The sequence below is a fragment of the Pseudomonas sp. GW822-FHT04H02 genome, assembly GCF_058800645.1.
Genome location: NZ_JBXAMM010000006.1, coordinates 1 through 115,343 on the forward strand (window position 1 = coordinate 1; position 115,343 = coordinate 115,343).

General features: G+C 63.5%; 97 protein-coding genes and 3 pseudogenes. 59 read left to right on the forward strand and 41 right to left on the reverse strand.

Going from position 1 to position 115,343, the window contains the following annotated elements:
* The first annotated feature begins 214 nt into the window (after positions 1–214).
* From hisB to AC1RMG_RS24720, 6 genes are all read left to right on the forward strand, one after another.
* Complete coding sequence (gene hisB, locus AC1RMG_RS24695; protein ID WP_011058736.1) at positions 215–808, forward strand: imidazoleglycerol-phosphate dehydratase HisB; 594 nt, start codon at positions 215–217, stop codon at positions 806–808.
* Positions 808–1,446, forward strand: a complete 639-nt coding sequence (gene hisH, locus AC1RMG_RS24700; RefSeq protein WP_019093880.1) for an imidazole glycerol phosphate synthase subunit HisH — start codon at positions 808–810, stop codon at positions 1,444–1,446. The genes hisB and hisH overlap by 1 nt, the downstream gene beginning before the upstream one ends.
* On the forward strand, positions 1,447–1,707 hold the full coding sequence (locus tag AC1RMG_RS24705) for a DUF2164 domain-containing protein (protein WP_011058738.1): 261 nt from the start codon (positions 1,447–1,449) through the stop codon (positions 1,705–1,707). It abuts the gene before it with no gap.
* Between the two features lie 42 nt (positions 1,708–1,749).
* The gene (gene hisA / locus AC1RMG_RS24710; RefSeq protein WP_011058739.1) at positions 1,750–2,487 is read left to right on the forward strand and encodes a 1-(5-phosphoribosyl)-5-[(5-phosphoribosylamino)methylideneamino]imidazole-4-carboxamide isomerase; all 738 of its coding nucleotides are present in this window, start codon (positions 1,750–1,752) and stop codon (positions 2,485–2,487) included.
* A 9-nt stretch (positions 2,488–2,496) separates the two neighbouring features.
* A complete protein-coding gene (hisF, locus tag AC1RMG_RS24715; protein ID WP_015633827.1) occupies positions 2,497–3,267 on the forward strand; it encodes an imidazole glycerol phosphate synthase subunit HisF in 771 nt (256 codons plus the stop codon).
* 63 nt (positions 3,268–3,330) lie between these two features.
* A complete protein-coding gene (locus AC1RMG_RS24720) occupies positions 3,331–4,086 on the forward strand; it encodes a substrate-binding periplasmic protein (protein WP_370058451.1) in 756 nt (251 codons plus the stop codon).
* A gap of 38 nt (positions 4,087–4,124) precedes the next feature.
* Here AC1RMG_RS24720 and AC1RMG_RS24725 read toward each other — a convergent pair whose 3' ends face one another.
* The 5 genes from AC1RMG_RS24725 to gpmI form a co-directional block, all read right to left on the reverse strand.
* Complete coding sequence (locus AC1RMG_RS24725; protein WP_123724141.1) at positions 4,125–4,931, reverse strand: divergent polysaccharide deacetylase family protein; 807 nt, start codon at positions 4,929–4,931, stop codon at positions 4,125–4,127.
* A 116-nt stretch (positions 4,932–5,047) separates the two neighbouring features.
* On the reverse strand, positions 5,048–6,358 hold the full coding sequence (locus AC1RMG_RS24730; protein WP_011058743.1) for a S41 family peptidase: 1,311 nt from the start codon (positions 6,356–6,358) through the stop codon (positions 5,048–5,050).
* 31 nt (positions 6,359–6,389) lie between these two features.
* The gene (locus AC1RMG_RS24735; RefSeq protein WP_019093876.1) at positions 6,390–7,676 is read right to left on the reverse strand and encodes a murein hydrolase activator EnvC family protein; all 1,287 of its coding nucleotides are present in this window, start codon (positions 7,674–7,676) and stop codon (positions 6,390–6,392) included.
* 174 nt (positions 7,677–7,850) lie between these two features.
* Positions 7,851–8,765, reverse strand: a complete 915-nt coding sequence (locus AC1RMG_RS24740) for a DUF1460 domain-containing protein (RefSeq protein WP_493170463.1) — start codon at positions 8,763–8,765, stop codon at positions 7,851–7,853.
* Positions 8,766–8,931: 166 nt separating this feature from the next.
* Positions 8,932–10,473 (reverse strand): 2,3-bisphosphoglycerate-independent phosphoglycerate mutase, encoded by a 1,542-nt coding sequence (gpmI, locus tag AC1RMG_RS24745; RefSeq protein WP_065364824.1) that lies wholly within the window; start codon positions 10,471–10,473, stop codon positions 8,932–8,934.
* A gap of 164 nt (positions 10,474–10,637) precedes the next feature.
* On the opposite strand from gpmI, the gene AC1RMG_RS24750 reads away from it, so the two are divergent.
* Genes AC1RMG_RS24750 through secB form a run of 3 tightly spaced genes read left to right on the forward strand, consistent with a single transcriptional unit; the run spans position 10,638 to position 11,827 of the window.
* Positions 10,638–11,051 carry a rhodanese-like domain-containing protein gene (locus AC1RMG_RS24750; RefSeq protein WP_011058747.1) on the forward strand — a complete coding sequence of 138 codons (414 nt, stop codon included), beginning with the start codon at positions 10,638–10,640 and terminating at the stop codon, positions 11,049–11,051.
* Positions 11,051–11,305, forward strand: coding sequence for a glutaredoxin 3 (grxC, locus tag AC1RMG_RS24755; protein ID WP_011058748.1), 255 nt, complete (start codon positions 11,051–11,053; stop codon positions 11,303–11,305). Before AC1RMG_RS24750 ends, grxC begins: the two co-directional genes overlap by 1 nt.
* A gap of 42 nt (positions 11,306–11,347) precedes the next feature.
* Positions 11,348–11,827 carry a protein-export chaperone SecB gene (gene secB / locus AC1RMG_RS24760; protein ID WP_011058749.1) on the forward strand — a complete coding sequence of 160 codons (480 nt, stop codon included), beginning with the start codon at positions 11,348–11,350 and terminating at the stop codon, positions 11,825–11,827.
* Positions 11,828–11,922: 95 nt separating this feature from the next.
* Here the strand turns inward: secB and trmL are convergent, their stop codons facing one another.
* Entirely contained in the window at positions 11,923–12,378 is a 456-nt protein-coding gene (trmL, locus tag AC1RMG_RS24765; protein ID WP_047283558.1) for a tRNA (uridine(34)/cytosine(34)/5-carboxymethylaminomethyluridine(34)-2'-O)-methyltransferase TrmL, read from the reverse strand.
* Between trmL and AC1RMG_RS24770 the strand changes: the two genes are divergently transcribed.
* On the forward strand, positions 12,377–12,817 hold the full coding sequence (locus tag AC1RMG_RS24770; RefSeq protein WP_011058751.1) for a hypothetical protein: 441 nt from the start codon (positions 12,377–12,379) through the stop codon (positions 12,815–12,817). The two genes, trmL and AC1RMG_RS24770, sit on opposite strands and share 2 nt — an antisense overlap.
* Positions 12,818–13,582: 765 nt before the next feature.
* On the opposite strand, the gene ntrC is transcribed toward AC1RMG_RS24770, so the two are convergent.
* Positions 13,583–15,019 (reverse strand): nitrogen regulation protein NR(I), encoded by a 1,437-nt coding sequence (gene ntrC / locus AC1RMG_RS24775; protein WP_047283560.1) that lies wholly within the window; start codon positions 15,017–15,019, stop codon positions 13,583–13,585.
* Positions 15,016–16,101 (reverse strand): nitrogen regulation protein NR(II), encoded by a 1,086-nt coding sequence (glnL, locus tag AC1RMG_RS24780; RefSeq protein ID WP_011058753.1) that lies wholly within the window; start codon positions 16,099–16,101, stop codon positions 15,016–15,018. The genes ntrC and glnL overlap by 4 nt, the downstream gene beginning before the upstream one ends.
* 371 nt (positions 16,102–16,472) lie before the next feature.
* Here glnL and AC1RMG_RS24785 point away from each other — a divergent pair, with 371 nt between their 5' ends.
* Positions 16,473–17,567, forward strand: coding sequence for a bifunctional transcriptional activator/DNA repair enzyme AdaA (locus AC1RMG_RS24785; protein ID WP_011058754.1), 1,095 nt, complete (start codon positions 16,473–16,475; stop codon positions 17,565–17,567).
* Here AC1RMG_RS24785 and AC1RMG_RS24790 read toward each other — a convergent pair.
* Together AC1RMG_RS24790 and AC1RMG_RS24795 are read right to left on the reverse strand one after the other, a co-directional pair.
* Entirely contained in the window at positions 17,550–18,962 is a 1,413-nt protein-coding gene (locus AC1RMG_RS24790) for an MFS transporter (protein ID WP_401156009.1), read from the reverse strand. The two genes, AC1RMG_RS24785 and AC1RMG_RS24790, sit on opposite strands and share 18 nt — an antisense overlap.
* 157 nt (positions 18,963–19,119) lie before the next feature.
* Complete coding sequence (locus AC1RMG_RS24795) at positions 19,120–20,019, reverse strand: LysR family transcriptional regulator (RefSeq protein WP_011058756.1); 900 nt, start codon at positions 20,017–20,019, stop codon at positions 19,120–19,122.
* Positions 20,020–20,129: 110 nt separating this feature from the next.
* Between AC1RMG_RS24795 and AC1RMG_RS24800 the strand changes: the two genes are divergently transcribed.
* Both AC1RMG_RS24800 and AC1RMG_RS24805 read left to right on the forward strand, forming a co-directional pair.
* Complete coding sequence (locus tag AC1RMG_RS24800) at positions 20,130–21,851, forward strand: acyl-CoA dehydrogenase family protein (protein ID WP_053148615.1); 1,722 nt, start codon at positions 20,130–20,132, stop codon at positions 21,849–21,851.
* 35 nt (positions 21,852–21,886) lie between these two features.
* Positions 21,887–23,074 (forward strand): CaiB/BaiF CoA transferase family protein, encoded by a 1,188-nt coding sequence (locus AC1RMG_RS24805; RefSeq protein WP_401156006.1) that lies wholly within the window; start codon positions 21,887–21,889, stop codon positions 23,072–23,074.
* A gap of 3 nt (positions 23,075–23,077) precedes the next feature.
* On the opposite strand, the gene AC1RMG_RS24810 is transcribed toward AC1RMG_RS24805, so the two are convergent.
* The 3 genes from AC1RMG_RS24810 to glnA all read right to left on the reverse strand — a co-directional run bounded on the left by AC1RMG_RS24810 (position 23,078) and on the right by glnA (position 25,751).
* Positions 23,078–23,584, reverse strand: coding sequence for a DUF4124 domain-containing protein (locus tag AC1RMG_RS24810; protein ID WP_401156004.1), 507 nt, complete (start codon positions 23,582–23,584; stop codon positions 23,078–23,080).
* Positions 23,585–23,652: 68 nt separating this feature from the next.
* Positions 23,653–24,207: a chorismate mutase gene (locus AC1RMG_RS24815; RefSeq protein WP_072452100.1), complete on the reverse strand. Its 555-nt coding sequence runs from the start codon at positions 24,205–24,207 to the stop codon at positions 23,653–23,655.
* Positions 24,208–24,344: 137 nt separating this feature from the next.
* Positions 24,345–25,751 (reverse strand): glutamate--ammonia ligase, encoded by a 1,407-nt coding sequence (glnA, locus tag AC1RMG_RS24820; RefSeq protein WP_011058761.1) that lies wholly within the window; start codon positions 25,749–25,751, stop codon positions 24,345–24,347.
* A 331-nt stretch (positions 25,752–26,082) separates the two neighbouring features.
* Between glnA and thiI the strand changes: the two genes are divergently transcribed.
* Both thiI and typA read left to right on the forward strand, forming a co-directional pair.
* Positions 26,083–27,537 carry a tRNA uracil 4-sulfurtransferase ThiI gene (gene thiI, locus AC1RMG_RS24825; RefSeq protein WP_011058762.1) on the forward strand — a complete coding sequence of 485 codons (1,455 nt, stop codon included), beginning with the start codon at positions 26,083–26,085 and terminating at the stop codon, positions 27,535–27,537.
* A 139-nt stretch (positions 27,538–27,676) separates the two neighbouring features.
* Entirely contained in the window at positions 27,677–29,497 is a 1,821-nt protein-coding gene (gene typA / locus AC1RMG_RS24830) for a translational GTPase TypA (RefSeq protein ID WP_019093868.1), read from the forward strand.
* 267 nt (positions 29,498–29,764) lie between these two features.
* On the opposite strand, the gene AC1RMG_RS24835 is transcribed toward typA, so the two are convergent.
* On the reverse strand, positions 29,765–30,205 hold the full coding sequence (locus AC1RMG_RS24835; RefSeq protein WP_026020056.1) for a YkgJ family cysteine cluster protein: 441 nt from the start codon (positions 30,203–30,205) through the stop codon (positions 29,765–29,767).
* A gap of 269 nt (positions 30,206–30,474) precedes the next feature.
* Between AC1RMG_RS24835 and AC1RMG_RS24840 the strand changes: the two genes are divergently transcribed.
* The 5 genes from AC1RMG_RS24840 to AC1RMG_RS24860 all read left to right on the forward strand — a co-directional run bounded on the left by AC1RMG_RS24840 (position 30,475) and on the right by AC1RMG_RS24860 (position 39,936).
* A complete protein-coding gene (locus AC1RMG_RS24840; protein ID WP_041115300.1) occupies positions 30,475–32,925 on the forward strand; it encodes a glycogen/starch/alpha-glucan phosphorylase in 2,451 nt (816 codons plus the stop codon).
* A 205-nt stretch (positions 32,926–33,130) separates the two neighbouring features.
* Positions 33,131–36,763: a DUF2339 domain-containing protein gene (locus AC1RMG_RS24845; RefSeq protein ID WP_493170468.1), complete on the forward strand. Its 3,633-nt coding sequence runs from the start codon at positions 33,131–33,133 to the stop codon at positions 36,761–36,763.
* Positions 36,760–38,133 (forward strand): DUF3999 domain-containing protein, encoded by a 1,374-nt coding sequence (locus tag AC1RMG_RS24850; RefSeq protein ID WP_493170470.1) that lies wholly within the window; start codon positions 36,760–36,762, stop codon positions 38,131–38,133. Before AC1RMG_RS24845 ends, AC1RMG_RS24850 begins: the two co-directional genes overlap by 4 nt.
* Positions 38,134–38,319: 186 nt before the next feature.
* Complete coding sequence (locus AC1RMG_RS24855) at positions 38,320–39,330, forward strand: class 1 fructose-bisphosphatase (protein WP_011058768.1); 1,011 nt, start codon at positions 38,320–38,322, stop codon at positions 39,328–39,330.
* 3 nt (positions 39,331–39,333) lie between these two features.
* Complete coding sequence (locus AC1RMG_RS24860; protein WP_011058769.1) at positions 39,334–39,936, forward strand: DUF924 family protein; 603 nt, start codon at positions 39,334–39,336, stop codon at positions 39,934–39,936.
* A gap of 36 nt (positions 39,937–39,972) precedes the next feature.
* Here AC1RMG_RS24860 and AC1RMG_RS24865 read toward each other — a convergent pair whose 3' ends face one another.
* Positions 39,973–40,737, reverse strand: coding sequence for a methyl-accepting chemotaxis protein (locus AC1RMG_RS24865; protein WP_370059460.1), 765 nt, complete (start codon positions 40,735–40,737; stop codon positions 39,973–39,975).
* Positions 40,738–40,830: 93 nt separating this feature from the next.
* Positions 40,831–41,937, reverse strand: a pseudogene (locus AC1RMG_RS24870) (HAMP domain-containing protein); the annotation flags it as partial.
* A gap of 210 nt (positions 41,938–42,147) precedes the next feature.
* On the opposite strand from AC1RMG_RS24870, the gene AC1RMG_RS24875 reads away from it, so the two are divergent.
* Together AC1RMG_RS24875 and AC1RMG_RS24880 are read left to right on the forward strand one after the other, a co-directional pair.
* On the forward strand, positions 42,148–42,402 hold the full coding sequence (locus AC1RMG_RS24875; protein WP_011058771.1) for a hypothetical protein: 255 nt from the start codon (positions 42,148–42,150) through the stop codon (positions 42,400–42,402).
* A 35-nt stretch (positions 42,403–42,437) separates the two neighbouring features.
* On the forward strand, positions 42,438–43,007 hold the full coding sequence (locus AC1RMG_RS24880) for a lipocalin family protein (protein ID WP_011058772.1): 570 nt from the start codon (positions 42,438–42,440) through the stop codon (positions 43,005–43,007).
* An 81-nt stretch (positions 43,008–43,088) separates the two neighbouring features.
* On the opposite strand, the gene AC1RMG_RS24885 is transcribed toward AC1RMG_RS24880, so the two are convergent.
* Positions 43,089–44,453 carry a formimidoylglutamate deiminase gene (locus tag AC1RMG_RS24885; protein WP_011058773.1) on the reverse strand — a complete coding sequence of 455 codons (1,365 nt, stop codon included), beginning with the start codon at positions 44,451–44,453 and terminating at the stop codon, positions 43,089–43,091.
* A gap of 107 nt (positions 44,454–44,560) precedes the next feature.
* On the opposite strand from AC1RMG_RS24885, the gene hutC reads away from it, so the two are divergent.
* The 19 genes from hutC (at position 44,561) to AC1RMG_RS24980 (ending at position 68,384) form a co-directional block, all read left to right on the forward strand.
* A complete protein-coding gene (gene hutC / locus AC1RMG_RS24890) occupies positions 44,561–45,310 on the forward strand; it encodes a histidine utilization transcriptional repressor HutC (protein WP_011058774.1) in 750 nt (249 codons plus the stop codon).
* The gene (locus AC1RMG_RS24895; protein WP_011058775.1) at positions 45,307–45,879 is read left to right on the forward strand and encodes a HutD/Ves family protein; all 573 of its coding nucleotides are present in this window, start codon (positions 45,307–45,309) and stop codon (positions 45,877–45,879) included. The genes hutC and AC1RMG_RS24895 overlap by 4 nt, the downstream gene beginning before the upstream one ends.
* A 404-nt stretch (positions 45,880–46,283) precedes the next feature.
* Complete coding sequence (gene hutU, locus AC1RMG_RS24900; protein ID WP_011058776.1) at positions 46,284–47,966, forward strand: urocanate hydratase; 1,683 nt, start codon at positions 46,284–46,286, stop codon at positions 47,964–47,966.
* A gap of 129 nt (positions 47,967–48,095) precedes the next feature.
* Positions 48,096–49,565: a purine-cytosine permease family protein gene (locus AC1RMG_RS24905; protein ID WP_053156003.1), complete on the forward strand. Its 1,470-nt coding sequence runs from the start codon at positions 48,096–48,098 to the stop codon at positions 49,563–49,565.
* A gap of 75 nt (positions 49,566–49,640) precedes the next feature.
* Positions 49,641–50,606, forward strand: coding sequence for an ABC transporter substrate-binding protein (locus AC1RMG_RS24910; RefSeq protein WP_053148633.1), 966 nt, complete (start codon positions 49,641–49,643; stop codon positions 50,604–50,606).
* 71 nt (positions 50,607–50,677) lie between these two features.
* Positions 50,678–51,529, forward strand: a complete 852-nt coding sequence (locus tag AC1RMG_RS24915; RefSeq protein WP_011058779.1) for an ABC transporter permease — start codon at positions 50,678–50,680, stop codon at positions 51,527–51,529.
* Positions 51,526–52,356: a quaternary amine ABC transporter ATP-binding protein gene (locus AC1RMG_RS24920; RefSeq protein ID WP_011058780.1), complete on the forward strand. Its 831-nt coding sequence runs from the start codon at positions 51,526–51,528 to the stop codon at positions 52,354–52,356. The genes AC1RMG_RS24915 and AC1RMG_RS24920 overlap by 4 nt, the downstream gene beginning before the upstream one ends.
* Before the next feature lie 80 nt (positions 52,357–52,436).
* On the forward strand, positions 52,437–53,960 hold the full coding sequence (locus AC1RMG_RS24925) for an HAL/PAL/TAL family ammonia-lyase (protein ID WP_493170474.1): 1,524 nt from the start codon (positions 52,437–52,439) through the stop codon (positions 53,958–53,960).
* 117 nt (positions 53,961–54,077) lie between these two features.
* Positions 54,078–55,616 carry a histidine ammonia-lyase gene (gene hutH / locus AC1RMG_RS24930; protein WP_493170476.1) on the forward strand — a complete coding sequence of 513 codons (1,539 nt, stop codon included), beginning with the start codon at positions 54,078–54,080 and terminating at the stop codon, positions 55,614–55,616.
* 156 nt (positions 55,617–55,772) lie between these two features.
* Entirely contained in the window at positions 55,773–57,185 is a 1,413-nt protein-coding gene (locus tag AC1RMG_RS24935) for an amino acid permease (RefSeq protein WP_015633849.1), read from the forward strand.
* Between the two features lie 10 nt (positions 57,186–57,195).
* A complete protein-coding gene (hutI, locus tag AC1RMG_RS24940; protein ID WP_041115309.1) occupies positions 57,196–58,401 on the forward strand; it encodes an imidazolonepropionase in 1,206 nt (401 codons plus the stop codon).
* A 10-nt stretch (positions 58,402–58,411) separates the two neighbouring features.
* Entirely contained in the window at positions 58,412–59,212 is an 801-nt protein-coding gene (hutG, locus tag AC1RMG_RS24945; RefSeq protein ID WP_342403496.1) for an N-formylglutamate deformylase, read from the forward strand.
* Positions 59,213–59,414: 202 nt separating this feature from the next.
* A complete protein-coding gene (gene pip / locus AC1RMG_RS24950; RefSeq protein WP_011058786.1) occupies positions 59,415–60,386 on the forward strand; it encodes a prolyl aminopeptidase in 972 nt (323 codons plus the stop codon).
* Positions 60,383–60,820, forward strand: a complete 438-nt coding sequence (gene dtd / locus AC1RMG_RS24955) for a D-aminoacyl-tRNA deacylase (RefSeq protein ID WP_011058787.1) — start codon at positions 60,383–60,385, stop codon at positions 60,818–60,820. The genes pip and dtd overlap by 4 nt, the downstream gene beginning before the upstream one ends.
* Positions 60,821–61,096: 276 nt before the next feature.
* Positions 61,097–62,929: a glucan biosynthesis protein G gene (locus tag AC1RMG_RS24960; RefSeq protein WP_011058788.1), complete on the forward strand. Its 1,833-nt coding sequence runs from the start codon at positions 61,097–61,099 to the stop codon at positions 62,927–62,929.
* Positions 62,922–65,492, forward strand: coding sequence for a glucans biosynthesis glucosyltransferase MdoH (mdoH, locus tag AC1RMG_RS24965; protein WP_011058789.1), 2,571 nt, complete (start codon positions 62,922–62,924; stop codon positions 65,490–65,492). The genes AC1RMG_RS24960 and mdoH overlap by 8 nt, the downstream gene beginning before the upstream one ends.
* A 259-nt stretch (positions 65,493–65,751) precedes the next feature.
* Positions 65,752–66,549, forward strand: a complete 798-nt coding sequence (locus tag AC1RMG_RS24970) for a transporter substrate-binding domain-containing protein (RefSeq protein ID WP_019095754.1) — start codon at positions 65,752–65,754, stop codon at positions 66,547–66,549.
* A 145-nt stretch (positions 66,550–66,694) separates the two neighbouring features.
* Complete coding sequence (locus AC1RMG_RS24975; protein WP_011058791.1) at positions 66,695–67,657, forward strand: amino acid ABC transporter permease; 963 nt, start codon at positions 66,695–66,697, stop codon at positions 67,655–67,657.
* Positions 67,650–68,384: an amino acid ABC transporter ATP-binding protein gene (locus tag AC1RMG_RS24980; RefSeq protein ID WP_011058792.1), complete on the forward strand. Its 735-nt coding sequence runs from the start codon at positions 67,650–67,652 to the stop codon at positions 68,382–68,384. Before AC1RMG_RS24975 ends, AC1RMG_RS24980 begins: the two co-directional genes overlap by 8 nt.
* Positions 68,385–68,433: 49 nt before the next feature.
* Here AC1RMG_RS24980 and AC1RMG_RS24985 read toward each other — a convergent pair whose 3' ends face one another.
* From AC1RMG_RS24985 to ubiE, 11 genes and pseudogenes are all read right to left on the reverse strand, one after another.
* Positions 68,434–69,306: a methyl-accepting chemotaxis protein gene (locus tag AC1RMG_RS24985; RefSeq protein ID WP_370059461.1), complete on the reverse strand. Its 873-nt coding sequence runs from the start codon at positions 69,304–69,306 to the stop codon at positions 68,434–68,436.
* Positions 69,289–70,350: pseudogene (locus AC1RMG_RS24990) on the reverse strand (methyl-accepting chemotaxis protein); the annotation flags it as partial. The pseudogene AC1RMG_RS24990 and the gene AC1RMG_RS24985, both read right to left, overlap by 18 nt.
* Positions 70,351–70,487: 137 nt before the next feature.
* Positions 70,488–71,195, reverse strand: coding sequence for a 16S rRNA (uracil(1498)-N(3))-methyltransferase (locus AC1RMG_RS24995; protein WP_125063321.1), 708 nt, complete (start codon positions 71,193–71,195; stop codon positions 70,488–70,490).
* Positions 71,192–71,986, reverse strand: a complete 795-nt coding sequence (gene tatC, locus AC1RMG_RS25000; RefSeq protein WP_011058795.1) for a twin-arginine translocase subunit TatC — start codon at positions 71,984–71,986, stop codon at positions 71,192–71,194. The genes AC1RMG_RS24995 and tatC overlap by 4 nt, the downstream gene beginning before the upstream one ends.
* Entirely contained in the window at positions 71,983–72,441 is a 459-nt protein-coding gene (gene tatB / locus AC1RMG_RS25005; protein ID WP_011058796.1) for a Sec-independent protein translocase protein TatB, read from the reverse strand. The genes tatC and tatB overlap by 4 nt, the downstream gene beginning before the upstream one ends.
* Before the next feature lie 10 nt (positions 72,442–72,451).
* Positions 72,452–72,733 carry a twin-arginine translocase TatA/TatE family subunit gene (locus tag AC1RMG_RS25010; RefSeq protein ID WP_011058797.1) on the reverse strand — a complete coding sequence of 94 codons (282 nt, stop codon included), beginning with the start codon at positions 72,731–72,733 and terminating at the stop codon, positions 72,452–72,454.
* Positions 72,734–72,758: 25 nt separating this feature from the next.
* The gene (locus tag AC1RMG_RS25015) at positions 72,759–73,091 is read right to left on the reverse strand and encodes a phosphoribosyl-ATP diphosphatase (protein ID WP_011058798.1); all 333 of its coding nucleotides are present in this window, start codon (positions 73,089–73,091) and stop codon (positions 72,759–72,761) included.
* 1 nt (position 73,092) lies between these two features.
* The gene (gene hisI / locus AC1RMG_RS25020; RefSeq protein WP_011058799.1) at positions 73,093–73,485 is read right to left on the reverse strand and encodes a phosphoribosyl-AMP cyclohydrolase; all 393 of its coding nucleotides are present in this window, start codon (positions 73,483–73,485) and stop codon (positions 73,093–73,095) included.
* An 80-nt stretch (positions 73,486–73,565) separates the two neighbouring features.
* Positions 73,566–75,170: a ubiquinone biosynthesis regulatory protein kinase UbiB gene (ubiB, locus tag AC1RMG_RS25025; protein ID WP_041115324.1), complete on the reverse strand. Its 1,605-nt coding sequence runs from the start codon at positions 75,168–75,170 to the stop codon at positions 73,566–73,568.
* Complete coding sequence (locus AC1RMG_RS25030; protein WP_011058801.1) at positions 75,167–75,790, reverse strand: ubiquinone biosynthesis accessory factor UbiJ; 624 nt, start codon at positions 75,788–75,790, stop codon at positions 75,167–75,169. The genes ubiB and AC1RMG_RS25030 overlap by 4 nt, the downstream gene beginning before the upstream one ends.
* Positions 75,790–76,560 (reverse strand): bifunctional demethylmenaquinone methyltransferase/2-methoxy-6-polyprenyl-1,4-benzoquinol methylase UbiE, encoded by a 771-nt coding sequence (gene ubiE, locus AC1RMG_RS25035; RefSeq protein ID WP_053148653.1) that lies wholly within the window; start codon positions 76,558–76,560, stop codon positions 75,790–75,792. Before ubiE ends, AC1RMG_RS25030 begins: the two co-directional genes overlap by 1 nt.
* A gap of 155 nt (positions 76,561–76,715) precedes the next feature.
* On the opposite strand from ubiE, the gene AC1RMG_RS25040 reads away from it, so the two are divergent.
* The 3 genes from AC1RMG_RS25040 to AC1RMG_RS25050 all read left to right on the forward strand — a co-directional run bounded on the left by AC1RMG_RS25040 (position 76,716) and on the right by AC1RMG_RS25050 (position 78,420).
* Positions 76,716–76,991, forward strand: coding sequence for a polyhydroxyalkanoic acid system family protein (locus AC1RMG_RS25040; RefSeq protein WP_011058803.1), 276 nt, complete (start codon positions 76,716–76,718; stop codon positions 76,989–76,991).
* 123 nt (positions 76,992–77,114) lie between these two features.
* Positions 77,115–77,537: a phasin family protein gene (locus tag AC1RMG_RS25045; protein WP_011058804.1), complete on the forward strand. Its 423-nt coding sequence runs from the start codon at positions 77,115–77,117 to the stop codon at positions 77,535–77,537.
* 10 nt (positions 77,538–77,547) lie between these two features.
* Positions 77,548–78,420, forward strand: coding sequence for a phasin family protein (locus tag AC1RMG_RS25050; protein WP_011058805.1), 873 nt, complete (start codon positions 77,548–77,550; stop codon positions 78,418–78,420).
* A gap of 61 nt (positions 78,421–78,481) precedes the next feature.
* Here AC1RMG_RS25050 and AC1RMG_RS25055 read toward each other — a convergent pair whose 3' ends face one another.
* The 10 genes from AC1RMG_RS25055 to AC1RMG_RS25100 form a co-directional block, all read right to left on the reverse strand.
* A complete protein-coding gene (locus AC1RMG_RS25055; RefSeq protein WP_011058806.1) occupies positions 78,482–79,102 on the reverse strand; it encodes a TetR/AcrR family transcriptional regulator in 621 nt (206 codons plus the stop codon).
* A 65-nt stretch (positions 79,103–79,167) separates the two neighbouring features.
* Positions 79,168–80,850 (reverse strand): class II poly(R)-hydroxyalkanoic acid synthase, encoded by a 1,683-nt coding sequence (gene phaC / locus AC1RMG_RS25060; protein ID WP_011058807.1) that lies wholly within the window; start codon positions 80,848–80,850, stop codon positions 79,168–79,170.
* Between the two features lie 108 nt (positions 80,851–80,958).
* Positions 80,959–81,819, reverse strand: coding sequence for a poly(3-hydroxyalkanoate) depolymerase (gene phaZ, locus AC1RMG_RS25065; protein WP_011058808.1), 861 nt, complete (start codon positions 81,817–81,819; stop codon positions 80,959–80,961).
* A gap of 130 nt (positions 81,820–81,949) precedes the next feature.
* Positions 81,950–83,629, reverse strand: coding sequence for a class II poly(R)-hydroxyalkanoic acid synthase (gene phaC / locus AC1RMG_RS25070; RefSeq protein ID WP_015633859.1), 1,680 nt, complete (start codon positions 83,627–83,629; stop codon positions 81,950–81,952).
* A 257-nt stretch (positions 83,630–83,886) separates the two neighbouring features.
* On the reverse strand, positions 83,887–84,264 hold the full coding sequence (locus AC1RMG_RS25075; RefSeq protein ID WP_493170483.1) for a gamma-butyrobetaine hydroxylase family protein: 378 nt from the start codon (positions 84,262–84,264) through the stop codon (positions 83,887–83,889).
* A gap of 91 nt (positions 84,265–84,355) precedes the next feature.
* Positions 84,356–85,696, reverse strand: a complete 1,341-nt coding sequence (gene hslU, locus AC1RMG_RS25080; RefSeq protein ID WP_011058811.1) for an ATP-dependent protease ATPase subunit HslU — start codon at positions 85,694–85,696, stop codon at positions 84,356–84,358.
* A gap of 57 nt (positions 85,697–85,753) precedes the next feature.
* A complete protein-coding gene (hslV, locus tag AC1RMG_RS25085) occupies positions 85,754–86,284 on the reverse strand; it encodes an ATP-dependent protease subunit HslV (protein ID WP_003186641.1) in 531 nt (176 codons plus the stop codon).
* Between the two features lie 199 nt (positions 86,285–86,483).
* Complete coding sequence (locus AC1RMG_RS25090) at positions 86,484–87,191, reverse strand: SPOR domain-containing protein (RefSeq protein ID WP_011058812.1); 708 nt, start codon at positions 87,189–87,191, stop codon at positions 86,484–86,486.
* A 1-nt stretch (position 87,192) separates the two neighbouring features.
* Entirely contained in the window at positions 87,193–88,929 is a 1,737-nt protein-coding gene (argS, locus tag AC1RMG_RS25095; protein WP_493170485.1) for an arginine--tRNA ligase, read from the reverse strand.
* A gap of 210 nt (positions 88,930–89,139) precedes the next feature.
* Positions 89,140–91,359: a primosomal protein N' gene (locus tag AC1RMG_RS25100; protein ID WP_065364836.1), complete on the reverse strand. Its 2,220-nt coding sequence runs from the start codon at positions 91,357–91,359 to the stop codon at positions 89,140–89,142.
* A gap of 299 nt (positions 91,360–91,658) precedes the next feature.
* Between AC1RMG_RS25100 and rpmE the strand changes: the two genes are divergently transcribed.
* The 3 genes from rpmE (at position 91,659) to AC1RMG_RS25115 (ending at position 94,157) form a co-directional block, all read left to right on the forward strand.
* Complete coding sequence (rpmE, locus tag AC1RMG_RS25105; protein WP_011058815.1) at positions 91,659–91,880, forward strand: 50S ribosomal protein L31; 222 nt, start codon at positions 91,659–91,661, stop codon at positions 91,878–91,880.
* A gap of 41 nt (positions 91,881–91,921) precedes the next feature.
* Positions 91,922–92,701 (forward strand): thermonuclease family protein, encoded by a 780-nt coding sequence (locus tag AC1RMG_RS25110; RefSeq protein ID WP_368994514.1) that lies wholly within the window; start codon positions 91,922–91,924, stop codon positions 92,699–92,701.
* Between the two features lie 187 nt (positions 92,702–92,888).
* Positions 92,889–94,157, forward strand: a complete 1,269-nt coding sequence (locus AC1RMG_RS25115) for a malic enzyme-like NAD(P)-binding protein (protein ID WP_053156016.1) — start codon at positions 92,889–92,891, stop codon at positions 94,155–94,157.
* 121 nt (positions 94,158–94,278) lie between these two features.
* On the opposite strand, the gene AC1RMG_RS25120 is transcribed toward AC1RMG_RS25115, so the two are convergent.
* Positions 94,279–96,711, reverse strand: a complete 2,433-nt coding sequence (locus AC1RMG_RS25120) for a penicillin-binding protein 1A (protein WP_401156719.1) — start codon at positions 96,709–96,711, stop codon at positions 94,279–94,281.
* A gap of 220 nt (positions 96,712–96,931) precedes the next feature.
* Here AC1RMG_RS25120 and pilM point away from each other — a divergent pair, with 220 nt between their 5' ends.
* The 11 genes and pseudogenes from pilM (at position 96,932) to hemE (ending at position 112,359) form a co-directional block, all read left to right on the forward strand.
* Positions 96,932–97,993: a type IV pilus assembly protein PilM gene (gene pilM, locus AC1RMG_RS25125; RefSeq protein ID WP_493170488.1), complete on the forward strand. Its 1,062-nt coding sequence runs from the start codon at positions 96,932–96,934 to the stop codon at positions 97,991–97,993.
* Positions 97,993–98,559, forward strand: coding sequence for a PilN domain-containing protein (locus AC1RMG_RS25130; protein ID WP_493170490.1), 567 nt, complete (start codon positions 97,993–97,995; stop codon positions 98,557–98,559). Before pilM ends, AC1RMG_RS25130 begins: the two co-directional genes overlap by 1 nt.
* Complete coding sequence (locus AC1RMG_RS25135; protein WP_047283605.1) at positions 98,556–99,179, forward strand: type IV pilus inner membrane component PilO; 624 nt, start codon at positions 98,556–98,558, stop codon at positions 99,177–99,179. The genes AC1RMG_RS25130 and AC1RMG_RS25135 overlap by 4 nt, the downstream gene beginning before the upstream one ends.
* On the forward strand, positions 99,176–99,706 hold the full coding sequence (locus AC1RMG_RS25140) for a pilus assembly protein PilP (RefSeq protein WP_493170492.1): 531 nt from the start codon (positions 99,176–99,178) through the stop codon (positions 99,704–99,706). The genes AC1RMG_RS25135 and AC1RMG_RS25140 overlap by 4 nt, the downstream gene beginning before the upstream one ends.
* A gap of 110 nt (positions 99,707–99,816) precedes the next feature.
* Positions 99,817–101,472, forward strand: a pseudogene (locus tag AC1RMG_RS25145) (type IV pilus secretin PilQ); the annotation flags it as partial.
* A gap of 4 nt (positions 101,473–101,476) precedes the next feature.
* Positions 101,477–101,995: a shikimate kinase AroK gene (gene aroK, locus AC1RMG_RS25150; RefSeq protein ID WP_011058824.1), complete on the forward strand. Its 519-nt coding sequence runs from the start codon at positions 101,477–101,479 to the stop codon at positions 101,993–101,995.
* Positions 101,996–102,140: 145 nt separating this feature from the next.
* Positions 102,141–103,241, forward strand: coding sequence for a 3-dehydroquinate synthase (gene aroB / locus AC1RMG_RS25155; protein WP_011058825.1), 1,101 nt, complete (start codon positions 102,141–102,143; stop codon positions 103,239–103,241).
* Between the two features lie 10 nt (positions 103,242–103,251).
* Positions 103,252–104,832, forward strand: a complete 1,581-nt coding sequence (locus AC1RMG_RS25160) for an SPOR domain-containing protein (RefSeq protein ID WP_053156027.1) — start codon at positions 103,252–103,254, stop codon at positions 104,830–104,832.
* A gap of 348 nt (positions 104,833–105,180) precedes the next feature.
* Entirely contained in the window at positions 105,181–109,629 is a 4,449-nt protein-coding gene (gene gltB, locus AC1RMG_RS25165) for a glutamate synthase large subunit (protein ID WP_011058827.1), read from the forward strand.
* A gap of 33 nt (positions 109,630–109,662) precedes the next feature.
* Positions 109,663–111,081, forward strand: a complete 1,419-nt coding sequence (locus AC1RMG_RS25170; RefSeq protein WP_011058828.1) for an FAD-dependent oxidoreductase — start codon at positions 109,663–109,665, stop codon at positions 111,079–111,081.
* Between the two features lie 210 nt (positions 111,082–111,291).
* On the forward strand, positions 111,292–112,359 hold the full coding sequence (gene hemE / locus AC1RMG_RS25175; protein WP_011058829.1) for a uroporphyrinogen decarboxylase: 1,068 nt from the start codon (positions 111,292–111,294) through the stop codon (positions 112,357–112,359).
* A gap of 136 nt (positions 112,360–112,495) precedes the next feature.
* On the opposite strand, the gene AC1RMG_RS25180 is transcribed toward hemE, so the two are convergent.
* On the reverse strand, positions 112,496–113,755 hold the full coding sequence (locus AC1RMG_RS25180; RefSeq protein WP_311167128.1) for an MFS transporter: 1,260 nt from the start codon (positions 113,753–113,755) through the stop codon (positions 112,496–112,498).
* A 120-nt stretch (positions 113,756–113,875) separates the two neighbouring features.
* Between AC1RMG_RS25180 and AC1RMG_RS25185 the strand changes: the two genes are divergently transcribed.
* A complete protein-coding gene (locus AC1RMG_RS25185) occupies positions 113,876–114,775 on the forward strand; it encodes a LysR family transcriptional regulator (protein WP_401335469.1) in 900 nt (299 codons plus the stop codon).
* On the opposite strand, the gene AC1RMG_RS25190 is transcribed toward AC1RMG_RS25185, so the two are convergent.
* Entirely contained in the window at positions 114,743–115,234 is a 492-nt protein-coding gene (locus AC1RMG_RS25190) for a hypothetical protein (protein ID WP_015633873.1), read from the reverse strand. The two genes, AC1RMG_RS25185 and AC1RMG_RS25190, sit on opposite strands and share 33 nt — an antisense overlap.
* Positions 115,235–115,343 lie beyond the last annotated feature (109 nt).

The following is a 115,343-nucleotide window of genomic DNA, read 5'->3' on the forward strand; positions in this document are numbered from 1 at the left end:
GTGCGCAGGAGCCCGCTGGCCGGCGAACAAGGTGCCAGGGCCTGCCAGGCCTGGCGCCTTCACCGGCGAGCCGTTTTCTATAGTTGTCATGACAGGTACAGCCCCGCAGCCATTGGCTGGCGCCCGTCAGGATATTGTCCATCGTGTTTCTGTTTAGCCGCCGTGGGGCCTATACTATTCGCCTTTTTCGCCCAATGATTTTGCGGAGCTGGTGATGGCCGAACGTAAGGCATCTGTCGAGCGCGACACTCTGGAAACCCAGATCAAAGCCTCGATCAACCTGGATGGCACCGGAAAGGCCCGATTCGATATCGGCGTGCCCTTCCTTGAGCACATGCTGGACCAGATCGCCCGGCACGGGCTGATCGACCTGGACATCGAAAGCAAGGGCGACCTGCATATCGACGACCACCACACCGTGGAGGATGTCGGTATCACCCTCGGCCAGGCGTTCAGCAAGGCCATCGGCGACAAGAAAGGCATCCGTCGCTACGGCCATGCCTATGTGCCGCTGGATGAAGCCCTGTCCCGCGTGGTGATCGACTTCTCCGGCCGCCCTGGCCTGCAGATGCATGTGCCGTTCACCCGCGCCACCGTCGGTGGTTTCGATGTCGACCTGTTCCAGGAGTTCTTCCAGGGCTTCGTCAACCACGCCAACGTGACCCTGCACATCGACACCCTGCGCGGCACCAACACTCACCACCAGATCGAGACCGTGTTCAAGGCCTTCGGCCGCGCGCTGCGCATGGCGGTGGAGCTGGACGAGCGCATGGCCGGCCAGATGCCGTCGACCAAGGGCGTGCTGTAATGCAGACCGTCGCCGTCATCGACTACGGCATGGGCAACCTGCACTCGGTGGCCAAGGCCCTGGAGCACGTGGGCGCCGGCAAGGTGCTGATCACCAGCGATGCCAGCGTGATTCGAGAGGCCGACCGGGTGGTGTTCCCCGGAGTGGGCGCGATCCGTGACTGCATGGCCGAGATCCGCCGCCTGGGCTTCGATGCCCTGGTGCGCGAGGTCAGCCAGGACCGTCCGTTCCTCGGTATCTGCGTGGGCATGCAGGCGCTGCTCGACCACAGTGAAGAGAACGAAGGCGTGGACTGCATCGGCCTGTTTCCCGGCCAGGTGAAGTTCTTCGGCAAGGGCCTGATCGAGGATGGCGAGCACCTGAAGGTGCCGCACATGGGCTGGAACGAAGTGAAGCAGGCGGTGGACCACCCGCTATGGCACAACATTGCGGACCTGGCGCGCTTCTACTTCGTGCACAGCTACTACATCAATGCCGGTAACGCGCGGCAGGTGGTGGGCAGCGGTCACTATGGCGTGGATTTCGCCGCGGCGCTGGCCGACGGCTCGCGTTTCGCCGTGCAGTTCCACCCGGAGAAAAGCCATACCCACGGCCTGCAGCTGCTGCAGAATTTCGCCGCCTGGGACGGTCGCTGGTAAATGGCGATCAAGAAACCCAAGCCGCCGATCCTGAGCCTCACTGCCGAACAGGAGAGCGAGGCGACGCACAAGATCAAGCGTTTCCTGGAGGATCGGTTCGAGCTCGAGCTGGGCTCGTTCGAAGCGGCGGAGGTTCTTGAACTGTTTACCCGCGAAATTGCTCCGCACTATTACAACCGGGCGATTTTCGATGTGCAGGCGCACCTCAAGGAGAGGTTCGAAAGCATCGAAAGCGACCTGTGGGCGCTCGAGAAAAACTGATTTCCGAGTGAAGCTGAACAATCGAACTTGAAGGTTTGCCAGATGCTGATTATTCCCGCTATCGATCTCAAGGACGGCGCCTGTGTGCGTCTGCGCCAAGGCCGCATGGAAGACTCCACGGTGTTCTCCGATGACCCGGTGAGCATGGCCGCCAAATGGGTTGAAGGGGGTTGCCGGCGCTTGCATCTGGTGGACCTGAACGGTGCCTTCGAAGGCCAGCCGGTCAACGGCGAGGTGGTCACCGCAATCGCCAAGCGCTACCCGAACCTGCCGATCCAGATCGGCGGCGGCATCCGTTCCCTGGAAACCATCGAGCACTACGTCAAGGCTGGCGTGAGCTACGTGATCATCGGCACCAAGGCGGTCAAGGAGCCGGAGTTCGTCGCCGAGGCCTGTCGCGCGTTCCCCGGCAAGGTGATTGTCGGCCTGGACGCCAAGGACGGTTTCGTCGCCACCGACGGCTGGGCTGAAGTCAGCAGCGTGCAGGTCATCGACCTGGCCAAGCGCTTCGAAGCCGACGGCGTGTCCGCCATCGTTTATACCGACATCGCCAAAGACGGCATGATGCAGGGCTGCAACGTGCCGTTCACCGCAGCCTTGGCGGCCGCTACCCGGATCCCGGTGATCGCTTCCGGCGGTATCCACAACCTGGGCGACATCAAGGCCCTGCTGGACGCCAAGGCGCCAGGAATCATCGGCGCCATCACTGGCCGCGCGATCTATGAAGGCACCCTCGATGTCGCAGAAGCCCAGGCTTTCTGCGATTCGTACCAAGGCTGAGGATTCGCCATGGCACTGGCCAAACGCATCATCCCTTGCCTGGACGTGGACAACGGCCGGGTGGTCAAGGGCGTCAAGTTCGAGAACATCCGCGACGCCGGTGACCCGGTGGAAATCGCCCGTCGCTACGACGAGCAGGGCGCCGACGAGATCACCTTCCTCGACATCACCGCCAGCGTCGATGGGCGTGATACCACCCTCCATACCGTCGAGCGCATGGCCAGCCAGGTGTTCATCCCGCTGACTGTGGGCGGTGGTGTGCGCACCGTGCAGGACATCCGCAACCTGCTCAATGCCGGTGCGGACAAGGTTTCGATCAACACCGCAGCAGTGTTCAATCCCGAGTTCGTCGGCGAAGCGGCGCAGCACTTTGGTTCTCAGTGCATCGTGGTCGCCATTGACGCGAAGAAAGTCTCCGGCCCGGGTGAAACCCCGCGCTGGGAAATCTTCACCCATGGCGGGCGCAAGCCCACCGGGCTGGACGCGGTGGAGTGGGCGAAGAAGATGGAAGGCCTGGGTGCCGGCGAGATCCTGCTCACCAGCATGGATCAGGACGGCATGAAAAACGGCTTCGACCTGGGCGTGACCCGGGCCATCAGCGATGCCCTGGGGATTCCGGTGATCGCCTCCGGCGGTGTCGGCAACCTCCAGCACCTGGCCGACGGCATCATCGAAGGCCACGCCAGCGCGGTGCTGGCGGCGAGCATTTTCCACTTCGGCGAGTACACGGTTCCCGAGGCCAAGGCCTACATGGCCCAGCGCGGGATTGTTGTGCGATAGCCACTGGACAGCATGGCGGGCTCACGGCACTCTTGAGCACGCCATGGATTCCGGTAGCCCGTCATGTTCAAACGTCTTCTAGTGGTTGTCGCCAGCGCTTCGCTTGTTCTTTGCGGCCTCGCTCGCGCTGATGAACCCGCCGACACCTCCCTGGTGTTGCTGACGGAAAACTTCCCTCCCTACAACATGGCCAAGAACGGCAAGAACTTCGCCCAGGGCGAGAATATCGACGGCATCGCCGTGGATATCGTCCGTGAAATGTTCAAGCGCGCCGGAATCAACTACAGCCTGACCCTGCGTTTCCCCTGGGAGCGTATCTACAAGATGGCGCTGGAGCAGCCGGGCTATGGTGTGTTCGTCATGGCGCGCCTGCCGGACCGCGAGCCGCTCTTCAAGTGGGTCGGCCCCATCGGCCCGGATGACTGGATCATGCTGGCCAAGGCCGGCAGCACCATCAGCCTCGAATCCCTGGAGCAGGCGCGCAAGTATAAGATCGGCGCCTACAAGGGCGATGCCATTGCCGAGACCCTGACCAAGCAGGGCCTGGCACCCCAGGTGGTGCTGCGGGACCAGGACAATGCCAAGAAGCTGGTGGCGGGGCAGATCGACCTCTGGGCCACTGGCGACCCGGCCGGGCGCTACCTGGCCAAGCAGGAGGGCATCAACGGCCTCAAGACCGTGCTGCGCTTCAACAGCGCCGAGCTGTACCTGGCCCTGAACAAGGATGTCTCCGATGAGGTGGTGGCCAAGCTCCAGGCGGCCCTGGACCAGATGCGCAAAGAGGGAATGGTGGAAGAGATCATGGGGCGTTACCTGTAGGCGCTTCGCTGGCAAGCCAGCTCCTGTGGCGAAGGCCTCTAGCGATAAACCCCATTCTTGCCATGCCCGGCCATGGCCTGGTTGCTGCGCAGACTGATCATCGACTTGATATCGATCCACTCGATGCCCTGGGCCTTGAGCTTGGGCAGTTCGCGCTCGAGCACCGCCAGGGTCTGGGGATAGGGGTGGCCGATCATCACCGCCGAACCCTGTTTGCGCGCCAGCTTGATCGCTGTCTGCAACTGTTGGGCAATGGCTGCCTCGGTGCGCTCGTCATCCAGGAATACATCCCGGGAAACACTGGCCAGACCGATCTTCTGCGCTTCGGCGGCGGCGACCGTCTGGGCGCTGGTGCGGCTGTCGACGAAGAATTTGTGTCGCCGCTGCAAGTCGGCCATCAGCCAGGCCATGGCCTGGGGTTGGGCGGTCATGCGGCTGCCCATGTGGTTGTTGATGCCGCTGGTGTAGGGCACGGCCTGGAAGGCGGCTTCCAGGCGTTTTTGCAGCTCCTCGATGGGCAGCTCGGGGTGCCAGGCGAACGGCCCGGTGGCCGGGTCCATGGGCATGTGCAGGATGACGATCTTGCCGGCGCGATGGGCCTCGCGGGCGAATTCGGCAGCGTGGGGCGTGTCGGGCATGATCGCCGTGGTGACCGGGCCGGGCAGGGCCAGTACGCGGCGGTCACGGGGCAGGTTCTGGCCGAGGTCGTCGATGATCAGGCTCAGGTAGGCCTTGGGCGCAGCGGCTGTGGGTTCGGCGGCTTGGGTCGCAAGGGGCAAGAGGCACAGGAGGGTGAGCAGCGGGGCCTGGAGCGAGCGCAACAGCAGTGAGCAGCGGGAAATCATGGGGATCGGGGTCAGGCCTTTAGGGGGGATTGGCGCCCTGGCGGGCGCTTCGCTGGCAAGCCAGCTCCTACACAAGCCGGCTCCTGTAGGAGCCGGCTTGCCGGCGAAGGGTTCAATCATTTGCCGCGGGTGATGCTCAGCCCCTTGAGCAGGCTCAGGGCCTGGGCCAACTGGTAGTCGTCGTCCTGCGGCATTGGCTTGGCCTTGCTCGCTGCACCACTGGGCTTGTCGGCGCCGCCGTTGCCATTGCCCAGGTGACCCTGCAGGTCGGCTTCCTTGAAGTACTCGCCGTCCTGGGATTCGCTGGTGATCTTGGCGCGGCGCACTTCGATGTCCGGAACGATGCCCTGGGCCTGGATCGAACGCCCGTTGGGGGTGAAGTACAGCGCGGTGGTGATCTTCAGCGCCCGGTCGTTGTTCAGCGGCAGCACGGTCTGCACCGAGCCCTTGCCGAAGCTGGTAGTGCCCATCAGTACTGCGCGCTTCTGATCCTGCAGGGCACCGGCGACGATCTCCGAAGCCGAGGCGCTGCCGCCGTTGATCAGCACCACCATCGGCACGGCTTCGCTTTCGTCCTTGCCGGTGGCGGAGAAGCGCAGCTCGGAGTTGGCGATGCGGCCCTTGGTGTAGACGATCAGGCCCTTGGTGATGAAGTGGTCGACCACTTCCACCGCGGCTTGCAGCACGCCGCCCGGGTTGTTGCGCAGGTCGAGGATGATGCCGTTGAGCTTCTTGCCGTTGTCCTTGCGCAGCTTGGCCAGGGCCTTGGAGACTTCCTCGCCGGTCTTGACCTGGAACTGGGTGATGCGGATGTAGCCGTAGCCCGACTCCAGCAGCTGGCTCTTCACGCTTTTCACCTGGATGGTGGCGCGGGCCAGGGTCACGTCGAACGGCGTGCCGCCGTCGCGCACCAGGGTCAGGGTGATCTTCTGGCCGATCTTGCCGCGCATCTTGTCCACGGCTTCGGTCATGGTCTGGCCACGGGTCGGCTGGCCGTTGATCTTGACGATCAGGTCGCCGGCCTGGATCCCGGCCTTGGATGCCGGGGTGTCGTCGATGGGCGAGACCACCTTGATGAAGCCGTCCTCGGCGCCGACTTCGATGCCCAGGCCGCCGAATTCGCCGCTGGTGCTTTCCTGCAGTTCGGCGAAGTCTTCCGGGCCCAGATAGGCAGAGTGCGGGTCGAGGTTGCTGAGCATGCCCTTGATGGCATTCTCCAGCAGGGTCTTGTCGTCTACGGGTTCGACATACGCGGCCTTGATGCGGTCCATGACCTCGGCGAAGGTGCGCAGCTCTTCCAGCGGCAAGGGCGCCTTGGTGGTCGCGGCGGTTGCTGCTTGAGCGGTTTCGGCGGCAAACGCCTGAGGCGCTCCGATCACCAGGGCGATCGTCAGGGCCAGCGAGGTAAGGCGGGACAAATGCAGCATGTCGAACGAACTCCTAATTTAGATGCAGCGCTTATCCTTGCGCGTGGCACCACTGTGCTGGGTCGCTGGGGCGGCCCTGCTGACGAATTGCAAAGTACAGCGCAGGAGTGTCCTGTCCGCCACTATTACCGACGGTGGAGATGGACTCTCCGGCCTTGACCACGTCGCCGGCTTCCTTGAGCAGCGTCTGGTTGTGTCCGTAGAGGCTCAGGTAACCGTTGCCGTGATCGAGGATCACCAGCAGGCCGGCGCCGCGCAGCCAGTCGGCGAACACTACCCGGCCACCGTGCACGGCGTGCACCTGGCTGCCGGCGGCGGCGCTGATCATCACGCCGTCCCACTTGGAGCGGGAGTCGTCGCCACGGGTTTCACCAAAGCGTGCCAGTAGTCGACCATCAACGGGCCATGGAAGTTTTCCCCGGGCTGAAGCAAATGCCCCGCCATAGGAAGGGCCGGCGCTGGAAACCAGGGCTCCAGGGCTTGATCTTGCGGGTTTGCGCGGTTCATCGCTGGCGTCGGCCTGGGCCTCACGCAAGCGCTTTTTTTCGGCTTCCTGCTGGGCGATCAGCGCTTTCTGCCGCGCTTCCTCTGCCTCGCGAGCCTGGCGGGCCAGGGTTTCTTCAATGGTTTTCAGGACCTTGGCCAGGTCGGCCTGGTCCTGTTCGCGGGCCTTGAGCTTGTCGTCACGGGCCTTCACATCGTTGTTCAGCTTGGCCAGGGCCAGCTGGCGCTCCTTGCGCACCTTGTCGAGTTCTTCGCGCTGGGTGTCGAGGCTGCTTTTCTGCACCAGCAACTGGGCCTGCTGCAGGGAGATGTCCTTTTCCACATTGGCCAGCTGGCGCAGGGTCTCGTTGAAATTCTTCAACTGCTCCAGGCGGGCCTGGCTCAGGTAGTCGTAATAGGTCAGGGTGCGGGCGAATTTTTCCGGGTTCTGCTGGTTGAGCAGCAGCTTGAGGTATTCCTGGCGCCCGTTCTGGTAGGCCGCGCGGGCCTGGATGGCGATCAGTCGCTGCTGTTCAGTGCGCGCGCTCTGGAGTTTTTTTTTCTCCTCATCGAGTCGCTGCAGCTCGGATTCGCTTTTCTTCAGCTCTTTTTGCAGGGCCTCGACCTGCTTTTCCAGCTTGCCCATCTCGGTTTCGGTGCCGCGCAGTTCTTTCTGCACCCCGGACTTCTCTTCCTGCAGCTTGCCCAGCAGCTTTTTCAGCTCGGCAATGTCCTGACGCGTGGCGTCCAACTGTTGTTGGGTTTGCGCGCGCTCGTCGGCGAAAGCCGGTTGGAGCAGGCAGATCAGAGCAAGGGTAATCAGGGCGCGAAGCATAGAGGCGGGCGACACCAGGGAAAGGGACGGCCTAGTATGCCCGCCCATCGCTGCAAAAAAAACGCCTCAAAGCCAACTGCTTTGAGGCGTTCGTCATAAAAAGCCGTTTCCGGGCCGTTATTGGGCCATTTGCTATCAGCGTGCCGCCGCCGTGGCCTGGGGCGGCGGCGCCGATCAACCTTGTGCGGGCGAGCGAGCCTGATGCAGCAGCGCCTGGGTGCCGGCCTGCGCGGCCGAGGCATCCTGGCCGGCCTGGCTGTCTTGCCGGGCCCGCAGGACCACGATTCCCGGGACGTTGTGAACGTACTCCATGAAGGGCGAGTCGATCACCGCGCCCTGGTCCTTTTTCGAGGAGGCGTTGCGCAGGACCGGGCCCTGGGCCGTCTGGATGAACAGCCCGGTATGGGTGACGTCCAGGCCCGAGAGGTGGGTATAGATGCCGATGTAGTCGCCGGTTCGCAGGTGGCTGAGCAGATGCTGGTCAATCAATGCGCTGGGAATGTAGGTGATGTCGCGTTCGGCCACGGGCAGGCCGGGCAGGTAGCGGCCGCCATCGGCCTTTTGATTGAGGCGCTTGGCCACGGTCACCGCGTTCGCACTCAGCTGGGCGGTCACATCCTCGGCCATGGGTTGCCCGGCATGGGCCCAATCGGTGAAGAAGTGGCGGCGGTTGAGGAAGTTGATATCGCCGTTCACGTAGCGAATCTGCACCAGGTTGTTGATGAAGCCGGCCTCGTCGCTGGACTGGCGCAAGGCCTCGACGTAATCCAGGTAGGTGAAGCAGTCCAGGCCCCTGAAGTCGACCACCAGCTTCTCGGCCAGGGTTGCGGAGCCGTGCAGCCGGTTCGCCGCGTAAGGCGTGTGCAGGAACTCCCGGGAAATCAGGTCGTTCATCTGGCCTATGTCGGTAGAGCCCCGAGGAGGCTGGATCTTCAGCAGTGCTTTCAATTTATCGGCGGTCTGAGCATCCATTTCCACCGGGCTGTGTTGCTGTGCGAGGGCACTGGCATCCACCGGCTGTTGAGCAGGAATCTGGCTTGCACAGCCTGACAGGAGGGAGGCCAGAAGCAGCGTAGCCGTCTTGTTCATGGAGATTCTCTCTGCTGTTATTGATAACGATAATCATTATTCAATAAGTGCCCGGCGCTTGTCTGCTTTTACTTCCATGGCCCTGATTCGCCCTGTGCAAGGCCACCATGAAAAACGCCCGACGGTTGCATCGGGCGTTTTTGCCTGCAATGGCGAGCTGGAGGGATCAGTGCGCCGGGTCCACCAGGATCGACGTGCCGGTCATTTCCGCGGGCTTGGGCAGGCCCAGCAACTTGAGCATGGTGGGCGCCACGTCCGCCAGAACCCCGCCTTCACGGACTTTCAAGGCGCGTTTGCCGACATAGATGAATGGCACCGGCTCGGTGGTGTGGGCGGTGTGGGCCTGGCCGGTGGATTCGTCGGACATCTGCTCGACGTTGCCGTGGTCGGCGGTGATCAGGGCTTCGCCGCCGACCTTTTCCAGGGCGTCGACGATACGTCCGACGCACAGGTCCAGGCATTCCACGGCTTTGACCGCCGCCTCGAACACGCCGCTGTGACCGACCATGTCGCCGTTGGCGTAGTTGACGATGATCACGTCATAACGCTGGTGCTCGATGGCGTCGACGATCTTGTCGGTGACTTCCGGGGCACTCATTTCCGGCTGCAGGTCGTAGGTGGCGACTTTCGGCGACGGGATCAGGATGCGCTCCTCGCCCGGGAACGGCTCTTCGCGGCCACCGGAGAAGAAGAAGGTGACGTGGGCATACTTCTCGGTCTCGGCGATGCGCAGTTGGGTCTTGCCGTTTTTCGCCAAATAGTCGCCCAGCACGTTCTCCAGGCTGCCCGGGGCAAAGGCCGATGGCGCGGGGATGCTGGCGGCGTACTGGGTGAGCATGACGAAGCCGGCCAGCTTAGGCTGGCGTGGGCGTTCGAAGTCCTTGAAGCCGTCTTCGACGAAGACCCGGGTCAGCTCCCGTGCACGGTCGGCGCGGAAGTTCATGAACACCACGGCATCGCCGTCCTCGACCTTGACCGGTTCGCCGATGGTGGTGGCCTTGACGAATTCGTCGCTCTCTTCACGGGCGTAGGCGGCTTGCAGGCCTTCCTGGGCGGTGGCGGCGTTGAACTGGCCCTGGCCGTCGACGATCAGGTTGTAGGCCTGGGCCACACGGTCCCAGCGGTTGTCGCGGTCCATGGCGAAGTAACGGCCGATCAGGCTGGCGATGCGGCCCTTGCCCAGGGTCTTGAAGGTTTCGTCCAGCAGTTCGATGGACGACTGGGCGCTTTTGGGCGGGGTGTCGCGGCCATCGAGGAAGGCATGCAGGTAGATCTTCTCGGCGCCGCGCTTGAAGGCCAGTTCGGCCATGGCGATCAGGTGGTCCTGGTGGCTGTGCACGCCGCCGTCGGACAGCAGGCCGAGGATGTGCACCGCCTTGCCGGCATCCACGGCCTTGTCCACGGCCGCGCAAATGGTCGGGTTCTCGAAGAACTCACCGTCACGGATGGCCTTGGTCACCCGGGTGAAGTCCTGGTACACCACGCGGCCGGCGCCGAGGTTCATGTGGCCGACTTCGGAGTTGCCCATCTGCCCGTCCGGCAGGCCGACATCCATGCCCGAACCCGAGATCAGGCCGTTGGGCATGCTGGCGCACAAGCGGTCCAGGACCGGCTTCTTGGCCGCATAGACGGCGTTGGATTCGTGGCTTTCGCTGTGACCGAAGCCATCCAGAATCATCAGGACCAAAGGTTTAGGCGTGGTAGTCATGGCGTCCACTCGTGGCTGGATAGGAAAGAGATGAAAGGGAGGTGTTGAAAAAGGGAGTGGCAGTTTAAAGCGAAGTTCCGGTGGAGTCACCGCCGGGCGGGGTTTGGTCGACCCGGAGGGCTGTGTATACTGGCCGACATTTTAACGCCCTGGAACCTCCTTAGATGGTTGCTCACCTGATTCAATTCGCCACTGAACACTACTTGCTCGTCGGCGCCTTCGCCATCCTGCTGGCTCTGTTGATCGCTCATGAATTGAGCCGCGGTGGCCGCAGCCTCAGCACCCGTGAACTGACCGCGCTGGTCAACAGCGAGCAGGGCGTCGTGATCGATATTCGTCCATCCAAGGACTATGCCGCCGGCCATATCGTCGGTGCACTGAACATTCCCCAGGACAAGCTGGCCGCCCGTGTCGGCGAGCTGGAGAAGCACAAGTCCAAGACCATCATCCTGGTGGACGCCCAGGGCCAGCACGCCGGCACCCACGCCCGCGAGCTGCTCAAGTCCGGTTTCACCGCGGCCAAGCTGTCCGGCGGCGTGGCCAGCTGGAAGGCCGATAACCTGCCATTGGTGAAGTAATGTCCAAGGTCATCGTCTACTCCAGTGATTACTGCCCTTACTGCTCGCGCGCCAAGCATCTGCTGGCGAGCAAAGGCGTAGCCTTCGAAGAGATCAAGGTCGATGGCAAGCCCCAGGTACGCGCCGAGATGGCCCAGAAGGCCGGACGTACGTCCGTGCCGCAGATCTGGATCGGCGCCACCCACGTAGGTGGCTGTGATGATTTGTTCGCCCTGGAGCGTGCCGGCAAGCTCGACGCGCTGCTAGCGGCCTGAAATTCCCAACCCTATAGACCCAAGATCAAGAAGGACTCTGAGATGACTGACCAACAGAACACCGTTGCCGACGACGAAAGCGCACCGCAATTCTCCCTGCAGCGTATCTACGTGCGTGACCTGTCCTTCGAAGCGCCGAAAAGCCCGGCGATCTTCCGTCAGCAGTGGGAACCTAGCGTCGGCCTGGACCTCAATACCCGCCAGACAGCGTTGGAAGCCGATTTCCACGAAGTGGTGCTGACCCTGTCCGTGACCGTGAAGAACGGCGACGAAGTGGCCTTCATCGCTGAAGTCCAGCAGGCCGGTATCTTCCTGATCAAGAACCTGGATGAGGCTTCCATGAGCCACACCCTGGGTGCTTTCTGCCCGAACATCCTGTTCCCTTACGCTCGTGAAGCGCTGGACAGCCTGGTGACCCGCGGTTCGTTCCCGGCGCTGATGCTGGCCCCGGTGAACTTCGATGCGCTGTACGCCCAAGAGCTGCAACGCCTGCAGTCCGCTGGCGAAAACACCGTTCAGTAAGTGCGGGTTGCGGTACGAAAAAAGCGCCTGTAACGGCGCTTTTTTCATGCTCGGGCAAAACCTGTAGGAGCGGGCTTGCCCGCGAACCCCCGGCTCTACTTGAACCCCAACTGTCTCCAGCCTTCATAGACCGCCACGGCCACGGTGTTGGACAGGTTCAGGCTGCGGCAGCCTTCGCGCATGGGCAGGCGCAGGCGCTGTTCGCCGGGCAGGGCGTCCAGCACGTCCGCCGGCAGGCCCCGGCTCTCGGGGCCGAACAGGAAGGCGTCGCCCTCCTGGAAGCTGGCGTCGTGGAACGGCCGCGAGCCCTTGGTGGTGAAGGCGAACAGGCGCGGCTGGCCGAGGCTTTCCAGGCAACTGGCAAGGTCGGCATGGCGTTGCAGGGTGGCGTATTCGTGATAGTCGAGGCCGGCGCGGCGCAGGCGCTTGTCGTCCATTTCGAAACCCAGCGGCTCGATCAAATGCAGGTGGCAGCCGCTGTTGGCGCACAGCCTGATAACGTTGCCGGTATTCGGCGGAATTTCTGGTTGAAAGAGGATGACGTGAAACATGCACGGCTCCGAAGAGAAAGACAGGCTGCATTCTACGCCTGAAGCGTACTCGCGACCGAAGCTAATGCTGCGGGTGTTCGGCTCCCTGGCGATTGTCGGGGTGATGGTAGGGCTGATGATCGGCCGCCTGACCCAGCCTGATCCGGTGGCGTTGCAGCAGGTCGAGGTGGCGCCCGATGGGCTGGTGCTGTGGTTCAACCATGAGCCCAAGCTCCATGGGGAACACATCGATGGCACCGTGGCGCTGCTGTTCGATGCCCAGGGGCAGGCACAGAAGGGCCAGTTGCAGGTCAATCAGCGCAATGTGAACTGGCGGGTGCGCCGGGCGGACCAGGGCCTGCTGCTGAACCTGGTGGCCGCGCGGCCGCTGCGGGGCCAGTGGGACGGGAGCGAGGTGGAGGGGCGCTGGCGCCTGGCGATCCACCTGCGGGAGGAATAAAAGAGGGAAACCCCGGCCTGCCTGTACCAAGGCCCCCAAAAGCGGGAGGGGCTGAGCGCCACGAGGGCGATGAGTCCCGGTGTAAAGAAGGGGATTCCCGGCCTGCCTGTACCAGGGTCCCCAAAAGCGTGGCCCGTCGCGATGCGCGGGATGGGCCGGGTATTAAAGAGGGAAGTCCCGGCCTGCCTGTACCGGGGCTCCCGAAAGCGTGGCCCGTCGCTGTGAGCGGGATGGGCCGGGTATTAAAGAGGGAAGTCCCGGCCTGCCTGTACCGGGGTTCCCGAAAGCGTGGCCCGTCGCTGTGAGCGGGGTGGGCCTGGTGTTAAAGAGGGAAGTCCCAGCCTGCCTGTACTGGGGTTCCCGAAACCTTTGGCCGTCGCGATGTGCGTGCCGAGCCAGGTGTTAAAGAGGGGAATCCCCGGCCTGCCTGTACCAAGGTCCCCGAAACTGGGTAGTGACTGGGTTATTGCAGGTGGCGTGCCAGTTTTGGCTGCAGAGGCGTTGATTGCTGGGATAAAAAGCCGAAAGCCCCGTAATCCGGGGCTTTTGCGTTTTCGACGGAGGGCTTTTCAGAGCTGAGGCGCGGGTTGTACCCGGGCTGGATGGCACTGCAGCGCGCCTTCGGGCAGTGCATGCACCCCATCCTGGTGCACGCACATCCTCATCGTAGGAGCCGGCTTGCCGGCGAAAGCGCCTGTGGGCGCACTGCAAGGTTCAAGGGCCTCTTCGCTGGCAAGCCAGCTCCTACATGCCGCGGCCGGGGCTTCAGCCTTCCTCGCCTTCATCCTCGTCGCCACCGTCGACCTTCATCCCCAGCTCCTTGATCTTGCGGGTCAGGGTATTGCGCCCCCAGCCCAACAGGACCGCGGCATCGCGGCGGCGGCCGGCGGTGTGCTTGAGGGCGGTCTCGATCATGATCCGCTCGAAACTCGGTACCGCGCTGTCCAGCAGGTTCGATTGCCCGCGGGCCAGGGCCTGGTCGGCCCATTGGCGCAGGGCCTGTTCCCAGTTGGTGACCGGCGCTGAATCCTGGGGCAGGCTCAGCAACTCCGGTGGCAGGTCGCTGATATGCACCTCGCGACCCGAGGCCATGACGGTGATCCAGCGGCAGGTGTTCTCCAGCTGGCGCACGTTGCCCGGCCACGGCAGGTTCTTCAGGTATTCCTCGGTTTCGTTTTTCAGCAACTTGGGTTCCACCGCCAGCTCCTGGGCGGCGCGGCTGAGGAAGTGCCTGGCCAGGGTCGGGATGTCTTCGCGACGGTCCGACAGGCGCGGGATATGGATGCGGATCACGTTGAGGCGGTGGAACAGGTCCTCACGGAACTTGCCGGCGTGCACCAGGGTTTCCAGGTTCTGGTGGGTCGCGGCGATGATGCGTACATCGACCTTGACCGGGGTATGGCCACCGACCCGATAGAACTCGCCATCGGCCAGAACCCGCAGCAGGCGGGTCTGAGTGTCGGCTGGCATGTCGCCGATCTCGTCGAGGAACAGGGTGCCGCCGTCGGCCTGCTCGAAGCGCCCGCGCCGCAGGTTGGCCGCGCCGGTGAACGCGCCCTTTTCATGGCCGAACAGCTCGGATTCCATCAGGTCCTTGGGGATCGCCGCCATGTTCAGGGCGATGAACGGCGAAGCCGCCCGCGGGCTGTGGCGATGCAGGGCATGGGCTACCAGTTCCTTGCCGGTACCGGATTCGCCGTTGATCAGCACTGTGATGTTGGAGTGGCTCAGGCGCCCGATGGCTCGGAACACCTCCTGCATGGCCGGCGCCTCACCGATGATTTCCGGAGTGCGAGTCAGGGTCGGCGGCACTTCCAGGCCTTGCTGTTCCTGGGCGTGCTGATTGGCGCGCTTGACCAGCGACACTGCCTCATCGACATCGAACGGCTTGGGCAGGTATTCGAAGGCGCCGCCCTGGTAGGAAGCGACAGCGCTATCCAGGTCCGAATGCGCGGTCATGATGATCACCGGCAGGCGCGGGTGCTGCTCGCGAATCCGTGCCAGCAGGTCCAGGCCACTGGCACCGGGCATGCGAATGTCGGAAATGATCACGTCCGGAGCCTGGCGGGCCAGGCGGCTCATCACCCCGTCGGCGCTGTCGAAGCTCTGGGTGGTCATCCCTTCCTGCTGCAAGGCTTTTTCCAGGACCCAACGGATAGAACGGTCGTCATCGACGATCCACACGGTTTCACTACGGCTCATGTCGATGGGGCTCCTTGTTCCAGTGGCAGAAAGATCGAGAACGTGGTGTGGCCGGGATGGCTGTCACATTCGATCAGACCCTGGTGCTGGCTGATGATGTTCTGGGTGATGGCCAGGCCCAGCCCGGTACCGTCCGGGCGGCCGCTGACCATGGGGAAGAAGAGGGTGTCCTGCAGTTCCGCGGGGATGCCCGGGCCGTTGTCGATGATCTCGATCTTGCTCACCAGGCGATGGCGCACGTGGCCGATGGTGAACTGGCGCATGGTGCGGCTGCGCAGGGTGATGCGCCCCAGGCGCATTTCATTCTGGCTGCTGATGGCCTGCATGGCGTTGCGCACGATGTTGAGCACCGCCTGGATCATCTGTTCGCGGTCGATCAGCACGTCGGGAATGCTCGGGTCGTAATCGCGCACCAGGGTGATACAGCCCTGGCTTTCGGCTTCCACCAGGCTGCTGACCCGCTCCAGCACTTCATGGATGTTGGTCAGGGCCAGGGATGGCAGCTTGTTCGAGCCGAGCATGCGGTCCACTAGGTTCCGCAGGCGGTCGGCTTCTTCGATGATGACGTTGGTGTAGTCCTTGAGGCTTTCCTCGGGCAGCTCCCGGGCCAGCAACTGTGCGGCGCCGCGAATGCCCCCCAAGGGGTTCTTGATTTCATGGGCCAGGCCGCGCACCAGCATCTTGCTGGTTTCCTGCTTGGACAACTGGGCCTCTTCCTTGGTGATCCGCAGCAGCCGGTCCCGGGGGTGGACTTCCAGCAGCAGCAAGGTGTCGCCGTTGCTGAGGATCGGCGTCACCGCGTAGTCGACGGTCAGGGTCTGGCCGGTCAGTGCGGTGAGCATGGCTTCGCGCTTGGTGAAGGGGTGCGCCTGCTCCACCGCCTGGCGCAGGGAGCTCAGGGCCTCGGCGGATTCGGTGAACAGCTCGCTGATGAATTGCCCATGGCTGCGCTGGCCGCTGATGGCCAGGAGCATTTCCGCCGCCGGGTTCATGTACTCAAGGCGCAGGTCGGCATTGAGCAGGATGGTGGCGGTGGTCAGGTTGTCCAGAAGCAGGCGGTGCAGTGGGTCGCTGATGGTCATGGGTAGATGGTGACCTCTTTTGAAGCAAGACAATCCGGGGCCGGTCCCGAAGTGCGCGCGCGGCTAAGGCGCTGTGGTGGAGAAAATGCAAAAACCAAACCAAGGCTCCGAAAAGAAGCGCGCATGCCCTGAAACAGGCGTTTGAAGCCTGGTTCTGTGGCGTTTTGCCAGCGCTGGCGGGTATTTTCGAACCAAAATGGGCTGGTATTGGCACCTGAGTGCAAGGCATTGCACCAATATAGTGCATGAATCTGAGCGGCGCTCGATGGGCGCGCCTTGATAGAAGAATCAACGCCCGTTTTTCAGCGGCGCGGGGCAAAGGGCGGGTTTAGAGTGCTCGAACCCGATGCTTCAAGGTTTAGGATGCGGCCATGGAAAATGCCCCTCTGCTGTTCCAGCTTCCCGATGACGACACCCTGTACCAGGCGCTGCTGGCCCGGGACCCGGCCTATGAAGGCTTTGCCTTTGTCGGGGTGAAGAGCACCGGCGTGTTCTGCCGCCTGACCTGCGCTGCACGCAAGCCCAAGCGCGAGAACACGGTGTTCTTCGGCTCCATCAAGGGTTGTGTCGAAGCAGGGTTCCGCGCCTGCCTGCGCTGTCGTCCGCTGGAGCGGGCCGGGGTCCAGGAGCCCTGGGTGCAGACCTTGCTCGAGCAGTTGGGCCGCGACCCGGAACGCCGTTGGTACGAGGACGACCTGGTCGCCCAGGGGCTGGACCCATCCACCGTGCGCCGTGCGTTCAAGCGCTATTTCGGCGTCACCTTCCTGGAAATGGCGCGCCTGCGTCGCATGGGCCAGGGCATGCAGCAACTGGCCTCGGGAGAGCCGGTGATCGAGGCGCAGATCAGCGCCGGCTTCGACTCCGACAGCGGCTTTCGCCACGCCTTCAGCCGCCTGGCGGGCCAGCCGCCGTCGAACCTGCGGGGGCGGGAACTGCTCAAGGTCGATTGGTTGCAGACCCCGATCGGCGTGATGCTGGCGGTGGCCGATGCCCAGGTCCTGCATCTGCTGGAATTCTTCGACCGCCCGGCACTGGCCAATGAGTTGCAGAACCTGCAGAAGAGCAGCGGTTCGAGCATAGGTTTCGGGCGTTTTGCCCCCATCGACCAGATCGAGGCCGAACTGCAGCGTTACTTCGCCGGCGAGGCGGTGCACTTCGCCACACCGCTGGCGATGAGCGCCTCGCCCTTTACCCGTACCGTCTGGCAGGCGCTGCGGGCCATTCCCCTGGGTACCACCTGCAGCTACGCCGAGGTGGCGCGGCAGGTCGGCTCGCCCTCAGCGGTGCGCGCGGTGGCCCGGGCCAATGCCGCCAACCAGATTTCCATTGTCATTGCCTGCCACCGGGTGATTGGCGCCGATGGCTCCCTGACCGGCTATGGCGGTGGTCTGTGGCGCAAGCGCTGGTTGCTGGAGCATGAGCGGCGCCTGCACCACTTGCAGGGTGCATCAGCGAGCGGGCTGTAGCTCGCTGCCTGGCACCGGGTCGAGCCGGGAAACCTTATCCACAGGTGGCTGGGCGCCAGTCTGGCGCGCCAGTTCGTCGGCATCCGCCTGTTCCGCCGTGGACAGCTCGGCGGCGTTATGGCCGATGCGCTTGAGCAGGGCCAGCATGCATGCCAGCGAGACCAGGGCGTAGCAGGCCGAGGCGATGGCCACGCCGATGATGCTGCCGGTGCCATTGAGGATGCTCTGGGCCAGCACCGGCGTGGCGCCGCCCACCAGCAGTGAACACAGCTGATAGGAGATCGACAGCCCGCTGTAGCGCACCCGGGTCGGAAACGCCCGCGCCAGGATGCCGCCCACCGCGCCATAGAACATCGAGTGCGGCACCGTGGCCAGGCACATACCCAGCACCGCGATCCAGTAGTGACCGGTCTCCACGGCGAAGAACATCGCCGGCATCAGCAGCAGCTCGGGCACCACCATCAGCACCATGGCCTTGCGCATGTCCATGCGTGAAACCAGCACCGCACCCAGGGGCTGGGTGATGAACTGCACCACCAGGGCGATGACGATCACGCTGAGGAAGCTGCCCTGGCTGTAGCCCAGCTCCTTGGTGGCCCAGGACAGGGCGAAGGTGCTCTTGAAATAGGTGACGTGGATGATCGGCAGCACCCCGGCCCCCAGCAGTACTAGGCGCCAGTGGTCGCGCAGGACTTCGAGAATCGGCAGCTTGACGGTCTTTTTCTGCTCCATCAGGCGCTTCATGTCATCGGATTCTTCCAGCTTGAGGCGGATGACCATGCCGATGATCACCAGCACCGCCGACAGCAGGAACGGAATGCGCCAGCCCCAGAGCAGAAAGTCCGGAGTCGGCAGGGCGCTGAGGCCGAAGAACACCAGGGTTGCCAGCAGGTTGCCGGCCGGCGAACCCTGCTGGGCGAAGGCGGCATAGAGAATGCCCTTGCCCTTGGGCGCGCTTTCGCTGGCGATGAGGATCGCCCCGCCCCATTCGCCACCCACCGCGATGCCCTGGATGATGCGCAGGGTCACCAGGGCAATGGGGGCCCAGACGCCGATCTGCAGGTAGCTGGGCAGCAGGCCGATGCAGGTGGTGGCCAGGCCCATCATGATCAGGGTGATCACCAGGGTGGTCTTGCGGCCGATCTTGTCGCCCATGTGGCCGAAGATGATGCCGCCGACGGGGCGGGCGATGAACCCGGCCCACAGGGTGAGGAAGGACAGCAGGGTGGCCGTGCCGGGGGGCAGGTCGGCGGGAAAGAACACCTTGCCGAACACCAGGGCGGCGGCGATGCCGTAGGCGTAGAAGTCATACCACTCGATGGTGGTGCCGATGAATGAGGCGATACCCGCCTTGCGGGCTCTCTTGTGGGCAGCGGCATCCTGGGCAGCGTTCATGTTCAATTCCTGCGTTTTTATTGTTATATGCGCCCCTGATCGGGCGCATGGACCTCTGGCAAGGTCCGACCGCTGGGAGCCTATACAGGCAGGAATCGAAAAATATAATGATTAAATCTTATGGTTTGATACGTGATTGCGTATCGCGCCCCAACGCTCAGCGCCCTCCGGCGGCCGGTTTGATCAGGGACTTGAGCAGCCCGAGAAAGCTTTCGGCCGCCGCCGAAGGCTTGTCCTCCAGGCGGATCGCCTGGATCTGCGAAGGCGCGCCGGAGCCTTCGAGCTCGCCGTAATGCACGCCCGGCTGGCCGAGCATGGCCAGGGTCTGGGGCACCAGCGCCACGCCCATCTCGTGGGCCACCATTGCCACCACCGTTTGCCATAGCCGCGTCTCGTGGCGAATGCGCGGGCTGAACCCGGCCGCCACGCAGCGGGAAATGATCAGGTCGTGGTAGTGCGGCGAGACCGCCCGCGGAAACAGGATGAAATCGTCATTGGCCAGTTGCGCCAGGTCGATCCGCGCCTGGGTGGCCAGCGAGTGGCTCTGGGGCAGGCAGCAGAGGAACGGCTCGGCCAGCAGCGGTTCGCTGTGGATGCCGGCGGCGAAGGTGCTGCCATGGACGAAACCGATGTCGATCTGGCCGCGTTGCAGGGCCTGGGTCTGGTCGGCACTGTTCATTTCCATCAGCACCACTTCGGTTTCCGGGTATTGCTGTTCGAAGGCCTTGACCGCCTCGGGCAGCCCGCGGTGCAGGATCGAATTGACGAAACCCAGGCTCAGGCGCCCGGCAAAGCCTTCTGCCGAGCGCTGGGTCAGGTGCCGCGCCTGGTCGGCACGCAGCAGCAGGTAGCGGGCCTCGTCCAGCAGAACCTGGCCGGCGTTGGTCAGGCTCACGGATTTGTTGTTGCGATTGAGCAGTTGGACTTCCAGTTGCCCCTCAAGCTTCTTGATGTCGAAACTCAGGGCCGGCTGGGAAATGCACAGACGGTTCGCGGCCCGCCCGAAATGCAGTTCTTCGGCTACCGCGACGAAGTAGCGCAACTGTTTGAGGTCCATGGCGACTCCGGTTCTACGATATTGATTTCTTATCGTAGTTGATTGATTTTGTATTAGATACTTATCGATGGCGGCTCTAGTCTCGGCCTACAAAAAACAGGAGACGCGCCATGACCGCCGAGCCCCGCCCCATTGAAGACAGCCTCAACATCCCCGACAGCCGCGGCATCAACCTGTTCGAGTGCGACGCCGGCCTGGCCGCGCTGCTCCAGGTCTACCTGCCCTCGGCGGTCTACCAGCAGTGGTTGCCCACCTTGCAGCACCTGGGCGCCCGGGCCGGTGGCGAGCTGGATGTGCTGGCCCTGAGCGCCGACAAGAATCCCCCGGTGCTGCAACCGCGTACCCGCCGCGGCGAGAACCTGCAAAGCATTGCCAAGCATCCGGACTACGTCACCCTGGAACGGGTGGCCTTTGCCGAACTGGGGCTGGCTGCCATGAGCCACCAGCCCGGAGGCCCGCCGCCGCTGATCAAGTACGCCCTGACCTACCTGTTCGTCCAGGCCGAGTTCGGCCTGTGCTGCCCGGTGAGCATGACCGACTCCCTGACCCGCACCCTGTGCAAGTTCGGTACGCCGGAACTGGTGGCGCGCTACCTGCCGCAGTTGCAGTCCCAGGATTTCGAGACGCTGTTCCAGGGGGCGATGTTCATGACCGAACAGGCCGCCGGTTCCGACGTGTCACGCACCGAAACCCGGGCCCGGCTGGAAGATGGCCAATGGCGCCTGTTCGGTGAGAAGTGGTTCTGCTCCAACCCGGATGCCGACCTGGCCATGGTCCTGGCGCGCCCGGAAGACGCACCACCGGGCATGGCCGGGGTGACCCTGTTCCTGTTGCCCAAGGTGCTGCCCGACGGCTCGCGCAACCACTACCGGATCCAGCGCCTGAAGGACAAGCTGGGCAGCCGCTCGATGGCCAGTGGCGAGATCACCCTGGAAGGCGCCACGGCCTACCTGATCGGTGAGGTCGGCCGCGGTTTTCAGCAGATGGCCGACATGATCAACATGTCGCGCCTGTCCAATGGCGTGCGCGCGGCGGGGCTGATGCGCCGGGGGCTGAGCGAGGCGTTGTACATCGCCCGCCAGCGCCGGGCCTTCGGCAAGCACCTGATCGAAATGCCTCTGATGCAGCGCCAGTTGCTGAAAATGATGCTGCCCACCGAACAGGCGCGCTCGATGTTCATGCAGATCGCCAGCTTGCTGCCCCGGGCCGATGGCGGCGATGAGACGGCGCGCAAGTGCGTGCGGATCCTTACGCCGCTGATCAAGTTCCGCGCCTGCCGTGATGCCCGCCGGGTGACCGGCGATGCCATGGAAGTGCGCGGCGGGGTTGGCTATATCGAGGAGTGGAGCGATGCCCGGCTGGTGCGCGATGCGCACCTGGGGTCGATCTGGGAGGGCACCAGCAACATCGTCGCCCTGGACATTGCCCGGGCGGTGACTCGGGAGCAGGCGCTGGAGCCGTTGCAGGGCTATCTGGCCGGGCTGCTGGCCGAGGCCGATTTGCCACCGGCGAGCCGCCGGCTGTTCGATTCGGCCCTGTTGCGCACCGTGACCGGCTTCCATGCCGTGGCGCAGCAGCGCCGGGACGAGCAGGTGCGGCAGGTGGGCAGCGTTCTCTATCACCTGGCCAGCGCCATCTTCATGGCCTGGGAGGCCGCGCGCCAGGGTGCGGACCATCGGCGCCTGGCCCTGGCTCACCTGGTGCTGGTGCACAAGGTGTTGCCGCGCGATCCGTTGGGCCTTGAGCCGGTGATCGATGCCGAGCTGCTGGTGCGCCTGGCCAATGAAAGCCCGCTGTCCCAGGCCCAGGCCATGCAATTGCTGCCGGCCTGAATGGCCGTCCTTGTCCGATCTGCCGGAGTACATCCATGACGTTTGCCCAAGGCGCCCTGGCGGGCGTGAAAATCATCGATCTCAGCCGTGTGCTGGGCGGCCCCTACTGCTCCCAGGCCCTGGCCGACCACGGCGCCGACGTGATCAAGCTGGAACCTTTGAGCGGTGATGAGACCCGGGGCTGGGGGCCGCCTTTCGAAGGTGATGACGCGGCGTATTTTCGCGGCATCAACCGTAACAAGCAGGGGATCGCCGTCGACCTGTCGCGCCCTGAAGGCCTGGAACTGCTGATGCAGTTGCTGGAAGGCGCCGACGTGCTGATCGAGAACTTCAAGCCGGGCACCCTGCAGCGTTGGGGCATCGGTTACCAGGAGGTGCTGAGCCAGCGTTTTCCGGCGTTGATCCACTGCGGGATTTCCGGCTTTGGCGCCGATGGCCCGCTGGGCGGGCTACCGGGTTACGACGCGGTGATCCAGGCCATGGCCGGGCTGATGAGCGTCAACGGCGAAGGCGACGGCGGGCCGTTGCGCATCGGCCTGCCGATTGTCGATATGGTCACCGGCCTGAATGCCCTGGCGGGGATTCTCCTGGCCCTCAACGAGCGCCAGCGCAGCGGCCTCGGGCAGTCACTGGACATCTCCCTGTACGACTGCGGCGTGTCTCTGTTGCACCCGCACCTGCCGAACTACTTCGCCGCCGGCAAGACGCCCAAACGCACGGGCAACGCCCATCCCAACATTGCTCCCTACGACAGCTACCGCACCGCTGGCGAGCCGATTTTCCTGGCGGTGGGCAACGACCGCCAGTTCGCTCGGCTGTGCCAGGAACTGGGGGCCGGCGCGTTGCTGGAGGACCCGCGCTTTACCGACAACGGCAAGCGCTCGGTCAACCGCGAGGCCTTGAAGCAGCAACTGGAGCATTACCTGTCGGCGCACGACGGCGCGTTGCTGGCCCCGCGGCTGATCGGCCAGGGGGTGCCTTGTGGTTCGATCGCCACCGTCGACCAGGTGGTGGCTCATCCCCACACCCGGCATCGCGGGCTGCTGGTGGAACTCGATGGCTACCGGGGCATAGGTTCGCCGGTGAAGTTGTCACGCACGCCGGCCAGCTACCGTACGGCGCCGCCGAGCCTGGGGCAGGACACCCGGGCGGTATTGCAGGGGCTGGGCCTGGATGACCCGACCATCGCCGCTCTGCTGGCCAGTGGCGTGGTGCACGGTTGAGGCTCAGGGGCGGCGGGCCCGCAGCAGAGTGAAGCTGATGGCCGGGCTCTGTTGCAGGACCTTGTCGCCAGCCAGCACCTGCACCGCCAACCGGTGCTGGCCACGGTCGATATTCACCAGCTGCAGCTCGGGCCCCTGGCCGGCCTGGCCATAGGGCTGGCCATCCAGCAGCAGGCGCAGACGGTGGCCGGGCCGCAGGCTGGGCTGCAACTCCACCTGCACGCTGAAACTGCCGTTGTTGGCGCGCAAGGCACCGTGCTCCGGTACGCCGCTCAGTTGCAGCCGTTCGTAGGCCAGAAGGGTGCTGGCAGGTTGTGCTGCCGGCGTATGTGGCGCCGGTGTGGTCGGGCTGGGGAGGCGATTCGGCGCGGGCGTTTCAATCTGCCGGTACGAGGTTCCCGGCGGCTGGTCGCTATAGGCGCGATTACCGGCCGAGTCGGTGTACTGGTAGATCTGCGCGCCGGCTGGCAATGCGCTGATCCACAGCAGGCAAGCAATGACGAGGTGCATCTCGCTGATCCTGGCGGGTGCCTGAAAGGCTCCAGCATAGGGCGCTGCTGCGCGTGGCGCAGGCGCCGTTAACCTTTGAACACACATAACTCTGCCGTGGCACGAACCATCGCCAGTCGTCGCAGTGGGTCGCTGCTGCTGGCCTGATTGGCCCGGGCCAGCCATTGCGGGCATTGGCGGTCGGTGCGCTGCGGGCTGAAGTCGGCCAGTTGCTGCAGCAGGCGTTTTTGTAACTGATCAAGTTGGGGGCGGATCTGCCCGGCCAGGTCCTGGCGCGGAGTGTCCGGTGCCCGGCCTTGCAAGTGCCAGGCCGAGAGTCGGGCGTATTGCACCAGCTTGTTGGCTTCGATCTGGGCGGCGAAGAACTGCCCAACCGTTTCTTCGCTCAAGTGATAGGTTGCGGCCTGGGCGGTTGCCCCGGCGATCACCTGTTGTTCCCGCGGGCGGTCTTCCACGGCCTTGTGGCTGTCCCATTTGCTCAGGGCCACCTGATCGGCAATCGCCAGGCGTTCGCCGATGCTCTGCAGCAGCGGGGCGAGGGCGGGCGGGGCGTCACTGGCGCAGGCGGCGGTGGCGAACAGGCTGCAAGTCAGGGCGAGGCACAGGTTGAGGCGTGAAGTCATGGGCGGGCTCGGCTGCTGATGGGGAGACGGCGCCCATGATGCACGCAACCACCCCGGGCAGGGCAAATGCGCGGGCATAAAAAAAGGCCTCCCGAAGGAGGCCTCTTGATCACGCGGCTTGCGCCGGCGCTACCGGATCAGCAGCTGTAGTACAGCTCGTATTCCAGTGGGTGTACGAAGGTACGTACCTTGATTTCTTCTTCGCTTTTCAGGGCGATGTAGGCGTCGATGAAGTCGTCGCTGAAAACGCCGCCTTTGGTCAGGAACGCACGACCTTTGTCCAGCTCTTCCAGGGCTTCCTTCAGGCTGCCGCAAACTTGTGGGATCTCTTTGGCCTCTTCAGGCGGCAGGTCGTACAGGTTTTTGTCAGCAGCGTCGCCAGGGTGGATCTTGTTCTGGATGCCGTCCAGGCCGGCCATCAGCAGGGCAGCGAAGGCCAGGTACGGGTTGGCAGCCGGGTCCGGGAAACGGGCTTCGATACGGCGGGCCTTAGGGCTCGACACGTAAGGAATACGGATCGAAGCGGAGCGGTTGCGCGCCGAGTAGGCCAGCATGACCGGGGCTTCGAAGCCTGGCACCAGACGCTTGTAGGAGTTGGTCGCCGGGTTGGTGAAGCCGTTCAGGGCCTTACCGTGCTTGATGATGCCGCCGATGAAGTACAGGGCGGTATCGGACAGGCCGGCATAGCCTTCACCTGCGAAGGTGTTCTTGCCGTCTTTCCAGATCGACATGTGGACGTGCATGCCCGAGCCGTTGTCGCCGTACAGAGGCTTGGGCATGAAGGTGGCAGTGCGGCCGTAGGCGTCAGCCACGTTGTGCACCACGTACTTCAGGGTCTGGGTTTCGTCGGCCTTCTTCACCAGGGTGTTGAACTTGACGCCGATTTCGTTCTGGCCGGCAGTCGCCACTTCGTGGTGGTGAACTTCGACGGTCAGGCCCATTTCTTCCAGTGCGTTGCACATGGAGGTACGGATTTCGTGGTCGTGGTCGAACGGTGGAACCGGGAAGTAGCCGCCCTTGACGCCTGGACGGTGGCCCTTGTTACCGCCTTCGATGTCCTGGTCGGACATCCACGAACCTTGTTCGGAGTAGATCTTGAACATGGAGCCGGAGATGTCGGACTTGAATTTCACCTGGTCGAAGATGAAGAACTCTGGCTCTGGGCCGGCGAATACGGTGTCGCCGATACCGGTGGCTTTCAGGTGCTCTTCGGCGCGCTTGGCGATGGCACGTGGGTCACGATCGTAACCCTGCATGCTCGAAGGCTCGATGATGTCGCACACCAGGATCAGGGTCGGTTCTTCGGTGAACGGGTCCAGTACGGCGGTTTCGTCGTCCGGCATCAGGATCATGTCGGAGGCTTCGATGCCTTTCCAGCCAGCGATGGAGGAGCCGTCGAACATCTTGCCAGCTTCGAAGAAGTCTTCATCCAGCGCATCACGAGCCGGCATGGTCACGTGATGTTGAGTGCCCTTGGTGTCAGTGAAGCGCAGATCAATCCATTTGACGTCATGATCTTTGATGAGTTGAACCGACTTCGACATAGTGTCCTCCGGGTGGCTTCGGGCTTGGTGTTGGAGTGCCCTTAGAATGTGGGTGATGCCGGCGCGAATACTCTGCCATGGCAACCTGCCTCACAAGGGAGCAAATTGCATGCCAGTGCCCCGAGATGGGTTTTCTGCCCCAAAATCACGCTTTCTGCGACGTATTGGGTTGAATGCCGGCATTCGGCGCACTGCAATGTAGCGTCTTTGCCAATAAATGACCCGTTTTGGTGCATCGAAAACCTTCTGCACATAAACTGGTTAAACCTTGAGCAATTTCCGCTATAATCCGCGCCCCCCTTTTTCGGCTGGCCCAGCGCGCGCTGTTTTCATGAAACTAATCGTTAAAGTTTTCCCGGAAATCACCATCAAGAGCCGCCCGGTTCGGACGCGTTTCATCCGTCAGTTGGCGAAGAACATCCGTGCCGTGCTCCGCGACCTGGACCCGGCCGTGGTGGTCAATGGTGTGTGGGACAACCTCGAGCTGGAAACCGCCGTCAGCGAGCCCAAGGCCCTGAAGGACATGACCGAGCGCCTGAGCTGCATGCCCGGCATCGCGCATTTCCTGCAGGTCGACGAGTACCCTCTGGGCGACTTCGACGACATCGTCGCCAAGTGCAAGCAGCACTTTGGCGAAGCCCTCCCGGGGAAGGTTTTTGCCGTGCGCTGCAAGCGTGCCGGCAAGCATGAATTCAGCTCCATGGACGTGGAAAAATACGTCGGCAGCCAACTGCGTCGGCAGTGCGGCGCCGCCGGAATTTCCCTGAAAGAGCCTGAAATCGAAGTGCGGATGGAAATTCGCGACCAACGGTTGTTCGTGATCCACAGCCAGCACAACGGCATCGGCGGCTACCCGCTGGGCGCCCTGGAACAGACCCTGGTCCTGATGTCCGGCGGTTTCGATTCCACGGTGGCGGCCTACCAGATCATGCGCCGCGGCCTGATGGGGCATTTCTGCTTCTTCAACCTGGGCGGGCGTGCCCATGAACTGGGCGTGATGGAAGTCGCGCACTATATATGGAAGAAGTACGGCAGCTCCCAGCGCGTGCTGTTCGTCAGCGTGCCGTTCGAGGAAGTGCTCGGGGAAATCCTCGGCAAAGTCGACAACAGTCATATGGGCGTCATTTTGAAGCGTATGATGTTGCGTGCCGCGTCGAGCATCGCCGACCGCCTGCACATCGATGCGCTGGTGACCGGCGAGGCGATTTCCCAGGTGTCCAGCCAGACCCTGCCGAACCTGTCGGTGATCGACTGCGTGACCGAGAAACTGGTACTGCGCCCCCTGATCGCCAGCCACAAGCAGGACATCATCGACCTGGCCGTGGAGATCGGCACCGCCGACTTCGCCAAGCACATGCCGGAGTACTGCGGGGTCATCTCGGTGAACCCCAAGACCCATGCCAAGCGCCATCGCGTCGAGCATGAAGAGAAAGAATTCGATATGGCGGTGCTCGAGCGTGCGATCGAGCGGGCCAAACTGGTGCCGATCGATCGGGTGATCGACGAGTTGGGCCAGGATGTACAGATTGAAGAAGTCAGTGAGGCGCTGGCCGGTCAGATCGTCATCGACATCCGTCATCCGGATGCCGAGGAAGACCAGCCGCTGGAGCTCGCAGGCATCGAAGTAAAAGCGCTGCCGTTCTATGCATTGAACGCCCGCTTCAAGGAACTGGACCCTACGCGCCAGTACCTGCTGTATTGCGACAAAGGCGTCATGAGTCGCCTGCATGCTCACCATCTGCTCAGTGAGGGACATGCCAATGTGCGCGTTTATAGACCGAGCTAAGTGCCCGGGGATGTTCGCCTGTGGCTTGCGTCACCGGCCCCCCGACGCCGCCGTCCAGCTGTAACGGCCAGGCCTGAATCTATTGTTAATCGCTGCCAGCATTTGTCAGCACACCGAATCCTCTGATCGAGATACACAAGTGATCGAAAATCTACGCAACATCGCCATCATTGCCCACGTTGACCATGGTAAGACCACCCTGGTAGACAAACTCCTGCGTCAATCCGGCACCCTGGAACGCAACGAGCTCAACGACGAGCGCGTGATGGACTCCAACGACCAGGAAAAAGAGCGCGGCATTACCATCCTGGCGAAAAACACCGCCATCAACTGGAACGGCTACCACATCAACATCGTGGACACCCCGGGCCACGCCGACTTCGGCGGCGAAGTTGAGCGCGTAATGTCCATGGTCGACTCCGTGCTGCTGCTGGTCGACGCTCAAGACGGCCCTATGCCGCAAACCCGTTTCGTGACCAAGAAGGCTTTCGAAGCCGGCCTGCGTCCAATCGTGGTGATCAACAAGGTCGACCGTCCGGGCGCGCGTCCTGACTGGGTTCTGGACCAGATCTTCGACCTGTTCGACAACCTGGGCGCCACCGAAGAACAGCTGGACTTCAAAGTCGTCTACGCCTCGGCCCTGAACGGCATCGCCGGTCTGGACCACACCGAAATGGCCGAAGACATGACCCCGCTGTACCAGTCGATCGTCGACAACGTGCCAGCGCCAAGCGTTGACCGTGACGGTCCGTTCCAGATGCAGATCTCCGCTCTGGACTACAACAGCTTCCTGGGTGTGATCGGCGTTGGCCGTATCGCTCGCGGTCGCGTCAAGCCCAACACCCCGGTAGTGGCCATCGACGTCGACGGCAAGCGCCGCAACGGTCGTATCCTCAAGCTGATGGGCCACCACGGTCTGCACCGCGTAGACGTTGAAGAAGCCGCTGCCGGCGACATCGTCTGCATCAGCGGTTTCGACGAGCTGTTCATCTCCGACACCCTGTGCGACCCGACCGCTGTTGAAGCGATGAAGCCGCTGACCGTCGACGAGCCAACCGTTTCCATGACCTTCCAGGTCAACGACTCGCCATTCTGCGGTAAAGAAGGCAAGTTCGTGACCTCCCGTAACATCAAGGAGCGTCTGGACAAGGAGCTGCTGTACAACGTTGCTCTGCGTGTCGAAGAAGGCGACTCGGCCGACAAGTTCAAGGTTTCCGGCCGTGGTGAGCTGCACCTGTCGGTACTGATCGAAACCATGCGTCGCGAAGGTTTCGAAATGGGCGTTGGCCGTCCTGAAGTGATCATCCGTGAAGTTGACGGCGTGAAGCAGGAACCGTTCGAAAACGTCACCATCGACATCCCTGAAGATTCCCAGGGCAAGGTCATGGAAGAAATGGGCCTGCGTAAGGGCGACCTGAGCAACATGGTTCCGGATGGCAAGGGCCGTGTACGCCTGGAATACAACATTCCAGCCCGTGGTCTGATCGGTTTCCGTAACCAGTTCCTGACCCTGACCAACGGTGCAGGCATCCTGACCTCGATCTTCGATCGCTACGCTCCGATGAAGTCCGGCCACATGTCCGGCCGTCAGAACGGCGTACTGGTATCGGTAGAAACCGGCAAGGCCCTGACCTACTCCCTGGAAACCCTGCAGGCGCGCGGCAAGCTGTTCGTCGAGCACGGCCAGGAAATCTACAACGGTCAGATCGTTGGTCTGAACAGCCGTGACAACGACCTGGGTGTGAACCCAACCAAAGGCAAGAAGCTCGACAACATGCGTGCTTCGGGCAAGGACGAAACCATCGCCCTGGTTCCACCGGTCCGTTTCACCCTGGAACAGGCTCTGGAATTCATCCAGGACGACGAGCTGTGTGAAGTGACTCCTAAGTCCATCCGTCTTCGCAAGAAGATCCTGGACGAAGGCGAGCGTACTCGCGCTGCCAAGAAAGCCAAGAACTGAGTCTTTAGTTCCGGCTGAATGAAAACGCCCCCGGCCTTGCGGCCGGGGGCGTTTTTTTTGATCTGTGAAAAAGCTCGGGTCCTGTCGCCGCTGCCGAGCCTGCGAGGCTGCGCTCGACCGCGTAGCGGTCGTAAAACGGTGTATCTGAAACTCTGCAGTGGCCCGTACTGCGGCGGCTTTGCAGCCGTTCGCAGCCTCGAAGGCTCGGCAGCGGCTACAGGGCGGCAGGGTTAAATGGGGAACGGGGTTGCAGGCGCAGGCCGGGGCTCAGAAGCGTTCCAGGGTCCGGCTGCTGGTATTGGTCGGGCGCACCTGAGGCTTGGGCTTGTAGGCGCAATAACCCGGGCGCGGGCCGATCTTCGGATGGTTGCGGCAGGTGTCCGGGCGCTTGTCATAAATGGTGCACAGGCGGCTTTTCCGATCCAGATACAGGCAGTCGTTGTTGCTCATGCGCTGCAGGGTGAAGATTTCCGACTTCTGGTTGTAGCGCTCGACGATGCCTTCCTTCTGCAGGCGCTTGGCGATGTTCTTCGCCGGCTCGCCGCGTTCGAATTCATCGACGATGCCGATGCGGATCAGGTCCTTGATCTTCACTTCCACCGGCAGTGTGCAGCAGCTGGACATGCAGGAGCCGCACATGGGGGCGGTGTACTTGGCCCAGGTATCGAGACGATCGATTTCCGCGGCGGCGATCAGGTTGGACTTCATCAAGGTCATTTCCGGCAGGTGTTCCAGGGCGCGCGATCATACCGGGACTGGTGGAATTTTGAACGACTTTAGGTCGGATTTTTCTTCATGTGGCGCCGAACAATACCTGGCGGCACGGCAACTGCATCCTTTTCTCCCGCTGGCGCAGAAGACTCCCTGTTTAGCCGAGCCATTTGAAATAGCGCCGAACCAGAGCCTTCGCCTCGTGTCAGACCGACTAGGCTCAGACAATTCCATGCTCACTGTGTATCTCGTCAGAGGTCGTATCGATGACTCAGGAACCCCTTGTTCGCGACGCTGAGGTGGCCGCTTTTCGCGAAGCCGTCTTGACCAAACTCACCTACGCGGTAGGCAAAGACCCGGATCACGCCTTCGACCACGACTGGTTCGAAGCCATTGCCCTGGCCGCGCGGGACCACATGGTCGACCACTGGATGGATCACACGCGGCAGATCTACCGCAAGGGCCAGAAGCGGGTGTACTACCTGTCCCTGGAGTTCCTTATCGGCCGCCTGCTGTTCGACAGCCTGAGCAACCTCGGGCTGCTGGAGGTGGCCCGCGAGGCCCTCACCGACCTGGGGGTGGACCTGGAGCGCATCCGCCTGCTGGAGCCCGATGCGGCCTTGGGCAACGGTGGCCTGGGGCGCCTGGCGGCGTGCTTCATGGAAAGCATGTCGACCCTGGGCATCGCCGGCCACGGCTACGGCATCCGCTACGAACACGGGCTGTTCCGCCAGGCCATCGTCGATGGCTGGCAGCAGGAGCAGACCGAGCACTGGCTGGATTTCGGCAACCCCTGGGAGTTCGAGCGCCCCGAGGTGATCTACTCCATCGGCTTTGGCGGCAGTGTCGACACCGTGACCGACGAGGCGGGCAACACCCGGCAGGTCTGGTGGCCGGCGGAAACGGTGCGCGCGGTGGCCTACGACACCCCGGTGGTGGGCTGGCGCGGGGCCAGCGTCAACACCTTGCGCCTGTGGCGGGCACGGGCCATGGAAGACCTGCACCTGGAGCGCTTCAATGCCGGTGACCACCTGGGCGCGGTAGCCGAAGTGGCCCGGGCCGAGAGCATTTCCCGGGTGCTGTACCCGGCCGACAGCACCGAGGCCGGCCAGGAGCTGCGCCTGCGCCAGGAATATTTCTTCGTCTCGGCGTCGCTGCAGGACCTGCTGCGCCGCCACAAGAACATGCACGACTCGGTGCTCAGCCTCGGCGAGCACGCGGCGATCCAGCTCAATGACACCCACCCGTCGATCGCCGTGGCCGAGCTGATGCGCCAATTGGTCGACCTGCACGGCATCGCCTGGGACGCGGCGTGGCAGATCACCGTGGAAACCCTCTCCTACACCAACCACACCTTGCTGCCCGAAGCCCTGGAAACCTGGCCGGTGGGCCTGATGGAGCGCATGCTGCCGCGGCACATGCAGATCATCTACCTGATCAACGCCCAGCACATCGACTCGCTGCGGGCCAAGGGCCTGCACGATTTCGACGTGCTGCGGGCGGTGTCGCTGATCGAGGAAGACAACGGCCGCCGGGTGCGCATGGGCAACCTGGCGTTTCTCGGCTCCCACAGCGTCAACGGCGTGTCCGGGCTGCACACCCAGTTGATGCGCAGCACGGTGTTCTCCGAGCTGCACAAGCTGTACCCCGAGCGCATCAACAACAAGACCAACGGCATCACCTTCCGCCGCTGGCTGTACCAGGCCAACCCGCAACTCACTGAAATGCTGGTGGAGGCCCTGGGCCCCGAGCTGCTGGACAGCCCCGAGGAACTGCTCAGGGGGCTCGAACCCTTTGCCGAGAAACCGGCCTTTCGCAAACAGTTCGCCGAGCAGCGCCTGCACAGCAAGCGCGCCCTCGCGGCGATCATCCATGAGCGCCTGGGAATCGCGATCAACCCGGCGGCAATGTTCGATGTGCAGGTCAAGCGCATCCACGAATACAAGCGCCAGTTGCTCAACCTGTTGCACACCGTGGCGTTGTACCAGGCGATCCGCGCCGAGCCGGAAACCGACTGGGTGCCGCGGGTGAAGATCTTCGCCGGCAAGGCTGCCGCCAGCTATCACCAGGCCAAGCTGATCATCAAGCTGACCAACGACATCGCCCGTACGGTGAACAATGACCCCACGGTGCGCGGCTTGCTCAAGGTGGTGTTCTTGCCCAACTACAACGTCAGCCTGGCGGAAAGCATCATTCCTGCCGCCGACCTGTCGGAGCAGATCTCCACCGCCGGGTTCGAGGCCTCGGGCACCAGCAACATGAAGTTCGGCCTCAATGGCGCGTTGACCATCGGCACCCTGGACGGCGCCAACGTGGAGATGTGCGAGCAGGTCGGCGCGGAGCACATGTTCATCTTCGGCCTCAGTGCCCAGCAGGTGGAGGCGCGCAAACGCAATGGCGAGTTCAGCGCGGTGCCGGACATCGCCGCCTCCCATCGGCTGAACGACGTGCTGCAGGCGATTCGCGGCGGGGTGTTCTCCCCGGACGATCCGTCGCGCTATACCGCGCTGATCGATTCGCTGATCGATTACGACCGGTTCCTGGTCTGCGCCGATTTCGACGCTTACTGGAACGCCCAGGCTCGGGTCGAGGAGCGCTGGCACGACTCCAAGGAATGGTGGCGTTCGGCGGTGCTCAACACTGCGCGCATGGGCTGGTTCTCTTCGGACCGGACCATCCGTGAATACGCTACGGAGATCTGGAAGGCCCTGGAATGAGGCCCCTGAGAAAATTCTAGAAGTGTGTACAAGGCCCAGCGTTTGTTGGGCCTTGCCGATATACTGGGCAGCGTTTTGCCTCCCCGGCGGTGTCTTTTGGCTGGTGTCCGGCTTCCAAGCGGGGAGGGGCCTTTACCGGTTTACCGGCGCGGGCACCCATACGGTTGCACCCGTCCGTCAATGGACTGCTTAGGGATATCGACACATGCAATGGATATTCATGCTGCTGGGAGGGGGACTGGGCTGGCTCCTTGACGAGTCCTTCAGCGACGCCCTGATTGGCGCGGTCTCGGGCTTGGCCATCGGCCTGGCGATTCGTTCCGACGCCTTGCATCGACAAGTTGTCGACCAGCATCGTGAGCTGGAGAAGGCAAAGAAGGCCCTCGCTACCCTGGGCCAGCGCCTTGCCCTGCTGGAAAGCACCGGCGGCCCCGCTGCCGAACCCGCCTCAGAACCCCAGGCCAGCGCCCCGCTGGCCGAGGCAGGCAGCGGCATGAGCGCCGCGCCGGAACTTGCAGACCTTCCCGAATTCATTCTTGAGGAAGTCCAGCCCGTGGAGCCGGCGCCGGCTGCCCCCGAGCTGGTCTGGGAGTTGCCCGCGGCAGCGAGCCCTGCCGCCTCCGTGGAGGCCAGCCAGCCGGTGCCGGAGTCGGTATGGCAACCCCAGCCCCAGGCGCCGGCCCGTGAGTCCGTAGCTGCGCCTCGGGAACCCAACCTGATCGAGCGCGCCCTGAGCGGCGCGCGCAACTGGCTGTTTGGCGGCAACACTGTGCTGCGGGTCGGCGTGGTGCTGTTGTTCCTAGGCCTGGCTTTCCTTCTGCGCTACGCCACCGAAGGCATGGTGGTGCCGCTGGAGCTGCGCTACGCCGGGGTTGCGGCCTGCTCCCTGGGCCTCCTGGGCCTGGGCTGGTGGTTGCGGCGGCGCAACAGCAACTACGCCCTGATGCTCCAGGGCACCGGTATCGCCGTGCTGTACCTGACGGTGTTCGCGGCGATGCGCCTGCATCCGTTGCTCGACCCTTCCGCGGCCCTTGGCCTGTTGGTGGCGGTCACGGTGTTTTCGGCGATCCTGGCCATTACCCAGGACGCCCTCAGTCTGGCGGCCGCTGCAGCCCTGGGCGGCTTTGCCGCACCGATCCTGACGTCCACCGGCGCCGGCAGCCATGTGGCACTGTTCAGTTACTTCGCCCTGCTCAATGCCGGCATCCTGGCCATTGCCTGGTTCAAGGCCTGGCGCCTGCTGAACCTGATCGGCTTTGTCGGCACCTTCGGTATCGGCTTTGCCTGGGGGCTGCGCTCCTACACGCCGGAGCTGCTGTGGAGCACCGAGCCCTTCCTGATCCTGTTCTTTGTCATGTACCTGGCCATTGGCCTGCTGTTCACCCGGCGCAAGCTGCTGGAAATGCCCGACGCACCGGCGGATGACAGCCGCCAGGCGCTGCTGCACTGGTCTGCGCGCAAGGGTGACTACGTCGACGGCAGCATGCTCTTCGGCCCGCCCCTGGTGGGCTTCGGCCTGCAACTGGCGCTGGTCCAGCACCTGGAGTTCGCCGCTTCCTTCAGTGCCCTGGCCCTGGGCCTGACCTACATGGTCCTGGCCCGGCTACTGATGGGCGGCCGCGCCCTGTTGCTGGGTGAAACCTGCCTGGCCCTGGGCGTGATCTTCGCCAGCCTGGCGATCCCTCTAGGCCTGGATGCGCGCTGGACCTGCGCCGCCTGGGCCGTGGAAGGGGCGGGAATCTTCTGGCTCGGCCTGCGCCAGCAACGGCCGCTGGCCCGGGCGTTCGCCCTGCTGCTGCAACTGGGGTCGGCCCTGGCCTTCCTCAGTAAGCTGCAGCCTGGCGCTACCAGCCTGCTGGATGGCGCGCCGCTGGGGGCGTTGCTGCTGGGCGTCGCGCTGCTGTTCAGCTTCGACCAGTTGCGGCGGGCGCAGAAGACCCAGGTAGCGAGCTGGGAGCAGGGCATTGCGCCGATCCTGGCGGTGGCCGGGCTGGCTTTCCTGTACCTGCTGGCGCCGTTGTTCCTGTTCACCCAGGGCACCGCCATCAGCTGGGCGGTGGCCGGGTTGGCGACGCTGTTTGTCGGCCTGCGCCTGCAATCGCGGACGTTCCTGTTCACCGCCTTCGCCGTGCAGCTGTTGGGCGGTGCGCTGTTCCTGATGCGCCTGCAAGGTGCGGACGGTGATGCCGGTGCGGTGTTCAACGCCGGCTGGAGCGGGCTGATGAGCGCTTCGCTGATTGGCCTGGCGCTGATCGGCGGCATGCTCATGGCAGCCCGCAATGACATGGTGCGCAGCGATCCGCGGCTGCTGCGGGGCTTGTCCCTGGTACTGCTGGCCGGCCTGATGATGATCAACCTGGCGGTGCTGTTCGTCCTGCCCTGGAGCACGGCCAGTGGCGTCTGGGCCGCCAGTGGCCTGCTGATCATCTGGCTCAGCCTGTATCTGCAGCAGCGGGCCAGCTTTGTCTTCGGCCTGGTGCTCCAGGTGATTGGCGGCAGCACTTTCCTGCTGGCCGGTTCGGGTTGGTATTTCGTGGCGACGGACGCTGCGCGGCCTCTGGCCAATGGCGATTTCTGGACGCCGATGGTCCTGGCCCTGGCGGCCCTGGTGGGCGCCTGGCGCCTGCAGCGGGGCAACCATGGTTCGGCCTTCGATACCTTGAGCCTGGGCCATCTGTCCGATCTGTTGCTGGCCTGGGGCGCCTGCTGGTGGGCCTTTACCTGGCTCAAGGAAGTGCTGCGCTTCGCCCCGGCCCATTGGCAGGCCAGCCTGCTGTTGCTGATCAGCGCGGCTAGCGTGTTGCTCTGGGCGCTGCTGGCGGTACGTTTGAAATGGTCGTCCCTGGGCCTGTTGTGCAGCCTGTTGATACCAGCCGCGGGTCTGGTGCTCCTGGCTTCCTGGGCTCCGCGCTATCACCCGGCGGCGGATTTCGGCTGGCTGGCCTGGACCCTGTTGTTCGCCGTGCACTTCTTCAGCCAGCGGCGCCTGGTGTCGCAGCTGCCGGCACGGGTGGCGAGCATTGCCCATGTGCTGGGCTGCTGGTTGCTGATCGGCGTGCTGGCGCTGGAGCTGCGTTATGGCCTGCTGCTGTTGTCCGAGCAGTACAACGCCTGGCGCTGGCTGGGCTGGGCGATCCTGCCGAGCCTGTACCTGGTGGCGATGGCCGCGCCGCGCGCCTGGCCGTGGCCGGTTTCTGCCCACTCCCGCGAGTACCGCCTGTATGCCGCGCTGCCCCTGGCGGTGCTGATGCTCGGCTGGTTCTGGCTGGCGAATATCTTCAGCGATGGCCGGGCCGAACCACTGCCTTACCTGCCGCTGCTCAACCCGCTGGAACTGGGGCTGCTGTTCGCGCTGTTCGGCGTCTATGTCTGGTCGCGCAGCGCGGTGCGGGAACTGGCGATCCGTGCCGACTACGCCGAGCGTGCCACGCAACTGGTGGCGGGGCTGTCGCTGTTCGCCTTCTTCACCGTGCTGGTGATGCGGGCGGCCCACCATTGGAGCGGCGTGCCGTTCCAGGCGGATGCGTTGCTGGAATCGATGATGGTCCAGGCCGGGCTGTCCATCGTCTGGACCCTGATTGCCCTGAGCCTGATGATCGGCGGCCACCTGCGTCATCGCCGTGAAGTCTGGCTGATCGGCGCAGTGCTGATTGCCGTGGTGGTGGCCAAGCTGTTCCTGGTGGAGTTGAGCAACCGTGGCGGGCTGGCGCGGATCGTCTCGTTCATCGGGGTGGGAGTATTGCTGCTGGTGGTGGGCTATTTCGCCCCATTGCCGCCCAAGCGCGCCGAGGCGCAAGCCGAGCCCGGCAAACCGTTGAATGAAGGAGTGTCATCGTGAGTGTGAAGCTGAGCCTGGGCTGGTTGGGGGCTGTGGGCCTGTGTGTGGCGTTGTCCGCCGTGGCCCAGGACAAACCGGGGGACTTCAAGTCCCTGGCACCCCTGAGCCTGAGCGGCGAGGGGCCCTGGTATCGCCTGGAACTGCCGTTGGCGGTGCAACTGCACGCCAGCCAGACCGACCTGCGGGATATCCGTGTGTTCAACGCTGCCGGTGAGCCCCAGGCCTATGCCCTGACGCGCCAGCAGGCGCAGACCACCGAGCAGCACACGCTCAGCGATGTGAAGTGGTTCCCGTTGTACAGCTCGGCAGATGCCGCCGACAGCACCCCCAGCGTGCGGGTGCAATCCACCACCAATGGCACGCTGGTGGAGGTTCAGCCCTCCACTCAACTGGAGGCCGGCGAGGAGGTCCTGCGTGGCTGGTTGCTGGATGCCAGCGCAATCAAGGCACCGTTGCAGCAACTGGTGCTGGACTGGACCAGCGAACGCGACGGCTTCCAGCGGTTCAGCATCGAAGCCAGCGACGACCTGCAACACTGGCAGCCCTGGGGCGAAGGCCAGGTGGCGCGCCTGTCGTTCGCCGACGAGCGGGTCGAACAGCATGAAGTGGCCTTGCCCGGGCAGACGGCGCGCTACCTGCGCCTGTTATGGAACACCCCGCAAACGGCGCCGGTGCTGACTTCGGCGCAATTGCAAAGCAGTACCACCAGCAGCCTGCCATCGCCGCTGGTGTGGTCGCAGCCCCTGAAGGGCAGCAGTGCCAAGGCCGGCGAGTACACCTGGCAGCTGCCCATGGGTTTGAACCTGGAACGGGTGCGCATTGCCCTGACCCAGGCCAACAGCCTGGCTCCGGCCACGCTTTATGGGCGCCGAGAAAGCACCCTGCCGTGGCAGCCCCTGGGCAATGGCCTGCTGTACCGCCTGACCCAGAATGGCCAGGACGTGCAGCAGAACGAACTGCAACTGCCGGGGCAGACCGTGCAGCAACTCAGGCTGGTGGTGGATGAACGTGGTGGCGGCCTGGGCGCCGAGGCCCCGAGCCTGGAGTTCGCCGTGCGTGGCACCCAACTGGTGTTCCTGGCTCGGGGAGCCGGCCCTTACACCCTGGCCCTGGGCAACCCCACCGCGAGCGCGGCCAACCTGCCGCTGGCGACCCTGATCCCCGACTACAGTGCGCAACGCCTCAAGCAGTTGGGCCAGGCCAAGGTCGAGGGTGCGGCGCAACTGGCCTCGGCCACTGTCGCTCCTGCCGCTGCCGTGGCGGCAGGCGGGCCGGACTGGAAGAAGATCGGCCTGTGGGCCGTATTGCTTCTCGGGGTGCTGGCCCTGGCCGGCATGGCCTTCAGCATGTTGCGCAAACCCGCGGCCTGAGGCGGGCAGGTGTGGCGAGGGACCAAGCTCCCTCGCCACCAAGGTCCATCGTGCCCGGGGTTTTTGACTACGCTGAAACCGGCGCCTGAACTCTAACTGGCGGTTCCCTGTCTGAGAGGAGGAAATGCGCCTCGACTCGCGTTAAACTGCGCGGGTTTTTAGCCCCCCATTCCTCCGGAGCCTTCCATGTCCCGCGTTACCCTGAGTCGCTATTTGATTGAGCAGACCCGCAGCAACAACACTCCTGCCGATCTGCGCTTCCTGATCGAAGTGGTGGCGCGTGCTTGCAAGGAGATCAGCCACGCCGTTTCCAAGGGCGCCCTGGGCGGTGTCCTGGGCAGCATGGGCACGGAAAACGTGCAGGGCGAAGTGCAGAAGAAGCTCGACGTGATCTCCAACGAGATCCTGCTCGAAGCCAACGAATGGGGCGGCCACCTGGCCGGCATGGCGTCCGAGGAAATGGACAATGCCTACCAGATCCCGGGCAAGTACCCCAAAGGCGCCTACCTGCTGGTATTCGACCCGCTGGACGGCTCCTCGAACATCGATATCAACGCACCGGTCGGCACCATTTTCTCGGTACTGCGCTGCCCGAACGAGTACCTGAGCCAGAACGAAGCCCTGAATGAAAAGGCCTTCCTGCAGCCGGGCACCCAGCAGGTCGCTGCCGGTTACGCCATCTACGGCCCGCAGACCATGCTGGTGCTGACCCTGGGCGACGGCGTCAAAGGCTTCACCCTGGACCGCGAAATGGGCAGCTTCGTCCTGACCCACGAAGACATCAAGATTCCGGAATCCACCCAGGAATTCGCCATCAACATGTCCAACGAGCGTCACTGGGAAGCCCCGGTCAAGCGCTACGTGGAAGAACTGCTGGCGGGCGACACCGGCCCGCTGAAAAAGAACTACAACATGCGCTGGGTCGCGGCGATGGTGGCTGACGTGCACCGTATCCTGACCCGTGGCGGCCTGTTCATGTACCCACGGGACAGCCGCGAGCCGGAAAAACCGGGCAAGCTGCGCCTGATGTACGAAGCCAACCCGATGTCGTTCCTGGTGGAACAGGCCGGCGGCGCGTCCACCGATGGTCACAAGCGCATTCTCGACATTCAGCCTGAAGGCCTGCACCAGCGTGTGGCGGTGTTCCTCGGCTCGAAGGAAGAAGTGGCCCGCGTGACCGGCTACCACAAGGAATAAATCATGAGCGCGCCCTGGCAGCCTCTGCTTGATTGGTGGTTCGGTTCAGCCGAAAAGCCGGCGGAGATTGTCGCTGCCAAGGGCCGGTTGTGGTTTGGCAAGCGCGACAGCCAGGACCTCGAAGCGCGTCAGCGTTTCGCCGGCCTGGTGGAGCAGGCCCTGGCTGGCGGTTTGACCGAATGGGCGCAAAGCCCCCAAGGTTGGCTGGCCATGGTGCTGTTGCTCGACCAACTGCCACGGATGATCTATCGCGACACTCCCAAGGCATTTGCCGGCGACCTGCGTGCCCAGGCACTGGTGGCCCAGGGTATCGCCGCGGATTTTGACCGGCGCCTGCCGGCCATGCAGCGCTGCTTCATCTACCTGGTGTTCGAGCACTGCGAAAACCTGGCAGTGCAGAATGAGAGCGTTTCACGCTTTACCGCCCTGCACGATGAACAGCCAGCGGACGAGCGTGCAGTGTTTGCCGACAACCTGGACTACGCCGAACGGCACCAGAAAGTCATTGCCCGCTTTGGGCGCTTCCCCCATCGCAATGCCATCCTGGGCCGCGAATCCACGGCCGAGGAACTGGCTTTCCTGCGCGAGCCCGGTTCGCGTTTTTAAGAGCGCTTTCGCCGGCAAGCCGGCGAAGCCGTTCCTTTAAATACGGAAACTGCCCACCAGATGCTGCAGGCGCTTGGCCTGCTGCTCCAGGTCGGCGCAGGCGCGCAAGGTGGCCTGGAGGTTTTCCACGCCTTCCTGGTTGAGGGTGTTGATCTCGGTGATGTCGACGTTGATCGACTCCACCACGGCGGTCTGCTCCTCGGTGGCGGTGGCCACCGACTGGTTCATGCCGTCGATCTCGCCGATGCGCTGGGTCACGCTGCCCAGGCGCTCGCCGGCCTGGTTGGCAATGCCCACGCTGTTCTCGCTCTCGCGCTGGCTTTCGGTCATGGTGCCCACCGCTTCACGGGCGCCTACCTGCAGTTCCTCGATCATCTTCTGCACTTGCTGCGCCGAATCCTGGGTGCGGTGGGCGAGGTTGCGCACTTCGTCCGCTACCACTGCGAAGCCGCGCCCGGCCTCACCGGCGCGGGCGGCTTCGATGGCGGCGTTGAGGGCCAGCAGGTTGGTCTGCTGGGAGATGCTGGTGATCACCTCCAGAATCTGCCCGATGTTCACCGTGCTGCTGTTGAGGGTTTCGATGTTGTCGCAGGAGCTGCTGATCTTGGCCGACAGCTGGTGCATCGCGGCGATGGTCTTGTCCACTACCTGCTGGCCGTCTTCCGCCAGGCTGCGGGCGTCGCTGGAGTGCTGCGAGGCCAGGGCTGCGTTCTGGGCGATTTCCTGGGCGGCGGCGCCCAGCTGGTTGATGGCTGCGGCCACGCTGCTGGTGCGCGAGGCCTGCTGGTCGGAGTTGAACATCGACGAATTGGAGGCAGCCACGACCCGCAGGGCCACTTCGTTGACCTGGCCGGTGGCCGAGGACACTTCGCGGATCGAGCTGTGGATGCGTTCGACGAAACGGTTGAACGACACTCCCAGGGTGCCGAATTCGTCGTGGCCGTGGATCACCAGGCGTTTGGTCAGGTCGCCTTCACCTTCGGCGATATCGTGCATGGCCCGGCCCATCAGGTGCAGGGGCTGCATCAGCATGCGGATCAGCATGCCCAGCAGGCTGATGATGATCACCACGGCAATGGCCATGGCGATGATGGCCGAGGTGCGGAACTCGCTGAGCATGGCGAAGGCGGTGTCCTGGTCCAAGACCAGGGCCACGTACCAATCGGCCGAGGGCACGCCATTGACGTGGGTGAAGGAAATGAACTGGGTCTTGCCGCCCTGCTGTACTTCTTTCAGGCCCGGGCTGACGTTCGGCGCTGCGTTGGGGTAGGCCTCGCTCAGGTTCTTGAGCACCAGCTTGCTGTCAGGGTGGATGAGGATCTTGCCCTCGGCACTGACGATGAAGGCATGGCCGTGGCCGCCGAAGTTCAGTGAGTTGATGATGGCGCTGACGCTCGACAGGTCGATGTCGGCACCGGCCACACCGATCATCTGGTTCTGGTGCTGTACCGGGGTGGCGACGGTGATCACCAGCTTGCCCGACGAGGCGGCGATGTAGGGTTCGGTGACGATGGTCCGCTGGGCGCCGGTGGCTGCCTTGTACCAGCCGCGGGCACGGGGGTCGTAATCGGCGGCGCGGTTGCCGGCCGGTACCGAGAACATCACGCCGTCCTGGCCCCCGAAGTAGCTGAGCTGGAAGTTGCCGGTGTAGGCGGGCAGGCCGACGCTGCGTTTCAGGCTATCGGCGCCGCTGCCGTCCACGGCGATCTGCTGGGCCAGGGATTGCAGGAGCTGGATGCGGCTCTCCAGCCAGGTCTGGATGTTGCTGGTGGTCAGGCTGCCCAGTTCCTGCATCGAGGCTTCGGTGCTGCTGCGCAGGGCCTCTCGCTGTCGATAGTCGTTGAACAGAATAAAACAGGCGAACGCAACGGCAACCACAAGGGCGGCGGCGAGCAGGATCTTGTGGCTGAACTTCATATTTCTGGTCATTAAATGAACTACCGCGAGGGGCTGGTCAACGAGGGGCGTCAATTTGCCACAGTGGAGGGCTTTGCGCTGCATCTTATGTCGACTGGCCACCACTGAAAATGAGGGGCAGATGCACAAAGCCGACGAACTGTCAGGTGCGGCAAAAAGGTCCTTGATTTACGAGGCAATTGCCCGGTTTGCCAGGCAAGAAATACCCGTCTCCCCGGGGAACCAGAAGGGGGTTTTCTCTTCTAAGCTTCTGGTTGGCTGACAGGCCTTCCCCCTTTTGTTCAGGAGTTCACCATGTCCCTGCGTTCTCTCGCTCTGTTGTCGTTCTGCGTGCTGCTGGCCGCGTGCAGCAAGGTCAATCAGGAAAACTATTCCAAGCTGTCGGCGGGTATGCCCAAGGCCGAGGTCGAACAACTCCTGGGCAAGCCGACTGACTGTTCGGGCGCGCTGGGCATGTCCAGCTGCACCTGGGGTGACAAGAACAGCTTTATCAGCGTGCAGTACGCCGGTGACAAGGTTCTGATGTTTTCCGGGCAAGGCCTGAAGTAAAAAAACCGGGGCTTCGGGCCCACGGGAGAAAAATAATGATGCGTTTTGCTGTCACTCTTCTGGTCGGCCTGCTCTTGGCCGGCTGCGCCACGTCCCGGGACGATTCGCTGGCGCCCAAGACCGTCAACCACGTCGATCTCAAGCGTTATCAGGGCACCTGGTACGAGCTGGCGCGGTTGCCCATGTACTTCCAGCGCAACTGTGCGCAATCCGAGGCTCGCTATACCCTGCTGCCGGAGGGCAACGTGGCGGTGCTCAATCGCTGCCTGACGCCGGAATGGAAATGGGAAGAGGCCCGTGGTACGGCCACGCCTCAAGTGCCGGGCAAGACCGACAAGCTGTGGGTGGAGTTCGATAACTGGTTCTCGCGGCTGCTGCCGGGCGCTACCAAGGGCGACTACTGGGTGTTGTACGTCAGCGATGACTACAAGACCGCGATTGTCGGCAACCCGAACCGCCGTTACCTGTGGCTGCTGTCGCGGACCAAGGAGGTCAACGAAACGGTGCGCGAGGAGCTGCTGAGCAAGGCTCGCCAGCAGGGATATGACACCACGCGGCTGATCTGGCGGGTGTCGGACTCGGCCATGGCCAAGACCTCGAAATAAGCTCATCCGCAGGAGCTGGCTGGCCGGCGAAGGCGTTCGTGAGAATGCTTTCGCCGGCCAGCCGGCTCCTACAGGTCGGGGTTAGTTGAGCAGGTCACGCAGGACCTGGGTGAAGGCCCGGCTGCTGTCTTCTTCGGCGGCGTGACGCCCGTCGCGCACGACCCACTGCCCACCCACCATCACATCGCGCACCTGACGGTCGCCGCCGGCGAACAGCCAGCGGTTGAGAATCCCGTCGCCGTCGGCGGTGGCCAGGTAGGGGTCGTTGCCATCCAGCACCAGCCAGTCGGCGCGGGTACCCACGGCCAGGGCGCCAATGCCTTGTCCCAGGGCCTGGGCCCCGCCATCCAGCGCGGCGTCGTACAGGGTCCGGCCGACCATGGGCTGGTCGGCGCGGTACAGGCGGTTGCGGCGTTGGTCCCGCAGGCGCTGGCCGTACTCCAGCCAGCGCAGCTCTTCCACCACGCTCAAGGACACATGGCTGTCGGAGCCGATGCCCAGGCGCCCGCCCTGGGCCAGGAAGTCCACCGCCGGGAAAATACCGTCGCCCAGGTTGGCCTCGGTGGTCAGGCACAGGCCGGCGATGGCCCGGCTTCTGGCCATGAGGCTGACTTCCTCGGGGTTGGCGTGGGTGGCGTGGACCAGGCACCAGCGCTGATCCACCGCGACGTTTTCATACAGCCACTGCAATGGACGCCGGCCGCTCCAGCTCAGGCAGTCGTCGACTTCCTTCTGCTGCTCGGCGATGTGGATATGCACCGGGCAATGGCGATCACTGGCAGCCAGCACTTCGCTGATCTGCTGTGGCGTGACCGCTCGCAACGAGTGAAAGCACAGGCCCAGTTGCTGGTTGGCCTGCTGCGCCAGCAGCGGCTGCAAGTGCTGTTGCAGCTTGAGGTAGTTTTCCGTGCTGTTGATGAAGCGGCGCTGGCCGTCATTCGGTGCCTGGCCACCAAAGCCTGCGTGGCTGTAGAGCACTGGCAGCAGGGTCAGGCCGATACCGCTGCCGGCGGCGGCCTGGCTGATGCGTCGGGACAGTTCGGCGGGGTCGGCGTAGGGCTTGCCGTCGCTGTCGTGATGCACGTAGTGGAATTCAGCTACCGAGGTGTAGCCGGCCTTGAGCATTTCGATATACAGCTGCCGGGCGATGACTTCCAACTGCTCGGGATTGATCTTGCCCACCAGGCGGTACATCAGGTCGCGCCAGGTCCAGAAGCTGTCATTGGGGTTGCCGGCCACTTCCGCCAGCCCGGCCATGGCCCGCTGGAATGCATGGGAGTGCAGGTTGGGCATGCCCGGCAGCAGCGGGCCCTTGAGCCGTTCCGCGCCGTCTGCGCTGGCGTTGGCCTGGATCTGTGTCAGTTGGCCGTTAGCGCTGACTTCAAGGCGTACATGGTTGGCCCAGCCATCAGGCAGCAGTGCACGTTCGGCGAAAAAGGCGGACATGGTTCAAGCACCCTATCGTTTGTTATTTGTATATACATATACAGACGTTTGCCTGCCCGGTAAACTCCGGCAAGCTAGCCACCTTTATCGATCAACAAGGATTTCCTGTGCCGACTCCGCCTGCCAAATCGCCGCTGGCTGCCCACTTGGGCGATAGTCCGGCGCCCTTGTACGCCCGCGTCAAACAGATGATCACCCAGCAGATCGAGAGCGGAAACTGGCCGCCGCACTACCGTGTTCCCTCGGAAAGCGAGCTGGTCAATCAGCTGGGTTTCAGCCGCATGACCATCAACCGCGCGCTGCGCGAGATGACGGCCGAAGGCATGCTGGTGCGGATGCAGGGCGTGGGCACTTTCGTCGCCGAACCCAAGAGCCAGTCCGCCCTGTTCGAAGTGCACAACATTGCCGACGAGATCGCGTCTCGCGGTCATCGCCACACCTGCCAGGTGATCACCCTGGGCGAGGAGGCCGCCGGTTCCGAGCGTGCCCTGGCCCTGGACATGCGTGAAGGGCAGAAGGTCTTCCACTCGCTGATCGTGCATTTCGAGAACGACATCCCGGTGCAGATCGAGGACCGTTTCGTCAACGCCCTGGTGGCGCCGGAGTACCTCAAGCAGGACTTCACCCTGCAGACCCCCTACGCCTATCTGTCCCAGGTCGCGCCCCTGACCGAGGGCGAGCATGTGGTGGAGGCGATTCTCGCCGAAGCCGAAGAATGCCGGCTGCTGCAGATCGAGCGGGGCGAGCCTTGCCTGCTGATTCGCCGTCGCACCTGGTCCGGGCGCCAGCCGGTGACCGCCGCGCGGCTGATCCACCCCGGTTCCCGTCATCGTCTGGAAGGGCGCTTTCACAAATGATCCAGCTCACCCATCTGCGTGCCGCCGACTACCCACGCATGCCCTGGAAAAACGGTGGAGGCAGCACCGAAGAGATTGCCCGGGATACCGGTGACGGCCTGGACGGTTTCGGCTGGCGCCTGTCGATTGCCGATATCGCCGAGTCCGGCGGGTTTTCCAGTTTTGCCGGTTACCAGCGGGTCATCACCGTGCTCCAGGGCGCGGGCATGCAACTGACCATCGATGGCGAGGATGTGCGGCCGCTGTTGCCTCTGGACGCCTTTGCCTTCAGCGGCGCCAGCCAGGTCGATTGCACACTGCTGGAGGGGGCGATCCGCGACTTCAACCTGATCTATTGCCCACAGCGCTACGTCGCCCGTTTGCAGTGGCTCGATGGCCAGCAGCGGTTTTTCACTCAGGCGCACACCTTGTTGCTGTTCAGTGCTGCCGAGCAAGCCTGGGTGGATACCGGTAGCGCACCGGTGCAAGCACTGGGGCGTTATGACTGCCTGCGCCTGGAAGGCAATCGCGGGCTGCTGGAAGTCGCCCTGGACGGGCTGTGCTGCGTGATCGAACTCACCGCCCGCTGATTCATCGCGTCTTGCCGCAGGCCGGGATACGGCCTGCGGATGCTGCAAACCTCCTTTCTTTATTCGTGCTTGGTTGCCCTCGGCTTCGTGCGGGGTCCTGCGTGCCTGCGCCGGCGCGCCTGCTGTTTCTTGCGCGCACTCATTTGTTACCGAACGCCCCAGCTCGGCGCAAAAGCCCATCCTGGTAACAGCCGCGCGCGTGGCAAAAAACCTTCGCTGAAAATTTATCTTTGGTTGAAAGCCCCGTTCTACAAGGCCTGCGATGTGTTCGTCAGGTTTATGAGAATGATCTTGAGGGAGTTGGCCGCTTGATTGCATATGCTTGTATGTACAAGTAAATATGTGTGCGTAAGAGTCGATGGAATCCTCTTCGCACCTTGGACTCATCGCCGAGGAGTTTTTCCGTGACCGACAGCAAGCCAACTAAATACCGTAACGTCGAAATCCGTGCTGCACGCGGCAACAAGCTGACCGCCAAGAGCTGGCTGACCGAAGCGCCGCTGCGCATGCTGATGAACAACCTCGACCCGGAAGTTGCCGAGAACCCCAAGGAACTGGTGGTGTACGGCGGCATCGGCCGCGCGGCGCGCAACTGGGAGTGCTACGACAAGATCGTCGAGGCCCTGACCCATCTGAATGACGACGAAACCCTGCTGGTGCAGTCCGGCAAGCCGGTGGGCGTGTTCAAGACCCACAGCAATGCCCCGCGGGTACTGATCGCCAACTCCAACCTGGTGCCGCACTGGGCCAGCTGGGAACACTTCAACGAACTGGATGCCAAGGGCCTGGCCATGTACGGCCAGATGACCGCCGGCAGCTGGATCTACATCGGCAGCCAGGGCATCGTCCAGGGCACCTATGAAACCTTCGTCGAAGCCGGCCGCCAGCATTACGATTCCAACCTCAAGGGCCGTTGGGTACTGACTGCCGGTCTGGGCGGCATGGGCGGCGCCCAGCCACTGGCCGCGACCCTGGCCGGGGCCTGCTCGCTGAACATCGAGTGCCAGCAGACCAGCATCGACTTCCGCCTCAAGACCCGCTACGTCGACGAGCAGGCCACCGACCTGGACGACGCCCTGGCGCGGATCAAGAAATACACCGCCGAAGGCCGTGCCATCTCCATTGCCCTGTGCGGCAACGCTGCCGAGATCCTGCCGGAACTGGTACGCCGCGGCGTGCGCCCGGACATGGTCACCGACCAGACCAGCGCCCACGACCCGCTGAACGGCTACCTGCCCAAGGGCTGGACCTGGGAGCAGTACCGTGACCGCGCCCAGACCGAGCCGGCGGCGGTGATCAAGGCGGCCAAGCAGTCCATGGCCGTGCACGTCCAAGCCATGCTGGACTTCCAGAAAATGGGGGTTCCGACCTTCGACTACGGCAACAACATCCGCCAGATGGCCCAGGAAGAGGGCGTGGAAAACGCTTTCGACTTCCCTGGCTTCGTCCCGGCCTATATCCGTCCGCTGTTCTGCCGTGGCATCGGCCCGTTCCGCTGGGCGGCGCTGTCCGGTGATCCGCAGGACATCTACAAGACCGACGCCAAGGTCAAGGAACTGATCCCCGACGACGCCCACCTGCACAACTGGCTGGACATGGCGCGCGAGCGCATCAGCTTCCAGGGCTTGCCGGCACGGATCTGCTGGGTTGGCCTGGGCCTGCGCGCCAAGCTCGGCCTGGCCTTCAACGAAATGGTCCGCAGCGGCGAGCTGTCGGCACCGATCGTCATCGGTCGCGACCACCTGGACTCCGGTTCCGTGGCCAGCCCGAACCGTGAAACCGAATCCATGCAGGACGGTTCCGATGCCGTGTCCGACTGGCCGCTGCTCAATGCCCTGTTGAACACCGCCAGTGGCGCGACCTGGGTTTCCCTGCACCACGGCGGCGGCGTCGGCATGGGCTTCTCCCAGCATTCGGGGATGGTGATCGTCTGCGACGGCACCGATGAAGCGGCCGAGCGTATTGCCCGGGTGCTGCACAACGACCCGGCCACCGGGGTGATGCGTCACGCCGATGCCGGCTACCAGATCGCCATCGATTGCGCCAAGGAACAGGGCCTGAATCTGCCGATGATCACCGGCAAGTAACCACCGCCCTCTGTAGGAGCCAGCTTGCTGGCCAAGCATGCACCGCGGTGCATCAGGCACACCGCCTCGCGAGCCCGCTCGCTCCTACAGGGGAAATCGTCTGCAGTGCCCACTAGAGGTTCGACGTCCATGGCTTTAGCGAATGATCGTGCAAGCAACAAACCGTTGATCGAAAGGCGTTCGATCGACTACATCCCGGAAGCGGAAAGACACGGTCGTCTCTTGAGTCAATTCACCCTGTGGTTGGGCGCCAACCTGCAGATCACCGCCATTGTCACCGGCGCCCTGGCAGTGGTCCTGGGCGGTGATGTGTTCTGGTCGCTGATCGGCTTGCTGGTCGGTCAGTTGCTGGGTGGCGGGGTCATGGCCCTGCATGCCGCCCAGGGCCCGCAACTGGGGCTGCCGCAGATGATCTCCAGCCGCGTGCAGTTCGGCGTGTACGGTGCGGTGATTCCCCTGGTGCTGGTGTGCCTGATGTACGTCGGCTTTTCCGCCAGCGGTTCGCTGCTGGCGGGGCAGGCGGTGGCGCAACTGCTGCACGTCGAAGACTGGGCCGGCATCTTGCTGTTCGCCGGCTCGATCATGGTCTTCACCATTTTCGGCTACCGGGTCATCCACGGCATCGGGCGGATCGCCAGCGTGCTTGGCGTGGTGGCCTTCATCTACCTGTTCTACAAGCTGCTGGCAGGCAACGACATCACGGCCCTGCTCGGCAACAAGCATTTTTCCCTGGCCAGCTTCCTGCTGGCGGTATCGCTGTCGGCTTCCTGGCAGATCGCCTTCGGCCCTTATGTGGCGGACTACTCGCGTTACCTGCCGCGCAGCACCTCGGCGGCGAAAACCTTCTGGGCCGTAGGCCTGGGTTCGGTGATCGGGGCCCAGGCCGCGATGGTCTTCGGGGTCTTCGCGGCGGCCCTGGCCGGGTCCCAGTTCGCCCACCACGAGGTGTCGTTCATCGTCAGCCTCGGCGGTACCGGTATCGTCGCCGGCCTGCTGTATTTCGCCGTGGCCTTCGGCAAGGTCACGGTGACCACGTTGAATGCCTACGGCAGCTTCATGTCGATCGCCACCATCATCAGCGGCTTTCGCGGCAGCCGGCATATCGGCAGCGGTGTGCGCCTGTTCTACATCTTCATCATGGTCTCGCTTGCCGCCACCCTGGCACTGTTGGGCAAGGATTCGTTCCTCAAGGATTTCTCCGCCTTCATCCTGTTCCTGCTGGCGTTCTTCACGCCCTGGAGTGCGATCAACCTGGTGGATTTCTACTGCATTACCAAGGAGCGCTATGACATCCCCGCGCTGTCCAATCCGGACGGTCGCTACGGCCGCTGGAATGTCATGGGCATCAGTATCTATGTGTTCGGCGTGCTGATTCAGATGCCGTTCATTTCCACCCACTTCTACACCGGCCCCCTGGTGGCGAGCCTCGGAGATACCGACATCTCCTGGATCATCGGCCTGGTGGTGCCCGCGGCGTTGTACTACGCCTGTGCGAAGAAGTGGCATGGCGCGGTGCCCGAGCACCTGATCCTGCCAATAGAGCAGGGCGCGCCCACCGAACAAAAAACGAGTGGGACCACCCGCGCTGCAGCGGTATGAGTCTTGATTGGACGTGGACAGGGCTGGATGCCTCTTAACTGCCGTAAGCCAACTCATGATTAGGAGCGTCACACAATGAAAATACATAAGACCCTGCTGACCACGTTGCTGTCCATGGGCCTGCTGGCCGCTTCCGGCGCCCAGGCCGCGGGCTGGTGCGAGTCGGGCAAGGCGGTGAAGTTCGCCGGCCTGAACTGGGAAAGCGGGATGTTGCTGACCGACGTGCTGCAGCTGGTCCTGGAGAAGGGCTACGGCTGCAAGACCGACAGCCTGCCGGGCAACTCCATCACCATGGAAAACGCCCTGGGCAGCAATGACATCCAGATCTTCGCCGAAGAGTGGGTGGGCCGCAGCGAGGTGTGGAACAAGGCCGAGAAGGCCGGCAAGGTGGTGGGCGTCGGCGCGCCGGTGGTGGGTGCTGTCGAAGGCTGGTACGTCCCGCGCTACGTGATCGAAGGCGACGCCAAGCGCAAGCTCGAAGCCAAGGCCCCGGACCTGAAGAACATTGCCGACCTGGGCAAGTACGCCAGCGTGTTCAAGGACCCGGAAGAACCGAGCAAGGGGCGTTTCTACAACTGCCCGGCGGGCTGGACCTGCGAGCTGGACAACAGCGAGATGCTCAAGAGCTACGGCCTGGAAAGCAGCTACACCAACTTCCGCCCGGGCACCGGCCCGGCCCTGGATGCGGCGGTACTGTCGAGCTACAAGCGCGGCGAGCCGATCCTCTTCTACTACTGGTCGCCGACCCCGCTGATGGGCCAGGTGGACCTGGTCAAGCTCGATGAGAAACCTGGCGTCGACAAGAGCGTGAGCATCAAGGTCGGCTTGTCCAGAGTCTTCCACGACGAGGCCCCGGAGCTGGTGGCGGTACTGGAAAAGGTCAACCTGCCGATCGACCTGCTCAACCAGAATCTGGCGCGCATGAGCCGTGAGCGCATCGAGTCGCCGAAACTGGCGAAACTCTTTCTCAAGGAACATCCTGAAGTCTGGCACCCATGGGTCAGTGAAGAGGCCGCCGGGAAAATCGACGCGGCCCTGTAGCCCGGGCTTTTCCGGCGGCTCCAAGGGCCGTCGGGAACCGGACAGCAACCTCCTTTGAGCGAGAGTTTCCTATGTTTCCAGAAAGCTTCACGTTTTCCATCGCCGATTGGGTCAACGGCTGGGTCGACGCCCTGGTGACCCATTATGGCGATGTGTTCCGGCACATTTCCGACACCCTGCTGTGGGCCATCGTCAACCTCGAAGGCCTGCTGCGCATGGCGCCCTGGTGGCTGATGCTGGCGATTGTCGGCGGTATCGCCTGGCACGCCACCCGCAAGCTGCTGACCACCGCGGTGATCGTCGGCCTGCTGTTCCTGGTGGGCGCGGTGGGGCTGTGGGACAAGCTGATGCAGACCCTGGCGCTGATGCTGGTGGCCACCCTGATCTCGGTGCTGATCGGCATCCCCCTGGGGATCCTCTCGGCCCGCAGCAACCGCCTGCGCTCAGTGCTGATGCCGCTCTTGGACATCATGCAGACCATGCCCAGCTTCGTGTACCTGATCCCGGTGCTGATGCTGTTCGGCCTGGGCAAGGTGCCGGCGATCTTCGCTACGGTGATCTACGCCGCGCCGCCCTTGATCCGCCTCACCGACCTGGGGATCCGCCAGGTGGACGGCGAGGTGATGGAGGCGATCAACGCCTTCGGCGCCAATCGCTGGCAGCAGCTGTTCGGTGTGCAACTGCCCCTGGCCCTGCCGAGCATCATGGCCGGGATCAACCAGACCACGATGATGGCCCTGTCGATGGTGGTGATCGCCTCGATGATCGGTGCCCGTGGCCTGGGCGAGGATGTGCTGGTGGGGATCCAGACCCTCAACGTCGGGCGCGGCCTGGAAGCGGGGCTGGCGATCGTGATTCTGGCGGTGGTGATCGACCGCATTACCCAGGCCTACGGTCGTCCGCGCCATGAGGTGAGCAAATGAGCAGCGCTGCCATCAGCAAGATCGAAGTGAGGAACGTCTTCAAGATTTTCGGCAGTCGCCCTGCCGATGCCCTGGCGATGATCCGCCAAGGCAAGGGCAAGGACCAGGTGCTGGCCGAGACCGGCTGTGTGGTCGGGGTCAACGACCTGTCCCTGAGCATCGGCACCGGCGAGATCTTTGTCATCATGGGCCTGTCCGGCTCTGGCAAGTCGACCCTGGTGCGCCACTTCAACCGCCTGATCGACCCCACCAGCGGCGCGATCCTGGTGGACGGCGAGGACATCCTGCAATACGACATGGAGGCCCTGCGCCAGTTTCGCCGGCACAAGATCAGCATGGTGTTCCAGAGCTTCGGCCTGCTGCCCCACCGCAACGTGCAGGACAATGTTGCCTACGGCCTCAAGGTGCGCGGCGAGAGCAAGGCACTGTGTGCCGAGCGTGCCTTGCACTGGATCAACACCGTGGGCCTCAAGGGCTACGAGAACAAGTACCCGCACCAGCTGTCCGGCGGCATGCGCCAGCGGGTCGGCCTGGCCCGGGCCCTGGCGGCGGACACCGACATCATTCTCATGGACGAGGCCTTCAGCGCCCTCGACCCGCTGATCCGCGCAGAAATGCAGGACCAGTTGCTGGAGCTGCAGAAGACGCTGCACAAGACCATCGTCTTCATCACCCATGACCTGGACGAGGCCGTGCGCATCGGCAACCGCATCGCGATCCTCAAGGACGGCCGCCTGATCCAGGTGGGCACGCCCAGGGAGATCCTGCATTCACCGGCGGATGAGTACGTCGATCGTTTCGTCCAGCGTCGTGCCGCGACGGTGTAGTTCAACAGCCCACAAGCCCCGGGCCCGTAGGAGCTGGCTTGCCAGCGAAGAGGCCCCCGGATTTCACCACGAGGTTAACGATGTTCCAGGCTGAAAAGATCGTAATCGCCGACGCCCCCCTGGGTTGGCAGGATGTTGTCGCCGTCGCCCGCCACGGTGCTGAGCTCGAACTCTCGGAGCAGGCCTGGGCGCGGATCGACAATGCCCAGGCCATCGTGCGCAAAGTGGTGGACAGCGGCGAGCGCGCCTATGGCATCAGCACCGGCCTTGGGGCCTTGTGCAATGTGTTGCTGGCCGGCGAGCAGCTCAGCCAGCTGTCGCGCAATACCCTGCTCAGCCATGCCTGCGGAGTTGGCCCGGTGCTGGCCGACGAACAGACCCGGGCGATCATCTGTGCGGCCATCATCAACTACAGCCACGGCAAGTCCGGGATCCACCGGCAGGTGGTCCAGGCGCTGCTGGCGCTGCTCAATCGCGGGATCACCCCGCAGGTGCCGTCGCAGGGTTCGGTGGGCTACCTGACCCACATGGCCCATATCGGCGTGGCGCTGCTCGGCGTCGGTCAGGTCAGCTATCGCGGGCACATCGTCAGCGCCGAGCAGGCCCTGGCCGAGGAAGGGCTGCAAGCGGTGCAACTGGGGGCCAAGGATGGTCTGTGCCTGGTCAACGGCACGCCGTGCATGACCGGCCTCGGTTGCCTGGCCCTGGCCGATGCCAGCCGCCTGTTGCAGTGGGCCGACGTGATCGGCGCCATGAGCTTCGAGGCCCTGCGCGGCCAGATCGCCGCCTTTGATGCCGAGATCATCGCCCTCAAGGCGCACCCCGGCATGCAGGTGGTGGGCAGCAACCTGCGGGCCTTGCTCGACCGCAGCGAGGTGATCGCTTCCAGCAAGGGCATCCGTACCCAGGACGCCCTCAGCATCCGCTCGATTCCCCAGGTGCACGGTGCTGCCCGGGATCAACTGGCCCACGCGGCCAGGCAGGTGGAAACCGAGCTCAATGCCGCCACCGACAATCCGTTGCTGCTGGGCACCCCGGACAACTATCAGGTGGTGTCCCAGGCCAACCCCCACGGCCAGTCGGTGGCCCTGGCGGCGGACGTGCTGGCGATTGCCATGGCCGAGATCGGCTCCATCGCCGAGCGCCGCCTGGACCGCCTGATCAACCCCCATGTCAGTGGCCTGCCGGCGTTCCTGGTGGCCGAGCCCGGGGTCAACTCCGGGATGATGATCGTGCAGTACGTGGCGGCCTCGCTGTGCGCGCAGAACCGCCAGCTGGCACAGCCGGCGGTGCTCGACAACTTCGTCACCTCGGGCCTGCAGGAAGACCACCTGAGCCTGGGCACCAACGCCGCCCTGAAGCTGCTGCAGGTGCTGGAAAACTGCACCCAGATTCTCGCCATCGAGTACCTGCTGGCGGCCCAGGCATTCGAATTTCTCAAGGAGCAGCGCTTCGGCACCGGCACCGGCATTGCCTGGTGCCTGCTGCGCGAGCGGGTTCCGGCCTACGACCAGGACCGCTGGCTGGCCCCGGATATCGCCAGCGTGGCGGCCTTGCTCAAGGACCCGCGATTGCTCAACAAACGCTTTTCCAAGGTGCAATAAAACGGATTTCCCCATCGCCAGCGTGCCAAGGCGCCACCTGCTCAAGCTGCGGGTGGCGACGGACAACGGAAGCTTCCGGAGCGACTGGCTAGTTATTACAAAACTCTCAAAAGGAGCATGAATGTGACTGCGCTAAACCTGATTCCCGGCCAACTGACCCTGGCCCAACTGCGGGCCATCTATCAGCAGCCGCTGACCCTGACCCTGGATGGCAGCGCCTCGACGCAGATCGACGCCAGCGTCGCCTGTGTCGAGCAGATCCTCGCCGAGAATCGTACTGCCTATGGCATCAACACCGGTTTTGGCCTGCTGGCCTCGACCCGCATTGCCAGCGCCGACCTGGAAAACCTCCAGCGCTCGCTGGTGCTGTCCCACGCCGCCGGTGTTGGCGAGCCTATCAGCGATGACCTGGTACGCCTGATCATGGTGCTCAAGGTCAACAGCCTGAGCCGTGGCTTCTCCGGGATCCGCCGCCAGGTGATCGACGCCTTGATCGCCCTGATCAACGCCGAGGTCTACCCGCACATCCCGCTCAAGGGCTCGGTGGGTGCTTCCGGCGACCTGGCGCCTTTGGCCCACATGTCCCTGGTGCTGCTGGGCGAGGGCAAGGCGCGCTACAAGGGGCAGTGGCTGGAAGCGACAGCGGCCCTGGAAGTGGCCGGCCTCAAGCCGTTGACCCTGGCCGCCAAGGAAGGCCTGGCGCTGCTCAACGGCACCCAGGTTTCCACCGCATACGCCTTGCGCGGTCTGTTCGAGGGCGAAGACCTGTTCGCCGGCGCCCTGGTGTGCGGCGGCCTGACCGTGGAAGCGGTGCTGGGTTCGCGCTCGCCATTCGACCCGCGGATTCACGCCGCTCGTGGTCAGCGCGGGCAGATCGATACCGCCGCGGCCTATCGCGCGTTGCTGGGGGACAGCACCGAGGTATCCGCGTCGCACAAGAACTGCGACAAGGTCCAGGACCCGTATTCCCTGCGTTGCCAGCCACAAGTGATGGGTGCCTGCCTGACCCAGTTGCGCCAGGCTGCCGAAGTGCTGGTGGTGGAAGCCAACGCCGTGTCGGACAACCCGCTGGTGTTCGCCGCCGAAGGTGACGTGATTTCCGGTGGCAACTTCCACGCCGAGCCGGTGGCCATGGCCGCCGACAACATGGCCCTGGCCATCGCCGAGATCGCCTCCCTGAGCGAACGGCGGATCTCGCTGATGATGGACAAGCACATGTCCCAGCTGCCGCCGTTCCTGGTGGCCAATGGCGGGGTCAACTCCGGCTTCATGATCGCCCAGGTCACCGCCGCGGCCCTGGCCAGCGAGAACAAGGCCCTGGCCCACCCGCACTCGGTGGACAGCATCCCTACCTCTGCCAACCAGGAAGACCACGTCTCCATGGCCCCGGCCGCCGGCAAGCGCTTGTGGGAAATGGCCGAGAACACCCGTGGTGTCCTGGCTGTGGAATGGCTGGCGGCCTGCCAGGGGCTGGACCTGCGCGAAGGCCTGAAAACCTCGCCGACCCTGGAAAAGGCCCGTGCCACCTTGCGCGAGAAAGTGGCGTACTACGAGAAGGACCGCTTCTTTGCACCGGACATCAACGCCGCCAGTGAGTTGCTGGCTTCGCGTTGCCTGAACGGGCTGCTGCCAGCCCGGTTGTTGCCGAGCCTGTAATGCACGCCGGGCCGCCAGGCAGCTTCGCGCTCGGCGTGGAGCTGCGGCCCGTGCTGGTTGGCTTTACCTGCAAGACAGGCGCGGAGCGTCTGCTTCCTCCGCCCCGCACCCCTGCGCGGGGCGGACTTGTCCGATAACAATAAAAGGGACGATGACATGCAATCGCAAGACAGTGGACTACGCCGAGGGCTGACAGCCCGCCATATACGCTTCATGGCCTTGGGGTCGGCCATCGGTACAGGATTGTTCTACGGTTCGGCCTCGGCCATCCAGATGGCCGGGCCCGCCGTGTTGCTGGCCTACCTGATCGGTGGCGCGGCGGTTTTCATGGTGATGCGCGCCCTCGGGGAGATGGCCGTGCACAACCCGGTGTCCGGTTCGTTCGGGCATTACGCCAGCCAGTACCTGGGGCCGTTGCCGGGCTTCATCCTGGGGTGGACCTACGCCTTCGAGATGTTGATCGTGTGCCTGGCGGACGTGACTGCCTTCGGCATCTACATGGGCTTCTGGTTTCCCGAAGTGGCGCGCTGGATCTGGGTGCTGGGCATCGTGCTGTTCATCGGTGGCCTGAACCTGTGCAACGTCAAGGTGTTCGGCGAGATGGAGTTCTGGCTGTCGCTGCTCAAGGTCGGGGCGATCGTCGCGATGATCCTGGGGGGCTTGGGCATCATGCTCTTCGGTATCAGCAGCGCCGCGCAGGACCAGGCCACTGGCGCCGCCAACCTCTGGGCCCACGGCGGCTTCATGCCCAATGGCATCAGTGGGGTGATCGCCTCGTTTGCCGTGGTGATGTTTGCCTTTGGCGGCATCGAGATCATCGGGGTCACTGCGGGCGAGGCCCAGGATCCGAAGCGGGTCATTCCCAAGGCGATCAATGCCGTGCCGCTGCGTATCCTGCTGTTCTACGTGCTGACCCTGTTCGTGCTGATGTCGATTTTCCCCTGGCCGCAGATCGGTACCCAGGGCAGCCCGTTCGTGCAGATCTTTGACAGCCTGGGCATCAGCTCGGCCGCCACTATCCTCAATATCGTGGTGATTTCGGCGGCGGTATCGGCCATCAACAGCGACATCTTCGGCGCCGGCCGGATGATGTATGGCCTGGCCCGGCAAGGGCAGGCGCCCAAGGGCTTTGCCCAGGTGTCCAAGCACGGGGTGCCGTGGATGACCGTGGTGGTGATGGCCGTGACTCTGTTGATCGGGGTGGTGCTGAACTACCTGATCCCGGAAAACATCTTCCTGCTGATCGCGTCCCTGGCCACGTTCGCCACGGTCTGGGTGTGGCTGATGATTCTCCTGACTCACGTGGCCATGCGCCGTTCGATGACCGCCGAGCAGGTGGCCCAGTTGCAGTTCAAGGTGCCATTCTGGCCTTGGGCCCCGGCGGCGGCCATTGCCTTCATGCTGTTCATCTTCGGCGTGCTGGGCTATTTCCCGAAAACCCAGGGAGCGCTGATCGTCGGCGTAGTGTGGATCGCTCTACTGATCGTGGCCTATATGCTGTGGGTCAAGCCCATGGCGGGGCAGGCCCAGGCGATCATGAGCGACGCTCCTTTACCTACTGACCATTAATGGAGGTTGGATGAAAACTCTTTGGCAACACTGCAACGTCGCCAGCATGGCCTCGGGTGTTTACTCGATCATCGAGGATGCGGCCATGGTGACGTCAGGGGCGCACATCGAGTGGATCGGCCGGCGCTCGGAGGCGCCGGCCGGCGACTACGCCCAGGTCAATGACCTGGCTGGAGCCTGGGTAACCCCGGGCTTTATCGATTGCCACACCCACACGGTATTTGGCGGCAACCGCAGTGGTGAGTTCGAGCAGCGCCTGCAAGGGGTGAGCTATGCCGAGATCGCCGCTGCCGGCGGTGGTATCGCCAGTACCGTACGGGCTACTCGGGCCGCCACCGAGGAGGAACTGTTCGGCAGCGCCCGCAAGCGTCTGCTGAGCCTGTTGCGCGATGGCGTGACCAGCGTCGAGATCAAGTCCGGCTACGGCCTGGACCTGGCCAGCGAGCGCAAGATCCTGCGGGTGATCCGTCGCCTGGGCGAAGAGTTGCCGGTCAGCGTGCGCAGCACCTGCCTGGCGGCCCACGCCCTGCCGCCGGAATACGCCGAGCGCAGCGATGCCTACATCGAGCATATCTGCAGCGAGATGCTCCCGGCCCTGGCGGCCGAGGGGCTGGTGGACGCGGTGGATGCCTTCTGTGAATACCTGGCGTTCTCCCCGGAGCAGGTGGAGCGGGTGTTCATTGCCGCGCAACAGCTCGGCCTGCCGGTCAAGCTGCACGCCGAGCAACTGTCGTCGCTGCATGGTTCGAGCCTGGCGGCCCGCTACCATGCGCTGTCCGCCGATCACCTGGAGTTCATGACCGAGGAGGATGCAATAGCCATGGCGGCGTCCGGGACCGTGGCGGTGTTGCTGCCGGGGGCCTTCTATTTCCTCCGGGAAACCCAGCTGCCGCCAATGGAAGCCCTGCGCAAGCACGGGGTGAAGATCGCCGTGGCCAGCGACCTCAATCCCGGTACGTCACCGGCGTTGTCGCTGCGGCTGATGCTGAACATGGCCTGTACCTGTTTCCGTATGACCCCCGAGGAGGCCCTGGCCGGGGTTACCCTGCATGCGGCCCAGGCCCTGGGCATGGAAAAGACCCATGGTTCGCTGGAGGTGGGCAAGGTGGCGGACTTCGTCGCCTGGCAGATCGATCGTCCTGCCGACCTGGCCTACTGGCTGGGCGGCGATCTGGAAAAGCGCGTCGTGCGACACGGCGTTGAAGTGACTGTGTAGGAGAAGGGTTGTGGATAAGGTTCTGAATTTCAAACAAGGCCGGGTGCCGCTGCTGATCAGCATGCCCCACGCCGGTACGCGCCTGACCCCGGCGGTGGCGGCCGGGCTGGTGCCCCAGGCGCAGAGCCTGCCGGACACCGACTGGCACATTCCACGGCTGTACCAGTTCGCCCAGGAGCTGGGGGCCAGTACCCTGGCGGCCGAATATTCGCGTTTTGTCATTGACCTGAACCGCCCGTCCGATGACAAGCCCCTGTACGTGGGGGCCACCACTGGCCTGTACCCGGCCACCCTGTTCGACGGCGAGCCCTTGTTCGTCGAAGGTCAGGCGCCGTCCAGTGAGGAGCGCGAGCAGTACCTGCACGAGGTGTGGGGGCCTTACCACCGCACCCTCCAGGAAGAGCTGGCGCGGCTCAAGGCCGAATTCGGCTATGCCCTGCTGTTCGATGCCCACTCCATCCGCTCGTTGATCCCGCACCTGTTCGAAGGCAAGCTGCCGGACTTCAACCTCGGCACTTTCAATGGCGCCAGCTGCGATCCGCAACTGGCCGGCCGGCTGGAGGCGATCTGCGCCGGCCACGGCGGCTACACCCATGTGCTCAACGGGCGCTTCAAGGGCGGGCATATCACCCGCCACTACGGCAACCCGGCCGAGCATATCCATGCCGTGCAACTGGAGCTGGCACAGAGCGCCTACATGGAAGAGTTCGAACCGTTCCGCTATCGCGAGGACCTGGCAGCACCGACCCAGGTGGTGCTCAAGGAATTGCTCCAGGGGCTGCTGGCCTGGGGGCAGGAACGTTACGCCTGACAGCAAGCGCTCCTACAGCGGGTACACGCCTTTGTGTAGGAGCGCGCTTGCTCGCGAAGCGCCTTCGACCCCCGCGCAAAACCTGCAAACAACCCTGTTTTCTCCAAGGACATGCTCATTGCGTAATTCGGGTTTATGATGCCGGACGGCAGAATAAATGTAGTCCCCGCCAGGGATGAACCCGACCTCCACGGAGCGCGTAATGCAGACTTTGTACCCGCAGATCAAACCCTATGCCCGGCACGATCTGGCCGTCGACGAGCCGCACGTGCTGTATGTCGACGAAAGTGGTTCACCGGAAGGTTTGCCGGTGGTGTTCATTCATGGCGGGCCGGGGGCGGGCTGCGATGGGGCCAGCCGCTGCTACTTCGACCCGAATCTGTACCGCATCGTCACGTTCGACCAGCGCGGTTGCGGGCGTTCCACCCCCCACGCCAGCCTGGAAAACAACACCACCTGGGACCTGGTGGCGGACCTTGAGCGCATTCGCCAGCACCTGGGCATCGACAAGTGGGTGCTGTTTGGCGGCTCCTGGGGTTCGACCCTGGCCCTGGCCTATGCCCAGACCCACCCGGAGCGCGTGCTCGGCCTGATCGTGCGGGGCATCTTCCTTGCCCGGCCCCAGGAGATCCAGTGGTATTACCAGTGTGGCGCCAGCCGCCTGTTCCCCGACTACTGGCAGGACTATGTGGCGCCGATTCCTCTGGAAGAGCGGCATGACCTGGTCAGCGCCTTCCACAAGCGCCTGACCGGCACCGACCAGATCGCCCAGATGCATGCGGCCAAGGCCTGGTCGGGCTGGGAAGGGCGCACCGCGACCCTGCGCCCCAACCCGTTGGTGGTGGACCGTTTCTCCGAGCCGCAGCGGGCGCTGTCGATTGCCCGGATCGAATGCCATTACTTCACCAACAACGCCTTCCTCGAACCTGACCAGCTGATCCGCGACATGGGCAAGATCGCCCATCTGCCCGGGGTCATCGTCCATGGCCGCTACGATGTGATCTGCCCGCTGGACAACGCCTGGGAGCTGCATCAGGCCTGGCCCAACAGCGAGCTGCAGGTGATCCGCGACGCTGGCCACGCCGCCTCCGAGCCGGGCATCACCGATGCTCTGGTACGCGCCACCGACCAGATGGCGCGCCGTCTGCTCGACCTGCCGCCCGAAGAAGCATGAAGGGCCTGTTGCAGCGCGTGCGTGGCGCGCGGGTGGAAGTCGCCGGGGACATAGTCGGCGCGGTGGACCAGGGATTGCTGGTACTGGTGGCGGTGGAGCCCGAGGACACCCGGGCCAGTGCCGACAAACTCCTGCATAAGCTGCTTAACTATCGGGTGTTCAGTGATGCCGAGGGCAAGATGAACCTGTCCCTGGCGGATGTGCAGGGCGGCTTGCTGCTGGTGTCGCAATTCACCCTGGCGGCAGACACCAAGAGCGGGCTGCGCCCGAGCTTTTCCACAGCCGCGCCGCCGGCCCTTGGCGAAGAGCTTTTTGACTACCTGGTAGTGAAGGCGCAACAGTTGCATGGCAAAGTGGCATCAGGGCGTTTTGGCGCGGACATGCAGGTGCACCTGGTCAATGATGGCCCGGTAACCTTCCTGTTACAGACCTGAAAACGCCTGAAACAGCTTTTTCCACCGATTTGGGCCGGAAACTGCTGTTTTTCGCGATAAATACTTTGTTACCCCTGATGCGTTGTAACGCGGGCTACTAGATAATCGCGCGCTACGGGGATCAGCGTTCGTTGGTCCATTTTGACTTAAGTAGAGACTTGTCCACGGCCGTTTGGGGAATCATTTAGCCCCATCGGAGTCGGAACAATGCTCGCCAACCTGGCATATAGATAGCTGGCCGTTGGTTTTTTGATCTGTTTTCGGCGAGGGTTGCTCGTGATTGTTAGTCCCTGTAATGCACCAAACTTGTTTGCCAAACGGTTACGAAACGCACTGGTGACGGGCTCTGCGCTGGTCTGCCTGCTCGGCGCCGGTCAACTCATGGCATTCAATCTGGATGATGTATCGGTCAAGGCCAAGGACCTGGCCGGGCAGAAGTACGAGGCCCCGCGCAGTAACCTGCCGAACGAGTTCCGTGAGATGAAGTTCGCGGATTACCAAAAAATCCGCTTCCTCACCGAAAAAGCCGAATGGGCCGACCAGAAGACCCCGTTCAAGCTGTCGTTCTACCACCAGGGCATGCACTTCGACACACCGGTGAAGATCAACGAGATCAGCGCCAACACCGTTACCGAGATCAAGTACGACCCGAACCGTTTCGATTTCGGCGACGTGAAGTTCGATCCCAAGGCCACCGAGAAGCTCGGCTACGCCGGTTTCCGCGTTCTGTACCCGATCAACAAGGCTGACAAGCAAGACGAGATCATGACCATGCTCGGCGCGAGCTATTTCCGCGTCGTTGGCAAGGGCCATACCTATGGCCTGTCCGCCCGGGGCCTGGCAATCGACACCGCCCTGCCATCCGGCGAGGAATTCCCGCGTTTCAGCGAGTTCTGGATCCAGCAGCCCAAGGCTACCGATAAGCACCTGGTGATCTACGCCCTGCTGGATTCGCCACGGGCCACCGGCGCCTATCGCCTGACCCTGCGGCCGGGCGCCGACACCATTGTCGACGTCAAGGCCCGGGTGTTCCTGCGTGACAAGGTCGGCAAGCTGGGCCTGGCCCCGCTGACCAGCATGTACCTGTTCGGCGCCAACCAGCCGTCGAAGGTCCTCAACTACCGTCGCGAACTGCACGACTCCAGCGGCCTGTCGATCCACGCCGGCAATGGCGAGTGGATCTGGCGCCCGCTGAACAACCCGAAACATCTGGCCGTGAGCAACTTCTCGGTGGAGAACCCGCGTGGTTTCGGCCTGCTCCAGCGTGGCCGCGACTTCAGCCACTATGAAGACCTCGACGACCGCTACGACAAGCGCCCAAGCGCCTGGATCGAGCCCAAGGGCGACTGGGGCAAGGGCACCGTCGACCTGGTAGAGATCCCGACCGCGGACGAAACCAACGACAACATCGTGGCGTTCTGGAACCCGGAAAAGCAGCCTGAGCCAGGCCAGCCGCTGGATTTCGCCTATCGCCTGCACTGGACCATCGACGAAGCCGCCCTGCATTCCCCTGACAGCGCCTGGGTACAGCAGACCCTGCGCTCCACCGGTGACGTCAAGCAGTCCAACCTGATCCGTCAGCCCGACGGCAGCGTGGCCTACCTGGTGGACTTCGAAGGCCCGTCCCTGGCGGCATTGCCGGAAAACGCCGACGTTCGCAGCCAGGTCAGCGTGGGTGACAACGCCGAGCTGGTGGAAAACAGCGTTCGCTACAACCCGGAAACCAAGGGCTGGCGCCTGACCCTGCGGATGAAGATCAAGGACGCGAGCAAGTCCACCGAGATGCGTGCCGCTCTGGTCCGCGACATTGCGCAGCCCGAGCCGGCCAAGGCCTCGACGCCGAACTCCAACTCCTCCATCGCCAAGGCCGACAAGATCGCCGCCAAGCAGCAGGAGAAGAAAGAGAAGGAAGCCGCAGCGGCAGCCGCCAAGCAGGCGCAAGCCCAGCCGGGCAAAGAGGCTAAAGACGCCAAGAACGCCAAGGACAAGGACCACAAAGACGCCAAGCAGCCTGCTGCTGCGGACGCGGCCCCAGCCACACCGGAACCGGTTAAAACGGAGCAAGTCCTGACCGAGACCTGGAGCTATCAGTTGCCTGCCGATGAGTAACTCTCAACTACAGCCAGAGTCTCTTGCCGAGTACCTGGCGCATTTGCCGATGTCGGACCAGCAGCGCGCGGAACTCGCGGGCTGCCAGTCCTTCAGCGAATTGCACCAACGCCTGTCGTCCAGCACCTTCGATGGCCCCACCGATGCCGCCCAGGCCTCGGTGGGCCAGCGCCTGACCCTGAGCACCGCCGCTGAGCTGGAAGAAGCGGAAATGCTCGCGGTGGACGCCGAGGGCCGGGTCTGCCTCAAGGCCACGCCACCGATCCGCCGCACCAAGGTGGTCCCGGAGCCGTGGCGCACCAATATCCTGGTGCGCGGCTGGCGGCGCCTGACCGGGCGTACCAACCCGCCAGCGCCGAAGAAGGACGAACGGGTACTGCCGGCCGCTCGCTGGCGTACCGTCGGTTCTATCCGCCGCTACATCCTGCTGGTGCTGATGCTCGGCCAGACCATCGTCGCCGGCTGGTACATGAAAGGCATCATGCCGTACCAGGGCTGGTCCTTCGTCGACCTGGAAGAGGTCATGCACCAGCCGCTGATGCAGACCGCCCAGCAAGTGCTGCCCTATGCCCTGCAGACCAGCATCCTGATTCTGTTCGGGATCCTGTTCTGCTGGGTCTCGGCAGGTTTCTGGACCGCCCTGATGGGCTTCCTGGAACTGCTGACCGGCCACGACAAGTACCGCATCTCCGGGGCCAGCGCTGGCAACGAGCCGATTCCCAAGGATGCGCGCACCGCACTGGTGATGCCGATCTGCAACGAAGACGTGCCCCGGGTGTTTGCCGGCCTGCGCGCAACCTTCGAGTCGGTGGCGGCCACCGGTGACCTGGACCGTTTCGACTTCTTCGTCCTCAGCGACAGCAACGACAGCGATATCTGCGTGGCCGAGCAGCAGGCCTGGCTGGATGTCTGCCGCGAAGCCAAGGGCTTCGGCAAGATCTTCTATCGCCGCCGTCGCCGCCGAGTGAAACGCAAGAGCGGCAACCTCGACGACTTCTGCCGTCGCTGGGGCGGTGACTACAAGTACATGGTCGTGCTCGACGCTGACAGCGTGATGAGCGGCGAATGCCTGACCAGCCTGGTACGCCTGATGGAAGCCACGCCGGACGCGGGGATCATCCAGACCGCGCCACGGGCCTCGGGCATGGACACCCTGTATGCGCGCATGCAGCAGTTCGCCACCCGGGTCTACGGCCCGCTGTTCACCGCCGGCCTGCACTTCTGGCAGTTGGGGGAATCCCACTACTGGGGGCACAACGCGATCATCCGCATGCAGCCGTTCATCGAGCACTGTGCCCTGGCGCCGTTGCCGGGCAAGGGTGCCTTCGCCGGTGCGATCCTCTCCCACGACTTCGTCGAAGCCGCGCTGATGCGCCGTGCCGGCTGGGGCGTGTGGATTGCCTACGACCTGCCGGGCAGCTACGAAGAGCTGCCGCCGAACCTGCTGGACGAACTCAAGCGTGACCGGCGCTGGTGCCACGGCAACCTGATGAACTTCCGCCTGTTCCTGGTCAAGGGCATGCACCCGGTGCACCGCGCGGTGTTCCTCACCGGGGTGATGTCCTACCTGTCGGCGCCGCTGTGGTTCTTCTTCCTGGTGCTGTCCACGGCCCTGCTGGCGGTCAACACCCTGATGGAGCCGCAGTACTTCCTCGAGCCGCGGCAGCTGTATCCGCTGTGGCCGCAGTGGCATCCGGACAAGGCCATCGCGCTGTTCTCCACCACCATCGTGCTGCTGTTCCTGCCCAAGCTCTTGAGCATCATCCTGATCTGGGCCAAGGGTGCGAAAGAGTTCGGTGGCAAGTTCAAGGTGACCCTGTCGATGCTCCTGGAGATGCTGTTCTCCATGCTGCTGGCGCCGGTGCGGATGATTTTCCACACCCGTTTCGTACTGGCCGCATTCCTGGGCTGGGCCGCGACCTGGAACTCGCCACAGCGTGACGACGACTCCACGCCGTGGAGCGAAGCGGTCAAGCGCCACGGTCCGCAGACCCTGCTGGGCTTCTGCTGGGCGCTGCTGGTGATCTGGTTGAACCCGAGCTTCCTCTGGTGGCTGGTACCGATCGTCGGTTCGTTGATGCTGTCGATTCCGGTGTCGGTGATCTCCAGCCGCGTGGGCCTGGGCCTGAAGTCCCGTGACGAAAGCCTGTTCCTGATCCCCGAGGAATACGCTCCGCCACAGGCGCTGCTGGCAACCGACCAGTACACCCACGAAAACCGCTGGCATGCGCTCAACGACGGCTTTGTCCGGGCCGTGGTGGATCCGCAGCAGAACGCCCTGGCCTGTGCCCTGGCGACCTCGCGCCACACCCAGGCCGAGCCCATCGAGTGGCTGCGTCAGGAGCGTGTACGGCATGCCCTGAAAGTCGGCCCGGCGGCCCTGAACAACAGCGAGCGGCTGGCGCTGTTGAGCGACCCGGTAGCCCTGGGACGCCTGCACGAGCAGGTCTGGAGCGAGGGGCACAGCGAATGGCTGAGCGCCTGGCGCCAGTCGGTGGATGCCGATCCCCATGCACCGCTGCTGCCGTTGCAGCCGCTGAACGCGGCGCCGCAACCGGCCTGAAGCCAACGCCCTTGAGCTCTTGCTCAAGGGCGTTTTGCTTTATGGCGCCAATGGCCGCCTACGCCTTGCCGGAGGCTGTGGCAGCGGCCACCGGTCGCTCCCCCTGAAACAACAAAAATCCTTGTGCAAATGGCCGAGTGCGTTAGCATCGCACCCGCAAATTTCTGCGCGCAATCGACAACGGCCTGCCATTCGAAGCACTCAAGCAGATGACCGCCGTGCGCAGACACCACAATAAAATGGCTTCAGGGGACTTGAGATGAAGAAGTATCTTTCGCTGCTGCTGGCGGGTGCCGCAGCCCTGCTGGCGGTCAACACGGCCCAGGCCGGCGCTATCGACGACGCGGTCAAGCGTGGCACGCTGAAAGTCGGCATGGACCCGACCTACATGCCGTTCGAAATGACCAACAAGCGTGGCGAAATCATCGGTTTCGAAGTCGACCTGCTCAAGGCCATGGCCAAGTCCATGGGGGTCAAGCTGGAGATGGTTTCCACTGGCTACGACGGCATCATCCCGGCCCTGCTGACCGACAAGTTCGACATGATCGGCAGCGGCATGACCCTGACCCAGGAACGCAACCTGCGCCTGAACTTCAGCGAACCCTTCATCGTGGTCGGCCAGACCCTGCTGATCCGCAAGGACCTGGAAGGCACCATCAAGTCCTACAAGGACCTGAACAGCGCCGACTACCGCATCACCTCCAAGCTGGGCACCACCGGTGAGATGGTCGCCAAGAAGCTGATCGCCAAGGCCAAGTACCACGGCTACGACAACGAGCAGGAAGCGGTGCTGGACGTGGTCAACGGCAAGGCCGACGCCTTCATCTACGACGCTCCGTACAACGTGGTGGCCGTCAACAAAGTGGGCAATGGCAAGCTGGTATTCCTCGACAAGCCGTTCACCTACGAGCCCCTGGCCTTCGGTTTGAAGAAGGGCGATTACGACAGCATCAACTTCATCAACAACTTCCTGCACCAGATCCACGAAGACGGCACCTACGATCGCATCCATGACAAGTGGTTCAAGAGCACCGAGTGGCTCAAGGACATGGAATAGGTGTCAGGCAACTGACTTCTGGTTGATCGCGAGCAAGCTCGCTCCTACAGGGCGCATAGCGTTTTTGTAGGAGCGAGCCTGCTCGCGACGATGCCCACCCGGGCTCTGCCGAACCTCCCCGCTGCAAATCGCTGGAACCTGCAAAGTGAACAAACACAAGAAAGCCCAATGGCCCTGGCACGTGCTGACCGTGCTGGTGCTGATCGGTCTGGCTGGCGCGCTGTACTACGCCACCTCGTTGATGTCCTACGAGTGGCGCTGGAACCGTGTCCCCCAGTACTTCGCCTATCAGGCCGAAGAGTCCCAGCGGGCGGCGGAAATCTCCACCGTCGCCGAGGTGGTGCGCCAGGGCGGCAAGGCACAAGTCACGCTGCGCGGTGACTCGGGTGCCGAGCAGCATCTGAGCGTCGATGAAAGCAGCTTGCAGGTGGCTAGCGGCGATGACGTGGCCGAAGGCGATGTCATCGGCGTGACCCGGCACTGGGCCGCGGGCCCGCTGTTGTGGGGCCTGTGGACCACCTTGTGGCTGTCGGTGGTGTCCGGCGTGCTGGGGCTGCTGATCGGCCTGGGTACCGGCCTGTGCCGGTTGTCCAGCAACCCGACCCTGCGCGACCTGTCGACGATCTATGTCGAACTGGTGCGGGGCACGCCGCTGCTGGTGCAGATCTTCATCTTCTATTTCTTTATTGGCACGGTGCTCAATCTGTCCCGGGAGTTCGCCGGGATCGCCGCGCTGTCGCTGTTTACCGGGGCCTATGTGGCGGAAATCGTTCGCGCCGGGGTGCAGTCCATCGCCCGCGGGCAGAACGAAGCCGCTCGCTCCCTGGGGCTCAGCGCGGGCCAGTCGATGCGCCATGTGGTGCTGCCCCAGGCCTTCAAGCGGGTGCTGCCGCCGCTGGCCGGGCAGTTCATCAGCCTGGTCAAGGACACCTCCCTGGTGTCGGTGATCGCCATTACCGAACTGCTCAAGAGCGGCCGGGAAGTCATCACCACGTCGTTCTCGCCATTCGAGATCCTGTTCTGCGTGGCGGGCCTGTATTTGTTGATCAACCTGCCGCTGTCGAAGATGGCCAGCCGGCTTGAACGGAGGCTCGCGCAAAGTGATTGAAGTCCGCGATCTGGTAAAAGTCTTCGACACCCGCGGCCAGGTGGTGCGCGCGGTGGATAACGTCACCACCCAGGTGGCCAAGGGCGAGGTGCTGGTGGTGATCGGCCCGTCCGGCTCCGGCAAGTCGACCTTCCTGCGTTGCCTCAATGGCCTTGAAGAGTTCGATTCCGGCTCGGTGAGCATCGACGGCCTGCAACTGGCCGACCCGAGGACCGATGTGAACGCCTACCGCCGGGAAGTCGGCATGGTGTTCCAGCACTTCAACCTGTTCCCGCACATGACCGTGCTGGAAAACCTCTGCCTGGCGCAGAAGGTGGTACGCAAGCGCGGCAAGCAGGAGCGCGAGGCCAAGGCCCTGGCGTTGCTGGAAAAGGTCGGGATCGCCCAGAAGGCCCACGAGTTTCCTTCGCGGCTTTCCGGTGGCCAGCAGCAGCGTGTGGCCATCGCCCGGGCCCTGGCCATGGAACCCAAGGTGATGCTGTTCGACGAGCCGACCTCGGCCCTGGACCCGGAAATGGTCGGCGAGGTGCTGGATGTGATGAAGACCCTGGCCCTGGAAGGCATGACCATGGTCTGCGTGACCCACGAAATGGGCTTTGCCCGGGAAGTGGCGGATCGGGTGCTGTTCTTCGATCACGGCAAACTGCTGGAAGACGCGGCGCCGCAGGTGTTCTTCGACGCGCCGCAAGACCCGCGGGCCCAGGCTTTCCTGCGCCAGGTGCTGTAAGGCCGGCTCCTGCATTTCCCGGTAGGAGCCGGCTTGCCGGCGAAGCGGCTCAGACCCGGAAACGCCCCACCAGGCTTTGCAGGTGAATCCCCAGCCGCGCCAGCTCGGCGCTGGACGCGGCGGTTTCCTCGCTGGCCGATGACGTCTGTTCAGACACATCCCGCACATTCAACACGCTGCGGTTGATCTCTTCCGCCACCGCGCTCTGCTGCTCTGCTGCCGCGGCGATCTGCTGGTTCATCGCCTGGATCGCCGACACGGTACGGGTGATGTTTTCCAGGGAACCACCAGCCCGGCGTGTCAGCTCGACACTGCTGTCGGTCAGGCTGCGGCTGGTATCCAGGGTGCTGGCCACTTGCTGGGTGCCGCTTTGCAGGCCGACGATCAACTCGGCGATCTCTTCGGTGGATTGCTGGGTGCGCTGGGCCAGGCTGCGCACTTCGTCCGCAACCACGGCGAAACCACGCCCGGCTTCACCGGCACGGGCCGCTTCGATGGCGGCGTTGAGGGCTAGCAGGTTGGTCTGCTGGGCCACCGACTTGATGACGTCCAGCACGCTGCCGATCTTGTCGCTCTCTTGCTTGAGGTGGCCCATGGCTTCGGTGGAGTGGCCCACCTCGCTGGCCAGGCGCTCGATCTGGGCAATGGCTTCGTTCACCACGCGATCACCCTCACGGGCCTGCTGATCGGCGGCCACAGCGGCCTCTGAGGCTTCTTCGGCATTGCGCGCGACTTCCTGCACGGTGGCGGCCATTTCGTTCATTGCCGTGGCTACCTGATCGGTCTCGACTTTCTGGCTGTTGACCCCGGCGCTGGTCTGTTCGGTCACCGCGGACAGTTGCTCGGCGGCGCTGGCGATTTGGGTCACTCCGTCGCTGATGCCGCCGATCAGTTCCCGCAGGCTCACCGTCATGCGCTGCATGGCTTTCTGCAGTTGGCCCAGTTCGTCGCGGCGCTCTACGGCGAGGTTCTGGCTCAGGTCCCCGGAAGCCACGCGCTCGGCGGCCTTGAGGGTCTGCTGCAGCGGCTGGGTGATCTGCCGGGTGATGGCCCAGGCGGCGATCAGGCCGAACAGCATGGCCAGCAAGGTGGCGATCAGCAGGGTGCTCTTGGCCTGCGCGGCGTCGCTGTCACGCTTGGTGGTCTGGGCCACGGTCAGCTGCTTGCTCAGGCCCATCAGCCGGTCGCCCTGGGCGGCCATGCGCTTGAGCGCAGCCGCGCTGGCTTCTTCGGCGTCGCTGTAGGCGCTGACGGCCATCCGGTAGGCCTTCAGCGAGTCGCTGGCCTGTTGCAGGTTGGCAACGTGCTGCTCGGGCAGGCGCGAAGGCAGGCTGGTGAGGTTGTTCAGGGCGTTGTCGATGGCGTCCAGCGCCGGCTGCTTGGCCTCGGGCTTGGCGCTGTAGGTGTAGCCGCGTACCTGGAAGCGTGCCTGCTGGATCAGCTTGGACAGGTCGATCACGCTATTGAACTGCGTCACGCTGTCGCCTTGCAGCAGTGAGTTTTCAACCTCCGCGACCCGGGCCACGGCATTGTCCGCGGTGGCGCCAAGCTGGGACCTCGCAGCCTCGCGGTTGGCGGTGGCGCGAGTCATGTCGGCAAAGGCTTTCTGGTATTCGGCCACGGCGTCCAGTTGCTGGTCGACCATGGTGATGCTTTCCGGTTGCTGCAGTTGCGCGCGAGCGTCCTGCAGGCCGTCGTCGAGTTGCTTGAGGAAGTCGTTGACCGCTGCCGGGCCGTGTTCACCGCGGCTCATCTCGTAGTTGAGGCGGGCGATGCGCAGGTCCTTGGTCAGGGCGTAGATAACGGAAATATTGCCCAGTTTGTCGCCCCGGTCGATCACCCGGCCCAGGCCGGTCCAGCCGGTGGCGGTGATCAGCAGGGTCAGGAGCAGTACCAGGCCGAAGCCGATACCCAGCTTGAGGCTGACGCTTACGTTTCCCAGGTTTCTGGCTAGCCAACGGTACATTCTGCGAACTCCCTTTTAGCAATGTGCGCTTAACCATAGGCTATCGGCGGGAGTGGGGGATTCTGTAGCTTGACTGGCTAGTTGCCATTACGACCGTGAGGTCCGGCTGGCCACTTGGCCAGCACGCACATGGGGGCTCAGAACAGGCGCGAAAGCAGGGCGGTGACCGCGGTTTCGACCCGCAGGATGCGTTCGCCCAGTTGCACCGGTTGCAGGCCGGCTTTGCCCAGAAGATCGATCTCGTAGGGAATCCAGCCGCCTTCCGGGCCAATGGCCAGGGTGACGGCCTGGTCCAGCCCGCGAGGGCAGGGCGGATATGGGCCAGGGTGGCCCACCAGCCCCCGGGTGCCAGCGCTGAGGGCCGGCAGGCGGTCTTCGACGAAGGGCTTGAAGCGTTTTTCGATCAGGACGTCGGGCAGCACGGTGTCACGGGCCTGTTCCAGGCCGAGCACCAGGTGTTCGCGAATCGTTTCGGGTTCCAGGAACGGGGTCTGCCAGAAGCTCTTTTCTACCCGGTAGCTGTTCACCAGCACCAGCCGCGGCACGCCCATGGTCGCTATGGTCTGGAACACCCGGCGAAGCATTTTCGGGCGCGGCAGGGCCAGCACCAGGGTCAACGGCAGCTTGGCCGGTGGCGGCTGATCGAGGGTCACTTGCAGTTCGGCTTCAGCAGGCTCCAGGCGCAGGACCTGGGCACTGCCCATCAAGCCGCCAATGCGCCCGACCCGCAGGCTGTCGCCGACCGCCACCCGATGCACGTCCTGCATGTGGGTCAGGCGTCGGTCGCGCAGCACTACCCGGTCGGCCGCAATGAAATCGGCCTCTTCCAGAAGCAGCAGGTTCACGCTTGGGTCGCTGGCGGCTGGTCGTTGTGGTCGTCGGCCGGTTCATCGTCCGGGTGCTCGCCACGTTTGCTGATCAGCCCGCCGAACAGCACGCCGATCTCGAACAGCAGCCACATGGGCACGGCCAGCAGGGTCTGGGAGAAAATGTCCGGCGGGGTGAGGATCATGCCCACCACGAAGCAGCCGATGATCACGTAAGGGCGGATCTTGCGCAGGTACGCCACGTTGACCACGCCTATCCACACCAGCAGGACCACGGCCACCGGGATCTCGAAGGCCACGCCGAAGGCGAAGAACAGGGTCATGACGAAATCGAGGTAGCTGGTGATATCGGTCATCATCTCCACGCCGGCCGGGGTGGCGGCGGCGAAGAACTTGAAGATCAGCGGGAACACCAGGAAGTAGGCGAACGCCATGCCGATGTAGAACAGCAGGATGCTCGACACCAGCAAGGGCACGGCAATGCGCTTTTCATGCTTGTACAGGCCGGGGGCGATAAAGCCCCAGATCTGGTGCAGGATCACCGGGATCGCCAGGAACAGCGAGACCATCATGGTCAGCTTCAGCGGCGTCAGGAACGGCGAGGCGACGTCGGTGGCGATCATCGTCGCGCCGACCGGCAGGTACTGGCGCAGCGGCGTGGAGACGATGGTGTAGATCTGCTGGGTGAAGGCGAACAGCCCGGCGAAGATGATGAAGATCGCCGCTACGCAGCGCAGCAGGCGGGTGCGCAGCTCGGTGAGGTGCGACACCAGCGGCATGTGTTGGTCGTTCTCTGGGATATCGCTCATGGTGCTCGCGGCGGCAAGGTGGAGTCGTGGGGGGCCGTGGTGGCGGGTGTTGCCACTGGGGCTGCGGGCTCTGCGGTCGGTGCCGGTGCCGGTGTCGATGGCAGAGGCGCGGGCACTTCGCTGGCTGGCGGCGCTTCGGCGACCGTAGCGGCGCCTGGCGCGTGAATCGTCTGCTCGGCCACAGGCTCTACCGGAGTCGGTTGCTGCTGGGTCGGGGCGAGGATTTTCCGCGCTTCCTGCTCCAGGGACAGAATGTGCTCGTTGTGCAGTTGCCGGCGGATTTCGTCGGCACCGATTTCACGTTCAACTTCCTGTTTTATCGCGTTGAAGCTGCGCTTGAGGCGCCCGACCCACAGGCCGGCGGTGCGCGCAGCGCCGGGCAGGCGCTCGGGGCCGAGCACCAGCAGGGCCACCAGGCCCACCAGCAGCAGTTCAGAGAAGCTGATACCAAACATTAGTCAGTGCTCACGAGTCTTTGCGGGTCGGCTCTTCGACTTTCTGCGCCTGCACATCGATGGTGTGCGGCTGGTTCAACGGCGCGCTCTGCTGCGGCTGAACCGGTGGCACAGGCTGCGCTGCTGGCGGGACCACGGGTTCGGCAGGCTTTTCGTCGTCATTCATGGCCTTGCGAAAGCCCTTGATCGATTCGCCGACGTCGGTGCCCAGGTTCTTGAGCTTCTTGGTGCCGAATACCAGTACCACGACCACCAGGATGACGATCCAGTGTTTCCAGTCAAAAATGCCCATGCTGCGTTTCCTCTTAGAAAGTTGTTCAGGCGGACGGACGCGAGGCTTTCTCGGCGTGTCCGGACAAACCGAAGCGGCGGTCCAGCTCATCGAGCACGGCCTGGGGATGCTGCCCCAGCTGCGCCAGCATGACCAGGGTGTGGAACCACAGGTCTGCGGTTTCGTAGATCACATCGCTGCAGTCGCCGCTGATGGCGGCGTCCTTGGCGGCGATGATGGTTTCCACCGATTCTTCGCCGACTTTTTCCAGAATCTTGTTCAGGCCCTTGTGGTACAGGCTGGCGACGTAGGAGCTGTCGGCTGCGGCGTCTTTACGCTCTTCCAGCACCTGGGCCAGACGGGTGAGGGTATCGCTCATGTCAGTGTCCTGCAGAATAGATCGCGTGCGGGTCCTTGAGGACCGGTTCGACGGTTTTCCACTCGCCATCTTCATAGACGCGGTAGAAACAGCTGTGGCGGCCGGTATGGCAGGCGATGTCGCCGATCTGCTCAACCATCAGGATGATCACATCGGCGTCGCAGTCCAGGCGCATTTCATGAAGCTTTTGCACGTGCCCGGATTCTTCGCCCTTGCGCCACAGCTTGCCACGGGAACGTGACCAGTAGATGGCGCGATTCTCGGCAGCGGTCAGGCTCAGGGCCTCGCGGTTCATCCAGGCCATCATCAGTACGCGCCCGGTCTTGTGATCCTGGGCGATGGCCGGCACCAGGCCGTCCGCATCCCATTTGATCTGGTCCAGCCAATCTTTCATTTTCGACTCCGACAACCGGGCTCTACCCGCTGGTGACGCCTCGGCGATTTCGACAGTTTGCCAGCAGGTCGCGCCACTGGCTATCGGCGAACGATCAGATACAAACCGACCGCAATCATGATGCCAGCAGGCCAGTGCCCCAGCTCATGCAATGGACCGCCGGCGGCCAGGACCGCGCCACCGCCCAGGTGGGCAGTGCCCAGCAGGCGCAGGAACCAGTCGTCCTTGCGCTTGTGCCAGGGCGCCGGAGGGTCGGCAGCGTGTGGCTGGGACATGCGCTCCAGCAGGTCGCGGGTCATGTTGGCCAGGTGCGGCAACTGTTCGATCTGGCTGTGGATATTGCCGAGCACGGTCTTGGGGCTGACCCGTTCGCGCATCCAGCGTTCGAGGAAGGGTTGCGCGGTGTTCCACAGGTCCAGGTCCGGGTACAGCTGGCGGCCCAGGCCCTCGATGTTGAGCAGGGTCTTCTGCAGCAGTACCAGCTGCGGCTGCACTTCCATGTTGAAGCGCCGAGCGGTCTGGAACAGGCGCATCAGCACCTGGCCGAAGGAAATGTCCTTCAGCGGTTTTTCGAAGATCGGCTCGCACACGGTGCGGATCGCCGCCTCGAATTCGTTGAGCTTGGTTTCCGCCGGGACCCAGCCGGAATCAATGTGCAACTGGGCCACGCGGCGGTAGTCGCGCTTGAAGAAGGCAAACAGGTTGCGGGCCAGGTAGTCCTGGTCTTCCGGGGTCAGGCTGCCGACGATGCCGCAGTCGATGGCGATGTACTGCGGGCTCCAGGGCTGCACGGTGCTGACGAAGATGTTGCCCGGGTGCATGTCGGCGTGGAAGAAGCTGTCGCGGAACACCTGGGTGAAGAAGATCTCCACGCCACGCTCGGCGAGCATCTTCATGTCGGTACGCTGGTCGGCCAGGGTGGCCAGGTCAGTGACCTGAATGCCGTAGATGCGCTCCATCACCAGCACTTTGGGCCGGCACCAGTCCCAGTAGACCTGGGGTACATAGAGCAGCGGCGAGCCTTCGAAGTTGCGCTTGAGCTGGCTGGCGTTGGCCGCCTCGCGCAGCAGGTCGAGCTCGTCGTAGATGGTTTTCTCGTAGTCGCTGACCACGTCCACCGGGTGCAGCAGGCGCGCGTCGGCAGAGAGCTTTTCCGCGGCACGGGCGAGGATGAACAGCCACGCCAGGTCCTGGGCGATGATCGGCTTGAGCCCGGGGCGGATCACCTTGACCACCACTTCTTCGCCGGTCTTGAGCTTGGCGGCGTGCACCTGGGCCACCGACGCCGACGCCAGGGGCTCGATGTCGAAGCGGCTGAACACGTCGCTGATCTTCTTGCCCAACTGCGCTTCGATCAGGGCCACGGACTTTTGCGAGTCGAACGGCGGCACCCGGTCCTGCAGCAGCATCAGCTCGTCGGCGATGTCTTCCGGCAGCAGGTCGCGGCGGGTCGAGAGGATCTGCCCGAACTTGATGAAGATCGGCCCCAGGTCCTGCAACGCCAGGCGCAGGCGTGCACCGCGGCTCAGGTCCAGCGGCTTGCGCGGGAACCAGCGCCAGGGCAGGGCGAAGCGCAGGGCCAGGAGGAACCAGGGCAGGGGCAGGTCGAACAGCAGGTCATCGAGGCGGTAGCGGATCACGACGCGCTGGATGCGCAACAGACGGCGGACGGCAAGCAGCTTCATGCGTTATCGCTTGGGTCAAGGGATCGGGAAAGGCGCTCCAAGCGCGCCTCGAGACGTTCCAGGTCGAGTTTGGCCTGATCCAGCTCACGAAAGCGCGCTTCGGCTTCGCGTTGACCCACCAGGGTCCGCGATTCTTCGGCGAGGAATTCGGCGAGGTTCTGGTTGAGGCTGGCAAATCCTTGCTGATACCAGCGGGCGCGGCTGCGCACATGGCCACTGAACAGCTGGGTGGCCACGGGGCCCAGCCAGCGCGAGAGTTCGTATTCCCAGTCCAGCTCCAGGTCCTGAAGGGTTGCTGCCAGGTCCAGCAGCACGCCGCTATCGCCTTCCAGCTCCACTTCGGGGCCGTGCAGGACCGCGGTCTTGTCCTTGCTCAGGGCCAGGCGCAGCAGGCTCGAGGCCGGTGCGCGCAGGGTGCAGTCCGGGTCCGTGGCCCACTGGCTGGCGAGCATCAGGCCTTCATCGCTGGGCAGGATGAACAGCTGCAGCGCCGGGTTGCGGCATTCCACGGCGATCACCTTGCCATTGAGGTGCTGCAGGCGCGGCAGCGCCGTACTGTCCAGACGCAGCACCCGATTGATGCCGGTCTCGACGCTGGCGAGCAGGCCGCTGAGCAACATCAGGGCTTGATGCCGCGGTGCAGGGCGACGATGCCTGCGGTCATGTTGTGATAGGTCACGCGGTCGAAACCGGCCTCGACCATCATCGACTTCAGGGTTTCCTGGTTGGGGTGCATGCGGATCGATTCGGCCAGGTAGCGGTAGCTTTCCGAGTCGTTGGTGATCAGCTTGCCGGCCAGGGGCATGAAGGCGAACGAGTAGGCGTCGTAGACCTTGGACATCAGCGCGTTGGTGGGCTTGGAGAACTCCAGCACCAGCAGGCGACCACCGGGCTTGAGCACCCGCAGCATGGAGCGCAGGGCGTCTTCCTTGTGGGTCACGTTGCGCAGGCCGAAGGCAATGGTCACGCAGTCGAAATGGTTGTCCGGGAACGGCAGTTTTTCCGCATCGGCCTGGACGAACTCGACGTTGCCGGCCACACCCAGGTCCAGCAGGCGGTCACGACCGACCTTGAGCATGGATTCGTTGATGTCGGCCAGTACCACTTGGCCGGTCGGGCCCACCAGGTGGGAGAAACGCCTGGTCAAGTCACCCGTGCCGCCGGCGATGTCCAGTACGCGATTGCCGGCGCGCACGCCGGACAGCTCGATCGTGAAGCGTTTCCACAGGCGGTGCATGCCACCGGACAGCACGTCGTTCATCAAGTCGTACTTGGCCGCTACCGAGTGGAACACCTCAGCGACTTTTTCCGCTTTCTGGCTTTCAGGAACATTCTTGAAGCCGAAGTGAGTGGTGGGTTCGGCATCGCTGCCTTTGCGCTGATCAGTCATATCGCTGTCACCAAAAGAGAATGCGGGACATTCTAATGCCGGTGGCGGTCTTTGTCTTGGCAAGGCTGAATGTAAGATAGCGATCCGCCGGGACGTTTTGACGCACGCAGGGTCAAGATGCTTCAGGCAAGTCCCGAAACAGCAGGAGACCTTCAATGGCCCGTATTAGTGTTGAACGTGCCCATGGCCTGGGCAAGCAGGCAGCCCGTGAAAAGGCCGACAAACTGGCGCAGAAACTCGCCGATCAATATGGCCTGGAGCCACAGTGGGCAGGCGATACCCTGAACCTCAAGCGCTCGGGCGTCAAAGGCGCGGTGCATGTGGGTGAAGAGTCGATCCGCATCGACGTGGAACTGGGGATGTTGATGTCGGCCATGAGCGGCACCATCAAGTCGGAAATCGAAAAGGCTCTGGACAAGGCTCTGGTCTGAACCGGCTCCTACATGAATTCATGACAGTCGTTAGGGTGCCGATTCTAATTTTTCTCTCTAGGTTGTGCCTCAGGTCCTCTTTCCGAGGGCAGTTCCTCAAACCTTCTGCGCGTGAGGTGCACCATGGCCAAAGTAATTCTGAAGAAAAAAGTTGATGCCCAATCGACTGCTCTGAGTGAAGTCAAATCCTATGCCCGCAAGATCTGGCTGGCAGGCCTGGGGGCCTACGCCAAAGTCGGTCAGGAAGGCAGCGAGTACTTCCAGGAGTTGATCAAGGCTGGTCAATCCGTTGAAAAGAAAGGCAAAAAAGTTGTCACTGAACAACTTGAAGCAGCCAACAGTCAGATAGATGGCGTTAAAGGGGATGTCAGCACTCTTAAAGGCAAAGTCGAAGTGCAGCTGGACAAGGTCGAGAAGGCTTTTGACACGCGCGTCGCCAGTGCCTTGAATCGTATCGGCATTCCGTCTAAACATGACGTTGAGACACTCTCTGCTAAGCTCGATGAGCTGACGGCGTTGCTCGAACGTGTCGCGCGTAAACATTAAGGAGAACGGGATGGCTGGTAAAAAGAATACTGAAAAAGAAGGCAGCTCGTGGATCGGGAAAGTCGAAGAGTACTCCCGTAAAATTTGGCTTGCTGGTTTAGGCGTGTACTCGAAAATCGACTCTGACGGCAGCAAGCTTTTCGAGACATTGGTCAAAGATGGTGAGAAAGCCGAGAAACTGACTAAGAGCGTAGTCGGCAAGAAAGTTGATGCGGCCAAAGATTCCGCAACTTCGGCCAAGTCGCGTATCAGCGACGTCAAGGATCGCGCCCTGGGTAAGTGGGATGAACTGGAAGGCGCTTTCGACAAGCGCTTGAACAGCGCCATCTCGCGTCTGGGCGTGCCTAGCCGCAACGAAGTCAAGGCGCTGCACGACAAGGTCGATACCCTGACCAAGCAGATTGAAAAACTCACAGGTGCCAAGGTTGCGCCGGTTGCAGCCAAAACTGCAGCTGCCAAGCCTGCTGCAAAACCCGCAGCCAAGCCTCTGGCCAAGCCTGCCGCTAAGCCTGTCGCCAAGGCCGCCGCTAAACCCGCAGCCAAGCCGGCCGCGAAAACCGCAGCCGCCAAACCAGCGGCCAAACCGGCTGCCAAGCCTGTAGCGGCCAAGCCCGCTGCCAAGCCAGCAGCCAAGCCCGCGGCGAAAACCGCAGCGGCCAAGCCAGCGGCCAAACCGGCCGCCAAGCCTGCAGTGGCGAAAAAGCCTGTGGCCAAGAAGCCTGTGGCTGCCAAGCCAGCGGCCAAACCAGCAGCCAAGCCCGCTGTCGCGGCCAAGCCTGCAGCCCCGGCCCCGGCCAGCTCGGCGAACTCCGCCGCAGCCCCGAGCCCGGCTGCAACCCCGACTGCCGCGCCAGCTCCAGCGACGCCAAGCAGCCAGTCCTGATCCCATCAGGAACAAAAAAACGCCCGGCCTGGGAAGGCCGGGCGTTTTTTATTGAGGCGTTCTAGCCCTGCTCATCCAGGTAGCGCAGCGCCATCTGTTCGGTGGCCATCTTTGCCGGCGGCAGCAGGTGTGGCGCCACCAGCATCATGATCTGGTAGACCACCAGCCGGACTTCGCCTTCGCGATCGAGAATCCGCTGGTAATCCAGAGAGAACAGCAGGGTCATGGTGATCTGTTCCACCAACTGCCCCAGGGCCTGGGTGCCGCTGACCAGTTGCCCCTGAGCCTTGAGCCGGGCCAGCAACGAGGCCAGGGTGCGTTTCAAGGCATTGAGCAGGTTGCGAATGCCCTTGGCCAGTTTTGGCAGGCGCCCGGCCAGGTTGGACAGGTCCTGAAACAGAAAGCGGTAGTGGGCCAGGCGCTCGACGATCAGGTGCAGGAACAGCCAGTAGTCTTCCGCCGCCAGCTGGACGTCGGACGGTGGGTCCAGCAATGGCGTCAGTTCGTTCTGAAAGCGCTCGAACAGGCCGAGCACCAGCGGCTCCTTGCCATGGAAGTGGTAGTAGAGGTTGCCGGGGCTGATCCCCATTTCATTGGCCACCTCCATGGTGGAGACATTGGGCTCGCCCTTTTGATTGAACAGTTGCAGGGCACATTCGAGTATCCGGTCGCGGGTCTTCATCCTGACTTCTTGTCGGTCCATTGAAGGGGCACGGCTCCGGCGTGGAACCGTGGTGCAAAGTGTCTTCAGCGCACGCGCACGTAGGTGCCGGGCGCAGCCTCCATCGGCGGATAGTTCTGGTTGCCCAGGGTGGTGAGGGTTTCCCGCTGCGCCCCCGAACGCTCCTGGACCCAGGTCAGCCACTGGCTCCACCAGCTGCCGTCCACATGCTCGGCATCGTAGTACCAGGCCCGCGGGTCGCTGCTGAGCTTGCGGTTCTCCACATAGTTGGCCTTGGGATTGCTCGGCGGGTTGAGGATGCTCTGCACGTGGCCGCTGTTGGACAGCACGAAGCGCCGTTCGCCGCCCAGCAGCAGGGTCGAGCGGTAGACCGCGTCCCAGGGCGTGATGTGGTCGTTGATCCCGGCCACGCTGAAGCTGTCCACCGTGACCTTCTGCAAATCGATCGGCGTGCCGCAGACTTCCAGCCCGCCGACATGGCTCAGGGGGTTGTGCTTGAAGAAGTCCAGCAGATCGCCGTGCAGCGCGGCCGGCAACCGGGTGCTGTCGTTGTTCCAGTAGAGAATGTCGAAGACCGGCGGCTCCTTGCCCAGCAGGTAGTTGTTGACCCAGTAGTTCCAGATCAGGTCGTTGGGGCGCATCCAGGCGAACACCTTGGCCATGTCGCGACCGTCCAGTACCCCTTGCTGATAGGAGCGACGCTTGGCCGCTTCGAGGGTCTTCTCGTCGGCGAACAGCGTTGCCGGGCTGTCCATCTGGCTGTCCAGCAGGCTCACCATGTAGGTCGCGCTGGATACCCGGCGCAGCTGGCGCTTGGCCTGCAGATGGCCTTGCAGGGCGGCGATGGTCAGCCCTCCGGCACAGGCTCCCACCAGGTTGACTTCGCGACTGCCGGTAATCGCCCGGGTGACGTTCAGCGCTTCTTCGGCCGCCTCGACGTAGGTCGACAGGCCCCACTCGCGGTGCCGCACATCCGGATTGCGCCAGCTGACCATGAACACCTGCAGGCCGTTTTTCAGCGCGTACTGGACGAAGCTGTTGGTCGGGCTCAGGTCGAAAATGTAGTACTTGTTGATTTGCGGCGGCACGATCAGCAGCGGCTTGGCGTACTGTTTTTCGCTCATGGGGCTGTACTGGATCAGCTCCAGCAATTCATTGCGAAACACCACTGAGCCCGGGGTGACCGCCAGGTTCTTGCCCACTTCGAAGGCGTGCTTGGTCACCTGGCTGGGCAACCCGTTGTTGTGCAGCAGGTCATCCAGCAGGTTGCCGATGCCCCGCACCACGCTGTTGCCCCCGGTGTTGAAGATCTCCTTGAGGGCCAGGGGGTTGAGCAGGGTATTGGAAGGCGCAACGGCATCATTGAGCAGGGAAAAGGCAAAGTGTGCCCGGGCCCGGTCGTCTTCGCTCATGCCGCTGTCGTCGATCCAGTGGCGCACCTGCTTCTGCCAGCTCAGGTAGGCCTGCAGGCCGCGCCGGTAGAAGGGGTTGAGGCTCCAGGCCGGGTCGGCGAAGCGGTTGTCCTTGGGGTTGGTCTTGTGCAGGGTTTCCCCCAGCAGCACACGCCCCAGCTGGCCGCCCAGGGCCAGGGTATGCCGGGCACTGTGCAACGGATTGCGCAGGCTGTGGGCCGCCAGGCTGCGCAAGGTGGAGAACAGATCCCGGCCGCGCAGGCCGGTGATCGCGCTCTGCGCATTGATATACGCGGCGGGTGACGGCAATGAGCCCGTCGCAGGTTTGTCTTGCATGAGTCAACACTCCTTCGTCAAACCACTAACAAGCAGACCAATCCAAGACAGACAACATAGTCGGTCCTGGCCCTTCTTGCGCGCGACGATCCTGTCGACAGGTATCTTTTACTTGGTAGGGCGCACAGGTTCGGGATGCGGGTGCATCACCGCCCTTTGGCGTTCTTCCTGGAGGAACTTCATGATGATCGGGGCGACGGCCTCGGCCCGGGTGATCAGGAACAGGTGGCCATCATCGATGATGTGCAACTGGGCATTGGGTATGCGCCAGGCCAGCATGCGCATGTTGATCAGGGGAATCAGCGGGTCGTCATCGCCGGCCAGCACCAGGGTCGGCTGATGGATCTTGTGCAGCCAGTGAATGCTGGTCCAGCCCAGGCCCGCGAACAGCTGCCAGTAATAGCCGAGCTTGCCGGCCGAGCGCACCTTGGCTGCGTGTTCCGCTGCCAGGCTCGGGTCGCGGCGGAAGGAGCCGCCATAGATCAGCGGCGCGATGCGCATCACATGGGAGGGCTGCACGTAGCGCCGTGGGCTGGCCATCATCCACAGCACCTTGGGTTTGCCCGGGACCATGAACGCCCCGGCCGCGGTGGCGGCCAGCACCAGCTTCTTGCAGCGCTCGGGGTAGTCGTAGGCGAACTGCTGGGCCAGCGCGCCGCCCCAGGACACACCCACTGCATTGACCTGGCCGTAGTCCAGGTAGTCGAGCATCCGCGCGGTCAGCTTGGCCAGCCCGGGAAAGCGGTAGGGCCGGCTCGGCGTGGAGGAGCCGCCGACACCGGGGACATCGAAGGCGATCACCTCGAGGTCCGGATCCAGGGCCTGGACAAAGGGAAACACCAGCTCCAGGTTGGCGCCGATGCCGTTGAAGATCAGCAGCGGCGTCAAGTGCGGCTTGCCTGGGCGTACCGCGGTGCGGATGGTCTGGCCATCCAGGTCGACGGTGCGGAATATGAATGAGTGTGGCATGCCGTAGCCCTGTGAATTAAACCGTCGCAGCCGCCATCCCGGGCGTCCTGCGGATTTCCTGAGGCCGAGCCTCTTGTCAAGAATAGGGCTTGGCGGAGCCTCCTGGCGCCGCCGTGTCGATGGCCGGGGCTCAGCGCTCGTGGACGTAGGTCCCGGGCGCCGCCTCGGCGGCTGCGAACTTCTTGTTACCCAGGCTGGTGGGCGCCGGCTTCAGGTCACCTGAGCGTTCCGCCTGCCAGGCCTGCCAATGCAGCCACCAGGAATCGGTGTGCTTGATCGAGTTTTCCTGCCACTGGTCGGGGCAGGCCGGAATGTCGGTGCTGGTCATGTAGCGTGCCTTGGGGTTGCCAGGCGGGTTGAGGATGCTCTGGATATGGCCGCTGCTGGAGAGCACGAACTCGACGTTGCCGCCAAACAGCTGCGCCGACTTGTAGCAGGACTTCCACGGGGTGATGTGGTCGTTGGTGCCGGCCAGGGAGAAGATATCGGCGGTCACCTGCTTGAGGTCGATCGGCGTGCCGCACACTTCCAGTGCATTGGCGCGCACCAGCGGGTTGTTCTTGAACATTTCGATCAGGTCGCCGTGGAAGGCGGCGGGCAGGCGGGTGGTGTCGTTGTTCCAGAACAGGATGTCGAACACCGGCGGCTCGTTGCCCAGCAGGTAGTTGTTGACCCAGTAGTTCCAGATCAGGTCGTTGGGGCGCATCCAGGCGAACACCTTGGCCATGTCGCGGCCTTCCAGGACTCCGGCCTGATAGGAGTGGCGCTTGGCCGCTTCCAGGGTCTGCTCGTCGACGAACAGCGCTACCTGGGTGTCCAGGGTGGTGTCCAGTACGCTGACCAGCAGGGTCAGGGCGTTGACCTTCTTCTGCCCCAGCGCCGCGTAGTGGCCCAGCAGCGCGGTGCAGGTGATGCCGCCGGAGCAGGCACCGAGCATGTTCACGTCCTTGCTGCCGGTGATCGCGGTCACTACGTCGACCGCTTCTTTCAGGGCTTCGATGTAGGTGGACAGGCCCCATTCGCGCTGGGCCTTGGTGGGGTTGCGCCAGCTGACGATAAAGGTCTGCACGTTGTTGCGCAGGCAGAAGCGCGCCAGGCTCTTGTCCGGGCTGAGGTCGAAGACATAGAACTTGTTGATCTGCGGTGGCACCACCAGCAGCGGGCGCTCATGCACCTGCTCGGTGATCGGCCGGTACTGGATCAGCTCCAGCACGTCATTGCGAAACACCACCGCGCCTTCACTGGTGCCCAGGTTCTTGCCCACTTCGAAGGCGTCCATGTTGACCTGGCTGGGCATGCCGCCGTTGTGCACCAGGTCCTTGGCCAGATGGGACAGGCCGTCCAGCAGGCTCTTGCCGCCGGTTTCGAAGAAGCGCTTGACCGCTGCGGGGTTGGCCGCGCTGTTGGTCGGGGCCATGGCTTCGGTCATCAGGTTGATCACGAAGTGGCCGCGGCTGATGTCCTGCTCGGACAGGCTGCTGTCGTCGATCCAGTCGTGGAGTTCCTTGCGCCACGCCAGGTAGGTTTGCAGGTAGCGTTTGTACAACGGGTTCTGGCTCCACGCGGGGTCGTTGAAGCGACGGTCGTCGCTCTCCGGCTGCAGGGTGGATTTGCCGAACATCACGTTCTTAAGTTCGATGCCGAAATGGGCGACGTGCTTGACGCTGTGGATGGGTTGTTTGATGGCCTGGGCAAGCACCATTCGAGCGGAAGTAAGCAGGTCCTTTCTACGCAAGCCAATGACCGGATTGAGCCCCAGGGTGTTTTCCGAGGCTTGGCGTTTCAGGTCATCGTTATTCTTGTTACTCATCTACGACGCTCCATTGTCCTGAGACGAGTACCGGACCTGCTGTGCAGTCACACAGCACGATGCCAGGTACTACTGCTCGGGTGACCGTTGATTGCGCACCGCTGCTTTTTTGTTCCGAAAGCTCTGCAGGGAACTTGCCAGCTCCATTGGTTACCCGAGTTTAATTTTTTCCGCAAGCAGGCCATTCATTGGCCATACAGCCAAGCATTCAAACAGATGAAATTAGAAAATGCCCTCTAAACCATCGGAGCCTTGAGCTAGAGCATCAGCTTGACGATGGACTCGTTCGGATCGCGGGATTTTCCGGCAGCCTTGAGCTCCGCCAGATAGTCGTTCCACAGCTCGTCCTGGCGCAGCGCCAGTTGGTAGAGGTAGTCCCAGGTGAACAATCCGCTGTCATGACCGTCGTCGAAGGTCAATTTCAGTGCGTACTGGCCCGCCGGTTCAACCTTGGTCAGGCCGACGCCGAGCTTGCCGAATTGCAGGATGGGTTTGCCGTGGCCCTGGACCTCGGCGGAGGGAGAATGCACCCGCAGGAGTTCTGCAGGCAGGTGATAGACCTCGTCCGGCCCGTAAGTCAGGGTCAGGGTTTTCGAGGCTTTGTGCAGGTTGATATCGGTGGGAAGTTTGCTCATGACCTGTAGTCCTTCCGGCAGGAGCCGGCTTGCCGGCGATCGGGGGAGGCCCTATCGCTGGCAAGCCAGTCCCTGCATGGGTGGCGAAGGTTTACAGGATATAACGGGAAAGGTCTTCGTTCTGCGCCAATTCGCCCAGGTGGCTGTTGACGTAGGCGGCGTCGATGCGGATCGGCTCTTCGCTGTGGGCGCTGGCCAGGTCACCGGCACTGAACGACACCTCTTCCAGCAGGCGCTCGAGCAGGGTATGCAGGCGACGGGCACCGATGTTCTCGGTCTTCTCGTTGACCTGCCAGGCGATTTCCGCCAGGCGCTTGATGCCTTCGGGCAGGAACTCGATGTTCAGGCCTTCGGTCTTCAGCAGCTCGCGATATTGCTCGGTCAGCGAAGCGTGCGGCTCGCTGAGGATGCGCTCGAAGTCTTGCGGCGACAGCGCCTTGAGTTCCACGCGGATCGGCAGACGGCCTTGCAGCTCCGGTACCAGGTCGCTGGGCTTGCTCAGGTGGAAGGCACCGGAGGCGATGAACAGGATGTGGTCGGTCTTGACCATGCCCAGCTTGGTGTTGACGGTGCAGCCTTCGATCAGCGGCAGCAGGTCACGCTGCACGCCCTCGCGGGAGACGTCCACACCGCCGGCGTTGCCGCGCTTGGCCACCTTGTCGATCTCGTCGATGAACACGATGCCGTGCTGCTCGACGGCTTCCAGGGCCTTGGCCTTGAGTTCTTCGTCGTTGACCAGGCGGCTGGCTTCTTCGTCGCGTACCAGTTTCAGCGCTTCCTTGACCTTGAGCTTGCGGTTCTTGCGCTTGCCCTTGCCCATGTTGGCGAACAGGCTCTGCAGCTGGTTGGTCATTTCTTCCATGCCCGGTGGCGCGGAAATGTCGACGCCTGCAGCTTCCGCCACTTCGATCTCGATTTCCTTGTCATCCAGCTGGCCTTCGCGCAGGCGCTTGCGGAACAGCTGGCGGGTATTGGAGTCCTGGGCCGGAGCCGCGTCGTCGCTGTTGAAGCCGGTGCGTGCCTGGGGCAGCAGGGCATCGAGGATGCGTTCTTCGGCGGCGTCTTCGGCGCGATGGCGAACCCGGATCATTTCCTGTTCGCGGAACATCTTGATCGCCGCGTCGGCCAGGTCGCGGATGATGGATTCAACGTCGCGGCCCACATACCCGACTTCGGTGAACTTGGTGGCCTCGACCTTGATGAAGGGCGCATTGGCCAGCTTGGCCAGGCGGCGGGCGATCTCGGTCTTGCCGACACCGGTCGGGCCGATCATCAGGATGTTCTTGGGGGTCACTTCAACGCGCAGCTCGGCCGGCAGTTGCATGCGGCGCCAGCGGTTGCGCAGGGCGATAGCGACGGCGCGCTTGGCATCGTCCTGGCCGATGATATGGCGGTTGAGTTCGTGGACGATTTCGCGGGGTGTCATGGACATAGTAGTTGGCGGTCCTCAAGCAAGAATGAATGCCGTGGCGCAAGCGCCGCAACAGGCTTATTCCGCGAGATCCTGCTCCTCGATGGTTTGAGTGTGGTTGGTGAATACACAGATGTCGCCGGCGATGCCGAGTGCGGTCTCGACGATTTCACGGGCCGACAGGTCGGTCTTTTTCAGCAGGGCGCTGGCAGCGGCCTGGGCGTAGGCGCCACCGGAACCCATGGCGATCAGCCCGTCCTCGGGTTCAACCACGTCGCCATTGCCGGTGATGATCAAGGACGCATCCTTGTTGGCCACGGCCAGCATGGCTTCCAGGCGGCTCAGGGAGCGATCGGTGCGCCATTCCTTGGCCAGCTCTACGGCGGCACGGACCAGATGGCCCTGGTGTTTCTCCAGTTGGCCTTCAAAGCGCTCGAACAGGGTGAAGGCGTCGGCGGTGGCCCCGGCAAAGCCGGCGATGACCTGGCCGTGATAGAGGCGGCGGACTTTTTTCGCGTTGCCTTTCATCACGGTGTTGCCGAGAGAAACCTGGCCGTCGCCGCCCATGACGACTTTGCCGTGGCGGCGGACTGAAACGATGGTGGTCAAGGGGGGAGTCTCCACACAGCGGGGCGAAAGTGCCCTGATGGAAACTCATATGGGGGTGGTCGGGCGTTTTTCAACCGGAGGCTGCAGCGAGGGACCGGCGGTCATTGTTGCATGCTGCAAGCGCTTCGCGGGCAGGCCCGCTCCTACGGGGGGCCATGTAGGAGTGGGCTTGCCCGCGATCAATCGCGTAGCGGTCGGCTTAGCGGCTCTGGCGCTGTTGTAACAGCAGGTTGCTGAAGCCGGCGCCGGCCAGTTGCTTCTGCGCCACGGTCAGCTGTTCGCGGTTGCTGAACGGGCCTACCAATACCCGGTACCAGGTTTCATCCTTCACCGTGCCGGATTCCACCGAGACCGACTGGCCCAGCAGGATGATCTGCGCCCGGACCTTGTCGGCATCGGCTTCCTTGCGGAACGAACCGGCCTGGAGGAAGAACTTGGTCACCGGCGCCGCCTTGGCCACGGGTGGCGCTGGTGGCGGGGTGATCCCGGCCAGGGCTGCCTGGGCACGGGCGGTGTCGATCTTGGCCGCTTCCGCCGGGGTTACCGGGGTGGTCGGCACTGGTGGCACCTGTGGCGTCGGCAGGGTTTTTTCCGGCACCGCTTCCGGCGGCACGATGACCTCCGATTCCGGCAACAGGGTGTAGAAGTCGTATTTCGGCTTCACCGGTTGCTGGGGGCTCGGCGGGGTCTTGTTGGCCTCGGCGATCTTGGTGGCTTTCTGCTGTTCGATCTTCTCGCGCTTGACGCTGTCGCCGCCCTTGCCGGGCTCGAGCTTCATCAGGAACACGATGAAGGCACCGATGGTCAGGCCGATGGCCAGCCACAACCAGCCCGGAATCGGCTTCTTGGCCGGGGCCTGGTAACGGCTGGCGCCACGCTTGGGTGCAGGTTTTTTCTTGGCAGCCAACTTACATTTGCTCCAGGACTTTGAGGCCCAGCAGTTCCAGACCTTGCTTGAGGGTGCGCCGGGTCAGCTCGGTGAGGCGCAGACGGCTGTGCATCTGGGTCGGCGTCTCGGCTGCCAGGATCGGGCAGTTTTCATAGAAGCTGGAGAACAGCCCGGCCACGTCGTACAGGTAGGTGCAGAGGATGTGTGGCGTGCCCTTCTCGGCGACGTTGTTGAGAATCTCGCCGAACTGCGCCAGCTTGGCCGCCAGCTCCAGTTCCTGGGCCGCGTGCAGTTCGATCTGCCCGCCGACTTCGCTGAAGTCCTTGCCCAGCTTGCGGAACACACCGGCGGCGCGGGTGTAGGCGTACAGCAGGTACGGCGCGGTGTTGCCTTCGAAGTTGAGCATCAGGTCGAAGTTGAAGCTGTAGTCGCTGGTGCGGTGCTTGGACAGGTCGGCGTACTTCACCGAGTCGATGCCCACCACCTTGGCGATGCTGCGCAGGTCGGCTTCCGGCAGTTGCGGGTTCTTTTCCTTCACCAGGGCGTAGGCACGCTCTTCGGCTTCGGTCAGCAGGTCGATGAGCTTCACGGTGCCGCCGTCGCGGGTCTTGAACGGACGGCCGTCGGCGCCATTCATGGTGCCGAAGCCCATGTGCTCCATTTCCATCGGATGGGTCACGAAACCGGCCTTGCGGGCCACGGCGAACACTTGCTGGAAGTGCAGGGCCTGGCGCTGGTCGACGAAGTACAGGGCGCGATCGGCGTTGAGCTTGCCGCTGCGGTAGCGCACGGCCGCCAGGTCGGTGGTGGCGTACAGGTAGCCGCCGTCAGCCTTGACGATGATCACCGGCAGCGGCTCGCCTTCGGCGTTCTTGAACTCGTCGAGGAACACGCACTGGGCGCCGTTGCTCTCCACCAGCAGGCCCTGGGCCTTGAGGTCGTTGACCACGTTGATCAGGTCGTCGTTGTAGGCGCTCTCGCCCATCACGTCGGCCATGGTCAGCTTGACGTTGAGCAGCTCGTAGATCTTCTGGCAGTGGGACAGGGAGGTGTCCTTGAACTTGGTCCACAGCTCCAGGCAGTCCGGGTCGCCGGCCTGCAGCTTGACCACCAGGCCGCGGGCGCGGTCGGCGAAGGCTTCGGACTCGTCGAAACGCTGCTTGGCGGCGCGGTAGAAGTTCTCCAGGTCCGACAGCTCGTCACTGGTGATGGGGTTTTCTTCCAGGTAGGCCATCAGCATGCCGAACTGGGTGCCCCAGTCGCCCACGTGGTTCTGGCGGATCACGGTGTCGCCGAGGAACTCCAGGACCCGGGCCACGCCGTCGCCAATGATGGTGGAGCGCAGGTGGCCAACGTGCATTTCCTTGGCCAGGTTGGGCGCCGACATGTCGATCACGGTGCGCTGCGCCGGGCCGGCCTTGCGTACGCCCAGGTGGTCGTCGCCAAGAGCGGCGTCCAGGCGCGCGGCCAGGGCCTGGGTGTTCTGGAAGAAGTTGATGAAGCCGGGGCCGGCGATTTCCGCCTTGCTCAGGTCTTCATGGGCCGGCAGGGCGGCGATGATTTTCTCCGCCAGGTCGCGCGGCTTCATGCCGGCCGGCTTGGCCAGCATCATGGCGATGTTGCTGGCGAAGTCGCCGTGGGTCTTGTCGCGGGTGTTTTCGACCTGGATCGCCGGCGTCAGGCCTTCTGGCAACACACCTTCGGTGACGAGTTGGGTGATGGCTTGCTGGATGAGCTGGCGAATGGTGTCTTTCATGGTCTTCTCTTTCGACCGCTGGTGCGGCGGCGCTTCGATGCGCAGGTGGAAAAACTGGGCATTATCCGTTGCTGGAACGGGCTTGCCAACTATAGAGGACTGCTTGGGGATCGATGGCGGCATTCGATTGCCTTCGCCGGCAAGCCGGCTCTTGCGGGTTTGATGCTGCCCATTGTAGGAGCGGGCTTGCCCGCGAAAGCACGACCTCGATCAATACAGATCCACGGGATCCACATCCAGCGACCAGCGGACCTGCCGCCCGCTGGGCATCTGTTCCAGCACCAGCAGCCAACTGCTGAGCAAACGATGCAAGGGCGCTCTGGCATTGGCCTGCAGCAGCAATTGCGCGCGATAACGTCCGGCGCGCCGCTCCATCGGAGCCGGCACCGGGCCCAATAGTTCGATGCCCCCCAGGTTCTGTTCCGCCAGCAGGCGCTCGGCCTCGCTGCAGGCTTCATCGAGGAACCCCTCGGCCTGGCCCGGTTTGTGGGCTTCGGCCCGCAGCAGCGCCAGGTGGGCGAAAGGTGGCAGGCCGGCGGCGCGGCGCTCGCTCAGGGCCTGTTCGGCGAAGGCGAAGTAGCCCTGCTCGGTCAACTGCACCAGCAACGGGTGGTCGGCGAGGTGGGTCTGGATGATCACCTTGCCCGGCTCTTCGGCCCGGCCGGCCCGCCCGGCGACCTGGACGATCAGTTGTGCCATGCGCTCGCTGGCGCGGAAGTCGCCGGAGAACAGGCCGCCATCGGCATCGAGGATCGACACCAGGGTCACCCGGGGGAAGTGATGCCCCTTGGCCAGCATCTGGGTGCCCACGAGGATGCACGGCTGGCCTTTCTGGATAGTGGCGAACAGCTGGTTCATCGCATCCTTGCGCGAGGTGCTGTCGCGGTCCACCCGCAGCACCGGGTAATCGGGGAACAGGATGCCCAGGCGCTCTTCCGCCCGCTCGGTGCCGGCGCCCACGGGGCGCAGGTCGACCTTGCCGCATTGCGGGCAATGACGCGGAACCCGCTCCACATGGCCGCAGTGGTGGCAGCGCAGCTCGCCGGAACGCTGGTGCACGGTCATGCGGGCGTCGCAGCGCTTGCACTCGGACATCCAGCCGCAGTCGTGGCAGAGCAGGGTCGGGGCGAAGCCGCGGCGGTTGAGGAACACCAGAACCTGCTGGCCGGCGGCCAGGGTCTGGCCGATGGCTTGCTGCATGGGGCCGGAAATGCCGCTGTCCAGCGGGCGGCTCTTCACGTCCAGGCGCAGGAAGCGCGGCTGCTTGGCGCCGCCGGCCCGCTCGTTCAGGCGCAGCAGGCCGTAGCGGCCGGTGTAGGCGTTGTGCAGGCTTTCCAGGGACGGCGTGGCCGAGCCCAGGACGATGGGAATGTTTTCCTGGCGCGCACGTACCAGAGCCAGGTCGCGGGCGTGGTAACGCAGGCCTTCCTGCTGTTTATAGGACCCGTCGTGCTCCTCGTCGATGATGATCAGGCCAGGGTTCTTCATCGGCGTGAACAGGGCCGAGCGGGTGCCGATGATGATGTCGGCCTCGCCGTCCCGGGCAGCCAGCCAGGCGTCCAGGCGTTCGCGGTCATTGACCGCCGAGTGCAGCAGGGCGATGCGGGCGTTGAAGCGTTGCTCGAAGCGCGCCAGGGTCTGCGGGCCGAGGTTGATCTCCGGAATCAGCACCAGGGCCTGCTTGCCGGCTTCCAGGGTTTCGCGGATCAGTTGCAGGTAGACCTCGGTCTTGCCGCTGCCGGTGACCCCGGCCAGGAGAAACGCGTGATAGCTGTCGAACCCGGCGCGGATGGCTTCATAGGCGGCGCGCTGCTCGCTGTTGAGCGGCAGTTCGGGCTGGGCCAGCCAGTGTTCGTGGCGCACGCCCGGCGCGTGCTTGCGCACCTCCACCTGCACCAGGTCCTTGGCCAGCAGCAGGTCGAGGCTGTCCTTGCTCAGCATCAGCTTGCTCAGCAGGGTATGGGGCACGCCGTGGGGGTGCTGGGCCAGGGTTGCCAGGGCTTCGCGCTGGCGCGGGGCGCGAGCGATGCGCGGGTCGTCGAGCCGGGCCCCGGGGGCGATCGACCAGAAGCGTTCCTGGCGGGCCTCGGCCAGCTCGCCCTGGCGCAACAGCACTGGCAATGCCCAGCTCAGGGTGTCTCCCAGGCTGTGCTGGTAGTACTGGGCGGTCCACAGGCACAGCTTGAACAGGGCCGGCGGTAGCGGAGGCGTGGGATCCAGCAGGGCCAGGGCCGGCTTGAGTTTTTCCGCCGGGACCTCGCTGTGATCCGCCACCTCCACCAGGATGCCGATCATTTCCCGGCGGCCGAATGGCACCCGCAGGCGCATGCCGGGGTGCAACTGGGCACGCAGCACCCCGGCCGGAGCACGGTAGTCGAACAGGCGGCGCAGGGGCGAGGGCAGGGCGAGGCGCAGGATGGCGTCGGGCACGCGGGACAATCTCGTTGAGCAGAGGGTAAATAGGCCCCGGAGCCTAACAGAGCAGCGGTGGAGTGTCCTGTATAAGCGTGCGTGGCCCCTGTACCTGCGGGGTCTGCCCGGGCATGGAGCCGGTTTTTCAGTTCAGGGGGTGGCAAAGCCTGGGCTGTCAAGGTTGCACCGGCTTTTTCTGATGGGCTGCACTCAGGATCGCTTGCGCGTTTGACGCGGTCTGGTAGAATTCGCGCCCTAATTCGTGCGGTATTCAACAATAGTGTTGGGTGGCGGCACGCTAGCCTGAGGAATACACCATGAAAGCCGATATCCATCCAGTATACGAAGCCATTACCGCTACCTGCAGCTGCGGTAACGTCATCGAAACTCGCTCCACCCTGGCCAAGCCTCTGAGCCTGGACGTGTGCAACGAGTGCCACCCGTTCTACACCGGCAAGCAAAAGACTCTGGACGTTGGCGGTCGTGTCGACAAGTTCAAGTCGCGCTTCGGTGCTTTCGGCGCAACGAAGAAGGCCTGAGGCTGATCGTTCTGGAAAGCCGATACCGACTTTCCTCGCTGATGAAAAAGGCGTCCCTAGTGGGCGCCTTTTTTGTGGGCGCGATTTGGCTGACAACGGCCGAGGCGTTTTGCCCGGCGCCCAAGGGGCTGTTGCCAGCAACGGTGCTCCGGGTGGTGGACGGCGACACCCTGCACCTCAAGGATGGCCGCAGGTTGCGCATGATCGGCCTCAATGCCCCGGAGCTGGCGGGCAAGGGGCGCCCTGCCGAGCCCTTCGCCGAGGCGGCGCGGCAGCGCCTGCGACAACTGGTGGCACAGAGTGGTGGGCGGGTCGGCCTGCTGCCGGGGCGTGAAAGGCAGGATCGCTACGGTCGTGTCCTGGCCCATGTCTATGGCGTCACTGGTATCAACTTCGAAGCCCGGTTGATCGCGGAAGGCTTGGCCTATCGGATTGCCGTGCTGCCAAACGTCGCCCTGGCGAGCTGCCAGAAGGCTGCCGAGAACCATGCGCGCCGAGCCGGGCTGGGGCTTTGGCGACGTTCACCTGTACTCAAGGCGCAGCAGATCCATCGCGCGGGCTTTGCCCTGTTCGAAGGGCGAGTGAGCAGGGTGCAGCGCAATCGCGGTGGTCTTTGGATCACATTGCAGGGGCAGGTTGTATTGCGCATTGCACCCAATGTCCTGCGGCGCTTCGATCGCCGGCTGCTCAGTGGCCTTTCAGGGCGCCGGATCGAGGCTCGCGGCTGGGTTGTCGATCGCTCGCGTCAGCCTGGCCGGCAATCTGCACATCCGCGCTGGATGTTGTCCGTGACAGACCCTTCCATGCTCGGACTTATCTGATAAAGAAAAATTGTAGACATTTTTTTAATGGATTGTGAACAGTTGAAAGCCTTGTACCCCGCGGCTCTTGGCCCAAAGTCGTACGCTAGGGGCCTTGACAGGGGTGACTGGGCAGTCTTGTGGGGACTATGCGACACGAGTATCCTCGGCGGTCCGTCTGTCCAACAGCAAAAAGCGGAATGCCCACATGTCTGATTTGAAAACTGCCGCTCTCGAATACCATGCCAATCCTCGTCCAGGAAAGCTGAGTGTCGAGCTCACCAAGGCCACTGCTACCGCTCGTGATCTGGCGTTGGCCTACAGCCCCGGCGTAGCCGAGCCGGTACGCGAAATCGCTCGCGATCCGGAACTGGCCTACAAGTACACCGGCAAAGGCAACCTGGTTGCCGTCATTTCCGATGGCACCGCGATTCTCGGCCTGGGTAACCTCGGCCCACTGGCCTCCAAGCCAGTGATGGAAGGCAAGGGCGTGCTGTTCAAGCGTTTCGCCGGCATCGATGTATTCGACATCGAAGTCGACTCCGAAAGCCCGCAGGCTTTCATCGACACCGTCAAGCGCATTTCCATCACCTTCGGTGGCATCAACCTGGAAGACATCAAGGCACCCGAGTGCTTTGAGATCGAGCGCGCTCTGATCGAGCAGTGCGACATTCCGGTGTTCCACGATGACCAGCACGGCACCGCGATCGTTACCGCCGCCGGCATGATCAACGCCCTGGAAATCGCTGGCAAAACCCTGGCCGACGCCAAGATCGTCTGCCTGGGTGCCGGCGCTGCCGCCATCTCCTGCATGAAGTTGCTGGTGAGCATGGGTGCACAGATCGAAAACATCTTCATGGTCGACCGTACCGGCGTGATCCACTCCGGCCGCGATGACCTGAACCAGTACAAGGCGGTGTTCGCCCACTCCACCGACAAGCGCACCCTGGCCGACGCCCTGCAAGGCGCCGACGTGTTCGTCGGTCTGTCCGGCCCGAACCTGCTGAGTGCTGAAGGCCTGAAATCCATGGCGCCGAACCCGATCGTGTTCGCCTGCTCCAACCCTGATCCGGAAATCGCCCCGGAACTGGCGCACGCCACCCGCGACGACGTGATCATGGCTACCGGCCGTTCGGACTACCCGAACCAGGTGAACAACGTCCTGGGCTTCCCGTTCATCTTCCGTGGTGCCCTGGACGTACGCGCCAAGCGCATCAACGAAGAAATGAAGATCGCCGCGGCCAACGCCCTGCGTGACCTGGCCAAGCTGCCGGTTCCTCAGGAAGTGTGCGACGCCTACGGTGGCATCAAGCTGGAATTCGGCCGTGAGTACATCATTCCCAAGCCAATGGATGCCCGCCTGATCACCGTGATCTCCGATGCCGTGGCCAAGGCCGCCATCGAGACCGGCGTGGCTACCCTGCCGTACCCGAAGAACTACCCGCTCAAGAGCGTGGATGATGTGTTCAACGGTTAAGCGTTCGTAGCGTCATGCAAAAAGCCCCGGCTCGCGAGAGCCGGGGCTTTTTTGTGGGCGCTTGCCCGCTGTAGGAGCGGGCAAGCCGGCGAAGGTTGCCGCGTTCGCGGCTCCCCTGGCGCTAGAACAGATCGATCGGCGCCGCTTCGTCCGCCGGCAGCGGGCTGCCTGGTACGGCGCCATTGCCCAGTTCATTGACCGAGGGCGGAGTGTCTTCGCTCTTGAACAGTTCGAAGTAGGCATTGGGCGTGCCGGGTGTGGCGGCGCGGCCGCTGACCGGGTCTACCCGCAGGCTGAGAATGCCTTCCGGCTCTGGCTGGGTGTGTGGCGGCTTGTCCTTGAGGGCGGCGCCCATGAAGCTCATCCAGATCGGCAGTGCCACGGTGCCGCCGTATTCGCGGCGCCCCAGGCTTTCCGGCTGGTCGAAACCGGTCCATACGGTGGTCACGTAGTCGGCGTTGTAGCCGGAGAACCAGGCATCCTTGGACTCGTTGGTGGTACCGGTCTTGCCCGCCAGGTCGGTACGGCCCAAGGCCAGTGCGCGGCGTCCGGTACCCAGCTTGATCACGTCCTGGAGCATGCTGTTGAGGATGTAGGTGGTACGGCCATCGATGATCCGCTCGGCAACCGCCGGGGCTTGCGTCGCTGCCGGAGCCGAGGTTTCACCAGCCACGTTGTTGATCGTGAAGTTGTGCTCAGGGGCGGCGATGCCGCTGGTGGCCGTATTGCCGGTGGGGGCGCTTGGCGGGTTGGCGCTGAACAGCAGCTCGCCGTTGCGGCTTTCGATCTTGTCGATGATGTACGGGGTGATCTTGTAGCCGCCGTTGGCAAAGGTGCTCCAGCCGGTGGCGATTTCCATCGGCGTCAGGGTTGCGGTACCCAGGGCCAGGGACAGGTTGCGCGGCAGGTCCTGCTTGTTGAAGCCGAACTTGCTGATGTAGTCGATGGTGCGGTCCACGCCCATGCTCTGCAGCAGGCGGATCGACACCAGGTTGCGCGACTTGTACAGCGCCTCGCGCATGCGGATCGGGCCGAGGAAGGTGTTGGTGTCGTTCTTCGGGCGCCAGACCTTGTCCAGGTATTCGTCGACGAACACGATAGGTGCGTCGTTCACCAGGCTGGCCGGGGTGTAGCCGTTATCCAGGGCGGCGCTATAGATGAACGGCTTGAAGCTGGAGCCGGGCTGGCGCTTGGCCTGCATCGCACGGTTGTAATTGCTCTGCTCGAAGGCGAAGCCGCCCACCAGGGCGCGGATCGCACCGTTCTGCGGGTCCAGCGTCACCAGGGCGCCCTGGGCGACCGGGATCTGGCTGAACTTCAACGAGTTGTCCGCCTGGCGCTGCACGCGGATCAGGTCGCCGACCTGGGCCACGTCCGCCGGTTGGCGCGGGACCGGGCCCATGCTGTTGGTATTGAGGAACGGCCGGGCCCATTTCATGCTGTCCCAGGCCACATGTTCTTCGCCGTTGCGGGTCAGCACCTGGAGGCCATTCTTCTCTACCAGGGTGACGATCGCCGGTTCCAGGCCGCTGATGGTCCGCTGCTTGGTCAGTTCGCTGGCCCAGGCCGCCTGGGTCTTGCCTGGCAGGCGCGATTCCGGGCCGCGATAGCCGTGGCGCTGGTCGTAGGTCATCAGGCCTTCATGGACCGCGGTGTTGGCCATTTCCTGCAGATCGCTGGGCACCGTGGTGGTGACCCGGAAACCTTCGGTGTAGGCATCGCTGCCATAGCGGCCGACCATTTCGGCCCGGGCCATCTCGGCGATGTACGGGGCGTTCACTTCCGGAGTCGGTACGTGATAGCTGGCGTTCAACGGTTCGTTGATTGCCTCGGTATAGGCCGCTTCGGTGATCTTGCCGAGCTTGTACATGCGCCCCAGGATCCAGTCGCGACGTTCCTTGCTGCGTGCCGGGTTGGCCAGGGGGTTGAAGCGCGAAGGTGCCTTGGGCAGGCCGGCGATCATCGCCATCTGCGCCAGGCTCACGTCACGGATGGACTTGCCGTAATACACCTGGGCCGCTGCCTCGATCCCGTAGGCACGGTTGCCCAGGTAGATCTTGTTGACGTACAGCTCGAGGATCTCGTCCTTGGTCAGCTGCCGTTCGATCTGCAGAGCCAGGAGGATCTCGGTGGTCTTGCGCGAGAAGCTGCGCTCGCTGCTCAGGAAGAAGTTCTTCGCCACTTGCATGGTGATGGTGCTGCCGCCGGACTGGATATGTCCGCTCTTGACCAGCTGGGTTGCGGCACGCATCAGGCTGCTGGGGTCAACCCCGTAATGGTTAGCGAAGTTGTCGTCTTCAGCACTTAGTAACGCATTGATGAAGTTGGGCGGAATGTCGGCGAAACGTATGGGAGTACGGCGCATTTCACCGAATTCAGCGATCAGTTTGCCGTCGCTGCTGTACACCCGCAGGGGAATCTGCAACTGGATGCTTCTCAGGGCCTCAACCGACGGCAAGCCGGGACTAAGATAGAGAAACGCACCGGAGAGGGCGAGGAGGAGCCCGCAGAACGCCGCGACGATGGACCACCCGAAAAACTTCAGCAGACGAATCAAGGCTTTTGGATTTCCAGAGAAAGGAATGAATTAGGCGTCAGGGCATTCACGGACATCAGGGGCCGGCCCACGCAGCAGGTAAAAGCGGAAAAAAAACGCTGGGCATTATAAGCATTTTCCGCCGAGAGCGTCATTTGCCCGTCTGTCAAGACGTGACCATTGAACGCAATGCAGCTTAAGCAGTCCGTAAGTCACGGATAGTCATAGGGAATTGGTCGTGCTTGGACTCTTCAGCAAAAAGCCGAGTTCCCTTATGGGGATCGATATCAATGCGACATCGGTCACGCTTCTGGCCCTGGGGCGCCAGGGGCAGGGGTACCGGGTCGAGGCCTACGCCAGGGAGCCCCTGGCGCCCAATACTGTGCTTGACCAGCACATTGCCGACCCCGAGGCCCTGGCCGCGGCCCTGTCCCGCGCCTGGCTCAAGACGGGCAGCCGGCTCAAGGGGGCGGCGGTAGCGGTGGCCGGCGAGGCGGTGATCAGCAAACTGATCGAAATGCCGGCGGGCCTGCACACCGACGAACTGGAGCAGCAGGTCCGGCTGGAAGCCGGCCAGTACATTCCCTATCCCCTGGAAGACGTGGCCCTGGATTTTGAAGTGCAGGGGCCGGTACCCGGTAATCCGCAGCGGGTTCAGGTGCTGCTGGTAGCCTGTCGCAACGAGCGGGTAGAGGCCCTGGAAACGGTATTGGGCCTGGCCGGCCTGACAGTCCGGGTGGTGGATACCCAGCCCCTGGCTCTGGAGCGCTGCCTGTTGCTGCTGGCGGCGCACCTGCCGCTGGCGACTCCTGGCGCCGTGGCGTTGCAGGATATAGGCCCGGCCCTCAGCCGTTTCAGCGTCCTGCACGGCCAGCGAGTGATCTATAGCCGTGAGCAGCTTTTCGGTAGCGGGCTGCTGATGGAAGCGCTCCAGCGTCGATACGGGCTGACACTGGAGCAGGCATTGCTGGCGCAGAGCCAGGGCCGTTTGCCACAGGGTTGCGCCGAAGAGTTGCTGCAACCCTTCGAGCAGGAGGTGCTGCAACAGGTCAGCCGTTCCCTGCAGCAGTTCGCCACCTCGCCTCAGCAACAGCCCCTGGTGCAACTGCTGCTGGCCGGAGACGGTAGCGGCCTGGCCGGCCTGGAGCGGCGGGTGGAGGGCGAGACAGGCATCGATACGTCGCTGGCCAATCCTTTCCGGGCCATGCCGATGGGGCCTCGAGTCGACCCCCAGGTATTGAATGAACAGGCGCCGAACCTGCTCCTGGCCTGTGGCCTGGCCCTGCGAGGGTTCGACTGATGGCGCGGATCAACCTGTTGCCCTGGCGCGAGGCCTCGCGCGAACTGAGGCGTCGGCGTTTCCTGCAGATGCTGGCGATGATGGTCGTGCTCGGGGCCGGGGTCATTCTGTTGGCCGACGCCTATATAAGCCGGGTGATCGAGCGCCAGCATTTGCGCAACCAGTATCTGGGCCAGGCGACGGCACGCCTGGATGAGCAGATCGCCAGCATCCAGGGGCTCAAGGCGCAACGACAGCAGTTGCTCGAACGCATGGGCATCATCGAAGAGCTGCAGGGCAACCGCTCCAACGGTGTGCGGATTTTTCAGCAGTTGGCCCGCAGCCTGCCTGATGGCGTGTACTTCACCGAGGTGGATCTGCAGGGGCAGAACCTTGGAATCAGCGGTGCCGCCGAGTCAAACAACAGGGTGTCCGACCTGATGCGCAATCTGCAGGCTGCCGAGGGTTTTGCTGCCCCCAGCCTGACCGAGGTGAAGAACGCGGTGGACGCCCAGCAAGGGCTGAACAACCTGTTCCGGCTGAATGTCGGGCAGACGCCCGGGCCAACCGGGGAGCTTCGGCAATGACCCCCCGACAATGGCTGGCAGAGTTGCGGCGTATCGATCTGCGGGAGCTGGAGCTGGCCAACCTGGGCTCCTGGCCCGGGCCGGCCAGGAGTCTGGTGGCGGCCCTGCTTCTGCTGCTGGTTCTGCTAGTGGGCTACGGCTTTTACCTGAGCCCGCACCTGGAGCAACTGGAGCGCCAGCGCCAGGAGGAAACTCGTCTCAGGCAGGAGTTTGCCGGCAAGGCGCGCCAGGGAGCCAATTTGCCGCGCTACCAGGAGCAGTTGGCCGTCATACGCAACAGCTTCGACCTGCTGTTGCGTCAGTTGCCCAGCGACACCGAGGTCCCCGGCCTGCTGGAGGACATCAGTCGCGTGGGGCTGGGCAGTGGCCTGGCCTTCGAGGAAATCAGGCTGCAACCGGAGGTGGCCAGGCAGTTCTACGTCGAGTTGCCGATCCAGATTACTGTCACCGGTGCCTATCACGACCTGGCGAGCTTCGTCAGTGGCGTCGCCGGCCTGCCGCGCATCGTCACCTTGCATGATTTTCGCATTCAGCCTGTGGCAGCGGGCAATCCGGCGCTGTTGCGCATGAGCATCGAGGCGCGCACCTACAGGTACGACGCTCCGGAGCCGCACTCATGAGGCGCCTGCGCTGGGCGGTGCTTGGCTGCCTTTGTGCCGGGCTGTGGGGGTGTGGTGGCGCCGATGACGACTTTGCCGACCTGGACGCCTACATGAACCGGATGCGCCTGCAAGCGCCCGGGCCGATTGAACCAATGCCGGTAATCCGGTCTTACCCCTCGTTCACCTATGACGCCAGCGCATTGCGCAGTCCGTTCCAGCCGCCGCAAAGGCTTGACCTGGCGGCCCGTCGGCAAGGGGCCAGTGCGGTCCGGCCCGACCCGCAGCGAGCCCGGCAATACCTGGAGGGGTTCGATATCGAGCAGTTGCAAATGGTCGGGACCCTGTCCAACGCCTCCGGGAGCTTTGCCCTGTTGCGCGGCGCAGGTGGCATCCACCGCTTGCAGGTTGGCGACTACCTGGGGCGCAACGAAGGCCGGGTTGTGACCATCAGCGAATCGCAGATCGAGGTGGTGGAAATTGTTCCCGATGGAGCGGGAGCCTGGCTGGAGCGGCCGCGAACACTGGCGCTGAAAAAACACTCTTAAGTGGAATCTGGAAAATGAACAGGACTGTTTCAGCCCTCGGTGTAGCGCTATGGATAGCGCTGCTGGCACCGCTGGTCGGCGCCGCCGAGCCCAAGCCCGCTGCTCCGGGGACGGCAGCTCGGGCGCCTGCAAAGCCGCAGGCAGTGGCCGGGTCGATACGCGGCGTGGATTTTCAGCGCGGCGAGGAGGGCGAAGGCAATGTGCTGATCGACCTGTCCGACCCGCGCATCGCTGTCGATGTCCAGCGGCGCGAGGGCCGGATCGTCCTCGATTTTGCCCGTACCCAATTGCCCGAGGCGCTGCGGGTTCGCCTGGACGTCAAGGATTTCGCCACCCCGGTGCAGTACATCACTGCGGATACGGCTGCCGGGCGTACCACCGTCACCCTGGAGCCCAAGGGCGCCTTCGACTATTCCACCTTCCAGACCGACAACCGCCTGACGGTCAGTGTCCGCCCCCTGGCCGAGACCAGCAGCAGGGCGGCTGCGGCCCGACCTGCCTACAAGGGGGAAAAGCTCTCGCTGAACTTTCAGGACATCGAGGTGCGCTCGGTGCTGCAACTGATCGCCGATTTCACGGGCCTCAACCTGGTGGCCAGCGACACGGTGCAGGGCGGCATCACCCTGCGCTTGCAGAACGTGCCCTGGGATCAGGCCCTGGATCTGGTGCTACGGACCAAGGGCCTTGATTCACGCAAGATCGGCAATGTGCTGCTGGTGGCTCCGGCGGATGAGATTGCCGCCCGGGAGCGTCAGGAGCTGGAGTCACAGAAGCAGCTGGAGGACCTGGCGCCGTTGCGTCGGGAGCTGCTGCAGGTCAACTACGCCAAGGCAGCGGACATCGCCAAGCTGTTCCAGTCGGTGACCCGTGCCGAGGAAAAAGCCGATGAGCGTGGCTCGATCACCGTGGATGAGCGCACCAACAGCATCATTGCCTACCAGAGCCAGGAGCGCCTCGACGAACTTCGGCGCATCGTCGCCCAGCTGGATGTTCCGGTGCGCCAGGTGATGATCGAAGCGCGCATCGTCGAGGCCAACGTTGACTACGACAAGAGCCTGGGCGTGCGCTGGGGCGGCTCGGTGCAGAACCAGGGCAACTGGAGCGCCAGCGGGGTGCAGAACGCTGCCAGCGGTTCCAGCAGCATCGGCGCTCCGGGCAGCGGCGGCAGCAACTCACCCTTTGTCGATCTGGGGGCTAGCGCCCATACCTCGGGCATCGGCATCGCCTACATCACCGACAACGTGCTGCTGGACCTGGAGTTGACCGCCATGGAGAAGACCGGCAACGGCGAGATCGTTTCCCAGCCCAAGGTGGTCACCTCCGACAAGGAAACCGCAAAGATCCTCAAGGGCACCGAGATCCCCTACCAGGAAGCCAGCTCCAGCGGCGCTACCTCGGTGTCCTTCAAGGAGGCGTCGCTGTCGCTTGAAGTGACGCCGCAGATCACCCCGGACAACCGCATCATCATGGAGGTCAAGGTCACCAAGGATGAGCCGGACTACCTGAACAAGGTCCAGGATGTACCGCCGATCAAGAAGAACGAGGTCAATGCCAAGGTCCTGGTCAACGACGGGGCGACCATCGTCATCGGCGGGGTTTTCTCGAATACCCAGAGCAAGGTTGTAGATAAAGTGCCATTTCTTGGCGATGTGCCGTATCTTGGCCGCCTTTTCCGGCGTGACGTGGTGTCGGAGAAAAAATCCGAGCTGCTGGTATTTCTCACTCCGCGTATCATGAACAACCAGGCGATTGCTGTGAGTCGTTGATTCTGTGCGAAATTTGATTCTTGTTGGGCCGATGGGGGCTGGAAAAAGCACCATCGGTCGCTTACTGGCCAAAGAGCTGCGCCTGCCATTCAAAGATTCCGATAAGGAAATTGAACTGCGTACAGGCGCGAATATCCCGTGGATCTTCGATAAGGAAGGCGAACCGGGCTTTCGTGATCGCGAACAGGCGATGATCGCCGAGCTCTGTGGCACTGACGGCGTGGTCCTGGCCACTGGCGGTGGTGCAGTGATGCGCGAGGCCAATCGTCGGGCGCTGCACGCTGGCGGACGAGTGGTCTATCTGCACGCCTCGGTCGAGCAACAGGTGGGGCGCACCGCCCGGGACCGCAATCGTCCCCTGCTGCGCACCGCCGATCCGGCCAAGACCCTGCGCGACCTGCTGGAAATCCGCGACCCGCTTTATCGGGAAATCGCCGATCTGGTGGTGGAAACCGATGAGCGGCCGCCACGAATGGTGGTACTGGACATACTGGAGCGCCTGCAGCAGCTGCCACCCCGTTAATGCGTCGAGCGAAATGCGCTATTCTCGGCGTCGCGCCAGACCGCCAAGGTGTGGCGCAGAGCTATCGGGCTGCGTCAGAAGACCAGGCGAGGCCCATCGTCAATGCAGGGCACAATGCCTGCTTCCATCTTCACTGTGGGGACACATGCAGACACTTAAGGTCGATCTAGGCGAGCGCAGCTACCCGATTCACATTGGTGAAGGTCTGTTGGACCAGCCCGAGCTGCTGGTGCCGCATATCGCCGGGCGGCAAGTGGCGATCATTTCCAATGAGACCGTCGCGCCGCTTTACCTTGAGCGTCTGACCCGCAGCCTGGGGCAGTTCTCGGTGATCTCGGTGGTCCTGCCCGATGGCGAGGCCTACAAGAACTGGGAAACCCTGCAGTTGATCTTCGATGGCCTGCTCACTGCGCGTCACGATCGACGCACTACCATCATCGCCCTCGGTGGCGGCGTGATCGGTGATATGGCCGGCTTTGCCGCGGCCTGCTACCAGCGGGGCGTGGATTTCATCCAGATTCCTACCACCCTCCTGTCCCAGGTGGACTCTTCGGTGGGCGGCAAGACCGGTATCAACCACCCGCTGGGCAAGAACATGGTCGGCGCCTTCTACCAGCCGAACGTGGTGCTGATCGATACCACCAGCCTTAACACCCTGCCCAGCCGCGAGCTGTCGGCAGGTCTGGCGGAAGTGATCAAGTACGGCCTGATCTGCGACGAGCCCTTCCTCACCTGGCTGGAAGAGAACGTCGACCGCCTGCGGGCCCTGGACCAGCAGGCCCTGACTTACGCCATCGAGCGCTCCTGTGCGGCCAAGGCCGCGGTAGTGGGTGCCGACGAACGTGAATCGGGAGTGCGGGCCACCCTCAACCTGGGGCATACCTTCGGCCACGCCATCGAAACCCACATGGGGTACGGTGTGTGGCTGCATGGGGAGGCGGTGGCTGCTGGCACCGTAATGGCCCTGGAAATGTCCGCGCGCCTGGGCTGGATCACCAGCCAGGAGCGTGACCGCGGTATTCGCCTGTTCCAGCGCGCGGGCTTGCCGGTCATCCCGCCAGAGGAAATGAGCGAAGCGGATTTTCTCGAACACATGGCAATTGACAAGAAAGTGATCGACGGTCGTTTGCGTCTGGTGCTGTTGCGCCGCATGGGCGAAGCCGTAGTGACCGACGATTATCCGAAAGAGGTTTTACAGGCCACGCTGGGAGCGGACTACCGCGCCCTGGCTCAGCTTAAAGGTTAATAAGATCCCGATGACTAGTTTGCACGCCGACGAGGCTTTCCTCGGCCATTACCAGTTGAGCCACGATCCTTTCGCTCCCCGGGTCCCTGGCTTCAAGTTCTTTCCTGCCCAGCGCAAGCCCGTGCTGGGGCAACTGCATCACCTGGCCCGCTACAGCCAGTTGCTGCTGGTGGTCACCGGGCCTCAGGGCAGCGGCAAGACCCTGCTGCGCCAGGCACTGGTAGCCAGTACCAACAAGCAATCGGTGCAGAGCGTGGTGGTGTCGGCCCGCGGCGCCGGCGACGCTGCCGGCGTGCTGCGCCAGGTGGCCCAGGCGCTGAATGTGGCGGAGGCCGAAATTGGCGCGATCCTCGCCCAGATAGTGCAGTTGGCCCTGACCGGTCAGGAAGTCTATCTGCTGGTGGATGACGCCGAGCAGCTCGACGAGTCCGCCCTCGAGGCCCTGCTGGCCCTGGCGGCCGGCGCACCGGAAGGTCGCCCCCATGTGTTCCTGTTCGGCGAGTCGTCGCTGATCGCCGCACTGGACCAGCTCAATACCGAGGAAGAGCGCTTCCACGTCATCGAGTTGCAGCCTTATACCGAAGAGGAAACCCGCGAATATCTGGCCCAGCGGCTTGAAGGTGCGGGGCAGGGCATCGAACTTTTCTCCGCAGATCAGATCAGTGATATTCACGAAAGCTCCGATGGCTGGCCGGGCAACATCAACCAGGTCGCCAGGGATGCAATGATCGAAGCAATGATCGCCAGCCGCTCTGCGGTCAAGCGTCCAAGTATGGGGTTTAACATGCCTAAGAAACACGTATTGGCCATCTCCGCTGTCGTGGTGGTGGCCGTGGCCGCGGCCTGGTTGATGCCGGGCCGCAGCAAGGCTCCAACCACCGGCGCTCCGGCCAATGAGCAAGCGCAGCTGCCTTTGGGGCAAACACCCACACCCAATGCCAATGGCAGCCCGTCAGTGGAGTTCGCCGGTTCGTCACAGCCAATGCCGCTGCCGTTGGTCGGCCAGTCGCAGCCCGTGATGCGCGGTCCTCTGGCCGAAGCCGCAGGGGGTATCAGTGAGGGTGACGACGGGGTGCCGGTTGAAGGCTCCAGCGCCGTTCCACCGACCGTGACCACCACCGCGCCGCCTGCTGGGGCTACGGCTGGCCCGACGCCGACTCCGGCAGCGCGTCCAACCCCGGCACCGACCCAGGTGGCCACGGCCAAGCCTGCGCCTGCCGCCAAGCCGGCAGAGAAACCAGTGGCAGCCAAGCCTGCTCCGGCCAAGCCGGCCGAGAAGCCGGTCACCGTGGCCAAGGCCGCCGGTGGCAGCTGGTACGCTGGCCAGGCGCCAGGCAACTACGTGGTGCAGATCCTCGGCACCAGCTCGGAAGCCACCGCGCAGAACTTCGTCAAGGAACAGGGCGGCGAATACCGCTACTTCAAGAAAGTCCTCAACGGCAAGCCGCTGTATGTGATCACCTACGGCAACTTCGCAAGCCGCGATGCCGCGGTCAGCGCCATCAAATCCTTGCCAGCGAAGGTTCAGGCTGGTAAACCTTGGCCTCGCACTGTCGCTAGCGTTCAACAAGAACTGGCAACAACTCGCTGAAGATTCGGCGGCCTTACCCAGGCCGCCTCTCCCGGCAACCTCAAATTTCCGCATCGGCATGCTGCCTTACAGGCCGCGTGCCTTGTGGTGTCTGCGTCACAGTAGTTTTTGAGTCGCGGCAGTCAAAAGCAAAACTTTTTGACTAGCACAGCATATCGCTTTAAAACGTTCATAAATGCGACATGAATTTACGACAGATCGTCGCTAAATTTGTGGGGCTTTGTGTCGGTGTGTACAATGACCTCCCTTTTGCCCCCGCAAAGCTGGCGTACGTTCGGCGCGGAATGCAAGTGGTTGAATTGAAAAGAAATTTGCCTCTAAAAGAGGCAGCCTGGTGAGAAAGTGTCTATGAAAGCAGGTCTGTACCAACCAGATGAATTTAAGGATAACTGTGGTTTCGGCCTGATAGCCCATATGCAGGGCGAACCCAGTCATACCCTGTTGAAAACGGCCATTGAGGCCCTGACCTGCATGACCCACCGCGGTGGGATCAACGCGGACGGCAAGACCGGCGACGGTTGCGGTCTGCTGATGCAAAAGCCCGACCTGTTCCTGCGCGCAGTCGCCACGGAGCACTTCGGCATCGAGCTGCCCAAGCAATATGCGGTGGGCATGGTGTTCTTCAACCAGGACCCGGTGAAAGCCGAAGCCGCTCGCGAAAACATGAACCGCGAGATCCTCGCCGCCGGCCTGCAACTGGTGGGCTGGCGCAAAGTACCGATCGATACCAGTGTGCTCGGGCGTCTGGCCCTGGAGCGCCTGCCACAGATCGAACAAGTGTTCATCGGCGGCCAGGGTCTGAGCGACCAGGATTTCGCCATCAAGCTGTTCAGTTCCCGTCGCCGCTCCTCGGTGGCCAACGCCGCCGACACCGACCACTACATCTGCAGCTTTTCCCACAAGACCATCATCTATAAGGGCCTGATGATGCCGGCGGACCTCGCCGCCTTCTATCCGGACCTGGGTGACGAGCGCCTGCAAACCGCGATCTGCGTGTTTCACCAGCGCTTCTCCACCAACACCCTGCCGAAATGGCCGCTGGCCCAGCCATTTCGCTTCCTCGCCCACAACGGCGAGATCAACACCATCACCGGCAACCGCAACTGGGCCGTGGCCCGGCGCACCAAGTTCGCCAACGACCTGATCCCGGACCTGGAAGAGCTCGGCCCGCTGGTCAACCGCGTGGGTTCCGACTCCTCGAGCATGGACAACATGCTGGAGCTGATGGTCACCGGCGGCATCGACCTGTTCCGCGGCGTGCGCATGATCATTCCGCCAGCGTGGCAGAACGTCGAGACCATGGACGCCGACCTGCGCGCGTTCTACGAATACAACTCGATGCACATGGAGCCGTGGGACGGCCCGGCCGGCGTGGTCATGACCGACGGCCGCTACGCCGTCTGCCTGCTGGACCGCAACGGCCTGCGCCCGGCGCGCTGGGTCACCACCCAGAACGGCTTCATCACCCTGGCTTCGGAAATCGGCGTGTGGAACTACCAGCCCGAGGACGTGATCGCCAAGGGCCGGGTCGGCCCGGGCCAGATCTTTGCCGTGGACACCGAGACCGGGCAGATCCTCGACACCGACGCCATCGACAACCGTCTGAAGTCCCGTCATCCGTACAAGCAATGGCTGCGCAAGAATGCCCTGCGCATCCAGGCCACCATGGAAGACAACGACCACGGTTCGGCCTTCTACGACGTCGACCAGCTCAAGCAGTACATGAAGATGTACCAGGTCACCTTCGAAGAGCGTGACCAGGTGCTGCGCCCGCTGGGCGAGCAGGGCTACGAAGCGGTGGGTTCGATGGGCGACGACACGCCGATGGCGGTGCTGTCCCAGCGCGTGCGTACCCCCTACGACTATTTCCGCCAGCAGTTCGCCCAGGTCACCAACCCGCCGATCGACCCGCTGCGCGAAGCCATCGTCATGTCCCTGGAGATCTGCCTCGGTGCCGAGCGCAACATCTTCCAGGAGTCGCCCGAGCACGCTTCGCGAGTGATCCTCAGCTCGCCAGTGATCTCCCCGGCCAAGTGGCGTTCGCTGATGAACCTCGACCGCCCGGGTTTCGAGCGCCAGGTCATCGACCTCAACTACGACGAGAGCGTCGGTCTGGAAGCCGCGATCCGCAACGTCGCCGACCAGGCTGAAGAAGCCGCTCGCGCCGGCCGCACCCAGATCGTCCTCAGCGACCGTCATATTGCGCCGGGCAAGTTGCCGATCCACGCCTCCCTGGCCACCGGCGCGGTGCACCACCGCCTGACTGAAAAGGGCCTGCGCTGCGACTCCAACATCCTCGTGGAAACCGCCACCGCCCGCGATCCGCACCACTTCGCGGTGCTGATCGGGTTCGGCGCCTCGGCGGTCTATCCGTTCCTGGCCTACGAAGTGCTGGGCGACCTGATCCGTACCGGTGAAGTGCTGGGCGACCTCTACGAGGTGTTCAAGAACTACCGCAAGGGCATCACCAAGGGCCTGTTGAAGATCCTGTCGAAGATGGGCATCTCCACCATCGCCTCTTACCGTGGCGCGCAGCTGTTCGAAGCCATCGGCCTGTCCGAGGAGGTCTGCAACCTGAGCTTCCGTGGTGTGCCGAGCCGGATCAAGGGCGCACGTTTCGTCGATATCGAAGCCGAGCAGAAAGCCCTGGCGACCGAAGCCTGGAGCCCGCGCAAGCCGATCCAGCAAGGCGGCCTGCTGAAGTTCGTCCACGGTGGCGAGTACCACGCCTACAACCCGGACGTGGTCAACACCCTGCAAGCCGCCGTGCAGCAGGGCGACTACGCCAAGTTCAAGGAATACACCGCGTTGGTGGACAACCGCCCGGTGTCGATGATCCGCGACCTGTTCCAGGTGAAGACCCTGGACACGCCGATGGACATCAGCGAAGTCGAGCCCCTGGAGTCGATCCTCAAGCGCTTCGACTCTGCCGGTATCTCCCTGGGCGCCCTGTCGCCGGAGGCTCACGAAGCCCTGGCCGAAGCCATGAACCGCCTCGGCGCGCGTTCCAACTCCGGTGAGGGCGGCGAAGACCCGGCGCGCTACGGCACCATCAAGAGCTCGAAGATCAAGCAAGTGGCCACTGGCCGTTTCGGCGTGACCCCGGAGTACCTGGTCAACGCCGAAGTGCTGCAGATCAAGGTGGCCCAGGGCGCCAAGCCCGGCGAGGGCGGACAGCTGCCTGGTGGCAAGGTCAACGGCCTGATCGCCAAGCTGCGCTACGCAGTCCCCGGCGTGACCCTGATCTCGCCACCGCCGCACCACGACATCTATTCGATCGAAGACTTGTCGCAGCTGATCTTCGACCTCAAGCAGGTCAACCCTCAGGCGCTGGTGTCGGTGAAGCTGGTGGCCGAAGCCGGCGTTGGTACCATCGCTGCCGGTGTGGCCAAGGCCTATGCCGACCTGATCACCATCTCCGGCTACGACGGCGGTACCGGCGCTTCGCCGCTGACCTCCATCAAGTACGCCGGTGCGCCGTGGGAACTGGGCCTGGCGGAAACCCACCAGACCCTGCGCGGCAACGACCTGCGCGGCAAGGTCCGGGTGCAGACCGACGGCGGCCTGAAAACCGGCCTCGACGTGATCAAGGCAGCCATCCTCGGCGCCGAGAGCTTCGGCTTCGGCACCGCGCCGATGATCGCCCTGGGCTGCAAGTACCTGCGCATCTGCCACCTGAACAACTGCGCCACCGGTGTGGCGACCCAGAACGAGAAACTGCGCAAGGATCACTACATCGGCACCGTCGACATGGTGGTGAACTTCTTCACCTACGTCGCCGAGGAAACCCGTGAGTGGCTGGCCAAGCTTGGCGTGCGTTCCCTGGAGCAACTGATCGGCCGGACCGACCTGCTGGAGGTGCTGGAAGGCCAGACCGCCAAGCAGCATCACCTGGACCTGACCCCGTTGCTGGGCAGCGACCACATTCCGGCGGACAAGCCGCAGTTCTGCCAGGTGGACCGCAACCCGCCGTTCGACAAGGGCCTGCTGGCCGAGAAAATGGTCGAGATGGCCCGCTCGGCGATCAATGACAAGAGCGGCGCCGATTTCGCCCTGGATATCTGCAACTGCGACCGCTCCATCGGCGCACGGATCTCCGGCGAGATCGCCAGGCTCCACGGCAACCAGGGCATGGCCCAGGCGCCTATCACGTTCCGCTTCAAGGGCACTGCGGGGCAGAGCTTCGGCGTGTGGAACGCCGGCGGCCTGAACCTCTACCTGGAAGGCGACGCCAACGACTACGTGGGCAAGGGCATGACCGGCGGCAAGCTGGTGATCGTTCCGCCCAAGGGCAGCGTCTACAAGACCCAGGACAGCGCCATTATCGGCAACACCTGCCTGTACGGCGCCACCGGCGGCAAGCTGTTCGCCGCTGGCACCGCGGGTGAGCGTTTCGCCGTGCGCAACTCCGGTGCCCACACCGTGGTGGAAGGCACTGGCGATCACTGCTGCGAGTACATGACCGGTGGTTTCGTCTGCGTCCTGGGCAAGACCGGTTACAACTTCGGCTCAGGCATGACCGGCGGTTTCGCCTATGTGCTGGACCAGGACAACACCTTCGTTGACCGGGTCAACCACGAACTGGTGGAAATCCAACGGATCAGCGGCGAAGCGATGGAAGCCTATCGCAGCCACCTGCAGCGCGTGCTGAACGAGTACGTCGAGGAAACCGACAGCGAATGGGGCCGTAACCTCGCCGAGAACCTCGACGACTACCTGCGCCGTTTCTGGCTGGTCAAGCCCAAGGCTGCCAGCTTGAAGTCGTTGCTTTCCAGCACCCGTGCCAACCCGCAGTGATATGCGCCTGAAGAGTGTGATGAGGTTTTGATAATGGCTGAACGTCTGAATAACGACTTCCAGTTCATCGATGTCGGGCGCAAGGATCCGAAGAAGAAACTGTTGCGTCAACGCAAGAAAGAGTTCGTGGAAATCTACGAACCCTTCAAACCCCAGCAGTCGGCCGACCAGGCCCATCGCTGCCTGGGTTGTGGCAACCCGTATTGCGAATGGAAGTGCCCGGTGCACAACTTCATTCCCAACTGGCTCAAGCTGGTGGCCGAAGGCAACATCCTCGCCGCCGCCGAGCTGTCGCACCAGACCAACACCCTGCCGGAAGTCTGCGGCCGGGTGTGCCCGCAGGATCGTCTGTGCGAGGGCGCCTGCACCCTCAACGACGGGTTTGGCGCGGTGACCATCGGTTCGGTGGAGAAGTACATCACCGACACCGCCTTCGCCATGGGCTGGCGCCCTGACATGTCCAAGGTCAAGCCCACCGGCAAACGCGTGGCGATCATTGGCGCGGGCCCGGCAGGCCTGGGCTGTGCCGACGTGCTGGTGCGTGGCGGCGTGACCCCGGTGGTGTTCGACAAGAACCCGGAAATCGGCGGTCTGCTGACCTTCGGTATCCCCGAGTTCAAGCTGGAAAAGACTGTGCTGAGCAATCGTCGCGAAGTCTTCAGCGGCATGGGCATCGAGTTCCGCCTGAACACCGAGGTGGGCAAGGACGTGACCATGGAGCAACTGCTCGCCGAATACGATGCGGTGTTCATGGGCATGGGCACCTACACCTACATGAAGGGCGGCTTTGCCGGTGAGGACCTGCCGGGCGTCTATGACGCGCTGGATTTCCTGATCGCCAACGTCAACCGCAACCTGGGCTTTGAAAAGTCGCCGGAAGACTTCGTCGACATGAAAGGCAAGAAGGTGGTGGTGCTGGGCGGTGGCGACACCGCGATGGACTGCAACCGCACCTCGATCCGCCAGGGCGCCAAGTCGGTGACCTGCGCCTATCGTCGTGACGAAGCCAACATGCCCGGCTCGCGCAAAGAGGTGAAGAACGCCAAGGAAGAAGGCGTGAAATTCCTCTACAACCGCCAGCCGATTGCCATTGTCGGTGAAGACCGAGTCGAAGGCGTGAAGGTGGTCGAGACCCGTCTCGGCGAGCCGGACGCCCGTGGCCGCCGCAGCCCCGAGCCGATCCCGGGTTCTGAAGAGATCATCCCGGCCGACGCCGTGGTCATCGCCTTCGGTTTCCGTCCAAGCCCGGCGCCATGGTTCGAGCAGTTCAGCATCCAGACCGACAGCCAGGGCCGTGTCGTGGCCCCGGAACAGGGCCAGTTCAAGCACCAGACCAGCAACCCGAAGATCTTTGCCGGTGGTGACATGGTGCGCGGTTCTGATCTTGTGGTGACGGCGATCTTCGAAGGGCGCAACGCCGCCGAAGGCATCCTCGACTACCTGGGCGTCTGACCCACCTTGCAGGAGCCGGCTGGCCGGCGAACAACGATAACGCGGTGCTGTTGATGCACCGCGTCGATCGCTTCGCCAGCAAGCTGGCTCCTACGGGATCTGTGCCCGTCCCGTGACAAATTGACCCCATAGACATAAAGAAACGGCTCTTGCCGTGCCTTTTGTGTCGCGCTCTGAGAAAATGCCCCCACTTTTTTTCCGGATGCCGACATGACTGCCCTGAAGAACGACCGTTTCCTTCGTGCCCTGCTCAAGCAACCCGTAGACGTCACCCCGGTGTGGATGATGCGTCAGGCTGGGCGCTACTTGCCTGAATACCGTGCCAGCCGCGCCAACGCCGGTGACTTCATGAGCCTGTGCATGAACCCGGAGTTCGCTTGCGAAGTCACTCTGCAGCCTCTGGACCGCTATCCACAGCTGGATGCGGCGATCCTCTTCTCCGACATCCTGACCATCCCCGATGCCATGGGCCAAGGCCTGTACTTTGAAACCGGCGAAGGCCCGCGCTTCAAGAAAGTGGTCAGCACCCTGGCCGACATCGAAGCCCTGCCGATCCCCGATCCGCACAAGGACCTGGGCTATGTAATGGATGCGGTCAGCACCATTCGTCGCGAACTCAACGGCCGTGTGCCGTTGATCGGTTTCTCCGGCAGCCCCTGGACCCTGGCCACCTATATGGTCGAAGGCGGCTCCTCCAAGGACTTCCGCAAGTCCAAGGCCATGCTCTACGACAACCCGCAAGCCATGCACCTGCTGCTGGACAAGCTGGCCCAGTCGGTCACCGCGTACCTGAACGGGCAGATCCGTGCCGGCGCGCAGGCGGTGCAGATCTTCGACAGCTGGGGCGGCAGCCTCTCGGCGGCGGCCTACCAGGAGTTCTCCCTGGCCTACATGCGCAAGATCGTCAGTGGCCTGATCCGCGAACACGACGGGCGCAAGGTTCCGGTGATCCTCTTCACCAAGGGCGGCGGCCTGTGGCTGGAAAGCATTGCCGATGCCGGCGCGGACAGCCTGGGCCTGGACTGGACCTGTGACATCGGCGAAGCCCGCCGCCGGGTCGGCAGCAAGGTATCGCTGCAAGGCAACATGGACCCTACCGTGCTCTACGCCAACCCGCAGGCGATCCGCAGCGAAGTTGCGCGCATCCTCGCCAGCTACGGCAAGGGCAGCGGCCACGTGTTCAACCTGGGCCACGGCATCACTCCGGAAGTGAAACCGGAGCACGCCGGAGCCTTCCTGGAAGCGGTGCACGAGTTGTCGGCGCAATACCACGAATAAGCGCCTCCCTAAAAAACGCCCGGCACCTGCCGGGCGTTTTCATTGGCGGACACTTTTTGCAGGAGCCAGCTTGCTGGCGAAAGGGCCCTCAAGGCCTGCGCCTGCCTGGCGGACCATTTCGCCGGCAAGCCTGTTCCTACAAAGGGGGGAGTTTGGCGAGTTTCATGGCGATCAACAGGGCCCCGATCAGCAAGGCGCCGATAAACAGGCCGATGCCGTTCCACCCCGCCAGGTGCCAGAACACCCCGCCGGCGGTGCCGGCAATGCTCGAGCCGGCGTAGTAGCTGAACAGGTACAGCGACGACGCCTGGCCCTTGGCCTTGGTGGCGCGACGGCCGATCCAGCTGCTGGCCACCGAGTGGGCACCGAAGAAGCCGAAGGTGAACAGCAGCATGCCGATCAGCACCAGGGACAGCGGGGTCAGCAGGGTCAGGGCGATCCCCGCCAGCATCAGCACGATGGTGCCCCAGAGCACCCGGCGCCGGCCCAGCTGGTCGGCCAGGGCGCCGATCTTCGCCGAGCTGTAGATGCCCGAGAGGTACACCACCGACAGCATCCCGACCCAGGCCTGGCTCAGTTGATAGGGCTCGGCCAGCAGGCGGTAGCCGATGTAGTTGAACAGGGTGACGAATGCCCCCATCAGCAGGAAACCTTCGAGGAACAGCCAGGGCAGGCCGGCATCGCGAAAGTGCATGGCAAAGCCGTCCAGCAGGCTGCGCGGGTGCAGCGAACGGGGGCGGAAATTGCGTGATTCGGGAAGGATGCGCCAGAACACCGCGGCAGCGATCAGTGCCAGGCCGCCGATCACCAGCATCGCCGTGTGCCAGCTGACGAAGTCGATCAGCACCCCGGTGATCAGTCGCCCGCTCATGCCGCCGATGGCGTTGCCACCGATGTACAGGCCCATGGCCAGGCCGATGTGCTGGGGGTGGATCTCCTCGCTCAGGTAAGTCATGGCCACCGCTGCCAGCCCGCTCAGGGACAGGCCCACCAGCGCGCGCATCAGCAGCACCCCGTGCCAGCTCGGCATCAGCGCACTGGCGATGGTGCACAGGGCGGCGGCCAGCAAGGCGGCGACCATCACCGGCTTGCGACCGATGCGGTCGGAAACCGGCCCGGTGATCAACAACCCGATGGCCAGCATGCCGGTGGCGACCGAGAGGATCAGGCTGCTCTGGGCGGCATTGATGGAAAAGTCCCGGGACAGCAGCGGCATCATCGGCTGTACGCAATACAGCAGGGCGAAGGTGGCAAAACCGCCGGAGAACAGCGCCAGCACGGTGCGCATGAACATCGGCGTGCCTTTTTCGATATAGGCCTCGTTGAGCTGGGCGACCACCTCGTCCAGGGGCGTGGCAGGGGGTTCGTGGGCGGAGGGGGCAACAGCGGATTTCACGGGGGACCTCGGGGGGAACGCAGCCGGTCAGGCAATGGAAAAAGCATATAGCTGGCTAATGATTCTTTCCAATATATTGTTCGACCTGTTTGATAGGTTTTAAGACTTAATGAGGCCCTCATGGAACTGCGTCACCTGCGCTACTTCATCGCTGTCGCCGAAGAACTGCATTTTGGCCGTGCAGCCCAGGTGCTGGGCATCTCCCAACCGCCCCTGAGCCAGCAGATCCAGGCGCTGGAGCAGGAGGTGGGGGCGCGCCTGTTTGAACGCACCAATCGTCGGGTCGAGCTCAGCGAGGCCGGGCGCCTGTTCCTGGAAGAGGCGCGGCTGGTACTGGCCCAGGTGGACAAGGCCGCGGACGTGGCGCGGCGTGCGCAGCTGGGCGAGCTGGGGGAACTGAAGATCGGCTTCACCTCGTCGGCGCCCTTCAATTCGACCATTCCCCAGGCGATCTTCGCCTTTCGCCAGCGCTTTCCCGCGGTACACCTCAAGCTCAAGGAAATGAGCAGCACCCAGGTGGCCGAGGCCCTGGTGGACCAGGCGATCCAGGTCGGCATCATGCGGCCCTTGCCCCTGCCGGATTCGCTGTCGGTGGTGGAGCTGCTGCGCGAGCCGCTGGTGGCGGTGCTCAGTTCCAAGCACCCGCTGGCCAGTGGCAGTGAAGAGGGGCTGCGCCTGGCGGAGCTGGCCCATGAGCCCTTTGTGTTTTTCCCCCGCAGCTATGGCAGCGGCCTGTATGCGCAGTTGCTGAGCCTGTCCCGGGATGCCGGCTTTACCCCGCATTTCGCTCAGGAGGCGGCGGAAGCCATGACCATCATTGGCCTGGTGGCGGCGGGGTTGGGGGTGTCGGTGCTGCCGGCGTCCTACCAGCGCATGCGCATCGACGGCGTGGTCTATCGCCGCCTGCTGGACCCGGCGGCGATGTCGGCGGTGTGGCTGGTGCAGCGCAAGGATCAGGCTTCGCCCATGGCCAAGGCCTTTGTCGAGCTACTGACGCGCAAGACCGGGGCTACGCCCTGAGGGGCTGTTGGGCCGCACCGGGGCCTGCAGGTTCACTAGGTCGCCGCGCAGGGCCACTCCGGCCATCAGTACCCCGGCATGGCATTCGTAGGTGTTGAGGTCCTTGCGCACGTGGTGCTTGTAGTAGCTGACGATATTGGTCACTGCGTTGGCGCCGACCCGCTTGGCTGCGGCTTGCAGGGTGATCAGGGCCGACTGCAGGGCCCATTCGCAGGCGGCGATATCGCTCTTGTTGAAAGCGTTGGTCTTCTTGTTGGTGGTGACTTCGGTGAGCCGCACCTGGAGCACTGGCGGAAGTGGGTTGCCGGCCAGATGGAAGCTCACGCTGCCATCCAGGCGCCCGGCGCGCTCGGCGTCGGCCACGACTTTCTCGAAGGGCATGTACATCAGGTTGGTGGCCTGGCTGGCGGGGCTCAGGGTCGTTAGCAGGGCCAGGGCAATCAGTGCTTTCACTTGCATGGTCGGCTCCTTGACGGACGTGAAAGGGGCGCCACTGTCACGCCGGCCGATGCCCGATCGCGCCACTTGGCTCCCGCAGGCGGCGGTCACCCGGCCTGCTGTTGCGAGT

Coding starts and splice junctions, on each gene's coding strand:
- hisB (WP_011058736.1), top strand. CDS start 215: ATGGCCGAACGTAAGGCATCTGTCGAGCGCGACACTCTGGAAACCCAG.
- hisH (WP_019093880.1), top strand. CDS start 808: ATGCAGACCGTCGCCGTCATCGACTACGGCATGGGCAACCTGCACTCG.
- AC1RMG_RS24705 (WP_011058738.1), top strand. CDS start 1,447: ATGGCGATCAAGAAACCCAAGCCGCCGATCCTGAGCCTCACTGCCGAA.
- hisA (WP_011058739.1), top strand. CDS start 1,750: ATGCTGATTATTCCCGCTATCGATCTCAAGGACGGCGCCTGTGTGCGT.
- hisF (WP_015633827.1), top strand. CDS start 2,497: ATGGCACTGGCCAAACGCATCATCCCTTGCCTGGACGTGGACAACGGC.
- AC1RMG_RS24720 (WP_370058451.1), top strand. CDS start 3,331: ATGTTCAAACGTCTTCTAGTGGTTGTCGCCAGCGCTTCGCTTGTTCTT.
- AC1RMG_RS24725 (WP_123724141.1), bottom strand. CDS start 4,931: ATGATTTCCCGCTGCTCACTGCTGTTGCGCTCGCTCCAGGCCCCGCTG.
- AC1RMG_RS24730 (WP_011058743.1), bottom strand. CDS start 6,358: ATGCTGCATTTGTCCCGCCTTACCTCGCTGGCCCTGACGATCGCCCTG.
- AC1RMG_RS24735 (WP_019093876.1), bottom strand. CDS start 7,676: ATGCTTCGCGCCCTGATTACCCTTGCTCTGATCTGCCTGCTCCAACCG.
- AC1RMG_RS24740 (WP_493170463.1), bottom strand. CDS start 8,765: ATGAACAAGACGGCTACGCTGCTTCTGGCCTCCCTCCTGTCAGGCTGT.
- gpmI (WP_065364824.1), bottom strand. CDS start 10,473: ATGACTACCACGCCTAAACCTTTGGTCCTGATGATTCTGGATGGCTTC.
- AC1RMG_RS24750 (WP_011058747.1), top strand. CDS start 10,638: ATGGTTGCTCACCTGATTCAATTCGCCACTGAACACTACTTGCTCGTC.
- grxC (WP_011058748.1), top strand. CDS start 11,051: ATGTCCAAGGTCATCGTCTACTCCAGTGATTACTGCCCTTACTGCTCG.
- secB (WP_011058749.1), top strand. CDS start 11,348: ATGACTGACCAACAGAACACCGTTGCCGACGACGAAAGCGCACCGCAA.
- AC1RMG_RS24770 (WP_011058751.1), top strand. CDS start 12,377: ATGCACGGCTCCGAAGAGAAAGACAGGCTGCATTCTACGCCTGAAGCG.
- trmL (WP_047283558.1), bottom strand. CDS start 12,378: ATGTTTCACGTCATCCTCTTTCAACCAGAAATTCCGCCGAATACCGGC.
- ntrC (WP_047283560.1), bottom strand. CDS start 15,019: ATGAGCCGTAGTGAAACCGTGTGGATCGTCGATGACGACCGTTCTATC.
- glnL (WP_011058753.1), bottom strand. CDS start 16,101: ATGACCATCAGCGACCCACTGCACCGCCTGCTTCTGGACAACCTGACC.
- AC1RMG_RS24785 (WP_011058754.1), top strand. CDS start 16,473: ATGGAAAATGCCCCTCTGCTGTTCCAGCTTCCCGATGACGACACCCTG.
- AC1RMG_RS24790 (WP_401156009.1), bottom strand. CDS start 18,962: ATGAACGCTGCCCAGGATGCCGCTGCCCACAAGAGAGCCCGCAAGGCG.
- AC1RMG_RS24795 (WP_011058756.1), bottom strand. CDS start 20,019: ATGGACCTCAAACAGTTGCGCTACTTCGTCGCGGTAGCCGAAGAACTG.
- AC1RMG_RS24800 (WP_053148615.1), top strand. CDS start 20,130: ATGACCGCCGAGCCCCGCCCCATTGAAGACAGCCTCAACATCCCCGAC.
- AC1RMG_RS24805 (WP_401156006.1), top strand. CDS start 21,887: ATGACGTTTGCCCAAGGCGCCCTGGCGGGCGTGAAAATCATCGATCTC.
- AC1RMG_RS24810 (WP_401156004.1), bottom strand. CDS start 23,584: ATGCACCTCGTCATTGCTTGCCTGCTGTGGATCAGCGCATTGCCAGCC.
- AC1RMG_RS24815 (WP_072452100.1), bottom strand. CDS start 24,207: ATGACTTCACGCCTCAACCTGTGCCTCGCCCTGACTTGCAGCCTGTTC.
- glnA (WP_011058761.1), bottom strand. CDS start 25,751: ATGTCGAAGTCGGTTCAACTCATCAAAGATCATGACGTCAAATGGATT.
- thiI (WP_011058762.1), top strand. CDS start 26,083: ATGAAACTAATCGTTAAAGTTTTCCCGGAAATCACCATCAAGAGCCGC.
- AC1RMG_RS24835 (WP_026020056.1), bottom strand. CDS start 30,205: ATGAAGTCCAACCTGATCGCCGCCGCGGAAATCGATCGTCTCGATACC.
- AC1RMG_RS24840 (WP_041115300.1), top strand. CDS start 30,475: ATGACTCAGGAACCCCTTGTTCGCGACGCTGAGGTGGCCGCTTTTCGC.
- AC1RMG_RS24845 (WP_493170468.1), top strand. CDS start 33,131: ATGCAATGGATATTCATGCTGCTGGGAGGGGGACTGGGCTGGCTCCTT.
- AC1RMG_RS24855 (WP_011058768.1), top strand. CDS start 38,320: ATGTCCCGCGTTACCCTGAGTCGCTATTTGATTGAGCAGACCCGCAGC.
- AC1RMG_RS24860 (WP_011058769.1), top strand. CDS start 39,334: ATGAGCGCGCCCTGGCAGCCTCTGCTTGATTGGTGGTTCGGTTCAGCC.
- AC1RMG_RS24865 (WP_370059460.1), bottom strand. CDS start 40,737: ATGTTCAACTCCGACCAGCAGGCCTCGCGCACCAGCAGCGTGGCCGCA.
- AC1RMG_RS24875 (WP_011058771.1), top strand. CDS start 42,148: ATGTCCCTGCGTTCTCTCGCTCTGTTGTCGTTCTGCGTGCTGCTGGCC.
- AC1RMG_RS24880 (WP_011058772.1), top strand. CDS start 42,438: ATGATGCGTTTTGCTGTCACTCTTCTGGTCGGCCTGCTCTTGGCCGGC.
- AC1RMG_RS24885 (WP_011058773.1), bottom strand. CDS start 44,453: ATGTCCGCCTTTTTCGCCGAACGTGCACTGCTGCCTGATGGCTGGGCC.
- AC1RMG_RS24895 (WP_011058775.1), top strand. CDS start 45,307: ATGATCCAGCTCACCCATCTGCGTGCCGCCGACTACCCACGCATGCCC.
- AC1RMG_RS24905 (WP_053156003.1), top strand. CDS start 48,096: ATGGCTTTAGCGAATGATCGTGCAAGCAACAAACCGTTGATCGAAAGG.
- AC1RMG_RS24910 (WP_053148633.1), top strand. CDS start 49,641: ATGAAAATACATAAGACCCTGCTGACCACGTTGCTGTCCATGGGCCTG.
- AC1RMG_RS24915 (WP_011058779.1), top strand. CDS start 50,678: ATGTTTCCAGAAAGCTTCACGTTTTCCATCGCCGATTGGGTCAACGGC.
- AC1RMG_RS24920 (WP_011058780.1), top strand. CDS start 51,526: ATGAGCAGCGCTGCCATCAGCAAGATCGAAGTGAGGAACGTCTTCAAG.
- AC1RMG_RS24925 (WP_493170474.1), top strand. CDS start 52,437: ATGTTCCAGGCTGAAAAGATCGTAATCGCCGACGCCCCCCTGGGTTGG.
- hutH (WP_493170476.1), top strand. CDS start 54,078: ATGAATGTGACTGCGCTAAACCTGATTCCCGGCCAACTGACCCTGGCC.
- AC1RMG_RS24935 (WP_015633849.1), top strand. CDS start 55,773: ATGCAATCGCAAGACAGTGGACTACGCCGAGGGCTGACAGCCCGCCAT.
- hutI (WP_041115309.1), top strand. CDS start 57,196: ATGAAAACTCTTTGGCAACACTGCAACGTCGCCAGCATGGCCTCGGGT.
- pip (WP_011058786.1), top strand. CDS start 59,415: ATGCAGACTTTGTACCCGCAGATCAAACCCTATGCCCGGCACGATCTG.
- dtd (WP_011058787.1), top strand. CDS start 60,383: ATGAAGGGCCTGTTGCAGCGCGTGCGTGGCGCGCGGGTGGAAGTCGCC.
- mdoH (WP_011058789.1), top strand. CDS start 62,922: ATGAGTAACTCTCAACTACAGCCAGAGTCTCTTGCCGAGTACCTGGCG.
- AC1RMG_RS24970 (WP_019095754.1), top strand. CDS start 65,752: ATGAAGAAGTATCTTTCGCTGCTGCTGGCGGGTGCCGCAGCCCTGCTG.
- AC1RMG_RS24985 (WP_370059461.1), bottom strand. CDS start 69,306: ATGCAGCGCATGACGGTGAGCCTGCGGGAACTGATCGGCGGCATCAGC.
- tatC (WP_011058795.1), bottom strand. CDS start 71,986: ATGAGCGATATCCCAGAGAACGACCAACACATGCCGCTGGTGTCGCAC.
- tatB (WP_011058796.1), bottom strand. CDS start 72,441: ATGTTTGGTATCAGCTTCTCTGAACTGCTGCTGGTGGGCCTGGTGGCC.
- AC1RMG_RS25010 (WP_011058797.1), bottom strand. CDS start 72,733: ATGGGCATTTTTGACTGGAAACACTGGATCGTCATCCTGGTGGTCGTG.
- AC1RMG_RS25015 (WP_011058798.1), bottom strand. CDS start 73,091: ATGAGCGATACCCTCACCCGTCTGGCCCAGGTGCTGGAAGAGCGTAAA.
- hisI (WP_011058799.1), bottom strand. CDS start 73,485: ATGAAAGATTGGCTGGACCAGATCAAATGGGATGCGGACGGCCTGGTG.
- ubiB (WP_041115324.1), bottom strand. CDS start 75,170: ATGAAGCTGCTTGCCGTCCGCCGTCTGTTGCGCATCCAGCGCGTCGTG.
- AC1RMG_RS25030 (WP_011058801.1), bottom strand. CDS start 75,790: ATGTTGCTCAGCGGCCTGCTCGCCAGCGTCGAGACCGGCATCAATCGG.
- ubiE (WP_053148653.1), bottom strand. CDS start 76,560: ATGACTGATCAGCGCAAAGGCAGCGATGCCGAACCCACCACTCACTTC.
- AC1RMG_RS25040 (WP_011058803.1), top strand. CDS start 76,716: ATGGCCCGTATTAGTGTTGAACGTGCCCATGGCCTGGGCAAGCAGGCA.
- AC1RMG_RS25045 (WP_011058804.1), top strand. CDS start 77,115: ATGGCCAAAGTAATTCTGAAGAAAAAAGTTGATGCCCAATCGACTGCT.
- AC1RMG_RS25050 (WP_011058805.1), top strand. CDS start 77,548: ATGGCTGGTAAAAAGAATACTGAAAAAGAAGGCAGCTCGTGGATCGGG.
- AC1RMG_RS25055 (WP_011058806.1), bottom strand. CDS start 79,102: ATGAAGACCCGCGACCGGATACTCGAATGTGCCCTGCAACTGTTCAAT.
- phaC (WP_011058807.1), bottom strand. CDS start 80,850: ATGCAAGACAAACCTGCGACGGGCTCATTGCCGTCACCCGCCGCGTAT.
- phaZ (WP_011058808.1), bottom strand. CDS start 81,819: ATGCCACACTCATTCATATTCCGCACCGTCGACCTGGATGGCCAGACC.
- phaC (WP_015633859.1), bottom strand. CDS start 83,629: ATGAGTAACAAGAATAACGATGACCTGAAACGCCAAGCCTCGGAAAAC.
- AC1RMG_RS25075 (WP_493170483.1), bottom strand. CDS start 84,264: ATGAGCAAACTTCCCACCGATATCAACCTGCACAAAGCCTCGAAAACC.
- hslU (WP_011058811.1), bottom strand. CDS start 85,696: ATGTCCATGACACCCCGCGAAATCGTCCACGAACTCAACCGCCATATC.
- argS (WP_493170485.1), bottom strand. CDS start 88,929: ATGAAAGACACCATTCGCCAGCTCATCCAGCAAGCCATCACCCAACTC.
- rpmE (WP_011058815.1), top strand. CDS start 91,659: ATGAAAGCCGATATCCATCCAGTATACGAAGCCATTACCGCTACCTGC.
- AC1RMG_RS25110 (WP_368994514.1), top strand. CDS start 91,922: ATGAAAAAGGCGTCCCTAGTGGGCGCCTTTTTTGTGGGCGCGATTTGG.
- AC1RMG_RS25115 (WP_053156016.1), top strand. CDS start 92,889: ATGTCTGATTTGAAAACTGCCGCTCTCGAATACCATGCCAATCCTCGT.
- AC1RMG_RS25130 (WP_493170490.1), top strand. CDS start 97,993: ATGGCGCGGATCAACCTGTTGCCCTGGCGCGAGGCCTCGCGCGAACTG.
- AC1RMG_RS25135 (WP_047283605.1), top strand. CDS start 98,556: ATGACCCCCCGACAATGGCTGGCAGAGTTGCGGCGTATCGATCTGCGG.
- AC1RMG_RS25140 (WP_493170492.1), top strand. CDS start 99,176: ATGAGGCGCCTGCGCTGGGCGGTGCTTGGCTGCCTTTGTGCCGGGCTG.
- aroB (WP_011058825.1), top strand. CDS start 102,141: ATGCAGACACTTAAGGTCGATCTAGGCGAGCGCAGCTACCCGATTCAC.
- AC1RMG_RS25160 (WP_053156027.1), top strand. CDS start 103,252: ATGACTAGTTTGCACGCCGACGAGGCTTTCCTCGGCCATTACCAGTTG.
- gltB (WP_011058827.1), top strand. CDS start 105,181: ATGAAAGCAGGTCTGTACCAACCAGATGAATTTAAGGATAACTGTGGT.
- AC1RMG_RS25170 (WP_011058828.1), top strand. CDS start 109,663: ATGGCTGAACGTCTGAATAACGACTTCCAGTTCATCGATGTCGGGCGC.
- hemE (WP_011058829.1), top strand. CDS start 111,292: ATGACTGCCCTGAAGAACGACCGTTTCCTTCGTGCCCTGCTCAAGCAA.
- AC1RMG_RS25185 (WP_401335469.1), top strand. CDS start 113,876: ATGGAACTGCGTCACCTGCGCTACTTCATCGCTGTCGCCGAAGAACTG.
- AC1RMG_RS25190 (WP_015633873.1), bottom strand. CDS start 115,234: ATGCAAGTGAAAGCACTGATTGCCCTGGCCCTGCTAACGACCCTGAGC.